The organism is Streptomyces sp. NPDC050619 (assembly GCF_040654815.1).
Taxonomy (GTDB): domain Bacteria; phylum Actinomycetota; class Actinomycetes; order Streptomycetales; family Streptomycetaceae; genus Streptomyces.
Genome location: NZ_JBFAIR010000011.1, coordinates 195,191 through 284,363 on the forward strand (window position 1 = coordinate 195,191; position 89,173 = coordinate 284,363).

84 protein-coding genes and 2 pseudogenes (1 of these 86 only partly in view) are annotated in these 89,173 nt (G+C 71.4%); 62 read left to right on the forward strand and 24 right to left on the reverse strand.

Annotation, left to right across the window (positions count from 1 at the left end; all coding sequences use genetic code 11):
- The 3 genes from AB0I77_RS20285 to AB0I77_RS20295 form a co-directional block, all read left to right on the forward strand.
- Positions 1 to 285: the final stretch of an ABC transporter permease/substrate binding protein gene (locus AB0I77_RS20285; RefSeq protein WP_363283985.1), read on the forward strand. Its footprint begins 2,337 nt before the window's first position; 285 of the gene's 2,622 nt are visible here — the last part of the coding sequence; its start codon lies off the left edge, out of view; the stop codon is at positions 283 to 285.
- A 368-nt stretch (positions 286 to 653) separates the two neighbouring features.
- Positions 654 to 1,223: an XRE family transcriptional regulator gene (locus AB0I77_RS20290; protein WP_363283986.1), complete on the forward strand. Its 570-nt coding sequence runs from the start codon at positions 654 to 656 to the stop codon at positions 1,221 to 1,223.
- Between the two features lie 13 nt (positions 1,224 to 1,236).
- On the forward strand, positions 1,237 to 1,956 hold the full coding sequence (locus tag AB0I77_RS20295; protein WP_363283987.1) for a helical backbone metal receptor: 720 nt from the start codon (positions 1,237 to 1,239) through the stop codon (positions 1,954 to 1,956).
- Here AB0I77_RS20295 and AB0I77_RS20300 read toward each other — a convergent pair.
- Positions 1,868 to 2,992, reverse strand: a complete 1,125-nt coding sequence (locus AB0I77_RS20300; protein ID WP_363283988.1) for a TDT family transporter — start codon at positions 2,990 to 2,992, stop codon at positions 1,868 to 1,870. The genes AB0I77_RS20295 and AB0I77_RS20300 overlap by 89 nt on opposite strands.
- A gap of 70 nt (positions 2,993 to 3,062) precedes the next feature.
- Here AB0I77_RS20300 and AB0I77_RS20305 point away from each other — a divergent pair, with 70 nt between their 5' ends.
- Positions 3,063 to 4,001 carry a LysR family transcriptional regulator gene (locus AB0I77_RS20305; RefSeq protein WP_363283990.1) on the forward strand — a complete coding sequence of 313 codons (939 nt, stop codon included), beginning with the start codon at positions 3,063 to 3,065 and terminating at the stop codon, positions 3,999 to 4,001.
- A 221-nt stretch (positions 4,002 to 4,222) separates the two neighbouring features.
- Complete coding sequence (locus AB0I77_RS20310; protein WP_363283992.1) at positions 4,223 to 5,116, forward strand: aminoglycoside phosphotransferase family protein; 894 nt, start codon at positions 4,223 to 4,225, stop codon at positions 5,114 to 5,116.
- Here AB0I77_RS20310 and AB0I77_RS20315 read toward each other — a convergent pair.
- Together AB0I77_RS20315 and AB0I77_RS20320 are read right to left on the reverse strand one after the other, a co-directional pair.
- Positions 5,103 to 5,792: a gamma-glutamyl-gamma-aminobutyrate hydrolase family protein gene (locus AB0I77_RS20315; protein ID WP_363283993.1), complete on the reverse strand. Its 690-nt coding sequence runs from the start codon at positions 5,790 to 5,792 to the stop codon at positions 5,103 to 5,105. The two genes, AB0I77_RS20310 and AB0I77_RS20315, sit on opposite strands and share 14 nt — an antisense overlap.
- A gap of 85 nt (positions 5,793 to 5,877) precedes the next feature.
- On the reverse strand, positions 5,878 to 6,612 hold the full coding sequence (locus AB0I77_RS20320; RefSeq protein WP_363283994.1) for an FCD domain-containing protein: 735 nt from the start codon (positions 6,610 to 6,612) through the stop codon (positions 5,878 to 5,880).
- A gap of 85 nt (positions 6,613 to 6,697) precedes the next feature.
- Here AB0I77_RS20320 and AB0I77_RS20325 point away from each other — a divergent pair, with 85 nt between their 5' ends.
- The 4 genes from AB0I77_RS20325 to AB0I77_RS20340 are packed head-to-tail and all read left to right on the forward strand — an operon-like array spanning position 6,698 to position 11,192.
- Entirely contained in the window at positions 6,698 to 8,062 is a 1,365-nt protein-coding gene (locus AB0I77_RS20325; RefSeq protein ID WP_363283996.1) for a glutamine synthetase family protein, read from the forward strand.
- An 8-nt stretch (positions 8,063 to 8,070) separates the two neighbouring features.
- Positions 8,071 to 9,450 carry an aldehyde dehydrogenase family protein gene (locus tag AB0I77_RS20330; RefSeq protein WP_363283997.1) on the forward strand — a complete coding sequence of 460 codons (1,380 nt, stop codon included), beginning with the start codon at positions 8,071 to 8,073 and terminating at the stop codon, positions 9,448 to 9,450.
- Positions 9,447 to 10,247: a 3-oxoacyl-ACP reductase gene (locus AB0I77_RS20335; RefSeq protein WP_363283998.1), complete on the forward strand. Its 801-nt coding sequence runs from the start codon at positions 9,447 to 9,449 to the stop codon at positions 10,245 to 10,247. The genes AB0I77_RS20330 and AB0I77_RS20335 overlap by 4 nt, the downstream gene beginning before the upstream one ends.
- A gap of 27 nt (positions 10,248 to 10,274) precedes the next feature.
- Positions 10,275 to 11,192: a DUF2510 domain-containing protein gene (locus tag AB0I77_RS20340; RefSeq protein ID WP_363284074.1), complete on the forward strand. Its 918-nt coding sequence runs from the start codon at positions 10,275 to 10,277 to the stop codon at positions 11,190 to 11,192.
- A gap of 65 nt (positions 11,193 to 11,257) precedes the next feature.
- Here AB0I77_RS20340 and AB0I77_RS20345 read toward each other — a convergent pair whose 3' ends face one another.
- Positions 11,258 to 12,460, reverse strand: coding sequence for an amino acid deaminase/aldolase (locus AB0I77_RS20345; protein ID WP_363283999.1), 1,203 nt, complete (start codon positions 12,458 to 12,460; stop codon positions 11,258 to 11,260).
- 2,287 nt (positions 12,461 to 14,747) lie between these two features.
- Between AB0I77_RS20345 and AB0I77_RS20350 the strand changes: the two genes are divergently transcribed.
- Together AB0I77_RS20350 and mycP are read left to right on the forward strand one after the other, a co-directional pair.
- A complete protein-coding gene (locus tag AB0I77_RS20350) occupies positions 14,748 to 15,635 on the forward strand; it encodes a hypothetical protein (protein WP_363284000.1) in 888 nt (295 codons plus the stop codon).
- Positions 15,632 to 16,849, forward strand: a complete 1,218-nt coding sequence (mycP, locus tag AB0I77_RS20355; RefSeq protein ID WP_363284001.1) for a type VII secretion-associated serine protease mycosin — start codon at positions 15,632 to 15,634, stop codon at positions 16,847 to 16,849. The genes AB0I77_RS20350 and mycP overlap by 4 nt, the downstream gene beginning before the upstream one ends.
- A 23-nt stretch (positions 16,850 to 16,872) precedes the next feature.
- Here mycP and AB0I77_RS20360 read toward each other — a convergent pair whose 3' ends face one another.
- Complete coding sequence (locus AB0I77_RS20360; protein ID WP_363284002.1) at positions 16,873 to 17,967, reverse strand: serine hydrolase; 1,095 nt, start codon at positions 17,965 to 17,967, stop codon at positions 16,873 to 16,875.
- 149 nt (positions 17,968 to 18,116) lie between these two features.
- Here AB0I77_RS20360 and AB0I77_RS20365 point away from each other — a divergent pair, with 149 nt between their 5' ends.
- On the forward strand, positions 18,117 to 18,845 hold the full coding sequence (locus AB0I77_RS20365; RefSeq protein ID WP_363284003.1) for an SseB family protein: 729 nt from the start codon (positions 18,117 to 18,119) through the stop codon (positions 18,843 to 18,845).
- Positions 18,846 to 18,909: 64 nt separating this feature from the next.
- On the opposite strand, the gene AB0I77_RS20370 is transcribed toward AB0I77_RS20365, so the two are convergent.
- Entirely contained in the window at positions 18,910 to 19,284 is a 375-nt protein-coding gene (locus tag AB0I77_RS20370) for a DUF1844 domain-containing protein (RefSeq protein WP_363284004.1), read from the reverse strand.
- A gap of 369 nt (positions 19,285 to 19,653) precedes the next feature.
- Between AB0I77_RS20370 and infC the strand changes: the two genes are divergently transcribed.
- From infC to AB0I77_RS20420, 10 genes are all read left to right on the forward strand, one after another.
- Entirely contained in the window at positions 19,654 to 20,322 is a 669-nt protein-coding gene (gene infC / locus AB0I77_RS20375) for a translation initiation factor IF-3 (protein ID WP_363284075.1), read from the forward strand.
- Positions 20,323 to 20,433: 111 nt separating this feature from the next.
- A complete protein-coding gene (gene rpmI / locus AB0I77_RS20380) occupies positions 20,434 to 20,628 on the forward strand; it encodes a 50S ribosomal protein L35 (RefSeq protein ID WP_019065473.1) in 195 nt (64 codons plus the stop codon).
- Between the two features lie 98 nt (positions 20,629 to 20,726).
- Positions 20,727 to 21,110 carry a 50S ribosomal protein L20 gene (gene rplT / locus AB0I77_RS20385; protein WP_004933571.1) on the forward strand — a complete coding sequence of 128 codons (384 nt, stop codon included), beginning with the start codon at positions 20,727 to 20,729 and terminating at the stop codon, positions 21,108 to 21,110.
- A gap of 156 nt (positions 21,111 to 21,266) precedes the next feature.
- Complete coding sequence (locus AB0I77_RS20390; RefSeq protein ID WP_363284005.1) at positions 21,267 to 22,127, forward strand: RNA methyltransferase; 861 nt, start codon at positions 21,267 to 21,269, stop codon at positions 22,125 to 22,127.
- A gap of 67 nt (positions 22,128 to 22,194) precedes the next feature.
- Entirely contained in the window at positions 22,195 to 23,340 is a 1,146-nt protein-coding gene (locus tag AB0I77_RS20395) for an ATP-binding protein (protein ID WP_363284006.1), read from the forward strand.
- Positions 23,341 to 23,476: 136 nt separating this feature from the next.
- Positions 23,477 to 24,598 (forward strand): phenylalanine--tRNA ligase subunit alpha, encoded by a 1,122-nt coding sequence (pheS, locus tag AB0I77_RS20400; RefSeq protein ID WP_363284007.1) that lies wholly within the window; start codon positions 23,477 to 23,479, stop codon positions 24,596 to 24,598.
- The gene (gene pheT / locus AB0I77_RS20405) at positions 24,598 to 27,165 is read left to right on the forward strand and encodes a phenylalanine--tRNA ligase subunit beta (RefSeq protein ID WP_363284008.1); all 2,568 of its coding nucleotides are present in this window, start codon (positions 24,598 to 24,600) and stop codon (positions 27,163 to 27,165) included. Before pheS ends, pheT begins: the two co-directional genes overlap by 1 nt.
- 249 nt (positions 27,166 to 27,414) lie before the next feature.
- Complete coding sequence (locus AB0I77_RS20410) at positions 27,415 to 28,464, forward strand: PP2C family protein-serine/threonine phosphatase (protein WP_363284010.1); 1,050 nt, start codon at positions 27,415 to 27,417, stop codon at positions 28,462 to 28,464.
- A gap of 232 nt (positions 28,465 to 28,696) precedes the next feature.
- Positions 28,697 to 30,037, forward strand: a complete 1,341-nt coding sequence (locus AB0I77_RS20415) for a transcriptional regulator (RefSeq protein WP_363284011.1) — start codon at positions 28,697 to 28,699, stop codon at positions 30,035 to 30,037.
- A gap of 99 nt (positions 30,038 to 30,136) precedes the next feature.
- Positions 30,137 to 30,682 (forward strand): NUDIX hydrolase, encoded by a 546-nt coding sequence (locus tag AB0I77_RS20420; RefSeq protein ID WP_363284012.1) that lies wholly within the window; start codon positions 30,137 to 30,139, stop codon positions 30,680 to 30,682.
- Positions 30,683 to 30,711: 29 nt separating this feature from the next.
- On the opposite strand, the gene AB0I77_RS20425 is transcribed toward AB0I77_RS20420, so the two are convergent.
- The gene (locus tag AB0I77_RS20425) at positions 30,712 to 30,969 is read right to left on the reverse strand and encodes a hypothetical protein (protein WP_363284076.1); all 258 of its coding nucleotides are present in this window, start codon (positions 30,967 to 30,969) and stop codon (positions 30,712 to 30,714) included.
- Between the two features lie 210 nt (positions 30,970 to 31,179).
- Positions 31,180 to 32,055 (reverse strand): 3-hydroxybutyryl-CoA dehydrogenase, encoded by an 876-nt coding sequence (locus AB0I77_RS20430; RefSeq protein ID WP_363284013.1) that lies wholly within the window; start codon positions 32,053 to 32,055, stop codon positions 31,180 to 31,182.
- Positions 32,056 to 32,235: 180 nt separating this feature from the next.
- On the opposite strand from AB0I77_RS20430, the gene AB0I77_RS20435 reads away from it, so the two are divergent.
- The gene (locus AB0I77_RS20435) at positions 32,236 to 33,471 is read left to right on the forward strand and encodes a family 10 glycosylhydrolase (protein WP_363284014.1); all 1,236 of its coding nucleotides are present in this window, start codon (positions 32,236 to 32,238) and stop codon (positions 33,469 to 33,471) included.
- 46 nt (positions 33,472 to 33,517) lie between these two features.
- Here the strand turns inward: AB0I77_RS20435 and AB0I77_RS20440 are convergent, their stop codons facing one another.
- Positions 33,518 to 33,712 carry a DUF1918 domain-containing protein gene (locus AB0I77_RS20440; protein WP_363284015.1) on the reverse strand — a complete coding sequence of 65 codons (195 nt, stop codon included), beginning with the start codon at positions 33,710 to 33,712 and terminating at the stop codon, positions 33,518 to 33,520.
- 93 nt (positions 33,713 to 33,805) lie between these two features.
- Positions 33,806 to 34,722: pseudogene (locus AB0I77_RS20445) on the reverse strand (DMT family transporter).
- On the opposite strand from AB0I77_RS20445, the gene AB0I77_RS20450 reads away from it, so the two are divergent.
- From AB0I77_RS20450 to AB0I77_RS20460, 3 genes are all read left to right on the forward strand, one after another.
- Positions 34,721 to 36,154, forward strand: a complete 1,434-nt coding sequence (locus AB0I77_RS20450; RefSeq protein ID WP_363284017.1) for a PLP-dependent aminotransferase family protein — start codon at positions 34,721 to 34,723, stop codon at positions 36,152 to 36,154. The pseudogene AB0I77_RS20445 and the gene AB0I77_RS20450 sit on opposite strands and share 2 nt — an antisense overlap.
- A gap of 46 nt (positions 36,155 to 36,200) precedes the next feature.
- Positions 36,201 to 36,635, forward strand: a complete 435-nt coding sequence (locus tag AB0I77_RS20455) for a GNAT family N-acetyltransferase (RefSeq protein ID WP_363284018.1) — start codon at positions 36,201 to 36,203, stop codon at positions 36,633 to 36,635.
- A gap of 94 nt (positions 36,636 to 36,729) precedes the next feature.
- The gene (locus tag AB0I77_RS20460; RefSeq protein WP_363284019.1) at positions 36,730 to 37,308 is read left to right on the forward strand and encodes a histidine phosphatase family protein; all 579 of its coding nucleotides are present in this window, start codon (positions 36,730 to 36,732) and stop codon (positions 37,306 to 37,308) included.
- 118 nt (positions 37,309 to 37,426) lie between these two features.
- Here the strand turns inward: AB0I77_RS20460 and AB0I77_RS20465 are convergent, their stop codons facing one another.
- Positions 37,427 to 38,047 (reverse strand): LysR family substrate-binding domain-containing protein, encoded by a 621-nt coding sequence (locus AB0I77_RS20465; protein ID WP_363284020.1) that lies wholly within the window; start codon positions 38,045 to 38,047, stop codon positions 37,427 to 37,429.
- Positions 38,048 to 38,049: 2 nt separating this feature from the next.
- Here AB0I77_RS20465 and AB0I77_RS20470 point away from each other — a divergent pair.
- A pseudogene (locus tag AB0I77_RS20470) lies at positions 38,050 to 38,427 on the forward strand (DoxX family membrane protein); the annotation flags it as partial.
- A gap of 82 nt (positions 38,428 to 38,509) precedes the next feature.
- On the forward strand, positions 38,510 to 38,725 hold the full coding sequence (locus AB0I77_RS20475) for a dienelactone hydrolase family protein (protein ID WP_363284077.1): 216 nt from the start codon (positions 38,510 to 38,512) through the stop codon (positions 38,723 to 38,725).
- On the opposite strand, the gene AB0I77_RS20480 is transcribed toward AB0I77_RS20475, so the two are convergent.
- The gene (locus AB0I77_RS20480) at positions 38,698 to 39,150 is read right to left on the reverse strand and encodes a DUF6314 family protein (protein WP_363284021.1); all 453 of its coding nucleotides are present in this window, start codon (positions 39,148 to 39,150) and stop codon (positions 38,698 to 38,700) included. The genes AB0I77_RS20475 and AB0I77_RS20480 overlap by 28 nt on opposite strands.
- Before the next feature lie 162 nt (positions 39,151 to 39,312).
- Between AB0I77_RS20480 and AB0I77_RS20485 the strand changes: the two genes are divergently transcribed.
- Positions 39,313 to 41,790, forward strand: coding sequence for an alpha-L-arabinofuranosidase C-terminal domain-containing protein (locus tag AB0I77_RS20485; RefSeq protein WP_363284022.1), 2,478 nt, complete (start codon positions 39,313 to 39,315; stop codon positions 41,788 to 41,790).
- A gap of 60 nt (positions 41,791 to 41,850) precedes the next feature.
- Here the strand turns inward: AB0I77_RS20485 and AB0I77_RS20490 are convergent, their stop codons facing one another.
- A complete protein-coding gene (locus tag AB0I77_RS20490; RefSeq protein ID WP_363284023.1) occupies positions 41,851 to 43,083 on the reverse strand; it encodes a cysteine desulfurase in 1,233 nt (410 codons plus the stop codon).
- Between the two features lie 81 nt (positions 43,084 to 43,164).
- Here AB0I77_RS20490 and AB0I77_RS20495 point away from each other — a divergent pair, with 81 nt between their 5' ends.
- The 6 genes from AB0I77_RS20495 to AB0I77_RS20520 all read left to right on the forward strand — a co-directional run bounded on the left by AB0I77_RS20495 (position 43,165) and on the right by AB0I77_RS20520 (position 48,745).
- Positions 43,165 to 43,770 (forward strand): ABATE domain-containing protein, encoded by a 606-nt coding sequence (locus AB0I77_RS20495; RefSeq protein ID WP_363284024.1) that lies wholly within the window; start codon positions 43,165 to 43,167, stop codon positions 43,768 to 43,770.
- 144 nt (positions 43,771 to 43,914) lie between these two features.
- Positions 43,915 to 44,943 (forward strand): N-acetyl-gamma-glutamyl-phosphate reductase, encoded by a 1,029-nt coding sequence (argC, locus tag AB0I77_RS20500; protein ID WP_363284025.1) that lies wholly within the window; start codon positions 43,915 to 43,917, stop codon positions 44,941 to 44,943.
- Entirely contained in the window at positions 44,940 to 46,091 is a 1,152-nt protein-coding gene (argJ, locus tag AB0I77_RS20505; RefSeq protein ID WP_363284026.1) for a bifunctional glutamate N-acetyltransferase/amino-acid acetyltransferase ArgJ, read from the forward strand. Before argC ends, argJ begins: the two co-directional genes overlap by 4 nt.
- Positions 46,088 to 46,996, forward strand: a complete 909-nt coding sequence (gene argB, locus AB0I77_RS20510; protein ID WP_363284027.1) for an acetylglutamate kinase — start codon at positions 46,088 to 46,090, stop codon at positions 46,994 to 46,996. The genes argJ and argB overlap by 4 nt, the downstream gene beginning before the upstream one ends.
- Positions 46,993 to 48,198, forward strand: coding sequence for an acetylornithine transaminase (locus tag AB0I77_RS20515; RefSeq protein ID WP_363284028.1), 1,206 nt, complete (start codon positions 46,993 to 46,995; stop codon positions 48,196 to 48,198). The genes argB and AB0I77_RS20515 overlap by 4 nt, the downstream gene beginning before the upstream one ends.
- A gap of 7 nt (positions 48,199 to 48,205) precedes the next feature.
- The gene (locus tag AB0I77_RS20520; RefSeq protein WP_363284029.1) at positions 48,206 to 48,745 is read left to right on the forward strand and encodes an arginine repressor; all 540 of its coding nucleotides are present in this window, start codon (positions 48,206 to 48,208) and stop codon (positions 48,743 to 48,745) included.
- An 81-nt stretch (positions 48,746 to 48,826) separates the two neighbouring features.
- On the opposite strand, the gene AB0I77_RS20525 is transcribed toward AB0I77_RS20520, so the two are convergent.
- From AB0I77_RS20525 to AB0I77_RS20555, 7 genes are all read right to left on the reverse strand, one after another.
- On the reverse strand, positions 48,827 to 49,627 hold the full coding sequence (locus AB0I77_RS20525; RefSeq protein WP_363284030.1) for an FAD:protein FMN transferase: 801 nt from the start codon (positions 49,625 to 49,627) through the stop codon (positions 48,827 to 48,829).
- Positions 49,620 to 50,672 carry an FMN-binding protein gene (locus AB0I77_RS20530; RefSeq protein WP_363284031.1) on the reverse strand — a complete coding sequence of 351 codons (1,053 nt, stop codon included), beginning with the start codon at positions 50,670 to 50,672 and terminating at the stop codon, positions 49,620 to 49,622. Before AB0I77_RS20530 ends, AB0I77_RS20525 begins: the two co-directional genes overlap by 8 nt.
- A 28-nt stretch (positions 50,673 to 50,700) precedes the next feature.
- A complete protein-coding gene (locus tag AB0I77_RS20535; RefSeq protein ID WP_363284032.1) occupies positions 50,701 to 52,083 on the reverse strand; it encodes a ferredoxin reductase family protein in 1,383 nt (460 codons plus the stop codon).
- A 97-nt stretch (positions 52,084 to 52,180) separates the two neighbouring features.
- Positions 52,181 to 52,879, reverse strand: coding sequence for a L,D-transpeptidase family protein (locus AB0I77_RS20540; protein ID WP_363284033.1), 699 nt, complete (start codon positions 52,877 to 52,879; stop codon positions 52,181 to 52,183).
- Between the two features lie 3 nt (positions 52,880 to 52,882).
- A complete protein-coding gene (locus AB0I77_RS20545) occupies positions 52,883 to 53,539 on the reverse strand; it encodes a hypothetical protein (protein ID WP_363284034.1) in 657 nt (218 codons plus the stop codon).
- Between the two features lie 58 nt (positions 53,540 to 53,597).
- Positions 53,598 to 54,179, reverse strand: coding sequence for a pyridoxamine 5'-phosphate oxidase family protein (locus AB0I77_RS20550; RefSeq protein WP_363284035.1), 582 nt, complete (start codon positions 54,177 to 54,179; stop codon positions 53,598 to 53,600).
- A 147-nt stretch (positions 54,180 to 54,326) separates the two neighbouring features.
- On the reverse strand, positions 54,327 to 55,217 hold the full coding sequence (locus AB0I77_RS20555; protein WP_363284036.1) for a hypothetical protein: 891 nt from the start codon (positions 55,215 to 55,217) through the stop codon (positions 54,327 to 54,329).
- Positions 55,218 to 55,411: 194 nt separating this feature from the next.
- On the opposite strand from AB0I77_RS20555, the gene AB0I77_RS20560 reads away from it, so the two are divergent.
- From AB0I77_RS20560 to AB0I77_RS20610, 11 genes are all read left to right on the forward strand, one after another.
- Complete coding sequence (locus AB0I77_RS20560; protein WP_363284037.1) at positions 55,412 to 56,605, forward strand: argininosuccinate synthase; 1,194 nt, start codon at positions 55,412 to 55,414, stop codon at positions 56,603 to 56,605.
- Positions 56,606 to 56,727: 122 nt separating this feature from the next.
- A complete protein-coding gene (gene argH / locus AB0I77_RS20565; protein ID WP_363284038.1) occupies positions 56,728 to 58,161 on the forward strand; it encodes an argininosuccinate lyase in 1,434 nt (477 codons plus the stop codon).
- A 183-nt stretch (positions 58,162 to 58,344) separates the two neighbouring features.
- Positions 58,345 to 59,316 carry an aldo/keto reductase gene (locus tag AB0I77_RS20570; RefSeq protein WP_363284039.1) on the forward strand — a complete coding sequence of 324 codons (972 nt, stop codon included), beginning with the start codon at positions 58,345 to 58,347 and terminating at the stop codon, positions 59,314 to 59,316.
- 82 nt (positions 59,317 to 59,398) lie between these two features.
- Positions 59,399 to 59,980, forward strand: coding sequence for a helix-turn-helix domain-containing protein (locus AB0I77_RS20575; protein ID WP_363284040.1), 582 nt, complete (start codon positions 59,399 to 59,401; stop codon positions 59,978 to 59,980).
- Entirely contained in the window at positions 59,977 to 61,500 is a 1,524-nt protein-coding gene (locus AB0I77_RS20580; protein ID WP_363284041.1) for an MFS transporter, read from the forward strand. Before AB0I77_RS20575 ends, AB0I77_RS20580 begins: the two co-directional genes overlap by 4 nt.
- Positions 61,501 to 61,719: 219 nt before the next feature.
- Positions 61,720 to 62,736: an AAA family ATPase gene (locus AB0I77_RS20585; protein ID WP_363284042.1), complete on the forward strand. Its 1,017-nt coding sequence runs from the start codon at positions 61,720 to 61,722 to the stop codon at positions 62,734 to 62,736.
- Entirely contained in the window at positions 62,733 to 63,641 is a 909-nt protein-coding gene (locus AB0I77_RS20590) for a DUF58 domain-containing protein (RefSeq protein WP_363284043.1), read from the forward strand. Before AB0I77_RS20585 ends, AB0I77_RS20590 begins: the two co-directional genes overlap by 4 nt.
- Positions 63,642 to 63,672: 31 nt before the next feature.
- Positions 63,673 to 64,623: a VWA domain-containing protein gene (locus AB0I77_RS20595; RefSeq protein WP_363284044.1), complete on the forward strand. Its 951-nt coding sequence runs from the start codon at positions 63,673 to 63,675 to the stop codon at positions 64,621 to 64,623.
- A gap of 119 nt (positions 64,624 to 64,742) precedes the next feature.
- Positions 64,743 to 66,113, forward strand: a complete 1,371-nt coding sequence (locus AB0I77_RS20600; RefSeq protein ID WP_363284045.1) for a trypsin-like peptidase domain-containing protein — start codon at positions 64,743 to 64,745, stop codon at positions 66,111 to 66,113.
- 12 nt (positions 66,114 to 66,125) lie between these two features.
- The gene (locus AB0I77_RS20605) at positions 66,126 to 66,794 is read left to right on the forward strand and encodes a response regulator transcription factor (RefSeq protein WP_363284047.1); all 669 of its coding nucleotides are present in this window, start codon (positions 66,126 to 66,128) and stop codon (positions 66,792 to 66,794) included.
- Positions 66,791 to 68,065 carry a HAMP domain-containing sensor histidine kinase gene (locus tag AB0I77_RS20610; protein ID WP_363284048.1) on the forward strand — a complete coding sequence of 425 codons (1,275 nt, stop codon included), beginning with the start codon at positions 66,791 to 66,793 and terminating at the stop codon, positions 68,063 to 68,065. The genes AB0I77_RS20605 and AB0I77_RS20610 overlap by 4 nt, the downstream gene beginning before the upstream one ends.
- A gap of 66 nt (positions 68,066 to 68,131) precedes the next feature.
- Here AB0I77_RS20610 and AB0I77_RS20615 read toward each other — a convergent pair whose 3' ends face one another.
- A complete protein-coding gene (locus AB0I77_RS20615; RefSeq protein WP_363284078.1) occupies positions 68,132 to 68,761 on the reverse strand; it encodes a lysophospholipid acyltransferase family protein in 630 nt (209 codons plus the stop codon).
- Between the two features lie 390 nt (positions 68,762 to 69,151).
- Here AB0I77_RS20615 and AB0I77_RS20620 point away from each other — a divergent pair, with 390 nt between their 5' ends.
- From AB0I77_RS20620 to AB0I77_RS20630, 3 genes are all read left to right on the forward strand, one after another.
- Positions 69,152 to 70,324, forward strand: a complete 1,173-nt coding sequence (locus AB0I77_RS20620; RefSeq protein WP_363284049.1) for a glycerophosphodiester phosphodiesterase — start codon at positions 69,152 to 69,154, stop codon at positions 70,322 to 70,324.
- A 74-nt stretch (positions 70,325 to 70,398) separates the two neighbouring features.
- Positions 70,399 to 70,905, forward strand: a complete 507-nt coding sequence (locus tag AB0I77_RS20625; protein WP_363284050.1) for a sigma-70 family RNA polymerase sigma factor — start codon at positions 70,399 to 70,401, stop codon at positions 70,903 to 70,905.
- 45 nt (positions 70,906 to 70,950) lie between these two features.
- Entirely contained in the window at positions 70,951 to 71,448 is a 498-nt protein-coding gene (locus tag AB0I77_RS20630) for a GNAT family N-acetyltransferase (RefSeq protein ID WP_363284051.1), read from the forward strand.
- Positions 71,449 to 71,542: 94 nt separating this feature from the next.
- On the opposite strand, the gene AB0I77_RS20635 is transcribed toward AB0I77_RS20630, so the two are convergent.
- Together AB0I77_RS20635 and AB0I77_RS20640 are read right to left on the reverse strand one after the other, a co-directional pair.
- Positions 71,543 to 71,986 carry a hypothetical protein gene (locus AB0I77_RS20635; protein WP_363284052.1) on the reverse strand — a complete coding sequence of 148 codons (444 nt, stop codon included), beginning with the start codon at positions 71,984 to 71,986 and terminating at the stop codon, positions 71,543 to 71,545.
- The gene (locus AB0I77_RS20640; protein ID WP_363284053.1) at positions 71,967 to 72,326 is read right to left on the reverse strand and encodes a hypothetical protein; all 360 of its coding nucleotides are present in this window, start codon (positions 72,324 to 72,326) and stop codon (positions 71,967 to 71,969) included. Before AB0I77_RS20640 ends, AB0I77_RS20635 begins: the two co-directional genes overlap by 20 nt.
- A gap of 69 nt (positions 72,327 to 72,395) precedes the next feature.
- Between AB0I77_RS20640 and AB0I77_RS20645 the strand changes: the two genes are divergently transcribed.
- The 9 genes from AB0I77_RS20645 to AB0I77_RS20685 all read left to right on the forward strand — a co-directional run bounded on the left by AB0I77_RS20645 (position 72,396) and on the right by AB0I77_RS20685 (position 85,100).
- Entirely contained in the window at positions 72,396 to 73,046 is a 651-nt protein-coding gene (locus AB0I77_RS20645; protein WP_363284054.1) for an HAD family hydrolase, read from the forward strand.
- 372 nt (positions 73,047 to 73,418) lie between these two features.
- The gene (locus tag AB0I77_RS20650; RefSeq protein WP_363284055.1) at positions 73,419 to 74,453 is read left to right on the forward strand and encodes an ATP-binding cassette domain-containing protein; all 1,035 of its coding nucleotides are present in this window, start codon (positions 73,419 to 73,421) and stop codon (positions 74,451 to 74,453) included.
- Entirely contained in the window at positions 74,450 to 75,175 is a 726-nt protein-coding gene (locus AB0I77_RS20655; RefSeq protein WP_363284056.1) for a methionine ABC transporter permease, read from the forward strand. Before AB0I77_RS20650 ends, AB0I77_RS20655 begins: the two co-directional genes overlap by 4 nt.
- A 69-nt stretch (positions 75,176 to 75,244) precedes the next feature.
- A complete protein-coding gene (locus AB0I77_RS20660; RefSeq protein WP_363284057.1) occupies positions 75,245 to 76,081 on the forward strand; it encodes a MetQ/NlpA family ABC transporter substrate-binding protein in 837 nt (278 codons plus the stop codon).
- Between the two features lie 139 nt (positions 76,082 to 76,220).
- A complete protein-coding gene (locus AB0I77_RS20665) occupies positions 76,221 to 76,859 on the forward strand; it encodes a GNAT family N-acetyltransferase (RefSeq protein WP_363284058.1) in 639 nt (212 codons plus the stop codon).
- Positions 76,860 to 76,974: 115 nt separating this feature from the next.
- Positions 76,975 to 78,195, forward strand: a complete 1,221-nt coding sequence (gene cbiE, locus AB0I77_RS20670; protein ID WP_363284059.1) for a precorrin-6y C5,15-methyltransferase (decarboxylating) subunit CbiE — start codon at positions 76,975 to 76,977, stop codon at positions 78,193 to 78,195.
- A 366-nt stretch (positions 78,196 to 78,561) separates the two neighbouring features.
- Positions 78,562 to 82,845: a nicotinate-nucleotide--dimethylbenzimidazole phosphoribosyltransferase gene (cobT, locus tag AB0I77_RS20675; RefSeq protein WP_363284060.1), complete on the forward strand. Its 4,284-nt coding sequence runs from the start codon at positions 78,562 to 78,564 to the stop codon at positions 82,843 to 82,845.
- A 126-nt stretch (positions 82,846 to 82,971) separates the two neighbouring features.
- On the forward strand, positions 82,972 to 84,204 hold the full coding sequence (gene cobA / locus AB0I77_RS20680) for a uroporphyrinogen-III C-methyltransferase (protein WP_363284062.1): 1,233 nt from the start codon (positions 82,972 to 82,974) through the stop codon (positions 84,202 to 84,204).
- Between the two features lie 77 nt (positions 84,205 to 84,281).
- Complete coding sequence (locus AB0I77_RS20685; RefSeq protein WP_363284063.1) at positions 84,282 to 85,100, forward strand: RNA methyltransferase; 819 nt, start codon at positions 84,282 to 84,284, stop codon at positions 85,098 to 85,100.
- On the opposite strand, the gene AB0I77_RS20690 is transcribed toward AB0I77_RS20685, so the two are convergent.
- Positions 85,097 to 86,497: a protein kinase gene (locus AB0I77_RS20690; RefSeq protein WP_363284079.1), complete on the reverse strand. Its 1,401-nt coding sequence runs from the start codon at positions 86,495 to 86,497 to the stop codon at positions 85,097 to 85,099. The two genes, AB0I77_RS20685 and AB0I77_RS20690, sit on opposite strands and share 4 nt — an antisense overlap.
- A 196-nt stretch (positions 86,498 to 86,693) precedes the next feature.
- On the opposite strand from AB0I77_RS20690, the gene AB0I77_RS20695 reads away from it, so the two are divergent.
- From AB0I77_RS20695 to AB0I77_RS20710, 4 genes are all read left to right on the forward strand, one after another.
- Positions 86,694 to 86,969, forward strand: a complete 276-nt coding sequence (locus AB0I77_RS20695; protein WP_363284064.1) for a hypothetical protein — start codon at positions 86,694 to 86,696, stop codon at positions 86,967 to 86,969.
- A gap of 200 nt (positions 86,970 to 87,169) precedes the next feature.
- The gene (locus AB0I77_RS20700; protein ID WP_363284065.1) at positions 87,170 to 87,379 is read left to right on the forward strand and encodes a hypothetical protein; all 210 of its coding nucleotides are present in this window, start codon (positions 87,170 to 87,172) and stop codon (positions 87,377 to 87,379) included.
- Between the two features lie 310 nt (positions 87,380 to 87,689).
- Positions 87,690 to 88,658: an aminoglycoside phosphotransferase family protein gene (locus tag AB0I77_RS20705; RefSeq protein ID WP_363284066.1), complete on the forward strand. Its 969-nt coding sequence runs from the start codon at positions 87,690 to 87,692 to the stop codon at positions 88,656 to 88,658.
- 81 nt (positions 88,659 to 88,739) lie between these two features.
- Entirely contained in the window at positions 88,740 to 89,039 is a 300-nt protein-coding gene (locus AB0I77_RS20710) for a zf-TFIIB domain-containing protein (protein WP_363284067.1), read from the forward strand.
- Positions 89,040 to 89,173 lie beyond the last annotated feature (134 nt).

Sequence of the window (89,173 nt, forward strand, 5' to 3'; positions counted from 1 at the left end):
GTCCTGTGGTCACCGCACTGGGCCTACAGCGAGTACAAGCTCACCAAGCTGGCAGACCAGAAGAAGCTGTTCGGTGAGGGCAACACGATCCGCACCATCTCCAACAAGAGTTTCCCCGGGAAATACCCGCAGCTCACGAAGTGGATCAAGAACTTCAAGATGACCGAGGCCGAACTCGGCAGCTTGGAGAGCGAGATCAGGAAGGCCGGCCAGGGCCACGAACCCGAAGCCGTCGAAACCTGGCTCGAGCAGCACCCGGGATACGCGGAGAAGATGACGCCGTAAGAGCGTTCCGGCTCCCGGGCTCGTAATGTGGCAGGCGGTCCCTCCTGGCGGGGCCGCCTGTTCCGCGTCCACGGTAAGGATCCGGCCAACCACATAGCGCTACGCCACTACCCGGGCTTCGCCGCATCGTGCAAGCTGACAGGCGCGGGACACGGCCGGGAACACCCCGAGCCGCTCGAGCATTGAACTGAACGCCACCCTTTTCGTGCTGATCGAAGCTCGGCGTTGGCGCGAACTGTGAGGTCCGGGGGTACCCAGTGTGTCGCCGATGTGACGGGTGCATGAAACGGTTTGCCGAACGTGCGTAGGGTGCAGACAACTCATCAAAGGGCGGTGCGGACCGACGAGCGAAGGAGGGAGCCGGAGCGATGGGCGACCACAAAGAACAGCCCCTTCGGGTGGGCGCGGCCGTACGGCGCCGGCGCCGATCGCTGGAGCTCACTCTCGCCGTCGTGGCCGAGCGCAGTGGCCTGTCGGTCCCGTTCCTGAGCCAGATCGAGAACGAGCGGGCCCGCCCCAGCAGAAGTTCCCTGGAAAAGGTGGCCGACGCCCTGCGCACCACCGCCGTCGAACTCCTCGCCGCCGCCGACCCGGCGTGCAGCGTCGACGTCGTACGCGCGGACGGCGCCGAGCCGACGCCCGCCCCCCAGGCGCGTTCCCTGGTGCGCGGTCACCATCAGATGCACGCCTCGGAGTTCACCGGCGACCACGACGCGGGCCGTGAATTCCAGTACCGCAACGACCAGTTGATGTACGTGGCCGACGGCGCCGTGGAGATCGAGGCGGAGGGCCGCGCCTACCGTCTTGGCCGCGGCGACACCCTGTACCTGACCGGCGGGGTCCGCCACCGCTGGCGGGCCACGGTGGCGGACACCCGTGTGGTCGTCGTCGCGGTGGCCGAGCACATCGAGGCGGTCCGGGACCGCCCGCGCCGGTGAGAGGAACATGCTGGTGAGGGTCGTCTCGCTCGTCCCGTCCCTCACGGAGGCCGTCGCGGCGACGGTCCCCGCCGCGCTGGCCGGCGTCACCGACTGGTGCACGCATCCGGCGGACCTGGACGTCACGCGTATCGGCGGCACCAAGAACCCGAAGGTCGACCGGATCCTCGCGCTCGCCCCCGACCTGGTGATCGCCAACGAGGAGGAGAACCGCGTCCCCGACCTGGAGGCCCTGCGCGCGGCGGGCGTCGAGGTGCTGGTGACCGAGGTGCGCGACGTACCGCAGGCCTTCCGCGAACTCGCCCGGGTGCTGGAGGCCTGTGGGGCAGGCGCACGCCCGCGCTGGCTGGACGAGGCGGAGCAGGCCTGGTCGGCGCTGCCCCTGCCGGAGCACCGCACGACAGCGGTCGTACCGATCTGGCGCCGCCCGTGGATGGTGCTGGGCCGGGACACGTTCGCGGGCGACGTACTGACCCGCCTGGGCGTCGACCACCTGTACGCGACGCACGCCGAGCGCTATCCCCGCGTCCCCGTCGAGGACCTCCGGGCGGCAGCGCCGGACGTGGTGGTCCTCCCGGACGAGCCCTACCTCTTCACCCCCGACGACGGCCCGGAGGCCTTCCCGGGCCTGCCGTGCGCGCTGGTCAGCGGACGGCTCCTGACGTGGTACGGACCCTCGCTGGCCGAGGCGCCACGGGTGCTGGGCGAGGCGCTGCGAGCAGCTCGCCGCTGACCAGGCCGCGCGCGGTGTGCACGGCGGCGGTCGCCCAGGCGGCGAGCAGGACGAGGCAGAGCGCGACCGCGAGCCCGTCGTAGACGAGCAGTCCGGTGTGCCGGGCCAGCGCCTCGGCCCCCGTGACGCAGGTGCCCACCGGGAAGGTGAACGCCCACCAGGTCATCGCGAACCCCATGCCCTGCCGCCGGGCACGCAGCACGTGGGCGGTGGCGAAGCCGAACCACAGCAGCGCGAAGCCCATGACGGGGACGCCGTAGAGGACGGCGAGGACGTCGAAGCCCTGGCTGTAGGGAGCCGGTACGACACCGGGTGCCACGTCCGCGAAGTTGCCGACGGCGGTGGTGGACTGGCCGAGCGGCCCGAGGACCAGGAACAGGGTCGGGGTGAGGGCGAGCGGCAGGGGCCCGCCGGTGACGAGCCGACCGAAGATCAGCGGAAGCATGAGCAGGGTCGCGAGCAGACTCAGCCCGAACATCGCGACACAGGCGAGCAGCAGCGTCTCGCGCGCCTGACCGGCCGGCAGATACGGCACGAGGAGCGGCCCGAGCGCGGCGGACACCATGGGCGCGACGACGGGCAGCAGCCACACGGGCGTCGCCTCCGCCGGCGCTGTCCGACGGCGTACGGCCATGAGGTACGGCACGGCGACGGCGGCGGCAAGTCCCACGACCGTCCCGGCGCCGAAGAGCACGGCGTCGAGAGCCACCGCCGCCCGTGTCCCGATCCAGTCCTGGCCGACGGTGATCGCACCGCCGCCGACGGCGAGCAGGGCCATGGCGAGACAGCCGTAGAAGGGGGCCACTGCCGGATCGAGGAGATGCGCGCGGGCCCGGTCGCGATGGTGCCTCCAGTGCAGGGCCCGGGCGCACAGCAGGACGAGCAGCAGGACCAGGGAGAAGGCCCAGACGGCGGCGCAGGCGGTGCGCAGGCCGGGGACGCGCACGGGCAGGGCGATACCTGCGGTGGCGACGATGGCGGTGCCCATGACGGAGGCGTACCAGTTCGGTCCGAGGTGTCGGACGGCGAGGACCATGTGTCCACGGTCTCGCCGCCGAAGGGCCGCGACCAGGGAGTCCGTCTCTATGAGGACATAAGCTGTCTTTATGAGCAGTACGGAGAGACAGGGGCAGGGTCAGGAGCAGGGACATTCCCGGCCGGTGGCGCACCGGGTGCCGGATCTCGGGGCGCTGGAGCTGTTGCTGGCGGTGGCGCGGCTGGGGAGTCTGGGCGGGGCGGCGCGCGAGATGGGGATCACGCAGCCGGCGGCCAGCAGCCGGATCCGCTCGATGGAACGGCAGTTGGGTGTGGCGCTGGTGGACCGTTCACCGCGCGGCTCCCGGCTGACGGACGCCGGTGCCCTGGTGACGGACTGGGCGCGGCGGATCGTGGAGGCGGCGGAGGCCTTCGACGCGGGGGCGCAGGCACTGCGGGACCGCCGGGACTCCCGGCTGCGGGTGGCGGCGAGTATGACCATCGCCGAGTACCTGCTGCCGGGCTGGCTGCTCGCGCTGCGCGCCCAGCGGCCGGACACGGCGGTGTCACTGCTCGCGGGGAACTCGGCGGCGGTGGCGGAGCGGCTGCTGGCGGACGAGGCGGACCTCGGGTTCGTGGAGGGGCTCACCGTGCCGACGGGCCTGGACTCCGTGGTCATCGCCCACGACCACCTGATAGTGGTGACGGCACCCAAGCATCCCTGGGCGCGCCGGCGCCGCCCACTGGAGGCGTCGGAGCTGGCGGCGACGCCCTTGATCCTGCGGGAGAAGGGTTCGGGCACGCGGCAGGTGCTGGACACCGCGCTGGGCGGGCTGGCCCGGCCACTGATCGAGCTGTCGTCCACTACGGCGGTGAAGGCGGCGGTGGTGAGCGGGGCGGGGCCGGCGGTACTCAGCGAACTGGCCGTGGGGGAGGAGTTGGCGATGCGCCGCCTGGTGAGTGTGCCGGTAGCGGGGGTTGCGCTGGCCCGGGACCTGCGAGCGGTGTGGCCCACGGGGCACCGGCCGGTGGGGCCGGCGAGGGAGCTGTTGTCGTTGACGCGGGGGTAGGACGCGGGGTAGGTGGGGTGGCGGTACTGGGGGCTCCGCCCCCAGACCCCCGGCCTATGCCCACCCACCACCCGACTCGCAATCCCAGCCCGTCCGGCGTTTGAGGACGAGGCCGTTCAGGCCGATCGGGGTCCAGGGGCGGAGCCCCTGGGGATGGGACGGGTAGGGGCGGCGGGGGCGAAAACCCTTCGCGCGTCGCGACCGCGGCCCCGCACGCCTTCGTGAAGGCCGTCAGCGGGGACACCAACCCGCACAGCCCGGACCTCCATCGCGCCGAGGCCCGCAACGCCGCCGCGCTCCCGCCCAGCGTGCCCGCACCCCGCCTCCTCGGCGCCTACGACGACGGCACCTGGGTCGCCCTCACCTTCGAGGACGTGGCCGGGCGCCAGCCTCATGTCCCCTGGCGGGAGGGCGAGTTGCGGCGCGTCCTGGACGCCGTGGGGGAACTCAGCCGCGCCCTCACACTCTCCCCGCTCGACGCCCCGCCCGCCGCCACGGCCCTCGCGGACACCTTCGACGGCTGGCGGCAACTGCTCGACGGCGACGCGGACACCGGCTTCCCCGGCGGCCTTCCCACCGACCTCCCCGCCCGCCTCGGCCCCTGGACCGCCACCCACCTGCCCCGCCTCGCCGAACTCGCCGCCCCCTGGCCCGAGGCCGTCACCGGCGACACGCTCGCCCACGCCGACCTGCGCGCCGACAACATCCTGCTCACCGGCGACACCGGCGACACCGGCGACACCGGCGACACCGGCGACACCGGCGACACCGGCGACACCGGCGAAAACGGGGACAGCGGCGACCACGACGACCGCGCCGTCTTCGTCGACTGGCCGCACGCCGTACGTGCCGCACCGTGGTTCGACCTGCTGGTCATGCTGCCGTGCGTGCGGGCCCAGGGCGGCCCGGACCCGGAGGAGCTCTTCACCGCGCACCCCCTCGGCCGGGCCGCCGACCCGGACGCCGTCACGGCCGCCCTCGCGGGCCTCGCCGGGTTCTTCCTGCGGCACTCCCTGCTGCCCACGCCCCCGGGCATCCCCACGCTGCGCGCCTTCCAGCGGGCCCAGGGCGACGTGGCCCTGGCCTGGCTCAGGCAGCGGCTCACCTGGTCGTAGCGGCCTCGATCAGCGCCCGCATCACCCGCAGGTCGTCGCCCATCTCCGGATGCCACTGCACACCCACCACCCAGGGCGGACCGGGAAGCTCCACGGCCTCCACCGTCCCGTCGGCCGCGTACGCCGAGGGGATCAGGCCTGCGCCGAGGCGGTCCACGGCCTGGTGGTGGAAGGTCGGCACCGAGGTCTCCTCCGGGACGACATCGCCGTACAGCGTGCCCGGGACGGGCTTCACCGGGTGCCGGCCGAAGACGCCGGGCACCTCCGCGTGCCCGTCGATGTGCTGGACGAGGGTGCCGCCCAGGGCGACGTTCAGCAGCTGCATGCCCCGGCAGATGCCCAGCAGCGGGATCCGCGCGGCCTGAGCCGCCTCGATCAGGGCGAGCTCCCAGGCGTCCCGGGCACGTGCGGGCGGTCCGGTGCGGGGGTGGGCCTGAGCGCCGTAGCGGACCGGTTCGACGTCCGGGCCGCCCGCGATCACCAGGCCGTCGAGGCGGGCGACGGTCGCGGCGGCGTGCTCCGGGTCGTCCGGCGGGAGCAGCGCGGCCAGACCGCCCGCGCGCTGCACGAGACGCGGGTACCCGGCGGGCAGCAGTGCCGCCTCCAGCTCCCACACACCCCAGCGCGCACCGGCCTCCAGGTACGTACTGACACCGATCAACGGCCTGCCCGACATGTACCTCTCCGACCTCTCCGACCTCTCAAAGGACATCTGCCATACCTTTTCATGGTGGACCTTTTCATGGTGGCAGACCGCGTTGTCACGCCAGGAACCCCCGCAACAGCGCCGCCGTCCCCGCGCAGTGCTCCCGCATCATCTCCCGCGCCCCGTCCGCGTCCCCGTCCAGGACCGCCTCGACCAGCGCGGTGTGCTGGCGCTGCGAGTGCTCCAGGTTGCGGACCAGCAGCGGGATGCAGTCGAGGAGGTCGTTCACCGACGCCCGTACCGCCGCGTACCGCGCGGTCAGCGTCGGCGAGCCGCACAGCTCGGCGAGTGTGAGGTGGAGCATCGTGTCCAGACGGCGGTACTCGGACAGCGGCGCGTCCTGCGTGGCGGCCAGAGCCTCCCGCAGCCGGGCCGACTGCTGAGCCGACAGGCCGTGTGTGGCGCACAGACCCGCTGCGCCCACCTCGAGGACCTCCCGGAAGCGAAGGACATCCTCGATGTCGACCTCGGCGATCCGCCGGCGCAGCTCGTCCTCGCCGCCCGCGTCCGTGCGGGGCAGCACGAACGTTCCGCCGTACCGCCCGCGCCGCGATTCGACCAGGCCCTGGTCCTGGAGCACCTTCAGCACCTCGCGCAGCGTCACCCGGCTGATCCCGAGCCGTTCCGCCAGCTCGCGCTCCGCGGGCAGCCGCTCGCCGCCCGGAACCAGGCCGAGCCGGACGACCTGGAGGATCTGCTCCAGTGCCTCCTCGAAGCCGTTGCCCGCCCGCACCGGCCGCAGCACCGGCGTCAGCCGGTCGTCCGGGCCGCCGTCCGCGTCCACCGACATGTGGCCGTGCCCCCTTCCCAAGCAATGGTTCTGAGCAATACCTTATGGCTTCCGGCTGACCGAAGAAGCCGAAGGAGGCTTTCCCGTGGCAGACCGCACACCCCCGCTGGCAATCGAGGAGCTGCACGCCCTCGTCGCGAGCGGTGAGATCGACACTGTTGTCCTGGCCTTCCCCGATATGCAAGGGCGGCTCCAGGGCAAGCGGTTCGCCGCCCGTTTCTTCCTCGACGAGGTCCTCCACCACGGCACCGAGGGCTGCAACTACCTCCTCGCCGTCGACACCGAGATGAACACCGTCGACGGGTACGCCATGTCCTCCTGGGAACGGGGTTACGGCGACTTCGCCATGCACCCCGACCTGTCCACCCTGCGCCGCGTGCCCTGGAACGCCGGTACGGCGATGCTGATCGCCGACCTCGCCTGGGACGACGGCTCGCCCGTCGTCGCCGCCCCCCGCCAGATCCTGCGCCGCCAGCTGGACCGCCTCGCCGAGCACGGCTTCACCGCGAACGTCGGCACGGAGCTGGAGTTCATCGTCTTCAAGGACACCTACGAGCAGGCGTGGGACGCCCAGTACAGAGGGCTGACGCCGGTCAACCAGTACAACATCGACTACTCGGTGCTCGGGACGGGCCGGATCGAGCCGCTGCTGCGCCGCATCCGCAACGAGATGGCCGCCGCAGGCCTCACCGTCGAGTCCGCCAAGGGCGAGTGCAACCCCGGCCAGCACGAGATCGTCTTCCGCTACGACGATGCCCTGGTCACCTGTGACCAGCACGCCGTCTACAAGACCGGCGCCAAGGAGATCGCCGCCCAGGAGGGCGTCTCGCTCACCTTCATGGCCAAGTACAACGAGCGCGAGGGCAACTCCTGCCACATCCACCTCTCGCTCGCGGACGCGGCCGGCAACAACGCCATGGCCGCGGACAGCGACGACGGCATGTCGGAGGTCATGCGCTACTTCCTCGCCGGACAGCTCGCCGCACTCCGCGACTTCTCCCTGCTCTACGCCCCCAACATCAACTCCTACAAGCGGTTCCAGCCGGGCTCCTTCGCCCCGACCGCCGTCGCCTGGGGCCACGACAACCGGACCTGCTCCCTGCGGGTGGTCGGCCACGGCCGCTCCCTGCGCTTCGAGAACCGGCTGCCCGGCGGCGACGTCAACCCGCACCTCGCGGTGGCGGGACTGGTGGCGGCGGGCCTGTACGGCATCGAGCAGAAGCTTGAGCTGCCGGACGCCTGCCCGGGCAACGCGTACACCGCCGACTACGCCCACGTCCCCAGCACGCTCCGCGAGGCCGCCGAGCTCTGGGAGAACAGCCCGATCGCCAAGGCCGCGTTCGGCGACGAGGTCGTCGCGCACTACCGCAACATGGCGCGCGTCGAACTGGACGCCTTCGACGCCGCGATCACCGACTGGGAGCTGCGCCGCTCCTTCGAACGCCTGTGAGGCCCCTGTTGTCTGCCGAGCACACGCTGGACGTACTGAACCCCGCGACCGAGGAGATCGTCGCCACCGTCCCGGCCGCGACCGCCGCCGACGTGGACGCGGCCGTCGTACGCGCCACGAAGGCGCAGACCGCATGGGCCGCCCTCGCGCCCGGCGACCGGGCCCGGCTGCTGCGCCGGTTCGCCGTCGCCGTGGACGAACACCTCGAAGAACTCGCCCAGTTGGAGGTCCGGGAGGCCGGACACACCGTCGGCAACGCCCGCTGGGAGGCGGGCAACGTCCGCGACCTGCTCGACTACGCGGCCGGGGGAGTGGAGCGGCTGACCGGACGCCAGATCCCGGTCGCCGGCGGCCTCGACATCACGATCCTCGAACCGCTGGGCGTCGTCGGCGTCATCGCACCCTGGAACTTCCCCATGCCGATCGCGGCCTGGGGCACCGCCCCGGCCCTCGCGGCCGGCAACGCGGTGATCCTCAAGCCCGCCGAGACGACCCCGCTGACCGCCCTCCGCCTCGCCGAACTCGCCCTGGAGGCCGGTCTGCCCCAGGGGTTGTTCCAGGTGCTGCCCGGACACGGCTCCGTCGCGGGGAACGCGCTCGTCGAGCACCCCGGCGTGGCGAAGATCGTCTTCACCGGGTCGACGGCCGTGGGCAAACAGGTGGCGGCGAAGGGCTCGGCGCTCCTCAAGCCCGTCACCCTCGAACTCGGCGGCAAGAGCCCCAACATCGTCTTCGCCGACGCCGACCTCGAATCCGCCGCGGCCGCCGCCCCCATGGCCTTCCTCGACAACTCCGGCCAGGACTGCTGCGCCCGCACCCGCATCCTCGTCCAGCGCGGCGCCTACGACCGCTTCCTGGACCTCCTCGCACCCGCGATCGAGTCGGTCCGCGTCGGCGACCCCGCCGACGAGCAGATCCAGATGGGCCCGCTGATCTCCAAGGTCCAGCTGGAACGGGTCCGTTCGTACGTGACGGACGATCTGAACGGCATCCGCGGCAAGGCCCCCGAAGGCCCGGGCTTCTGGTTCCCGCCCACCGTCCTGACCGGTGTCGACCCGCACGCGCGCGTGGCCGTCGAGGAGGTCTTCGGCCCGGTCGCCGTGGTCCTCCCCTTCGAGGACGAGGCGGACGCCGTGGCACTGGCCAACGCCACCGACTACGGCCTGGCCGGCTCCATCTGGACCCGGGACGTCGGCCGCGCCCTGCGGGTGTCCAGCGCCGTCCGGGCCGGCAACCTGTCCGTCAACTCGCACTCCAGCGTCCGCTACTGGACCCCCTTCGGCGGCTTCAAGCAGTCCGGCATCGGCCGCGAGCTGGGCCCGGACGCCCTCACCGCCTTCACCGAAACCAAGAACGTCTTCATCAGTACGGAGGGCCCCGCACAGTGACGTCATCCCCTCAGTCCACCGAAGCCATCATCTGCCGCCGCCTCGTGGGCCGCACCGCCGTCATCACCGGAGCCGGCAGCGGCATCGGCCTCGCCACCGCGCGCCGGCTCGCCTCCGAGGGCGCGCACGTCGTCTGCGGCGACGTCGACGAGGCCCGCGGCAAGGCGGCAGCCGACGAGATCGGCGGGACCTTCGTGAAGGTCGACGTCACCGACCCCGAGCAGGTCGAGGCGCTGTTCAAGACGGCGTACGACACGTACGGCAGCGTCGACATCGCCTTCAACAACGCCGGCATCTCCCCGCCCGACGACGACTCCATCCTGGAGACCGGCCTGGAGGCCTGGAAGCGCGTTCAGGAGGTCAACCTCACCTCCGTCTACCTGTGCTGCAAGGCCGCCATCCCCTACATGCGCCGCCAGGGCAAGGGGTCCATCATCAACACGGCGTCCTTCGTGGCCCGGATGGGCGCGGCGACCTCGCAGATCTCGTACACGGCGTCCAAGGGGGGCGTCCTGGCCATGTCCCGTGAACTGGGCGTGCAGTTCGCGCGGGAGGGCATCCGGGTCAACGCCCTGTGCCCCGGGCCGGTCAACACCCCCTTGCTCCAGGAGCTGTTCGCCAAGGATCCGGAGCGGGCCGCCCGCCGCCTCGTCCACATCCCGCTCGGCCGGTTCGCCGAGGCCGAGGAGATCGCCGCCGCCGTCGCCTTCCTGGCCAGCGACGACTCCTCCTTCGTGAACGCCAGCGACTTCCTGGTCGACGGCGGAATCTCGGGGGCATACGTCACGCCCCTGTAGCCCGCGTCCTACAGTTCCCGAATGAGCATGACGCCCCCGCCCGGCTGGTACCCCGACCCCCACGCTCCCCACCTGGAGCGCTGGTGGGACGGGACCGCGTGGACCGATCACCGGCGCGCGCCCGAGGCCCCCGCACCGCCGCAGCCGGCCGGCGGGGGCTCCGGGCGGGCGAAGGTCATCGCCCTCACGACCGCCGCCGTCGTCCTCGTCGCCGCGATCGTCACGGGAGTTGTCGTACTCGGCAAGGGCGACGACGGCGGCGCCCCGGCGACGGAGGCCCTGCCGACGTCGGCGGTGCCCTCGGTCCCCACCGCCACGCCCACGACCGACACCCCGTCCCCCACGGCCACCACGTCCGAGCCGTCCGCCGACGACCCGGCCGTCGTGGTCGACGAACTCAACGGCATCACCCTGCCGTTGCCCGACGGCTGGGTCAGGCCGAGGAACGTCTCCGAGGACGACGTCGTCATGACCACGGACGGCACCTACGACTGCCCCGCGGGCGTCGGCCTGTGCCGGCACGGCATGGTCTTCTCGCGCACGGTGACCGAGAACGACGAGAAGTCCCCCGAGGCCCTCGCCAAGGCGGACATTCCGGAGGCGGCCGACGCCGCCTACGACCGCGACGCCCTGGACCAGCGCCCCTACGGCGGCATCGAGTCCCACCGGACCGTCAGGTCCGGGCCGGTCGCGGTGGCCGGACGCGCGGGGTATCTCGTGCGCTGGCAGGTGACGACGGCCAAGGGCCCCGGCGGCTACGTCCAGTCGCTGGTCTTCCCCTCCAGCGTCGGCAGCGAGTCGCCGGTCCTCGTGCGGTACTTCTTCGACGCGGGAGCGGACGGGCCGCCGCTCGCCGACATGGACCGGATCACCAAGGGGATCCGGGCCGTCGGCGACACGGACCCGGGCGGCGGCGTGGGCAGCAGCATCGGGCCGCAGGGCTGACCCGGCTGTTCCGGCTGTTCCGGCTGTGCCGGCTGTTCCAAAGGAACGGTTTCGGACGAGCTGTTTCAGAGGAAGGTGTGGCCCTCGCCGCGATACGTCGGGACGGTCGCCGTCACCGCGTCCCCCTCGATCAGGTGCAGCGCGTCGAACCGCTCGCACAGCTCACCGGCCTTGGCGTGCCGGAACCACACCTTGTCGCCGAGGAGAAGGTCGTCGGCGGGCGAGCCGAGCAGCGGCGTCTGGACCTCGCCGGGCCCCTCCTGGGGGTCGTACTTCAGCCCTTCCGGCAGATACGGCACCGGCAGCCGGTCGGGCCCGGCCGCACCGGAGGCGGGATAGCCACCGCCGAGCACCGTCACGACCCCCACCCCCGGCCGCCGTACGACGGGCTGGGCGAACAGGGCCGACGGACGGCCGCTGAAGGACGTGTAGTTGTCGAACAGCCGCGGCACGTACAGCCCCGACCCGGCGCCGATCTCGGTCACCGCGTCCTCCACGGCGGTGTGCTGCACACTGCCCGTGCCGCCGCCGTTGACGAACTCCAGGTCCGGCACGACGGCCCGCACCGCGCGCACCACTTCGGCGCGCCGCTCGGCGAGCTCCCGGCGGGCAGTGGCCTGCATGAGCCGGACGGCCCGTGAGCGCACCGGCCGCCCGGCTATGGCGTCCCCGACACCGGCGATGTGCCCCTCGTACGCCATGATCCCGACGACCTTGAATCCCGGCAGCCGGGCCGCGGCGCGGGCCATGTCGGCGATCTGGCCGGGGGAGTGCAGCGGGGAGCGCCGGGCGCCGACGCGCACGCGCCCCCCGAGCAGCTTGAGCGAGGTGTCCAACTCCAGGCAGACGCGGATGACTTCGCGGCCCCCGTCACGTGCGTCGTCGATGAGCTTGAGCTGCGCGGGGTCGTCGATCATGACGGTCACGGCGGCGGCGAGCTTGGGGTCGGCGGCGAGTTCGGCGTATCCGGTGCGGTCGGCGGAGGGATAGGCGAGCAGGATGTCGTCGAATCCGCTGCGGGCCAGCCACAGGGACTCGGCGAGGGTGAAGGACATGATGCCCGCGAAGCCGTCCTTGGCCAGGACGCGTTCGAGCAGGGCACGGCAGCGTACGGACTTGCTGGCGACACGGATCGGTTTGCCGGCGGCCCGGCGGACGAGGTCGTCCGCGTTGGCGTCGAAGGCGTCGAGGTCCACGATCGCGAGAGGGGCGTCGAGATGGGCGGTGGCCCGGTCGTATCGGGCCCGGTCGGCGGCGCGCGCAGTCATGAACGAAGACTGCCAGACAGGATTACCGCGGGGTAGGGGGACGTTCCGGGCAGATGCCCCGGCCTCCCCGGACTGGTTCCCGTTCGCCCAGGAACAAGCCGTAGAGTGACGCGCACGCACGGAGGACGTGCCGCCCCCGGTCGCACGCCCGCGCCGGGATGCCGGTCCATCCATGCGGGTATGCGTGCCCGGACGGACGTCCGCACCGGGCCCGGGCAACGATGTGGGACGGCCCGCGTACGAGGAGACGGCCCGGGCACGAGGAAACGGGGGGTGCATGAGCACCGAAGCACGCCGCGCCTCCATTCCTCCGCGCCCCACCACACCCCCACGGCCCACCGAACCGCCGAAGGCGGGAGACGGGGAGACCGGTGAGACGGGCGCGGAGCGCTCCGACGAGGCAGGACGAGATCGGTCCTCCGGTGCGGCGGGCCACGGGTGGTTCGGAGGGGCGGGGCGGCAGTCGGGTGGGGCTGACAGCGAGGCGGAGCGGAACGGGGAGGACGGCTCCCCTGAGGCCCTTGAATCCCTTGAATCCCTTGAGTCCTTTGAGCCCTTCGGTTCGCGTGGCTCGTCGGGTCCGGCGGAGGGCGGTTCCTCCGGATCGGGCGGTGGGCGTGGTTCGGCAGCTTCGGCGGCGGGCGATTCCCTGGACTCGGGTGGCGTGGACGCTTCGGCTGAGGGCGATTCCCCGGCCTCGCGTGGCCTGGACGCTACGGCCGGTGGTGGTGGCGCCGGTGCCGTGAAGTCGCCCCGGCGCGACAGCGAGACCGACGGGAGCGGGCCCACGCGCGCGTCCCAGGCCATCCGGCCCCACTTCCCGAACCTGCGGCCCCCGTCCACACGGAACCCCGCCCCCACGACCCCACCCCCGCCCCGGGCCTCGACCCGCCTCCCCGACGTCCCCCCGATGGAGGACCGCGAGATGCGCGGGGAAGACACCGGGACGGGAGTACGGGGTACTGGGCCGCCCCGCCCGAACTCCGGATCCGGCTCCGCAGTGCCGGATTCGGGTTCGGGTTCTGTGCTGCCTCGGCCGGGTGCCGGGTCTGGGGTGGCGGGTTCTGTGCCGTCCCGTCCGAGCTCGGGGTCTGGGGCGCCGGCTTCCGTTCCAGCGCGGCCGGGTGCTGCGCTCTCCGGGTCGGGTTCCGTGTCGTCCCGGCCGGGTGCCGGGTCTGGAGTGCCGGATTCGGGTTCGTCTCGGCCGGGCGGTGTGTCCTCCGGGTCGGGTTCTGTGCTGCCTCGGCCGGGTGCCGGGTCTGGGGTGGCGGGTTCTGTGCCGTCCCGTCCGAGCTCGGGGTCTGGGGCGCCGGATTCCGTTCCAGCTCGGCCGGGTGCTGCGCTCTCCGGGTCGGGTTCCGTGTCGTCCCGCCCGAACTCTGGGTCCGGCGTGCCGGATTCCAGGTCGCCTCGGCCGGGCGCTGTGTCCTCCGGGTCAGGTTCCGTGTCGTCCCGGCCGGGCGCCGGGTCCGGGGTTCCGGATTCCAGGTCGCCCCGCCCGAGCCAGGGGTCCGGAGCGCCGGGCTCCGCGCAGCGCTGGTCGAACGCGGCGCCCTCCGCCCCGGGCTCCGTGCCGGCCCGGCCGAGCCACCGGCCCCCGATACCCCCCAGCCGTACTGGCGCACCCGCCGAGACCGCCTCCGAGACGACCTTCCGGATGCGTCCGGTTCCCGCGGACCCCGTGCTGGAGCCGGACAGTCGCGCAGGCGATCCGCCCGCCGAGTCCTACGGACGCAGCGGTTCGACCGGCACGCCGTCCACGGCGCAGGCCGCGACGGGAATCGCCGACGGGCCACAGGGGCCGGACACCCGCGCGGGTTCCGCGACGTCGCCCCGCCCGCCCGGCACTCGCCCGGACGTACCCGCCCGCCCCGACTTCCCACCGTGGCCCCGGCATGACGCTCCGGCCGCGGGTCGCATCGGCGGCCCGCGGACTTCCTCGGTACCGGCGGCGCCCGGAAGCGCCCCAGGCGCCTCCTCCGCGCCCGCCACTCGCCGCGGCGGCCCGGGTACCTCGCCGGCGTCCTCCACTCGCGGAAGTGCCCCGGGTACCTCGTCCGCCGCCGCCACTCGTGGAAGCGCCCCCGGTACCTCCTCAGCGCCCGCCACCCCCGGAAGCGCCCCAAGCCCCTCCTCCGCGCCCACCGCTCCCGAAAGGCTCCCGCGTACCCCTTCCGCACCCCGCATCCCCACGAGTTCCGCACCCCCCATCCCCACAAGCCGCCCCCGCACCCCCTCCGGCACCGACCTCCCGCACAGCTCCACGGCCGCCCTGGACTCCGCTGCCGTGTCTCCGGACCCGGCCCTCTCCTGGAGTGCGCCCATGTCGCCGGGCGGGGTTCCCGGAGCCGGGCGGCCCATTGTGTCGTTCGGGCGGCCCGAGGGGTACGACGAGCGGGTCCGGCCGCGGCCGCTCGGGATGTGGATCCGGCCCCGGGTCGCCGCCGCGGCCGCCTGTGTCGTGCTCGGGCTGGGGCTCATCGGCGGTGCCGTGACCGGGAGTTGGCTCGTCGGAGAGCCGGGGGAGGCCGGGACGGGGGACACCTTCGCCGCGGCCGGCGGCCTGTGGCACAGCGTTCCGGTGGATCAGCTGTTCCCGCCCACCGTGGCGGGGAAGGGCGCCGGACCCGGCGGCGCCGACCGTACCTGGACGCGCATCGCCGTAGCCCCCGACCGCGGCTGCGCGGACGCCTTCGACCCGCTCCTGCGCAAGGCGCTCGCGCCCGTCGGCTGCCAACGCCTCCTGCGCGCCACCTACACCGACGCCACCCAGAGCTACGTCACCACCGTGGGCCTGCTCTTCACCAAGGCCGACGCCGCCGCGATGACCGCCCTGGGCAAACGGTTCACCGACGAGGGACTGGACCGCCGTACGGACCTCATGCCCCGCCCGTACGCAGCCAAGAACACCGTCGCCGCCGGTTTCGGCACCGCTCAGCGCGCCTCGTGGACCGTCTCCGTCCTCACCGACGCCCCCGTCGTCGTCTACGCCGTCTCCGGCTGGGCCGACGGCCGCACGGTGGACGAGCCGCAGCCCGCCGAGGAAGCCATGCAGTCCGGCGCCACCACCGCCCCGGCCCAGGCCGGCCTCGGCAACGAGGCGCAGGGCCTCGCCGACCGCGTCGAACGCGGACTGCGCAAGACCGTCAGCTCGCCCACGGAGAAGCCCTCATGAGCCTCACGAGCCGGCGGGCCGGCCTCCTGAGCGTCCTCCTCGCCGCCTCGATCGCCCTCGTCCCGCCCACCGTCGCGCACGCCGACGGCATTCGCGCCCAGCAGTGGGCCCTCGACGCCATGCACACCCAGGAGGCCTGGCGTACGACCAAGGGTGCGGGCGTCACCGTCGCCGTCCTCGACACCGGCGTCGAGCCCGACCACCCCGACCTCGACGGCAACGTCCTGCCCGGCAAGGACATGATCGGCTTCGGCGCGAAGGACGGCGACCGCGCCTGGGCCCGCCACGGCACCGCGATGGCCGGGATCATCGCCGGCCACGGACATGGCCCCGGCGACGCCGACGGCGTCATGGGCATCGCCCCCGAGGCCAAGATCCTCCCCGTCCGCGTGATCCTCGAAGACGGCGACCCGGCCCGCGCCAAGGCCCGCAGCACCCGCGGCAACGCCCTCGCCGAAGGCATCCGCTGGGCCGCCGACCACGGCGCCGAGGTCATCAACCTCTCCCTCGGCGACGACTCCGCCTCCGCCCACCCCGAACCCACCGAGGACGAGGCCGTCCAGTACGCCCTGAAGAAGGGCTCCGTCGTCGTCGCCTCGGCCGGCAACGGCGGCGAGAAGGGCGACCACATCTCCTACCCGGCCGCCTACCCGGGCGTGATCGCCGCGACCGCCGTCGACAAGTACGGCACCCGCGCCTCCTTCTCCACCCGCCGCTGGTACGCCACGGTCAGCGCCCCCGGCGTCGACGTCGTCATCGCCGACCCCGACCACAAGTACTACGAGGGCTGGGGGACGAGCGCCGCCTCCGCCTTCGTCTCCGGCGCGGTCGCGCTCATCAAGTCCGCCCACCCTGACCTGACTCCCGCGCAGATCAAGAAGCTCCTGGAGGACACGGCCCGCAACGCCCCGGCCGACGGCCGCGACGACTCGCGCGGCTTCGGCTTCGTCGACCCGGCGGCCGCCCTCGCCCGGGCCGACCGCCTCAAGCCGGAGAGCCTTCAGGTGGCCTCGTACGGCGACAAGTACTTCGGTTCAGGACCGGACACCGCCAAGGAGGAGGACGACACCACCGACTGGGCGGCCCCGCTCGCGGGCGGCTTCGGTGGCCTCCTGCTGATCGGAGCGGTGGTCCTGTGGCGCGGTCGCCGTACCCCTGGCTCCTACGAGGGCCACGACGGACATGCGGGTCACGACAGCTACGACGGCTTCTGATCCGACCCCCGAGGACCCCGCTCCTACCGGGACGAAGATGAAGACGAGGACGGGGACGCGGACGAAGACGCGGACGCCTCCGCCGACGCGCCGTCCCCCGCGAACACCGACACCGCCGCCTTCGCCGCCGCCTCGACCAGCGAAATCCCCTTCGCCTTCGTCGAGTTGCCGTTGGACAGCGCGGCCACCAGATAGTCGTGGCCGTCCACCGTCACGCACCCGATGCTGTTGATGTCCCACAGACCGGTGGCACTGCGCGCCAGCCAGCCGTTCTTCAGTGCCCACTCGGAGCCGTCGGCCGCGGCCGACACCCCCCAGTGCTGGTCGACGGCTATCTGCCCCATCAGCCCCTGGAGATACGACTGCGAGGGCCCGCTCAGCTCCGAATCGTCCCCGAACACCTGCTCAAGCAGGGTGAGTTGATCGGCCGCCGTCGTCTGGGTCAGCCCCCACAGCATGTCGTCGCCGCCCTCGGTTTCCGTGAGCCCGAAGCGCTCGTTCGCGGCGCCGAGGCCGTTCGCCTTCCCGATGATCCGCCACAGGGCCGACGCGGAGGCGTTGTCGCTGTTCTCGATCATCGCGGTGGCGTACGACTTCTCGGCCTGCGTCAGGTGCCGCCCCGCATCCTGCGCCCGGAGCAGCAGCGTGGCCAGGATGTCGACCTTGACGATGCTCGCCGTGTCGAAGCTCCCGTCGCCGTACCCGGCGCTCTCGCCGGAGTCCACGTCCAGCACCGCCACCGACACATCCGCACGGTCCCCGGCACTCACGGAACTCGCAGAGCCCACGGACTTCATGGCCTTGGCCAGCAGCGCGCCGTAGTCCACCGTCGGCTCCGCCGCAGATTCCACTGCCTCCTCGCTCACCGAAGCCGAAGCCGAAGCCGATGACGAGGCCGAGGCCGACGGTGACGGTGACGAGGCCGACGGTGACGGTGACGAGGCCGACGGCGTCGCCGCCGACGACACCGCTTGCGCATCGGAGTGCGCCCGCGCCTTCACGTACACGGTCCCCGCGGCCGTACCGCCGACGACGGCGACGGACGCGAGCGCGGTGTACAGCAAGGGCCGGCGGGCGAGGTGAGCGCGGCGGCCCCGGCGAGCTCTGGAAGACTCCATCTCGCGATGCTCGGGGCCGCAACTGTGTGCACCGTTAGACGGAGGTTAGATGTGTGTCAGGGATATCTGAGAAAGCCGTGAAGGTTGTCACGGGCAGGTTTCCGGCCCCGCACAAGCCCAGCAGTAACCCCCCTATAAGGTCGGTGACCGTGACGAACAAGAACATTCCCGACTCCGGCTACTCCGACGACGACGGCTCGGCCGATCTCCGGCTGAGCGCGGCGCTCGCCGCCTGGGCCGAGGACCGCACCGCCGAGGGACCCGTTCTGGAGGCCCTCGAGGGCGCCCGGCTGCTCGTCCCCGTGGTGGCCGTGCTCGGCGAGGTCGAGGAGGACGAGAACGGACTGCGCCGCGAGAAGACCAGTGACATGGCGGTGCCGACGCTGAAGGCGGGCAACCGCACCGCCCTGCCCGCCTTCACCTCCACCGACTCCCTCGCCCGCTGGGACCCGGCGGCCCGCCCCGTCGCCGTACCCCTGCACCAGGCTCTCCAGGCCGCGGCGCACGAGAAGGCGGACACCATCGTGCTGGACCTGGCCGGGCCGGTGCCCTACGAGCTGACCGGGTCCGCGCTGCGCGCGCTCGCCGAGGGACGGACGACGGCCGACCCGCTCGCCGACCCGGCCGTGCGCGAGGCGGTACGGACCGCGGTGGCCGCCGAGCCCGCGGTGCTCCGCGCCCACCTCGGGCCCGGACCGGCCGACGGCACCCTCGCCCTGGTCCTGGACCCGGCCACGGCTCCCGCGCCGGCCGCCCGCGCGGTGGCGGAGCGCCTCGCCGGCGACGAGACACTGAGGGCCCGCCTGGTGCGCGGCCTCGACCTGGCACTGCTGCCGGCCGGGGCGACGCCGCCGGGCGAGCCCTTGTACGTACGCTGACGGACCAGCCGTAGCCGGATCCGCCGCAGTGGGACCTGCCGTAGTAGGACCGGCCGTAGCCGGACTAGCCGTAGATCGGGCCGGTGTACTTCTCGCCCGGGCCCTGGCCCGGGTCGTCCGGGACGAGTGACGCCTCGCGGAAGGCCAGTTGCAGGGACTTCAGACCGTCGCGCAGCGGTGCCGCGTGGAAGGAGCTGATCTCGGTCGCGCTCGCGTCGAGCAGACCGGCCAGGGCGTGCACCAGCTTGCGGGCCTCGTCCAGGTCCTTGTACTTGTCGCCCTCCTCGGTCAGACCGAGCTTCACCGCGGCGGCGCTCATCAGGTTGACGGCGACCGTCACGATCACCTCGACGGCGGGGACCTCGGCGATGTCGCGGGTCATCTCGTCGAAGCCGGGGCTCTCGGGGTGCTCGGCGGACTCAGCGGGGGTGTCACTCATGCCCCCACGATAGGCCCCGGTGCACGACGATTAGCACCACCCCCGGGTAGCTGCTAACCTTGTGTGACGACCGGCCGGACACACATCTGTACGTGTGACTGGCCCGCAAGTGGAGGCTCCGATCTCCCACCTGACCGTCCTCCGGGACGGCGGGTCACCCCGGTCAGGCGGCCACCATCGTTCCGTACGGACGATGGAGTCGCCCGAATGTGCGCCCCGCGATCACTGCGGCGGTGCTCCGGTAGTGCTTGGAGCCCCGCTCGTGATCGTCCGGGGCATTTTTTGTGCTTCGGCGCGGTTAGGTCTGACGAACAATGACATACGCGGCTGTCCGCCAGACCGCCGTGTGGTGCTAACCGAGGAGGATCCATCAGCGCCGAGCCCCGCATCAACGACCGGATTCGCGTTCCAGAGGTGCGACTTGTCGGTCCCAGTGGCGAGCAGGTGGGCATTGTCCCGCTGGCCAAGGCACTGGAGCTTGCGCAGGAGTACGACCTGGACCTGGTCGAGGTGGCGGCGACCGCCCGTCCGCCTGTGTGCAAGCTCATGGACTACGGGAAGTTCAAGTACGAGTCGGCCATGAAGGCCCGTGAGGCGCGCAAGAACCAGGCGCACACGGTCATCAAGGAGATGAAGCTCCGGCCGAAGATCGACCCGCACGACTATGACACCAAGAAGGGTCACGTCGTCCGGTTCCTCAAGCAGGGCGACAAGGTCAAGATCACGATCATGTTCCGTGGTCGCGAGCAGTCCCGGCCCGAACTGGGCTACCGACTGCTTCAGCGGCTCGCGGAGGATGTCGCCGACCTCGGTTTCGTGGAGTCGAACCCGAAGCAGGACGGCCGAAACATGATCATGGTCCTCGGTCCGCACAAGAAGAAGACCGAGGCGATGGCCGAGGCTCGCCAGGCGCAGGAAGCCCGCAAGGCGGAGGCGAAGGCCAACCCCGGCCGCTCGCAGAACGCCGCGGAGCACGACCTGGACGTCGAGCACGACGTGGACGTCGAGGCCCCTGCCGAGGCTTCCGCCGAGGCGTGATCCCGGGGGACGCGAGTCCCCAGGACGTTACCGATACAACAGCGACGCTCCACCGTGCCCGGTTTTCGCGACCGGGCATCGGAGCGCCATCGACGAGGAGACAACGGCGCTATGCCGAAGAACAAGTCGCACAGCGGTGCCAGCAAGCGCTTCAAGATCACCGGCTCCGGCAAGGTGCTCCGTGAGCGTGCCGGCAAGCGCCACCTGCTCGAGCACAAGTCGTCCCGCGTGACGCGTCGCCTCACCGGCAACGCCGAGATGGCCCCGGGCGACGCCAAGAAGATCAAGAAGCTTCTCGGCAAGTGACACGTCGGCGCGTGAGCGCCGTACGTACGTCAGGACCGGGACCCAATCGATATCGGGTCGTGTGAGGACAACCACGGCCCCGCTACAAGGAGTTAAAAGTGGCACGCGTCAAGCGGGCAGTCAACGCCCACAAGAAGCGCCGGGCGATCCTCGAGCAGGCTTCCGGCTACCGCGGTCAGCGTTCGCGTCTGTACCGCAAGGCCAAGGAGCAGGTCACCCACTCGCTGGTCTACAACTACAACGACCGCAAGAAGCGTAAGGGTGACTTCCGCCAGCTGTGGATCCAGCGCATCAACGCCGCTGCCCGCGCCAACGGCATCACGTACAACCGCTTCATCCAGGGTCTGAAGGCCGCGAACGTCGAGGTCGACCGCAAGATCCTGGCCGAGCTGGCCGTCAACGACGCCACCGCCTTCGCCGCGCTCGTCGAGGTCGCCCAGAAGGCGCTGCCGGCGGACGTGAACGCGCCCAAGGCTGCGTGACGCTGCGCTGGCCTTGGCCGGTGAGGTGACTTTATGGACCCGTGGGCTTTCGGCCTGCGGGTCCGTTGCGTTCAGTGGTGCCTGTGGGTTCGGCACCGCCGTAATCCGCCGTCGTGGTCGATTGCCGTTGCGGCGGAAAATAGTTAGGTGAGTTGTATGGCCCCGGTCGCCCCCGAGCTGATCTCCCCCCGTTCCCCCCGGGTCTCCGCCGCGCGGCGGCTCGTCAAGCGGAACTTTCGGGGGAAGGAGCGGCTGTTCCTCGCGGAGGGGCCGCAGGCCGTGCGGGAAGCGGCGGGGCATCGGGTGGACGCGGCCGCCACCCTCGTCGAGCTGTTCGCCACCGTGGAGGCGGCGGAGCGGTACGCCGACATCGTCGGCGAGGCCCGTGACGCCGGCGCCCGGGTGCACCTCGCCGACGAGCAGGTCATCGTCGACATCTCGACCACCGTCACCCCGCAGGGGCTCGTCGGCATCTGCCGGTTTCTCGACACCCCCTTCGAGGAGATCCTCGGGGCGCGGCCCCAGCTCGTCGCCGTCCTCGCGCACGTGCGCGACCCCGGCAACGCCGGCACTGTCCTGCGGTGCGCCGACGCCGCCGGGGCCGAGGCCGTCGTGTTCACCGACGCCTCCGTCGACCTGTACAACCCGAAGGCCGTCCGCGCCTCCGTCGGGTCCCTGTTCCATCTGCCGGTCGCCGTGGGTGTGCCCGTCGAGCGGGCCGTGGCGGGGCTGAAGGACGCCGGGGTCCGCGTCCTCGCCGCCGACGGAGCGGGCGCGCACGACCTCGACGACGAGCTCGACCGGGGCACCATGGGCGGGCCGACGGCCTGGATCTTCGGGAACGAGGCCTGGGGGCTCCCGGAGGAGACCCGCGCGCTCGCGGACGCCGTGGTGCGGGTCCCGATCCACGGGAAGGCCGAGAGCCTGAACCTCGCCACCGCGGCGGCCGTATGTCTCTATGCGTCAGCCCGTGCACAGCGCGCCTCCACAGGGTGCCGCTCCGTCACCGAGAGCTAGTAGGGTGACCAGCTCGGGGGCCCACTGCGCCAGCTGAGAGGCCGTCTGAGAGGGGTGGGGTACGGGGATGAGTGTCGGCACGAGCAGCGCACCGGGGGCACGGGATGTGCGGCAGCCGCCCGCGCCCCGGCCCGGTGATCTCGCCGAGCTCGGCATCGACCCCGACCAACTGCCCGACGGACTGGTCGTCGCCGACGAGCACGGGCACGTGATCTGCTTCAACGCCGCCGCCGAGCGCATCACCGCCGTCCCCGCCGCCGAGGCCCTCGGACAGCGCCTGGAGAAGGCCCTCCCGTTAGAGGACCTGGAGGGCCGGCGCTGGTGGCAGCTGACCGATCCCTACGGCGGACTCGCCATCCGGGTGGGGCAGCCCGAGCGCAATCTGCTGCTGCCGGGCGGCCGGGAGGTGCTCGTCACGGCGCGGTACGTCCGTACGGCACCCACCGGGCCCGTGCGCCGCGTCGTCGTCTCCCTCCGGGACACCGAGGCCCGCCTGCGCACCGAGCGCAGCCACGCCGAGCTGATCGCCACCGTCGCGCACGAGCTGCGCTCGCCGCTCACCTCCGTCAAGGGCTTCACCGCCACCCTGCTCGCCAAGTGGGAACGCTTCACCGACGACCAGAAGCGGCTGATGCTGGAGACCGTCGACGCGGATGCCGACCGGGTCACCCGGCTCATCGCCGAGCTGCTGGACATCTCGCGGATCGACTCCGGGCGGCTGGAAGTGCGTCGCCAGCCCGTCGACATGGGCGCCGCCGTCGGCCGGCACATCCAGTCCTACGTCGCCGCGGGCCTGCCCGCCGACCGGTTCCTGCTGCGCATCGAGCAGCCCCTGCCCGCGCTGTGGGCCGACCCCGACAAGATCGACCAGGTGCTCAGCAACCTGCTGGAAAATGCCGTGCGGCACGGCGAGGGAACCGTCACGATTGACGTCACGCCCACGGCGTCCCCCCGCGAAGGGGAAGGCCATGAAAACGCTGCCACGTCGGTCACGGTGAGCGACGAGGGGTCCGGCATCCCGGAGGAGTCCATGAACCGCGTCTTCACCCGCTTCTGGCGGGGCAGCAAGCGCGGTGGCACCGGCCTCGGCCTCTACATCGTCAAGGGCATCGTCGAGGCCCACGGCGGCACCATCACGGTCGGCCGCGCCCCCGGCGGCGGCGCCGAGTTCCGATTTACGTTGCCCGTGAGCGCTCCCGCCTACCTGGCTTGAGCGCCCGCGGGCGCATTCGTACACCTCCACCCCGTTAGACTCGGCCTTTGGCACCTTTGCGTCCCTCTCTGTGGACGATTCGTCTCCGAGTCGTGGACGGGGACCATCCGCCAGCCAACCGGAAGCACGGGAAGAGATGTCGGCACCGAATAAGTCGTACGACCCTGTAGAGGTCGAGGCGTTGAAACCGGAAGAGATCGAGCGCATGCGGGACGAGGCGCTCGCCGCCTTCGCCGCCGCGGACTCCCTCGACGCGCTCCAGGAGGCCAAGGTCGCCCACACCGGGGGCACCTCCCCGCTGGCCCTCGCCAACCGCGAGATCGGCGCCCTGCCCCCGCACGCCAAGGCAGAGGCCGGCAAGCGCGTGGGCCAGGCCCGGGGCGCCGTGAACAAGGCCCTCGCCGCCCGACAGGTGGAGCTGGAGGCCGAGCGCGACCAGCGGGTGCTGGTCGAGGAGGCGGTGGACGTCACACTGCCGTACGACCGCGTACCGGCCGGCGCCCGCCACCCGCTCACCACCCTCTCGGAGCGCATCGAGGACATCTTCGTGGCCATGGGCTACGAGGTCGCCGAGGGCCCCGAGGTCGAGGCCGAGTGGTTCAACTTCGACGCGCTCAACATCGGCCCGGACCACCCGGCCCGCGGCGAGCACGACACCTTCTTCGTGCAGGGCCCGCAGGGCGGCACCGAGTCCGGTGCCGTACTGCGCACCCACACCTCGCCGGTGCAGGTCCGCTCCCTGCTCGACCGCGAGCTGCCGGTCTACACGATCTGCCCCGGCCGCGTGTACCGCACCGACGAGCTGGACGCCACGCACACCCCGGTCTTCCACCAGGTCGAGCTGATCGCCGTCGACGAGGGCCTGACCATGGCCGACCTCAAGGGCACCCTGGACCACATGGTCCAGTCGCTGTTCGGCGAGGGCATGAAGACCCGCCTGCGGCCGAACTTCTTCCCCTTCACCGAGCCGTCCGCCGAGATGGACATGGTGTGCTACGTCTGCCGCGGCGAGTCCGTCGGCAACCCCGACCGGCCCTGCCGCACCTGCTCCAGCGAGGGCTGGATCGAGCTCGGCGGCTGCGGCATGGTCAACCCCAAGGTGCTGACCGCCTGCGGTGTGGACCCGGAGAAGTACAGCGGCTTCGCCTTCGGGTTCGGCATCGAGCGGATGCTGATGTTCCGCCACAACGTCGAAGACATGCGAGACATGGTCGAGGGTGACGTCCGGTTCACCCGGCCGTTCGGGATGGAGATCTGATGCGGGTCCCGCTTTCCTGGCTGCGGGAGTACGTCGACCTGCCGGCGACCGAAACCGGCCGTGACGTCCAGGCCAAGCTCGTTTCCGCCGGCCTGGAGGTCGAGACCGTCGAGCACCTCGGCGCCGACCTCAAGGGCCCGCTCGTCGTCGGCAAGGTGCTGACCATCGAGGAGCTGACGGAGTTCAAGAAGCCGATCCGCTTCTGCACGGTCGACGTCGGCCAGGCCAACGGCACCGGCGAGCCCCAGGAGATCGTCTGCGGCGCCCGCAACTTCGTCGTCGGCGACAAGGTCGTCGTGGTCCTGCCCGGCGCCACGCTGCCGGGCGGCTTCTCGATCTCCGCACGCAAGACCTACGGCAAGACGTCCCACGGCATGATCTGCTCCAGCGGCGAGCTGGGCATGGGCGACGACGGCACCCACGGCATCATCGTGCTGCCGCCGGAGGCCGAGGTCGGCAAGGACGCCATCGAGCTGCTGGAACTGGTCGACGAGGTCCTCGACATCGCCGTCACCGCCAACCGCGGCGACTGCCTGTCGATCCGCGGCGTCGCCCGCGAGACCGCCATCGCCTACGGCCTGCCGCTGAGCGACCCGGCCCTGCTCGACGTGCCCGGCCCGAACGCCTTCGGTTACCCGGTGCGGATCTCCGACCCGCTGGGCTGCGACCGCTTCACCGCGCGCACCGTCACCGGTCTGAGCCCCGAGGCACGCTCCCCGATCTGGCTCCAGCGCCGCCTTCAGAAGGTCGGCATGCGCCCGATCTCGCTCGCCGTCGACGTCACCAACTACGTGATGATGGAACTCGGCCAGCCGCTGCACGCCTACGACCGCAACCTGGTCCAGGGCACCATCGGCGTGCGCCGCGCCGAGCCGGGCGAGAAGCTCACCACGCTCGACGGCGTCGTACGCACGCTGGACGCCGAGGACCTGGTGATCGTCGACGACCGCGGCCCGATCGGACTCGCGGGCGTGATGGGCGGCGCCAACACGGAGATCGCCGACCACGACGACGTGGAGAACGCCTCCGCGGACATCGTGATCGAGGCCGCGCACTTCAACGCGGTGTCCATCGCCCGTACGGCCCGCCGCCACAAGCTGTCGTCGGAGGCCTCCCGCCGCTTCGAGCGGGGAGTCGACCCGCAGGCCGCGGCCGCCGCCGCCCAGCGCACCGTCGACCTGCTGGTGTTGCTCGCGGGCGGCACCGCCGAGGCCGGCGTCACCGAGATCACCGCGCCGTCCGCGCCGCACACCATCTCGGTCCCGGCCGACCACCCGGACAAGGTCGCGGGCGTCACGTACGGCCGCGAGACCGTTGTACGCCGTCTCCAGGAGATCGGCTGCGACGCCATGGGAAATACTGCCGCGTGGAACGCGTCGTTGAGGGGCGGTGGTCGGGCGACGGGCGGGAAGGACGAGCTGATCGTCACCGTGCCGTCCTGGCGGCCCGACCTCGTCGAGGCCAACGACCTGGCCGAAGAGGTCATCCGCCTGGAGGGCTACGAGAACCTGCCCTCCACGCTGCCCAAGCCGCCGTCGGGCCGCGGCCTCACCCACCGGCAGCGGCTGCACCGCCGCGTCGGCCGGGCGCTGGCCGGGGCGGGATACGTCGAGGCGCCGAACTACCCGTTCATCAGCGAGCAGGTCTTCGACCAGCTCGGCCTCGCCGCCGACGACCCGGCCCGCCGCGTCGTCAAGCTGACCAACCCGCTCAACGACGAGGAGCCCGCGCTCCGTACGTCGCTGCTGCCGGGCCTGCTTGCCGCCCTGCGGCGCAATGACGGCCGGGGCTCGCACGACCTGGCGCTGTTCGAGACCGGCCTGGTGTTCCTCCCGCGCGAGGAGCGGCGCGTCGCCGTCACCCTGCCCGTGGACCGGCGCCCGACCGACGAGGAGATCGCGACGCTGAACGCCGCGCTGCCCGAGCAGCCGCGCCACGCCGCCGTCGTCCTCGCGGGCGCCCGCGAGCAGGCCGGCTGGTGGGGCGGGGGCCGCCCGGGCGACTGGGCCGACGCGGTCCAGGCGGCGCGGGTCGTGGCCCGTGAGACCGGTGCGGAACTGGTGGTCCGCGGTGGGCAGTACGGGCCGTGGCATCCGGGACGGTGCGCCGAGCTGGCGATCGTCGCGGACGGTGCCGAGCGGGTGGTCGGTCACGCCGGTGAGCTGCACCCCCGCGTGCTGAAGTCCCTGGGGCTGCCCGCCCGCACGTGTGCGATGGAGATCGACCTGGACGCGCTGGAGCGGGTGGGCGACGGAACTCCGCAGGCGCCGCGCATCTCCGCGTTCCCGGTCGCCACGCAGGATGTCGCGCTCGTCGTGGACAAGTTCGTACCGCACTCCGACGTGGAGGCCGCGCTGCGTGACGGCGCCGGTGAACTGCTGGAGGCGATCCGGTTGTTCGACGTGTACGAGAACGCGGAGCAGCTCGGTGAGGGGCGGAAGTCGCTGGCCTATGCGTTGAGGTTCCGTGCGAGTGACCGGACTCTGACCGTTGACGAGGCTTCGGCGGCTCGGGATGCGGCGGTCGCGCTTGCGGGGGAGCGGACTGGGGCGGTGCTGAGGGGCTAGGGGCGCCTAATGGGTGGGGGACTGCTGTTCGTCGGCGGCTGCGGGTCGTATGTGGCTGGTCGCGCCCACGCGGCGGAGCCGCATATTGATACAGTCCCGCGCCCCTTAAGGGCGCTTTCAGTCCCCTCACTCAATCGGGTGATGTCTGCTGGTGATGGGCCTTTTTGGCTCGTGCTGTCGGCAGAATCGGACCGGCCTTTCGGGGTCGGTCCGATTGCGCTGTGAGGGCCTAATTGGGGGGCCATCGGCATGATCCGTATCAAGGCTGGGGTTGCGCTGCCCATCGGCTGGGGCGCCGTCGCGATCACCTACAAACTGGCTTGTCCGCTCGCTCAGGAGAGCGGCTTGGGGGCACGCGCCTTCACCAGTGCCGTCTTCTTCGCCGTCGGCACCGGACTGGTACTCCACGTCAGACACACCCTGCTGCGCGAGCTCAGGGAGGCCCGCCAGGTCGCCGGCGTTGCCCAGAGCGCGCTGCTACGGCCGTTGCCTCCGCGCGTCGACGGGCTGGACATCGCCGCCGCCCAGCGCTCCGCCGATCGAGGCGCCGCCATCGGAGGTGATCTGTACGCCGTAGTCGCCACGGAGCACGGCGTACGGGTCGTGATGGGCGACGTGCGCGGACACGGGCTCGCCGCCATCACTACGGCCGCCGCCGTCCTCGGCAGTTTCCGGGAGGCCGTGTACGACGAGGCCGGACTCGACGGTGTGCTGCGGCGGTTGGAGCGCGCGCTGGCCCGGCATCTGCGCGAACGAGCCCGCAGCGAGCATCCCTCGGCCGGTCCGGAGCCCGATCACCCGGTCGCCGAGGAGTTCGTGACCGTACTGCTGCTGGAGATCCACCGGGACGGCGCGGTGCACGCCCTGAACTGCGGGCACCCCTGGCCGTATCTGCTCAGCGGCACGCGGGTCGATCCACTGGCTCGCGCGGACCCCCTCCCACCGCTGGGCCCGTTCCCCCTCCCGCCCGAACTGCCCGCCCTGCCCTGCGGCCGCCTGCTGCCCGGCGAGACCCTGGTCCTGTACACGGACGGCGCCGAGGACGCGAGAGACGCCCGTGGCCGATTCTTCTCCCTGCCCGCAGCACTGTCCCAGGCCGTCTGCACCGACCCCGCCGCCGTACCCCAGGAGGTCCTGGGCTCGGTCTTCACCGCACTACTGCGACACACAGCAGGCGAACCCACGGATGACATCGCCCTACTGGTGCTTAAAAACGACCGCCAACACAGGCAGACCCCAGGGGCGCGGGGAACTGCGCGAGCAACCACATACGACCCGCAGCCGACAACGCACCTGTAGTCGCCCGGTGCTTGGTCGCCCGGCCCAGCCAGCGCAGCGCGCAGCGGCGGGCCGCCGCACTGTACGAGGGGGAGCCGGCGGCCCGGCCGGCCTCTTGCGAGGCATTTCAGTCAACCGGCTGGAAACTCTCCGCGACAGTGCGCACACACTGCGGATTCGAGTACTCCGTTCACACCCCGTGTGAAGACGCACCCACTACTCTGGCGGCACCGAGCCACCCGGGGGGCATCCCATGCAGCCCAACACTCTGCTCGACGCGATTCTGGACGAGGCGGGGATCTCGCACGCGGGACTCGCCGCCCATGTGAACCAGGCGGGCCGGGCCCGCGGCCTCGCGCTCCGGTACGAACACACCGCCGTGGCACGGTGGTTGAAGGGCCAACGGCCGCGGGGCCAAGTGCCCGACCTGATCTGCGAGGTACTCGCCACCCGGCTGCAACGGCCCGTCACCCTCGACGACATCGGCCTCGGCGTGCCCGGCGAGCCGTCCGCCCCGCACGGCACCACCCTGTCCGGCTTCGTCGAGCGGGCCACCGCCCTGTGGCGCTGCGACGAACAGCAGCGCCCGCACATCCTGGGCGCCCCCGCGGTCACGGGCACGCCCGCCGTCATGCCCGTATGGGAGTGGGAGAACCCGCCCGAGGACGTCGACGTCTCGCGCGGCGGCCGGCACCGGGTCACCTCCGCCGACATCGAGATGCTGCGCGCGGCCCGTACCCACTACGAGCAGATGTACCGCAAGGCCGGCGGCATAGCGACCCGCACCCGGATCGTCGGCTTCCTCAACGCCGAGGCCGCCCCGCTGCTGCGCGGCAGTTACACCGACGCCACCGGCCGCCAACTCCACCGGGCCACCGGCGGATTAGTGGCCATCGCGGGCATCTGCGCATACGACTCCGACGCGCACGGCCTCGCCCAGCGCTACTTCCACCAAGCCCTCCGGCTGGCAAAGGCCAGCGGAGACAGGGGACTTGGCGCGTACGTGATTGCCCTCCTGGTCAACCAGTCGCTGTTCATACGGGAGTACCGGCAGGCCGTCGCCTTCGCGGAGGCCGCGCTGCGCGCCGCCGGCAAGCACATCACCCCGGCGCTCGCCTCCGATCTGTACGCGATGCAGGCGAAGGCGTACGCCCACCTCGGCGACGGCACGAGCGCGCTGTCCTGCATCCGGCGGGCCGAGCAGGCCGCCGAACGCATCCGGCGCGGTCACGAGCCCGACGAGACCGGCTATGTCCAGCCGGGGCTGGTCAACGTCCAGGTGGCGGAGGCGCTGCTCAGCCTCGGCGAGCTGGCGGCCGCCGGGCGGCATGCCGCGGCCGCCGTCGACAACCCCGCCCACGACCGGGGCCGGGTGCACCGGCTCGCCATCCTCAGCACGATCGAGCTGCGGCGGGGCAACGCCGACAAGGCGGTGGCCATCGCGGTGCAGATGGCCGAGCAGGCACGGGGGATGGAGTCCCAGCGGCTGCGCGACAGACTCCGCGCGGTACGCGAACACCTGGTGCGCAGCGGCTGTGCCGGGACGGCCGAGGCCGCCGAACTCATCGACGGGGCACTGCGCGTACCGCTGTAGACCGGCACCCGATCACCGGCACCCGATCACCTACACCCATCGTTCACCCGTCGTTCCTGCTGCGATATTGCCACTTACTCGACGGAAGGTGGCAGAACCGTGCAGTGGACGAAACAGAGCGAACAAACTGTGTATGAAAACCGCTGGTTCACCGTCAACCTGGCAGATGTGGAGCTGCCGGACGGCCGGCACCTGGACCACTTCCTCATACGGCTGCGGCCGGTCGCCGTGGCCACGGTGGTGAACGAGGCCAATGAGGTTCTCCTCCTGTGGCGCCACCGCTTCATCACCGACAGCTGGGGGTGGGAGCTGGCGGCGGGCGTCGTCGAGGACGGCGAGGACATCGTCCGCGCGGCCGCCAGGGAGCTCGAGGAAGAGACCGGCTGGCGGCCGGGACCCCTGCGCCACCTGATGAGCGTGGAGCCGTCCAACGGGCTCACCGACGCCCGGCACCACATCTACTGGGCCGACGAGGGCGAGTACGTCGGACACCCCGTGGACGACTTCGAGTCGGACCGTCGGGAATGGGTCCCCCTCAAGCTCGTCCCCGACATGGTCGCCCGCGGCGAGGTCCCGGCCGCGAACATGGCGGCCGCGTTGTTGCTGCTGCATCATCTCCGGCTCGGAGCGGACGCCATGCCCTGAACCCCCCCACCGGCACCCTGGAGTTGTGGTCAGTGCCCCAGGGCCTGCCAGATCGTCACGACGAGCGCGCCCATGGCGGTGAGTACCGCGACCGCGGGCAGCGGCCAGCGGGCGTGCTCCAGTGCGACGATCCGGGCGCTGAGATCGTCGACTTCCTTGTCCGTCTCCTCGGTGCGATGACTGAGCAACGCCAGCCCTCCCTCGACGCGCGCGTAGGCCACGTCGAGGCGGCGGCGTAACTCTGCGAGTTCTCCTTGGACCACGGGATGTTCGGGGTCGGCGGTCACGAGTTCGTCCCTTTCTGTAGTTGTCACACATCCCTTGCGTGCGCATGAGAGTCAACTCGCCTGGTGGGCGCATGGCGAGAGTGTGCGACGGGCATATGCGAGCCCGGCGCGCACACGGTGTGTGAATGCGACGAGCCCGGCACTCCGAAGAGTGCCGGGCCGTTTTCAGCCACAGTCCGTAATCAGCCGTAGGTGTGGAACGTGGCTCGATCAGCCGTAGGTGTAGAAGCCCGAGCCCGACTTCCGGCCCAGTCGGCCGGCGTCGACCATGCGCTGGAGCAGCGGGGGAGCGGCGTACAGGGGTTCTTTGTACTCCTCGTACATCGAGTACGCGACCGAGGCGACCGTGTCCAGGCCGATCAGGTCGGACAGCTTCAGCGGGCCCATCGGGTGGGCGCAGCCCAGCTCCATGCCGTTGTCGATGTCCTCGCGGCTGGCGATGCCCGACTCGAACATCCGGATGGCGGACAGGAGATAGGGGATCAGCAGCGCGTTGACCACGAAGCCGGAGCGGTCCTGGGCACGGATGGCGTGCTTGCCGAGCACCTTCTCGGTGAAGAGCTGGGCGCGGCTGAGCGTGCCCTCGGAGGTGGTGAGCGCGGGGATCAGCTCGACGAGCTTCTGCACCGGGGCCGGATTGAAGAAGTGGATGCCGATGACATGGTCGGGCCGCGCGGTGGCGACCGCGAGCCGCACCAGCGGGATCGAGGAGGTGTTGGAGGCGAGGATCGCGTCCGGCCGGGTCACGACCTGGTCGAGCACCTGGAAGATCTCGGTCTTGACCTGCTCGTTCTCGACGACGGCCTCGATCACCAGGTCGCGGTCGGCGAACTCGCCGAGGTCGGTGGTGAAGCTGAGCCGTGCCTGCGTGGCCGCCAGCTCGTCCTCGGTGATCTTGCCGCGCTCGGCCGCCTTGGCCAGGGAGTTGTACAGCCGGGTCCGGCCGATCTCCAGGGCCTCGCCGGTGGTCTCGGCGACCTTCACGTCGAGACCGGCACGGGCGCACACCTCGGCGATGCCCGCTCCCATCTGGCCGCAGCCCACCACGCCGACCCGCTCGATATCTCCCGCTGGGATGCCCGTCACATCGTCCCCTTCGCTGATCCGGCTGACGCACGGCTGTGGCAGGATCCCGCGTTGTCCGGCGGCCTGCTCCGATCGTGCACGTTACCCCCAAGTAGCGATGATCGATCGTCGGGGTCGGGCATCCTGGGGCGCGGAGACGGTCCGTGACCGCGCGGATCCGCGGTGTATGGGGGTATGCAGATGGGGCGACTGTCACGTCGGGCGTTCGCGCTGGCCGCACTGTCGACGCTGACGACGGCATCGGGTGCGTCGGGTGCGTCGGCCGGACCCGAGCGCCGGGAGCGGGCGACGACTCAGATGCGGGGGGTGTGGCTTGCGACGGTGAACAACCGCGACTGGCCCTCACTGCCGGGGCTGACGGCGGCCCAGCAGCGCACCGAACTGATCGCCCACCTGGACACGGCCGTTCGTCACCGTCTCAACACGGTGATCTTCCAGGTCCGTCCCACGGCTGACGCGCTGTGGCCCTCGCCGTACGAGCCGTGGTCGGAGTACCTCACCGGCACCCAGGGCAAGGCCCCGGGCTGGGATCCGCTGGGCACGGCCGTCGCGGAGGCACACGCGCGGGGTCTGCAACTGCACGCCTGGTTCAACCCGTACCGCGTCTCCAACCAGGCGGATGCCGCGAAGCTCGTCGCCTCGCACCCCGCTCGCAGGCATCCGGACTGGGTGGTGCCGTACGGCGGGAAGCTCTACTACAACCCCGGGCTGCCCGAGGTCCGTGCCTTCGTGCAGGAGGCGATGCTCGACGCGGTGAAGAAGTACCCGCTGGACGCCGTGCACTTCGACGACTACTTCTACCCGTATCCGGCGGCGGGCCAGAGCTTCGACGACGAAGCGGCCTTCGACCGCCACGGCGGCGCCTTCCCGAACCGGGCCGCCTGGCGACGGGACAACATCGACCGGCTGGTGCGGGAGACGGCGGCAGGGATCAAGCGGATCCGGCCGGCCACGCGCTTCGGGATCAGCCCCTTCGGGGTGTGGCGCAACGCGGACACCGACCCGCTCGGCTCGGACACCCGGGCGGGTGTGCAGACGTACGACGATCTGCACGCGGACACCCGCAAGTGGGTGCGGGAGGGCTGGATCGACTACATCGTCCCGCAGCTCTACTGGAACATCGGCCTCGCCGCCGCCGACTACGCCAAGCTGCTGCCCTGGTGGGCCGCGGTGGCGAAGGGCAGCCGGACGAAGCTGTACCTCGGCGAGGCCCTGTACAAGGCCGGTGACCCGGCGCAGCCCGCGGCCTGGCAGGACCCGGCCGAGCTGTCCCGGCACCTCACGCTCGCCCGCGACTGTCCGCAGGTGCGCGGGCATGTCTTCTTCGCCGCGAAGGATGTGGCGGCGGACCCGATCGGTGCGATGGCGCGGGTGGTCGCCGACCACTACCGGCAGCCGGCGAAGCCACCGCGCTGAACCACCGGTTCATGTGCTACCCGGTCATGAATGGCCGGGTCATGTCCTACCGGGTCATGTCCCTGTGACGGATCTCGGTGTCGGGGCCCGGTGAGCAGACGCCCTCGTGCCCGTCCTCGAAGCGGACGCGGTAGGGGGGACTGCCCTCCCGGCCCATGACTTCGACGATCTCGCCGACCTTGTCCTGTTGTCCGACCACCCTGCCGTGCTGGACAAGCTGGTCGCCCACGGTTGCACGCATCTGTCGGGCCTCCTCACGATGTGCGGGAGCAGCGGTCCGTGGCCTTGAGTCTACGGCGCAGGGGCCCGGTGGGGAGCGGCGCGTGCACGCCGTTCAGTCCCGGGCCCGCTGGGTGACGGCGATGCAGACCAGCACCGCCGCGGCCGTCAGCGGGGCGGCCACCGTCAGGTGCTCGCCCAGCAGCAGCACCGACCACACCAGTGTGAGCAGGGGCTGCGCCAACTGCAACTGGCTGGCCTTGGGGATGCCGATGGCGGCCATCCCCCGGTACCAGCCGACCAGCCCGAGGAACTGCGAGCCGGCCGCGACCCACAGCAGTCCGGCCACGCTGTGCGCGGTCAGCCGCACGGGCTCGTACGACAGCGCGAGTGCGGCGGCGGGCACGGTGAGCGGCAGGCACAGCACCAGCGCCCAGCCGATGACCTGCCAGCCCGGCATGACCCCGGCCAGCCTGCCGCCCTCGGTGTAGCCGGCCGCGCACACCAGCAGCGCCGCGAAGAGATACACGTCGGCGGTGGTGAGGGCGCCGCCGCTCTGCTGCACGGTGAAGCCGGCCACCGCCGCCGCGCCCGCGAGCGCCGCGGTCCAGAAGGTGCGGGAGGGGCGGGTGCCGACGCGCAGGGCGGAGCAGAGGGCGGTCGTCAGCGGAGCAGGCCCACCACGACGGCGGCGTGCGCGGTGGTCGACGTGCGCAGGGCGAGCGTGCTCAGGAGCGGGAAGCCGACGACGACCCCGGCGGCCACGACCGCGAGGCCCGGCCAGTGCCGGCGGCCGGGCAGTGGTATTCGTAGCGCCAGCAGACAGCCACCCGCGATCACCGCCGCGAGAACGCAGCGCACGGCGACGAGAGACCAGGGACCGAAGCCTTCCAAGCCCCGGGCGGTGGCGGGGAAGGTCAGGGAGAAGGCGACGACGCCGAGGGCGGCTTGGACGGTGCCCGCGGCGGTGGGCCGGGTCGGGGCGATGACCGCTATCCGGCTCTCTGCGATAGCGCTACTCTGTGCTCTCATGCAAGAGCGTAGCAGTGTGGGCGATTTGGCGGAACGGCTGCGAAGGGAGCTAGACCGCTACTCTCCTGGTGGAAAGCTCCCGTCGAGTCGTGCTCTCGTCGAGCGGTTCCGGGTGAGCCCGGTGACCGTTTCGCGTGCCCTCGCGCAGCTGGCCGCCGAGGGCCTGGTGGTCACCCGACCCGGCGCCGGGGCGTTCCGCGCCGAGCCGCGTGCCGCCGGCGCTCCCGCGGGCGACACCTCCTGGCAGGAGGTCACCCTCAGCGCGGACGGTACCGCCGATCCGGTGCCCCGCACGGTGGACGCCACCGGCGTGACCGTCTCGCTCGCCGCCCCGCCGCCCGGCGTGATCGAGTTCAGCGGCGGGTATCTGCATCCGTCGCTCCAGCCCGAGCGGGCGATGGCCGCGGCGCTGTCCCGCGCGGGGCGCCGTCCGGGCGCCTGGGGGCGCCCGCCCCTGGAGGGGCTGCCGGAGTTGCGTGAGTGGTTCGCGCGGGGCATCGGCGGCGCGTTCACCGCCGCCGACGTGCTCATCACGGCGGGCGGCCAGTCCGCGCTGACGACGGCGCTGCGGGCCCTCGCCCCGCCCGGCGCGCCGGTGCTCGTCGAGTCGCCGACCTATCCCGGCATGCTGGCGATCGCCCGCGCGGCCGGCCTGCGACCCGTTCCCGTGCCCGTCGACCGGGACGGAGTGCGGCCGACGCTGCTCGCGGACGCGTTCCGGGCGACCGGCGCCCGGGTGTTCGTCTGCCAGCCGTTGTTCCAGAACCCGACGGGTGCGGTCCTCGCTCCCGAGCGCCGGGGCGAGGTGCTGCGGATCGCGCGGCAGGCCGGCGCCTTCGTCGTCGAGGACGACTTCGTACGGCGGCTCGTCCACGCGGAGGCGGGGCCGTTGCCGCCTCCGCTGGCCACCGACGATGCCGACGGAGTCGTCGTCCATGTCTGCTCGCTGACCAAGGCCACCGCGCCCAGCTTCCGGGTATGCGCGCTCGCCGCCCGCGGGCCGGTTCTGGAACGGTTGCGCGCCATCCAGGTCGTCGACTCCTTCTTCGTGCCCCGGCCGCTCCAGGAAGCGGCGCTCGAACTCGTCGGCTCGCCCGCCTGGCCCCGCCATCTGCGGACGGTCGCGGTCGAGTTGAAGAACCGCCGCGACGCGATGACGACCGCGCTGCGGCTGGAACTCCCCGGCCTCTGTCTGCCGCACGTCCCCTCCGGCGGCTACCACCTGTGGCTGCGGCTGCCCGCCGGGACGGACGAGTCCGCCCTGGTGGCGGGCGCCCTGCGGGCGGGCGTCGCGATCACGCCCGGCCGCCCCTACTTCAGCGCCGAACCCTCGGCCGCCCACGTCCGGCTGAGCTTCGCGGCCACCGCGGGGACGGCGGAGATCGCGGAAGGGGTACGGCGCCTGCGTGCGGCCTGCCGCGAGGTGCTCTGAGGAAAACCGCTCGACGCCGGGAACCGTGACCTGCGAATCTCCCCGCATGACTGACACCCCGAGCCTCGCCGAGGGCTACGAGATCTCCACCGACCCGGACCGTGTCGACGCCGAACGCGTGCACCACTGGCTGTCCACCGACGCGTACTGGGCGCTCGGGCGTCCGCGCGAGAAGCACGACCGGGCGATCGCCGGGTCGCTGAGCTTCGGTGTGTATGAGGTGGTTTCGGGGGAGCAGGTGGCGTATGCCCGGGTTGTCACCGACCAGGCGACCTTCGCGTGGCTGTGCGACGTGTATGTCGACTCCTCGGTGCGGGGCAAGGGGATCGGTACGGCGTTGGTCGGGGCCGTCCGCGAGCACCTGCGGCCGTACGGGCTGCGGCGGATCCTGCTCGCCACGCACGACGCGCACGGGGTCTACGAGAAGCTCGGCTTCGCGCCGCTGGAGAAGCCGGACCAGTGGATGGCGCTGGTGTTCTAGCGGGGCGTTCCAGCGGCGTGTTCTGGCAGCGGGCCCGGACAACTCTCAGGCAATGCCTCTTGACCTGCGGACTTTCGCGACTCACCATCGCCGCATGCAACTACGGGTCACGTTCGTCGCCGCCGCGCGCAGCGCCCCGCTGCTCGCGGAGCGCTTCGAGGATGACCGTCCGTTGGACCAGGCCGGCTGGGACGAGGTGCAGCGGGTCGCCCAGGATCTGATCCCGCTCGCGGCGGCCGAACTGCGCTACTGCTCGCCCGCCCCACGCAGCCGCGCCACAGGGGATGCCCTCGGATACTCACCGCTGGTGCAACTCGCCCTGCGGGACTGCGACATGGGCCGCTGGCGCGGGCTGACGCTCGGCGAGGCGATGGCCCGGGCGCCGCAGTCCGTGGACGCCTGGCTGGCCGACCCGAGCGCCACACCGCACGGCGGTGAGTCGTTGCTGGCGTTCATCTCCCGCGTCGGGAACTGGCTCGACACCCGGCCCGTCGAGGACGGCGGCCGCATCGTCGCCGTGGCCGAACCCTCGGTCGTCCGCGCCGCCCTGGTGTACGCCCTGAAGGCCCCGCCCTCGACGTACTGGAACATCGACGTCCGCCCCCTGTCGACGACCGCCGTCACGGGCCGGGCGGGGCGCTGGAACCTCCGCTTCGACGGGGTGTCGGCTTAGGCGTGTGCCGAGTGCCCGGCCGTGCGGCCGGACCTTCTCCACCGGCTCATCGGCGATGGGAGCGGGTCATGCCTTCGGTAGAGGGGCCTGTCGGCAGGGTGGGGCTCGGCGACATGCCTCAGAAGTCGTTGAAGCCGCACTCGTCGGGTACCGCCACCACGGCGCCACCGCGTCGAGTGATCACTGCCTCCGGTTGGGGTTCCGGCGGACTGCCGGGCTCCATCGGGTCGTCGGCGCGCAGTCGGCTCACCGCTCTGCGCAGCGCTGCGACGAGCGGTGAGCTGTCGTCGGCGCGCGTGCACAGCGAGATCGGGCACGGCTCGACGCCGGTGACCGGGACGAACGTGACCCCGGGATGGCGGTGGCAGCCGTCCACGAACGCTCCGGTGATCGCGACGGCCTGCCCCGTGGCGACGACTTCCAGCAACTCGTCGATGGTGCGGACCGACGGGCCGTAGCGGACGGGCCTCCCGCTGGGGCGTGGATCGCAGGCCCCCCAGCGCACCCACGCGGGATCGGCCTCGTCATCGGTGACGTGGACCTCGCCGTCGATGTCGGTGAGCGAGACCTCCGCGCGTGCCGCGAGACGGTGCGTAACGGGCAGTGCCACGACTCGGGGTTCGTGGCGTACCACATCCAGGCGCAGGCCGGCCGCTTCGGTGACCGGGGGCCGTACCAGCGCGGCGTCGACGACGCCGTCGCGTACGGCCGAGGCCTGCTGCGGCCAGGGAAGCTCCACGCCAGTTCTTCTCCATGGTCGGCTACCCGCAGGGCAGGACGATGGCCGTCGTGGCCGGGCTCAGCGAGACCCTCGGGGGTCTCGGTCTGGCGCTCGGCCTGCTCACGCCGCTCGCGGGGGCCGCGATCGTCGGCACGATGATCAACGCGGTGGCCGTGAAGGGGAGCGGGGGCTTCTTCGCACCCGAGGGCATCGAGTACGAGCTGCTGCTGGCCGTGGCAGCCGCCTCGCTGGCCCTGACCGGCCCCGGCCGCTACGCCGCCGACCGCTTCCTCCCCTTCGTGCGCCACCACCGCCTCGCCTACGGCGTCGCCGCGGTGCTGTTTGCCACGGTGGTCGCGGGTGTGACGCTGCTGCTCCGCAGCCAAGAGGGCATCTGAGGCGTTCCGCGGTGGGTACGGCCCGAAAAGCCGAGGTGCGCGAACCGCGGGCCATCCGTGGCTGGTCGAACCCACGCGGCGGATCGGCGTGTACGAGGGCGCCGGGCACGCCTTCGCCTGCGACGCCCGCCGGCGACTGTACGCCGAGGAAAGCACGCGTACCGCGTGGCAGCACACCCTCGCATTCCTCGACAAGCACCTGCCGCAGGCCTCATGCCCCCCGCCTCCCGGTCCCTCCCTGCTCGACGCGTGGGCCTACAACCCTGCGGGTCAATACACCTGGCCCTCGCGCGCGTAGCCCGTGGTGAGGAGCAGGTCCTTGGCGGGGCCGCCCACTCGCCACACGGTCCGCCAGCGGTCCTGGTCCTGGACGGTGAACTCGCCCCGGTAGAGGTCGGCCGAGCAGGGGTGGTCGGCGATGTGCCGACCGGAGGTCAGGTCCAGGTCGTGGAAGGGGCGGCCGTCGGCGAACCGCACGTCGGCCCGCCCGGCGCTGTCGCCCGGCAGGAAGCGCAGGGTCCGCTCGGCGGGGCGGGGGACGCCCTGCCAGGTGAAGGTGCCGGACTCGTGGTGCAGCAGCCCGCCGTCGTCCAGCGGGCTGAAAGTGGTCGTACCGGTGAAGTGGCCCTCGTCGCCGCTGGCCAGATCCCGCACCGACCGCTCCACCCGCCAGCGCCCGGCCAGATACGCCAGGACGTCCGGCACTGGCCAGAACTCGCCCATCCCGTCCTGCCCTCTTCTCGTTCTCCGTCGCACCCGTTGTTGCGCGACCCATTGACGCGTCCCTGCCCCCTCCCTATCTTGCCGTTCGAAGTCCTGGTCAATGTCCGGTATTTCGAACAACGTCTTGAGTCGCCCCACCTCCCATCGAGCCGCGGAGTATCCATGTCACGCACCCGCTGGAGACTCGGTCTCACCGCCACCGCCTTTCTGGTGGCGGCCGGCCTCGTCCCCGCCCCGGCCCACGCCGAGGACGTCACCGATTACGCGATCACCGTCGATCCGACCGCCAGGGGCGCGAAGATCGACGACACGATGTACGGCGTCTTCTTCGAGGACATCAACCGGGCCGCGGACGGCGGCCTGTACGCCGAGCTCGTGCAGAACCGGTCCTTCGAGTACTCCACCGCCGACAACACCTCGTACACGCCCCTCACCTCCTGGGCGGTCGACGGCACGGGGCAGGTCGTGGACGACGACGGCCGGCTCAACGACCGCAACCGCAACTACCTTTCGCTGGGCGCGGGTTCGGCCGTCACGAACGCCGGCTACAACACCGGCATCCACGTGGAGGCGGGCAAGAGGTACGACTTCTCGGTGTGGGCCCGCGCCGTGAGCGGCAGCGCCCTCGATGTCTCCCTCCAGGACGCCGACGGCACCCTGGCCGCCGCCCGCAAGGTGGCCGTCAAGAAGGGCGGCTGGGCCAAGTACTCCGCCGCCTTCACCGCGACCCGGACCAGTTCCACCGGCCGGCTCACCGTCGCCTCCTCCGCCGCGGCGGCCCTCGACATGGTGTCCCTCTTCCCGCGCGACACCTACAAGAACGAGCCCAACGGCCTGCGCAAGGACCTCGCCGAGAAGGTCGCCGCCCTGCACCCGGGCTTCGTGCGCTTCCCCGGCGGCTGTCTGGTCAACACCGGCTCCATGGAGGACTACAGCGAGGCCTCCGGCTATCAGCGCAAGCGCTCCTACCAGTGGAAGGACACCATCGGGCCGGTCGAGGAGCGCGCCACCAATTCCAACTTCTGGGGCTACAACCAGTCGTACGGACTCGGCTACTACGAGTACTTCCGTTTCGCGGAGGACATCGGCGCCATGCCGCTGCCCGTCGTCCCGGCCCTGGTGACCGGCTGCGGCCAGAACAAGGCCGTCGACGACGAGGCGCTGCTCAAGCGGCACATCCAGGACACCCTGGACCTCATCGAGTTCGCCAACGGGCCGGTGACCTCGACGTGGGGCAGGAAGCGCGCCCAGATGGGCCACCCCAAGCCCTTCCACCTCACCCACCTCGAGGTCGGCAACGAGGAGAACCTCCCGGTCGAGTTCTTCGCCCGGTTCAAGGAGTTCCGCGCCGCCATCGAGGCGAAGTACCCGGACGTCACCGTCGTCTCCAACTCCGGGCCGGACGACTCCGGTTCGACCTTCGACACGGCCTGGCAGCTCAACCGGGACGCGAACGTCGCCATGGTCGACGAGCATTACTACAACAGCCCGCAGTGGTTCCTCCAGAACAACGACCGCTACGACTCCTACGACAGGAACGGCCCGAAGGTCTTCCTCGGCGAGTACGCCTCCCAGGGCAACGCCTTCAAGAACGGCCTCTCCGAAGCCGCGTTCATGACCGGCCTGGAGCGCAACGCCGACGTGGTGAAACTCGCCTCCTACGCCCCGCTGTTCGCCAACGAGGACTCTGTGCAGTGGCGTCCGGACCTGGTGTGGTTCAACAACCACGCCTCCTGGAACTCCGCCAACTACGAGGTCCAGAAGCTGTTCATGAACAACGTCGGCGACCGGGTGGTGCCGTCGACGGCCACCGGCACTCCGTCGCTGCTGGCCCCCATCACCGGCGCCGTCGGCCTGTCGACCTGGGCGACCACGGCGGCGTACGACGATGTGAAGGTGACGGGAGCGGACGGGGTGACGCTGCTCAGCGACGACTTCAGCGGTGACGCCTCGCGGTGGACCCACACCGGTGGCGGCAGCTGGAGCGTCCAGGACGGGCAGTACGTCCAGACCGACGTGGCCGCCGAGAACACGATGGTCTCGGCCGGCGACCCGTCCTGGCACGACTACGACCTGCACGTGAAGGCCACCAAGAAGTCCGGCAAGGAGGGCTTCCTCGTCGCCTTCGGTGTCAAGGACACCGGCAACTACTACTGGTGGAACCTGGGCGGCTGGAACAACACCCAGTCCGCCGTCGAACAGGCCACGGACGGCGGCAAGTCGACGCTCATGTCCAAGGCCGGGACCATCGAGACGGGCCGCGCCTACGACATCGACGTCAAGGTGCGGGGCCGCCAGGTCACCCTCTACCTCGACGGCCAGGAGTGGGGCAGCTTCACCGACGACAAGCCGGCCGAGCCCTTCCGCCAGGTCGTCACGAAGGACAAGAAGACCGGTGACCTGATCGTCAAGGTCGTCAACGCCCAGTCCTCGGCGGCCCGTACGGCGATCGACCTCGGCGGCGCCAAGGTGGCGTCCAAGGCCCGGGTGACCACGCTGGCCGCCGCGCCGGACGCGGTGAACACGGAGACGTCCACGCCGGTGGCGCCGGTCTCCTCGACCTTCTCCGGGGTCGCCGACGAGTTCACCTACACCTTCCCGGCGAACTCGGTCACCTTCCTGCGGATCAAGCAGAGGTAGCGGGTCCGGGCGTGGGCCGCGGTCCTTCCGGGCGGCGGCCCCCGCCCGGCATCCCGGCCTTCACCTGCCGAAGTACTCCTGAGCCGCACGGACACCCTCGGTAAGGGCATCGACCTCGGCCTCGGTGTTGTAGACGTAGAAGGTCGCCCGGGTCGTCGCCGGGAGGCCGTAGCGGCGCACGATAGGGCGGGCGCAGTGGTGGCCGACCCGGACGGCGACGCCCCGCTCGTCCAGGATCTGGCCGACGTCGTGCGGATGGATGCCGTCGACCGTGAAGGAGACCGCCGAGCCGCGGTCGGTCAGGTCGCGGGGACCGACGACGCGTACGCCCGGGATCTCGCCGAGCAGCCCCAGCGCACGGGCGGTGAGCCGGTCCTCGTGGGCGGCCACCTCCGCCATGCCCAGCGCCTCCAGGTACTCCACGGCCGCCGCCAGACCCACCGCCTGGGACGTCATCGGCACGCCCGCCTCGAAGCGCTGCGGCGGCGGCAGGAAGGTCGTGCGGTCCATCTCGACGATCTCGACCATCGAGCCGCCGGTGAGGAACGGCGGGAGATCCGCGAGGAGTTCGCGCCGCCCCCACAGCACGCCGACGCCGTTCGGGCCGAGCATCTTGTGTCCGGAGAAGGCCAGGAAGTCCGCGCCCAGTTCGCGTACGTCGACCGGCCGGTGGGGCACCGACTGGGCGCCGTCGACCACCACCAGCGTCCCGAACACGTGGGCGCGGTCGGCGAGTTCGCGGACCGGATTCACGGTGCCGAGGACGTTGGACTGGTGCGTGACGGCGAGGACCTTGGTGCGCTCGTCGAGCAGCTCGTCGATCCGGGTGAGGTCGAGTCGGCCCTCGTCGGTGAGTCCGAACCAGTCCAGCGTCGCCCCGGTGCGCTCCGCGAGCTGCTGCCAGGGCACCAGGTTGGCGTGGTGCTCCATCTCCGTGACCACGATCCGGTCGCCCGGACCGATCCGGCGGGCGTTGCCCAGCGCGTAGGCGACGAGGTTGATGCCCTCGGTGGTGTTCTTGACGAAGACGACCTCGTCCTCGGCGGCCCCGACGAAGCGCGCGATCGTCCGCCGCGCCTCCTCGTACGCCTCGGTCGCCTCACCGGCGAGCTGATGCGCGCCACGGTGCACGGCCGCGTTGTGCGTGAGGTAGAAGTCCCGTTCGGCGTCCAGGACCTGGAGGGGTTTCTGGGTGGTGGCGCCGGAGTCCAGGTAGACCAGACGGGCGCCGCTGTCCAGCGTCCGCCCCAGGATCGGGAAGTCCTCGCGCAGCGCGTCCACGTCGAAGCCCACGGAGCCTCACCTCTCACGGTTTCGTTGACTGTTCTCCGTGAGGCACGCTAGGTCTCCTCACGGAGAATCGCAAGCATTAGCATGAGAGCCGTGGATCACGACGCCCCCGTCTACCTGCACCAGCTCCCGGTCCCCGGCGAGGAGCGCTACCTCTCGCTGGCCCTGGTCAACACGCGTTTCACCCTCACTCACGGCGAGGTCGACCTGCTCGACGACATCGAGGCCGCGCACCTGTGGCTCGTACGGCACGAGCTGCTGCCGGACCGGGTGGCGCTGAACGGCAGACAGCTCGGCAGGCTCCTCGGACTCCGGGAGGCGCTGCGCGCGCTGTTCGCGGCATACGGGGACCGTGACCGCCCGGCCGCCGAGGACCTCGCCACCGTCAACGCCGCCCTCGCCGCGGCCCCTTCGACACCTCGCCTCACCTGGACGGCCGAGGGCCCTCGCCGCGCCGACGAACCCGACGCCGGCAACCCGGCCGCCGCCGCGCTCTCCCTCCTCGCCGAGGACGCCACCGACCTGCTCACCGGCCCCGAGGCCGGCCAGCTCACCGAGTGCGCCGCACAGGGCTGCGCCCGCTGGTTCCTGCGCTCGCACGGGGCCAGGCGCTGGTGCACGACGAAGTGCGGGAACCGGGTGCGGGCGGCGCGGGCGTACGCGGCGAAGCGGGGGAGGGGGCGCGAGTGACCCGCTGGGCGCCCGCGGGTCGGTCTCGGCGGCGCGCGGGTGTCGCGGGTGTGCTGTCCGGCCGGGACTGCATAATCAGGCCCCGGGATTGCATAAACGTGCAGCGAAACGTATAGTCATGCCATCAAGAGGAGGATGGATTCCATGGCGGTACGCGCGGCAGTGGCCGGAGCGAGTGGATACGCGGGCGGAGAGCTCCTGCGTCTGCTGCTGGCCCACCCCGAGGTCGAGATCGGTGCCCTGACCGGCAACTCCAACGCCGGCCAGCGGCTCGGTGCGCTGCAACCGCACCTGCTCCCCCTGGCCGACCGCGTGCTCCAGGAGACCACCGCCGACGTCCTCGCCGGGCATGACGTCGTCTTTCTCGCCCTGCCGCACGGTCAGTCCGCCGCCGTCGCCGAGCAGCTCGGCCCGGACGTGGTCGTCGTCGACATGGGGGCCGACTTCCGGCTCAAGGACGCCGGTGACTGGGAGAGGTTCTACGGCTCCCCGCACGCCGGGACCTGGCCCTACGGCCTTCCCGAGCTGCCGGGCGGCCGCGCCGCGCTGGAGGGGTCCAAGCGCATCGCGGTGCCCGGTTGCTATCCGACCGCCGTCTCGCTGGCCCTCTTCCCGGCCTACGCCGCTGGGCTCGCCGAGACCGAGGCCGTGATCGTCGCCGCTTCCGGGACGTCCGGCGCCGGCAAAGCGCCCAAGCCGCACCTGCTGGGCAGCGAGGTCATGGGGTCCATGACGCCGTACGGCGTCGGCGGCGGCCACCGGCACACACCCGAGATGATCCAGAACCTCAGCGCGGCGGCGGGGGAGCGGGTCTCCGTCTCCTTCACCCCGACCCTCGCGCCGATGCCCCGCGGCATCCTCGCCACGTGCACCGCCAAGGCGAAGCCCGGCGTCACCGGCGAGTCCCTCCGCGCCGCCTACGAGAAGGCCCTCGCCGACGAGCCCTTCGTCCACCTCCTGCCCGAGGGCCGGTGGCCCGCCACGGCGTCCGTCTACGGTTCCAACGCCGTTCAGGTGCAGGTCGCGTACGACGAAGCCGCCGGCCGCATCATCGCGATCAGCGCCATCGACAACCTGACCAAGGGCACCGCGGGCGGTGCCGTGCAGAGCATGAACATCGCCCTCGGCCTCCCCGAGGAGCTCGGTCTTTCCACGATCGGAGTCGCACCGTGAGCGTCACGGCAGCAAAGGGATTCTCGGCGGCCGGAATCGCCGCCGGAATCAAGGAGAACGGCAACCCGGACCTCGCCCTCGTGGTCAACAACGGGCCCCGTCTGGCCGCCGCGGGCGTCTTCACCTCCAACCGCGTCAAGGCCGCGCCCGTCCTGTGGTCCGAGCAGGTCCTCAAGGGCGGCCAGGTGTCCGCCGTGATCCTCAACTCCGGTGGCGCCAACGCCTGTACGGGACCCAAGGGCTTCCAGGACACGCACGCCACCGCCGAGAAGGTCGCGGACACGCTGGGCGTGAACGCCGCCGAGGTCGCCGTCGCCTCCACCGGTCTCATCGGTCTCCTCCTCCCGATGGACAAGCTGCTCCCCGGAGTCGAGGCCGCCGCCGGTCAACTGTCCGAGCACGGCGGCGAGAAGGCCGCCATCGCCATCAAGACCACGGACAGTGTCCACAAGACGTCCGTCGTGACCAAGGACGGCTGGAGCGTCGGCGGCATGGCCAAGGGCGCGGGCATGCTCGCCCCCGGCCTCGCCACCATGCTCGTCGTCCTCACCACCGACGCCGACCTCGACAGCGAGGCCCTGGACAAGGCCCTCCGCGCGGCCACGCGCACCACGTTCGACCGCGTCGACTCCGACGGCTGCATGTCCACCAACGACACGGTGCTCCTCCTCGCCTCCGGAGCCTCCGAAGTCACCCCGGAGTACGCGGAGTTCGCCGAGGCCGTACGGGCCGTCTGCGACGACCTCGGGCAGCAGCTGATCCGGGACGCCGAGGGCGCCAGCAAGGACATCAAGGTCGAGGTCATCAACGCCGCGACCGAGGACGACGCCGTCGAGGTGGGCCGCTCCATCGCCCGCAACAACCTCCTCAAGTGCGCGATCCACGGCGAGGACCCCAACTGGGGCCGCGTGCTCTCCGCGATCGGTACGACGAACGCCGCCTTCGAGCCCGACGAGCTCGACGTCGCCATCAACGGCGTCTGGGTGTGCAAGAACGGCGGCGTCGGCGAGGACCGCGAGAAGGTCGACATGCGCTACCGCGAGGTGCACATCGTCGCCGACCTCGCCGCCGGCTCCGAGACGGCCACCATCTGGACCAACGACCTCACGGCCGACTACGTCCACGAGAACAGCGCGTACTCGTCATGAGCACTACTCGTAAACACACCGCCCTGCCCAAGGCGCAGATCCTCATCGAGGCGCTGCCCTGGCTGGTCCGGCACAACGGCAAGACCGTCGTCATCAAGTTCGGCGGCAACGCCATGATCGACGAGGACCTGAAGGCCGCGTTCGCGCAGGACGTCGTGTTCCTGCACCACGCCGGCCTCAAGCCCGTCGTCGTGCACGGCGGCGGACCGCAGATCAGCGCCGCCCTCGACAAGCACGGCATCGTCAGCGAGTTCAAGGCGGGCCTGCGCGTCACCACCGAGGAAGCCATGGACGTCGTCCGGATGGTGCTGGCCGGACAGGTGCAGCGCGAACTGGTCGGGCTGCTCAACCAGCACGGACCGCTCGCCGTCGGCCTCACCGGCGAGGACGCGCACACCATCACCGCCATCAAGCACCAGCCCGAGATCGACGGCGAGTTGGTCGACATCGGGCGGGTGGGCGAGATCACCGCGATCGACACGGGCGCGATCCAGGCACTGCTCGCCGACGGCCGTATCCCGGTCGTCTCGTCGATCGCCCGCTCCGAGGACGACGGACATGTCTACAACGTCAATGCTGATACGGCGGCTGCGGCACTCGCTGCTGCTCTGGACGCCGAAACCCTCATGGTCCTCACGGACGTCGAGGGACTCTACGAGGACTGGCCCCACAGCGACGAGGTGATCAGCCGCCTCACCGCTTCCCAACTGGAGAAGCTGCTGCCGGACCTGTCGTCCGGCATGGTGCCGAAGATGGAGGGCTGCCTGCACGCCGTACGGGGCGGCGTCACGACCGCCCGCGTCATCGACGGCCGGGTCCAGCACTCGATCCTGCTGGAGATCTTCACCGACGAGGGCATCGGCACGATGGTCGTGCCCGATGAGCAAGAGGGGGATGTGGCATGACAGGCACCGCGACGAACGCAGAGCTCACCGAGCGGTGGCAGGGCGCGCTCATGAACAACTACGGCACTCCGCGCCTGCCCCTCGTGCGCGGCGCGGGCGCCAAGCTGTGGGACGCCGACGGCAAGGAGTACGTCGACTTCGTCGGCGGCATCGCGGTCAACGCGCTCGGCCACGCCCACCCGGCGATCGTCGAGGCGGTCAGCAAGCAGATCGCCTCCCTCGGCCACGTCTCCAACCTCTTCATCGCCGAACCGCCCATCGCGCTCGCCGAACGGCTCATCCAGCACTTCGGCCGCGCCGGCAAGGTGTTCTTCTGCAACTCCGGCGCCGAGGCCAACGAGGGCGCCTTCAAGATCGGCCGGCTGACCGGACGGACCCATATGGTCGCCACCGACGGCGGCTTCCACGGCCGCACCATGGGCGCCCTCGCGCTCACCGGCCAGCCCGGCAAGCAGGAGCCGTTCCTGCCGATGCTCGGTGACGTCACGCACGTGCCGTACGGCGACGCGCAGGCACTGGCCGCCGCGGTCACCGAGGAAACGGCCCTCGTCATCATCGAGCCCGTCCAGGGGGAGAACGGGGCTGTGGTGCCCCCGGCCGGCTACCTCAAGGCGGCTCGCGCCATCACCGCCGCCACCGGTTCGCTGCTCGTCCTCGACGAGGTGCAGACCGGGATCGGCCGTACCGGGCACTGGTTCGAGTACCAGGCCCACGAGGGGGTCCTGCCGGACGTCGTCACGCTCGCGAAGGGGCTCGGCGGCGGGCTGCCGCTCGGCGCCACCGTCGCCTTCGGCCGGGCCGCCGACCTGCTCCAGCCCGGCCAGCACGGCACGACCTTCGGCGGCAACCCGATCGCCTGCGCCGCCGGACTCGCCGTCCTCGACACCATCGCCTCCGAGGGCCTGCTGGAGAATGTGAAGCGGCAGAGCGAGAAGCTGCGCGACGGAATCGAGTCGCTGGGGCACCCGTTGATCGATTATGTCCGGGGTGCCGGCCTCCTCCTGGGTATCGTGCTCACCGAGCCGCTCGCGCCGCAGGTGCAGCAGGCGGCTCAGGACGCCGGTTTCCTGGTGAACGCGCCCGCCCCCGATGTCGTACGGCTGATGCCGCCGCTGAACCTCGGCAACGACGAAGTGGACGCGCTGGTCCAGGCCCTCCCCGGCATCCTGGACGTGGCCAACGGGGACGGATCCGGAGAATGAGACGACGATGAGCCAGGCGCAGGATCACGAGCAGACCGCCGGGCCTGCCGTGCCGCAGACCCGCACCGCACGCCACCGCCGGATCGTGGACATCCTCAACCGGCAACCCGTGCGCTCGCAGAGCCAGTTGGCGAAGCTGCTGTCCGACGACGGGCTGAGCGTCACTCAGGCGACGCTCTCCCGGGATCTGGACGAGCTGAACGCGGTGAAGATCCGCAACACCGACGGGGATCTGATCTATGCGGTGCCGAGTGAGGGGGGGTTTCGGACGCCGCGGGTGCCTCTTGGGGGGTCGGCGAAGGAGGAGCGGATGCGGCGGTTGTCGGCGGAGCTGCTGATCTCTGCGGAGGCTTCTGCGAATCTTGTGGTGCTGCGTACCCCGCCGGGGGCCGCGCAGTTTTTGGCCTCGGCGATTGACCAGGCTGAGCTGGATGACATTTTGGGGACTATCGCGGGGGATGACACGTTGCTGTTGATCAGCCGGGATCCTAGTGGGGGGCAGGCGTTGGCGGATCACTTGTTGCGGTTGGCTCAGAACGGGCACTGAGGGGGGTGGTGACTGTGGTGTGCCGGGTTCAGGTTGTTTGTGGCTGGTCGCGCAGTTCCCCGCGCCCCTAGGGAAATCCACTCACCCGAGTCGAGCAGCTAGGCCCCCCGTACACCTCACCTCGTCGCCCGCCGTAATAAGCAGTGCCTCCACGTCCGGCAATGACTCCAGCCAGGCCAGGCCCTGCCTTGAACCCATGGCGAAGGCTGCTGTTGCCCAGCAGTCTGCCCAGGTCAGGTGGGGGGAGATTACCGTGACCGCCACCAGGTCGGTCACCGCCGAGCGGCCCGTGCGGGGGTCCACGATGTGGGTGCCTCGTTCGGCCGTGCCGGAGGTGGCGACGGCCAGTTCGTCGGCGCCGGCCGCGGAGACGACCGCCGCCAGCCCACCGGGGCGCAGGGGGTCCGACACTCCGACGCGCCACGGCCGTTCCGGTCCTGGCACGCCCAGCAGCTGGACGTCGCCGCCGCCGTTGAGACTCACGCCGCTCTCCCCGGCCGCCGCCAGCCGCCGGGCCGCGCGCTCCGCGGCCCAGCCCTTGACGATGCCGGTCGGGTCGAGGCGGCCCTCGTAGCGCATGCTGAACCAGCCGTCGCTCGTCCGCTCCGCCTCGGCGCCCAGTTCGAGTACCTCGGCGACCATCGGATCGCAGTCCTCGACGGCCAGGTCACCCCGGGCCAGCCGGGAGACCTCGCTGTTCTCGCGGTAGGTGCTGAACACCTCGTCGACCCGGTGCAGCCCGGCGACCGCCTCCCGCAGCGCCGTCTGCACCTCACCGGGGTCCCCGCCGCGGACGTCGAAGGAGAAGACCGTCCCCATGACCTCCTCCGTATGACGCACCGCGGCGGGAGCTTGTGCCGATTCGGCCACCGTGTCAGCCACCGGCCTGGTCCAGGGCCGATTGCAGGGACTTCTTGTAGCCGTCGCTGGTGTAGGTCGCGCCGGAGACCGAGTCGATGTCCGCGCTGCCGGCCGCCACGGCCTGCTGGTTGAGCTTGGGCACGGCGAGGGCGGTCTTCTGGTCGCTCTCCCCGCCCTTGGGCGCCTGGACGGCCTCGGCCTTGGTGACCTTGCCGCCGCTCACCGTGACGCGGACCTGGACGGGGCCGTACTGGGTCTGGGACACGGAACCGGTGACCGTACGAGCGGCCTGGGCGTTGCCCGAGCCGGACCCGGCCGACGCGTTGGCCTTGTCGATGGCCGACTGGAGGGACTTCTTGTAGCCGTCGCTGGTGTATGTCGCGCCCGAGACCGAGTCGATCTCGGGGCTCTGCTTGGTGACGACCGCCTGGTTGAGCTTGGGGACGGACAGGGCGGTCTTCTCGTCGCTCTGCCCGCCCTTGGGTGCCTGGACCGCCTCGGCTTTGGTGATCTTGTTGCCTTCGACGGTGATGCGGACCTGGACGGGGCCGTACTGGGTCTGGGACACGGAACCCGTGACCGTACGAGCGGCCTGGGCGTTGCCCGAGCCGGACCCGGCCGACGCGTTGGCCTTGTCGATGGCCGACTGGAGGGACTTCTTGTAGCCGTCGCTGGTGTAGGTCGCTCCGGAGACCGAGTCGATCTGGGCGCTCTGTTTGGTGACGACCGCCTGGTTGAGTTTGGGGACGGACAGGGCGGTTTTCTCGTCGCTCTGCCCGCCCTTGGGTGCCTGGACCGCCTCGGCTTTGGTGATCTTGTTGCCTTCGACGGTGATGCGGACCTGGACGGCGCCGTACTGGGTCTGTGTCGCGTCCCCGGTGACCGTGCGGGTCCCGGCGGCCTGCGCGCCGCCCTGGGCGGAGGCCGCCGGCGGCTGGGCCGCGGCGCCGCCACCCGCCGCTGAGGCGGGGTCGGACGACGGTTTCAGCGACAGCAGCAGCACGACGCCGGACACGGTGGCGGCGCTCGCGAGCATGACACGCCGGATGGGGTGACTCTTCCTCATCGCTTCTAGGCTCCTGAAATCCCGTCGCTCACATCTCGAACGACTCGTGATGGATGCGGCGAGCGGGCACACCCGCACCGCGCAGTGCTTCGTACACGGACTGCGCGAAGCCGGGCGGCCCGCACAGGAACACGTCGTGCTTGTCGATGTCCGGCAGCTTCTGGCGCAGCCGGTCCGCGGAGATGTCCGGGCGTTCGCCGTCCGGGCTGTTGACCGCGTACATCAGCCGGGCCCCGCGCTCGTTCGCGATGGCGGCCAGTTCGTCCCACAGGGCCAGGTCCTGGGTGCTGTTGGCCCGGTAGAGCAGGGTGATGTCGCCGGAGGCGCCGGGGAGTGTCTCGAACAGCGCCCGCATCGGGGTGATCCCGACACCGCCGGCCACCAGCAGTACCTTGCCCCGGCTGCGGCGGGACGCGGTCAGCGCGCCGTACGGGCCCTCGGCCCACACCCGCGTGCCGGGCGTCAGCTCGCGCAGCCGTTCGCTGTGGTCGCCGATCGCCTTGACCGTGATCCGCAGCATGTCCGGGCGGGGCGCCGCCGACAGCGAGTACGGGTGGGAGCTGAACCGCATGCCGGGCGCCAGGAACCGCCAGCGGAAGAACTGGCCCGCCTCCGCGCCCATCCGGTGCAGCTTGCGCCCGCCGATCAGCACCGACACGATGCCCGGCGTCTCCTCGATGACCGCCTCGACATGCAACCGGTGCCGCCAGTTCAGCCGGATCGGCGTGAGGATCCGGTACCAGACGACCAGCGCCGTCACCGTGCCGTACAGGCCGTACCAGACGGTCTTCGCGACGGGCTCGACGGCGAAGTCGTTGCCGGTGGTCAGCTGGTGCCAGAAGGTCAGGAACACCGCCGCGTAGGTCAGCAGGTGCACGTGGTACCAGGTGTCGTACGGCATCCTGCGGCGCACGCCCCCGATCGACATCAGCCCGATGAGGAACAGCAGGCCGGTGCCGATGGCGGCCTTGCCCATGTCCGGCAGCTCGTTGATGGAGGTGATCGTCTGCTGGACGATGTCGCCGAGGCCCAGGCCGGCCTGGAGGGCGTAGCCCCACATGATCAGGAAGACATGGGCGAGGGTCAGGCAGAGCGTGTAGCGGCCGCTCATCGCGTGCCAGCGCGCCACCCGGTCGGAGCCCACCCGGCGTTCCAGCGCGGGCACCCGGGCCATCTGGAGGACCACGAGCGCCATGAGGTAACCGGCGAGCAGGCCGGTGATCCGGCCCGCGTTGAGGATCTTGCCGTTGTTGTCGCTGATGGACGGGGTGTTGGCCCACCACAGCCACAGCACACCGGCCGCGCCGGCCCAGACGGCGACCAGCAGGATGGTCGCCGGGGAGCGGCGCGGTCGGATGCGGCGCATCGTCTGGCGGCGGGCGGCACGGCCGCCTGCGAGCGTGCTGGTCACGGTTCCTCCGGGGCGGGCAAGGGGGGTGGTGTGGTCCCTTGGCCCAGAGATACGTGTGGGGAGGCCCGTGTGTTCAGCCGTACGAACTCGTACGCGCTCAGTACCGGGTGATGGCCGTCGGCCCGCTCGCGGTCCCGATCGCGAGGTGCGGATTCCGGTCCGGATCGGCCCACTTGAGGATCCGCCGCATCGCCTCCGACGGCACCGACACACAACCGGCCGTCGCTCCGCGCCCGTTGACGTGCAGGAAGATGCCGGCGCCCCGACCGCGTACCGGACGCTCGTAGTTGAACCCGATGACGAGGGCGTACGCGTACTGCTGCGCGTACGAGATCAGGTGCTCGGACTCGGCGGCACGGCAGTCGGCGGCGCGGGGCTCACTCCAGCGGTTGTAGAAGCGGGAGTCGTTGTCCTGGCACCACCAGGAGTTCTGCCGCACCGGGCGGTACTCGTACGCCGTCCCGCTCGGCGCCGCCTTGATCCCGAAGGCGTACGGCAGGTCGTACAGCCCCGTCGGTGTCGTGTTCGTGCCCTGTTCGCGCGAGGCGCCCTCGACGAGGCCGTTCGCGCCGAAGCGGGCCGGTGCAGAGCCGGTCTTCAGCCAGCGGCCGTCACGCCGGTCCCACCACGTCACCGTGCCCGACGTGGAGCCGGTCCCGGCCGCCACCGCGGTGATCAGCTGGGTGCCGCCCCCGGTGCCGGCCATCCTCGCGGGCAGCGGCGGGCCGCCGCCGGGTGCGGCACCGAGGGCGAGGAGGGACAGGGACGCGAGGGCGGCGACGACACCAGGGCGCATGGCTCAGACCGTAGACGGCGGGTGCGGCGACGGCAGCCCGGGTGGGCCATCCAGGCTGCTGCCCGGGATGCCTTCTCTTCGAAGGCGTACAGCAGCAGGTCGGTCATCCCGAACTCGTCCCTGGTGTTCCGCTCGGCGACCGTGATGAGGAAGGGACGCCAGAACGGGTCGCGGACGATGGAGTACCGGCTCCCTCCATGGCGCGATGGAACACCTCGGCGACGATGCGCCCGCCGACACCGGGTTGTCGAAGTCGGACGCGAGAAGGGGCTTGACATCGAGACGCCGGGCCATCCGCTGCCCCACACGGAAGTCGAACAGGCGCCGGAAGTCGGCGACCCAGGTGGTGGGAAGCCGCTCGAAGGTGCCCGCCTCGGGGTCGTTCAGGTCGGCCGGAGGCGGCGCGAGGATGCCGCTGGTGCCGGTGAAGCGGAACAGCAGCGGCAGCGTGACCCCGCCGTTGTCGAACTCCCGGTTCCAGTTGTAGGCGCCGCGCACCATGCTGTGGCCCAGCCGGTAGGCGGCCACGGAGAACTCGACCGGCATCGTCGGGTAGTCCTGCTCGTTCGGCGAGGGCTCGAAGAACTTGCGTGCCTTGGTGAAGACCTCCGTGAGGATGCCCTCGTCGACGATCCTGGGCAGGAAGTCGTGGCGCAGCACCCACTGGTAGTGCGGGGCAGCGTTTCGACCGCAGGTTCTACGAGGACGACGGGATCCCCTAAAGGGGGCTTAGCGGCAAGGGCAGGCCGGGCAGTCCGTCCATGCTTGTGGCGATGTGGTCCTTCTTGGCGAAGTACTCGCTGAGCGAGTCGTCGTCCTCGCGCGCGAAACGCTTGGCATGCAGGTCGCGGTCCGAGTCGTACGACATGTAGGGCACCGCGAACCCGCATGAGTCGCGGACGAGTTCGGCCCGCACGACGATGATCGCGCGCAGCCCGTGCGCGGTCGGATCGATGTCCGGGAATTGCGCGAGCAGATCCTTGAAGCGCGGATCGTCGCGGAAGACCGGCTCGCCGCGGCCGTGCACGCGCACGATGTTGGGCGGCCCCTGGAAGGCGCACCACATGAGGGTGATCCGGCCGTTCTCGCGCAGGTGCGCGATCGTCTCGGAGTGCGAACCGGCGAAGTCGAGGTAGGCCACGGTCAGTTCGTCGAGGATCACGAACGAGCCCTTGAGGCCTTTGGGGGAGAGGTTGACCGTGCCGTCACCGGACAGGGGGGCGGTCGCGGTGAAGAAGAGGGGCTGCGCCTCGATGAACGTGCGGAGCCGGCCGTCTATGCGCTCATAGTTCTTTCCCATGTCTAACGATTATGGGTGCAAGTCCTTTGTCTGTCTAAGGATTTGCGGGATGTGAGGGAACTTCGGGACCTCCGGCATCCACTGTGCGAAGACGCCCGTGGCCGCCCCGGCCGGCGCTTACACGGGGCGGCCACAGCGCCTGTCACGTCACTCGGTGACCGTGCAGGCGGCCAGGGAGTCCAGGCCCTGCGGCTTCTCGGCCGTGCGGCCGATCGCGGTGGCGATGCGGTTGACGGTGGCGATCCGCTTGTCCTCCAGCGGGCCGAGGATCGCGTTCTGGACGAAGTTCGGTCCGCCCTGGCCGACCGTGTCGACCAGCCGCTTGTCGGCCTCGGCGATCTGGGTGTCGAGGAGGGCGAGGTTGCGGTCCACCTCGGCCTGGGCGGAGGCGGGGATCGCGGGCAGCTGCGAGGCGACGTCGGGGCAGCTGACGGTGCCCGCCGCGCCGGCCTCACCGGTGTCCTCGCCGGTGTCCCCGCCGGCCTCCGGTGCGGCGGTCTGGCTCGGCGTGGCCTCGGCCTCGCCGCCCGCCTCCTCGCCCGCACCGGCCTCCTCGCCGGCGCCCGCTTCCGCGCCCGTGTCGGCGGCGCCGTCGGCGTTCAGGGTGCACGGCGCGAGCGCGTCGAGGCCCTGCGGCTTGTCCGCCGTACGGCCGATCGCGGTGGCGATGCGGTTGACGGTGGCCGTCCGCTTGTCCTCCAGAGGGCCGAGGATGGCGTTCTGGACGAAGTTGGCCCCGCCCTGGCCCACGGTGTCGACGAGCCGCTTGTTGGCCTCGTCGATCTGCGTCTGGAGCAGGGTCAGATTGCGGTCGACCTCGGCCTGCGCGGAGGCCGGGACGTCCGGCAGCTGCGAAGCGACGTCCGGGCAGGTGATCGTGCCCGGGCCGGCCAGCGTCCGAGCGTCCGTGTTGCCGCTCTTGGACGGCTCCCCGGCGAGGGCGGAGCCGGCGATCACCGCGCCGGTCAGTGCCACCGCGGCGGCGCCGCCGATCAACGCGACGCGACGCTTGTTGTATTTCGGAAGAGCCCTGGACATGCGGATGCCTCACTCGGGTCGGGGGGTCTCGTCGTTTTACAAACGCGGCGCCTGCGTTCGGCGAGAGATACGGGTAAGCGGTTTCCCGCGTTCAAGGGATCTTCAAATTTCCCGCACCCGGGACCCGGATTGACGAATCATGCAGAGTGCTGCATACTCATGCATATCAGCGAATGCACTGTGAGGAGAAACCCGTGACCGAGCGCGTCGTACTCGCCTACTCCGGTGGTCTGGACACCTCCGTCGCCATCGGTTGGATCGCCGAGGAGACGGGTGCCGAGGTCATCGCGGTCGCGGTCGACGTCGGCCAGGGCGGCGAGGACCTGGACGTCATCCGCAAGCGCGCGCTCGCCTGCGGTGCGGTCGAGGCCGAGGTCGCGGACGCCAAGGACGAGTTCGCCGACGAGTACTGCCTCCCGGCGATCAAGGCGAACGCCCTCTACATGGACCGCTACCCGCTGGTCTCCGCGCTCTCCCGGCCGACCATCGTCAAGCACCTCGTCGCCGCCGCCAAGAAGCACGGCGCCACCACGGTCGCCCACGGCTGCACCGGCAAGGGCAACGACCAGGTCCGCTTCGAGGCCGGCATCGTCGCCCTCGCCCCCGACCTCAAGTGCATCGCCCCGGTCCGCGACTACGCGATGACCCGCGACAAGGCCATCGCGTTCTGCGAGGAGAAGCAGCTCCCGATCGCCACCAGCAAGAAGTCCCCGTACTCCATCGACCAGAACGTCTTCGGACGCGCGGTCGAGACGGGCTTCCTGGAGGACATCTGGAACGGCCCGATCGAGGACATCTACGAGTACACCTCGAACCCGGCCGAGCCCCGCGAGGCCGACGAGGTGATCATCACCTTCAAGGAGGGTGTCCCGGTCGCCATCGACGGCAAGCCCGTATCGGTCCTCCAGGCCATCCAGCAGCTCAACGAGCGCGCCGGCGCCCAGGGCATCGGCCGGATCGACATGGTCGAGGACCGCCTGGTCGGCATCAAGTCCCGTGAGGTGTACGAGGCTCCCGGCGCGATCGCCCTGATCACCGCCCACCAGGAGCTGGAGAACGTCACCGTCGAGCGCGAACTGGCCCGCTACAAGCGGCAGGTCGAGCAGCGCTGGGGCGAACTGGTCTACGACGGCCAGTGGTTCTCCCCGCTCAAGCGCGCCCTGGACGGCTTCGTCAACGAGGCCAACCAGCACGTCTCCGGCGACATCCGCATGACCCTGCACGGCGGCCGCGCGATCGTCACCGGCCGGCGCTCCCAGTCGTCGCTGTACGACTTCAACCTCGCCACCTACGACACCGGCGACACCTTCGACCAGGCCGCGGCCAAGGGCTTCATCGACATCTACAGCCTGTCGTCGAAGATCGCCGCGCAGCGGGACCTCGCGTAGGCGATCGCGACCTCGCACAACCGATAGCGTGAATACCGCCTCCCTGACCGCCGGTCGGCAGGGAGGCGGTGGCACATCCACGACCATGCCTTGACCCGACCTGCCTTTGAGGAGCAACGCAAGTGAGCAGCAACAGCGGTGACGTACGGCTCTGGGGCGGCCGTTTCGCCGACGGTCCCTCCGAGGCCCTGGCGAAGCTGTCCGCGTCCGTCCACTTCGACTGGCGGCTCGCGCCCTACGACATCGCCGGTTCGCGTGCCCACGCGCGCGTGCTGCACACGGCGGGGCTGCTCACGCAGGACGAGCTCACCCGGATGCTCGCCGGGCTGGACCAGCTCGAAGCGGACGTGGCATCGGGCGAGCTCGTCGGCACCATCGCCGACGAGGACGTCCACACCGCCCTGGAGCGGGGCCTGCTGGAGCGCCTCGGCCCCGACCTCGGCGGCAAGCTCCGGGCCGGCCGCTCGCGCAACGACCAGGTCGCCACCCTCTTCCGCATGTACCTGCGCGACCACGCCCGCGTCATCGGCGGTCTGATCGCCGAGCTCCAGGACGCGCTGATCGGCCTGGCGGAGGCCCACCCGGACGTGGCGATGCCCGGCCGCACCCACCTCCAGCACGCCCAGCCGGTCCTGTTCGCCCACCACGTCCTCGCCCATGTCCAGCCCCTGTCCCGGGACGCCGAACGCCTGCGTCAGTGGGACGAGCGGACGGCCGTGTCGCCGTACGGATCGGGCGCGCTCGCGGGTTCCTCGCTCGGCCTGGACCCGGAGGCGGTGGCGAAGGACCTCGGCTTCGAGCACGGCAGCGTCGGCAACTCCATCGACGGCACGGCCTCCCGCGACTTCGTCGCCGAGTTCGCCTTCATCACGGCGATGATCGGGGTCAACCTGTCCCGTATCGCGGAGGAGATCATCCTCTGGAACACGAAGGAGTTCTCCTTCGTGACCCTGCACGACGCGTTCTCCACGGGCTCGTCGATCATGCCGCAGAAGAAGAACCCGGACATCGCGGAGCTGGCGCGCGGCAAGTCGGGCCGTCTGATCGGCAACCTGACCGGGCTGATGGCGACCCTCAAGGCGCTCCCGCTGGCGTACAACCGCGACCTCCAGGAGGACAAGGAGCCGGTCTTCGACTCCTGCGACCAGTTGGAGGTCCTGCTCCCCGCCTTCACCGGCATGATCGCCACCCTCACCGTCAACCGCGAGCGCATGGAGGAGCTGGCCCCGGCCGGCTTCTCGCTCGCCACCGACATCGCCGAGTGGCTGGTCAAGCAGGGCGTGCCGTTCCGGGACGCGCACGAGGTGGCCGGCGAGTGCGTGAAGGTCGCCGAGGCCGAGGGCAAGGAACTCGACGGCCTCACCGACGAGCAGTTCGCGAAGATCTCCGCCCACCTGACCCCCGAGGTGCGCTCCGTCCTCAACGTCCCGGGCGCCCTCGCATCCCGCAACGGCCGGGGAGGCACGGCCCCGAGTGCGGTGGCGGTCCAGCTGGCAGAGGTGAAGCAGGACGTGTCGGCCCAGCACGAGTGGGCCACAGCTAAGAAGAAGCGGTAGGGCAACGCCCTTCCAGGGGCGCGGGGCTGTATCGATGTGCGGCTCCGCCGCGTGGGCGCGACAAGCCACACACGACCCGCACTCGCCAAACACTGTACGAACCGAGCTCTGAGGCGGTAGTCGAAGGTCATCGCGGGTTACGTTGGTCATGAGCCACAAGGAGCCGACCCAACGGAGCCCCCGATGCCCTTCGCCCGACTGGCCACAGCGACAACCCCCACCTGCCACATCGGACTCGGCCTCGCCGCAGTCGGCCGCCCCGGCTACATCAACCTCGGCCGAGACCACGACCTCGGCGAGGACCGCGGCGTCGAGACGCTGCGCACCCGCACCCACGAACTCCTCGACGCCGCCTACGCCCAGGGCGTGCGCTACTTCGACGTCGCCCGCTCCTACGGCCGCTCGGAGGAGTTCCTCGCCGACTGGCTGAACTCCCGCCCCGACATCGACGACATCGTCGTCGGCAGCAAATGGGGCTACACCTACACCGCCGACTGGACCACCGACGCCGAACAGCACGAGGTCAAGGACCACAGCGTCGCCACGTACGAACGGCAGCGCGCCGAGACCGACGCGCTCCTCGGTGACCGGCTCGACCTCTACCAGATCCACTCGGTGACCCCGGACAGCCCGGCCCTCACCGACAAGGAACTCCACGCGAAGCTGGCCGAGGCCGCCGCGCAGGGCACCACCATCGGCTTCTCCACCAGCGGGCCCGCCCAGGCCGAGGCGATCCGGTCCGCGCTCGCCGTCACGGTCGACGGCGAGCCCCTCTTCCGTACCGTCCAGTCGACGTACAACGCCCTGGAGACCTCCGCCGCCCCCGCGCTGGCCGAGGCGCACGACGCCGGGCTCACGGTGATCGTCAAGGAGGCCATGGCGAACGGCCGGCTCGCGGAGCCGCACGCGCCGGAAGCGCTGAAGGCCGTGGCGGAAGAGACGTCTCTGGGCTGCGACGCGGTCGCCCTCGCCCTGATCCTGCGCGAGCCCTGGGCCGGCGTCGTCCTCTCCGGCGCCGCCACCCTGCACCACCTCGCCTCTAACCTGCACGCAGCCGTCGTCGACCTCGACGACGACCAGCTGACCCGGCTCGCGACGCTCGTGGAGGAGCCGGACGTCTACTGGGAGCGGCGCAGCCGGCTGCCCTGGCACTGAGAGAACCCCGCTGAGCGCACGGATGTGAGACGCACATGCCCGCGGTGAGACGCCGGTGTCTCATATGGTCTATGGTTGTCTCATGGCTGTCGATCGTGACCATGTGCTGCGCAGTGCCGCGGCCCTGCTGACCCGCAAATCCACCGCGACCATGGACGAGGTCGCCAAGGCGGCCGGGATCAGCCGGGCCACGCTGCACCGCCAGTTCGCCGGGCGCGACGCTCTCGTGCGCGCGCTGGAGGCGCTCGGCATCGCGGAGTGCGAAGCCGCCCTGGACGCGGCCCGCCTGGACGACGGGCCCGCGAGCGACGCCGTACGGCGCCTGGTGCGCGCGGTCGAGCCCGCCGCCCCGCTGCTCGCCTTCCTCTACACCGAGAACCAGCTGTTCGAGGGCGAGGAGCAGAACACGGGCTGGGCCCAGATGGACGACCGGATCTCGGCCCTGTTCCGGCGCGGACAGCTGAACGGCGAGTTCCGCATCGACCTCACGCCCGCCTGGCTGACCGAGGCACTGTACGGCCTGCTGGCCTCCGGCGCCTGGATGGTCCAGAGCGGCAAGGGCGCCCCGAAGGACTTCCACCACATGGTCGTCGAGCTGCTGCTCGGCGGCGCACTCCGGCATGCCGCACCACAGGAGTCCGCGATACAGAGCGAGGAATCATGACCAGCACCCTTCAGCCGGTGAACAGCACCGGGGCGGTGAAGGGCCCCGGCCGCTGGCTCGCGCTCTCCGTCCTGGTGCTCGCCGTGCTGTTGGTGGCCGTCGACGCGACCGTCCTCGGCCTCGCGACCCCCTACATCAGCGAGGACCTGAAGCCCTCCGGCACCCAGCTCCTCTGGATCGGTGACGTCTACTCGTTCGTCATCGCCGGTCTGCTCGTCTCCATGGGCAGCCTCGGCGACCGCATCGGCCGCAAGCGGATCCTGCTCATCGGTGCCACGGCGTTCGGTGCGGTGTCCGTGCTCAACGCCTACGCCACGACACCCGAGTTGATGATCGTCGCCCGGGCGCTGCTCGGCGTCGCCGGCGCGACCCTGATGCCGGCCACGCTCGCCCTGATCCGCAACATCTTCCACGACCCGCGCGAACGCAGCCTCGCCGTGGGTATCTGGGGAGCGACCGCCTCCGCGGGCACGGCGATCGGGCCGATCATGGGCGGCTTCCTTCTCGAACACTTCTGGTGGGGCTCGGTCTTCCTGATCAACCTGCCGGTGATGGCGGTCCTCGTCCTCGTCGGCGTCAAGGTGCTGCCCGAGTCGCGGAATCCACATCCCGGTCCTTGGGACATGCTCAGCGTCGTGCTGTCGCTCGTCGGCATGATCGGCATCGTGTACGCCGTCAAGGAGGCCGCCAGCCACGGCTTCACCTGGGAGCCGCTCGCCGCGGGCCTGCTGGGCGCGGGCGCCCTGTACGGCTTCGTACGCCGCCAGTTCACCCTGCCGACCCCGCTGCTGGACGTGCGGCTGTTCGGCAACCGCGGCTTCAGCGGAGCGGTCCTGTCCGACCTGCTGACCATCCTCGGCCTGTCCGGGCTGGTGTTCTTCCTCTCCCAGTACCTGCAACTCGTCCAGGGCAGGGGCCCGCTCGAGGCGGGCCTCGCCGAGCTGCCCGCCGCCGTGGGTGCGATGGCGGCAGGCCTGATCGCCGGCTCGGTGGCCCGGCGCTTTTCGGTCCGCTCCGTCGTCTCGGTCGGCCTCGCCGCTGTCGGCCTCGCGCTGGCCTCCCTCACCGTGATCGACCAGTCCACCGGCTACCCGCTCCTCGGAACGGCCCTGCTGTTCGTCGGCATCGGTGCGGGCTTCTCCTTCACGGTGACCGCCGACGTGATCCTGGGCTCCGTACCCAAGGAACAGGCGGGCGCCGCTTCGGCGGTGTCCGAGACGGCGTACGAACTGGGCGCGGCTCTCGGTATCGCCCTGCTCGGCTCGATCGTGACGGGCGTGTACAGGGGCTTCACCGGCCCGCCCGGCACTCCGGCCGAAGCCCACGAGTCGCTGGGCGGGGCGGTGGAGGCGTCGACGGGCTTGCCCGCGCACACGGCGGAGGCGGTGTTGGACGCGGCCCGGAGTTCGTTCGTGGACGGACTCGAGCTGGCGGCGGGGGTGGGGGCGGCGGTGCTGCTCACTGCGGCCGTAGCAGCATGGCTCCTGCTCCGAGGCCAACGGCTCGACAGCGCACCTTAAGGGGCGCGGGGAACTGCGCGACCAGCCACACACAACCCGCAGTCGCCAACCAGCCTCAACCACCCCCTACAACCGGCTTTAAGCCCGTTTTCGCCCCAACCTGATGGTCTTGGCTCCGTACCCGACGTCGTCCCCACGGCCGAAGGAGCCACCGACCATGACACGTCGCACACGCAATCTCCTCATCACCGGGGCCACAACCGACCCCACTTCGCAGCTGTGACCCCCGACGACAAGCTCCTCGAAGACGCCCTCTTCGAGGTCAAGCGAGTCATCGTCGGCCAGGACCGCATGGTGGAACGGATGTTCACCGCGGTCCTGGCCCGCGGCCACTGCCTGCTCGAAGGCGTGCCGGGTGTCGCGAAGACGCTCGCCGCGAAGACCCTCGCGCAGGTGGTCGGCGGACACTTCGCCCGCCTCCAGTTCACGCCCGACCTCGTCCCCTCCGACATCACCGGCACCCGGATCTACCGCCCTTCCCAGGAGACGTTCGACATCGAGCCGGGGCCGGTCATCGCCAACGTCGTCCTCGCCGACGAGATCAACCGCGCCCCCGCCAAGGTGCAGTCCGCGCTCCTGGAGGTCATGGGCGAGCACCAGGTCTCCATCGGCGGCACCACCCTCCCCGTCCCCGAACCGTTCCTCGTCCTCGCCACCCAGAACCCCATCGAGTCCGAGGGGGTGTACCGGCTGCCCGAGGCCCAGCGCGACCGCTTCCTGCTCAAGGTGGAGGTCGCCGCGCCCAGCGAGTCCGAGGAGCTCGCCATCCTCTACCGGATGAGCGTCGACCCGCCCCGTCCGCGCCGCGTCCTCACCCCCGATCGGGTTGTCGCCCTCCAGCGCACCGCCGACGAGGTGTTCGTGCATCACGCGGTCGCCGAGTACGCCGTACGACTCGTCTGCGCGACCCGCGAACTCGCCGGGCCCGAGAGCCGGTTGGCGCACGGCGCGGGCCCGCGGGCCACGCTCGGCCTGATCGCCGCCGCCCGCGCGCTCGCCCTGTTGCGCGGCCGGGGCTACGTACTCCCCGACGACGTAAGGGACTTGGCGCACGAGGTGATCGACCACCGGCTGGTCCTCTCCTTCGACGCGCTCGCCGACGGCATCGGCCCGGGCGAGATCCTCGACGACGTCCTGGCGGCGGTGCGGCAGCCGCAGATCAGTCCGCGCCAGGCGGCCGCTCAGGAGGGCGCTCGGGGCGGCTCTCAGGAAGTCTCCCGGGGGGCAGTGGCATGACTCCTACCCTGCGCGAGCTCACCCCCGAACAGGCCCTGAAACACCTGGAGTTGCTCTTCACCCGCCACCCGGACGGACTCCTCCAGGGCGACCACACCAGTCTCCTGCCCGGCCCCGGCAGCGAGGTCGCGGAGACCCGGCCGTACGTCATCGGCGACGACGTACGCCGGATGGACTGGAACGCCACCGCGCGTACCACCGTCCCGCACGTCCGCCTCACCCTCGCCGACCGTGAACTCACCACCTGGATCGTCCTCGACGCCTCCGCGAGCATGGACTTCGGCACGGCCCGGATGGAGAAGCGGGACCTGGCGGTGGGGGCGGCGGCGGCCGTCGCGTTCCTCACCGAGCGGGCGGGCAACCGGCTCGGCGCACAGATCACCGGGCCGAGCGGCATCCGGCGCATCCCGCCCCGCACCGGGCGACGGCACCTCCTCACGATCCTGCGCGCCGCGCTGGACCGACCGCGTGTGGCGCCCGGGACGGCCGACTCCACCCTCTCCGACGCCCTGCGCGAGCTGCGCGTCCTGCCCGGGCGGGGACTGGTCGCCGTAGTCTCCGACTTCCTGGAGAGCGGCTGGGAGCAGCCCCTGCGGACCGTGGCCCACCGTCACCAAGTACTCGCCGTCGAGACCGTCGACCCGCGTGAACTGGAGCTGCCCGCCGTCGGGTTGCTCACCGTCGTCGACCCCGAGACCGGACGCCGACGCGAAATCCCCACGCACGCCCGGCGGTTGCGCGAGCGGTACGCCGAGGCCGCGCTGGAGCAGCGGGCCGTGATCAAGCAGTCCATCCGCCGTGCGGGCGCCGCGCACCTCAGGCTGCGCACGGACGGGGACTGGGTGCGGGAGGTCGTGCGGTACGTCGAGGACCAGCGGCGCCGAGCGGGAGGCGGCGCCGCATGACGCATACGGCCACTCGAGGGAAGGAGGGATCATGGGTCTGCGTGCGCCCGGCTGGCTGCTGCTCCTGGTGCCGCTCGCCGCACTGATCGGCGCCTATCTGCTGGTCCAACGCCGCCGCGGGCGGTACGCCGTCCGCTTCACCAACCTCGACCTGCTCGACAAGGTGGCGCCCAAGCGGCCGGGTTGGCGCCGGCATGTCCCGGCGGGAGCCTTCTGCGCCATGCTCGCCCTGCTGGTGCTGGGCTTCGCCCGGCCGACGGCCGAGGTCCAGGTGCCCCGGGAACGGGCGACCATCGTCGTCGCCTTCGACACCTCCGGGTCCATGGAGGCCACCGACGTCGAACCCACCCGGTTCGAGGCCGCCCAGCGCGCCGCCCTCACCTTCATCGACCGGCTGCCCGAACGCTTCAACACCGGGCTGGTCTCGTTCAGCGGATCCGCCACGGTCGCGGTGCCGCCGACCACCGACCGAGCGGTGCTGCGCTCGGCCGTGGAGCAGCTCACCACAGGCCAGGGCACGGCGATCGGCGAGGCGGTCATCGCCGCGCGGGACGCGATCCGGGCACTCGACCAACAGGCCGAGACCGAGCCGCCGCCCGCGCACATCGTCCTGCTGTCCGACGGCTCCAACACCGTGGGCCGCTCGGTCGAGTCGGCGGCGGCGGAGGCGGCGGCCGACCGGATCCCGGTCTCGACGATCGCCTACGGCACGGCGGACGGCGTCGTCGACCTCGGCGACGGCCGACTCCTCCAGGTCCCCGTGGACGGCCCCGCCCTGGAGAACCTCGCCTCCGGCACGGGCGGCGACTATCACGAGGCCGCGACGGGAGAGGAACTCCAGGCCGTCTACGAGGACATCGGCAGCTCCGTCGGCCACCGCACGGAGGAACGCGAGATCTGGCAGTGGTTCGTGGCAGCGGGCCTCGGCACGGCACTGATCGCGGCCGCGACATCACTGCTGTGGTTCTCCCGCCTGCCGTGAGGGGCACCGAGGGAACTCCCGGACCCGGCTCACCGCACCGGCATCGAGGGCAGCTCCCGGCCCACCGCCCGAACCGACGCCGACGGCAGGTCCCGGCCCACCGACCAAGGAGGCAGACCGTGACAGACCCCGAGTACTCCGGCCCGCCGGGCTCTCCAGATTCCGGCGCCCCCACCCGTCCCCCCGGCCGCACCGACCCGACGGGCCCGAAGCCGCCGGAGGGCCAGGCGGACCCGAACTCCGAGGTCCCGTCGTCGGCCTCACCTGGACCGGGCGAGCCCGCGGAGTCCGTGGCTGCTCCCGGCCCTGTCGGACCCCTCGGTCCCGCGACCACTCCCGGTCCCCTCGATCCCGCGACCGCCCCCGGCCTCGGTATGCCCCCGGTCACACCTCAGCTCGGCGAACCTCCACCACCACCCACACCCGACGCGCCCACCGCTCCTCACCAGAACAACACCTCCGCCGGCACCCCACTCCACCCCGATACTTCAGCGAACGAGAACCCGCACCGGGCCGAAACCGCAGCGGACGGCCACCCGCAGCCGACCGGTGCCACACCAGACAGTGCCGCGCCCCACGTCACCGATGCCCCAGACCAACCCCTCGCCGACCCTCCCCTCGGCCTCGGCCAACCCCGAGGCCCGTCCTTCCTCCCCGCGGAGCGGCCTTCCCTTCCCGCTCGCCCCGCACCGCACACGCCGCTGCCCTCCCCGCCGCCGTCCCCGACCTCGCACGTCCCCGTCCAGCCCTCGGGCACCCGCACCCGCACCTCCCGTCCCGTTACCACCGCGATCCTCGCCGCCGTACTCGCGGGCGGCATCGCCGGACACGCCGCCGGAGCCCTCGGTGACAGCGACCCCGCCGCGCCCGCCGCCGCGCGCCAGGCCGGTGATCTCGAAGCCGTCGCCGCCCGGGTCCTGCCCAGCGTGGTCTCCGTCCGGACGGAGGGCGGGCAGGGCTCCGGGTTCGTCTTCGACGAGCGCGGGCGGATCCTCACCAACGCCCATGTGGTGGCCAGCAGTTCACGGGTCACCGTCGAACTCCAGGACGGGCGCAGGCTCAGCGCCGAGGTCCTCGGCGACGACCCCGAGCACGACGTGGCCGTACTGGAGCCGGAGACGGCCCGCGGGCTCAGCGCCGCCGACCTCGCCACCCGCACCCGCCCCGGCGTCGGCGACACCGTCCTCGCCATCGGCTCCCCGCTCGGTCTGAGCGGCACCGTCACCTCCGGCATCGTCAGCGCCCTGGACCGCTCCGTACGGCTCGGCGAAGGCAGCGGCGGCGGACAGCGGCGCGCCCTCCAGACCGACGCGTCGATCAACCCGGGCAACTCCGGCGGACCGCTGGTCGACGCCGAGGGACAGGTCATCGGCATCAACACGGCCATCGCGACGTTGGACCAGCAACGGGGCGGCTCCATCGGCATCGGCTTCGCCATCCCCGTGGCCGACGCCGCGGCGGCCGCACGGACGATCATCGACGGAGGCTGAGGTGGGGCGGACATGAGACTGCTCGTGGTCGAGGACGAGGAGGACCTGGTCGTCGCGCTCAAGGTCGGGCTGAGCAGGGCCGGTTACGCGGTCGACGTCGCCCCGGACGTCGATACCGCGACCGAGAAGCTCGCCGTCAACGACTACGACCTGGTCCTGCTCGACCTCAACCTGCCCGACGGCGACGGCTTCGCGGTCTGCCGCGTCATCCGCACCACCCCGGGCGGCCCCCGCATCCTCATGCTCACCGCCCGCGACCGCCTCGCCGACCGGGTACGCGGCCTCGACGAGGGCGCCGACGACTACGTCGTCAAACCCTTCGCCCTGCCCGAACTCCTCGCCCGCATCAGGGCGTTGCTGCGCCGCGAGGACGGCGGCACCTCGGTCGTCGAGGTCGGCGAACTCCGCCTGGACACCGCCCGCTTCGAGGCCTACCGCGGCGACCGCCGACTCCCGCTCACCCCCAAGGAGTTCAGCGTCCTGCACTACCTGATGACCCGCCCCGGCCGCGTCGTACCGGCCGAGGAACTGCTCGAACACGTCTGGGACGAGTACGCCGACCCGTTCACCAACACCGTGCGCGTCACGGTCGGTTCCCTGCGCCGCAAGGTCACCGGAGAGGAGGAGCCCCTGATCGAAACGGTGATACGGCAGGGCTACCGACTGAGGGACACCCCATGAAACGGCCCTCGCCGAACTCGCCGAGCTCGTCGCACTCGCCGAAGCGACTCCGCATCCGACTCCGCCTCCCCCTCCGTCTCCCCGCCTTCACCCACACCATCCGCTTCCGCCTCACCGTCCTCTACTCCGGCCTCCTGTTCGTCCTCACCGCCCTCGTCCTCGGCGGGGTGTACGTCGCGGTGGAGCGCAGCGGCGACGCCCACCCGGTCACCAAGGAGTACTCGGCGTCCAAATACGTGGGTGACCGGTACGTCGGTCAGATCCAGGTGGCGCGGGTCGAGGAGGTCGAGGCCGCCGTCAACTACGAGACCCTCGCCAACCTGCGCCGCTTCTCCTATGCCGTCCTCGGCGGAGTCGCCGTCGCCAGCCTCGCCCTCGGCTGGATCCTCTCCGGCCGCGCCCTGCGCCCCGTCCGCGCGATCTCCCGTACGGCCGCCGAGATCCAGGCCACCGACCTCTCCCAGCGCATCCGCCTGACCGGCCCCAAGGACGAGCTGCGCGACCTCGCCGACACCGTCGACTCCATGCTCGACCGGCTCGACGAGGCGTTCCGCGCCCAGCGCCAGCTCATCGACGACGCCTCCCACGAACTGCGCAGCCCGCTCGCCATCATCCGGGCGAACCTGGACGCCGTACTGACCGCCGAGGAGTCGGACGAGGAGGAGCGGCGCACCGCCGCACGCGGCGTGGACCGGGCCACCACCCGGATGACCCGGCTGGTCGAGGACCTGCTCGCCACCTCCCGCCGCAGTGCGCCCGCCCTCGCCGACGCCGACGTGGACCTGGCGGCCGCGGCCGCGGAGGCCTGCGAGGAGTTCGCCCCACTGGCCACCGAACGCGGCCTCGTCCTGCACCGCCGTCTCACCACCGGCCTGACCGCCATCGGCGACCACGACGCGCTGCGCCGCGCCGTCGGCAACCTGCTCTCGAACGCCGTACGACTCGCCCCTCCCGGCACCCGCATCTCGGTCGCGGCGGGCCGCTCCGGAAGCTGGCTGTGGACGGCCGTACGGGACGAGGGGCCCGGCATCCTGGACGACGACCAGGCCCGGGTCTTCGACCGGTTCTGGCGAGCCAGAACCGGCGGCGGCGGACGCGATCGGCACGCCGGGCTGGGCCTCGCCATCGTCCGGCAGATCGTCGAGTCGCACGGCGGTCAGATCCGGCTGTTCTCGCGCGTCGGCGAGGGCTCGACCTTCGTCCTGTGGTTCCCGGCACCCGGCGACAAACACCCGAACGGCGGGCCGCCCGAAGAGCAGCCCGCCGTATAGCCGTACGAGAAAGCAGCACGCGAAAGCCGTACGCGAACAGCCGTATGGGAAAACCGCTTACGCGGCTTACGCGGCCTTCGCCTTGGTGGCGTACATGTCCACGTACTCCTGCCCGGACAGCCGCATGACCTCGGTCATCACCGAGTCGGTCACGGCCCGCAGGACATAGCGGTCGCGGTCCATGCCCTCGTACCGGGAGAACTCCATCGCCTCGCCGAAGCGGACCGTGACCCGGCCGGGGCGCGGGAAGCCGGAGCCGCCGGGCTGGATCTTGTCCGTGCCGATGATGGCGAACGGGACGACGGGCGCGCCGGTCATCATGGCCAGCCGGGCGATGCCCGTACGGCCCCGGTAGAGCCGGCCGTCGGGGGAGCGGGTGCCCTCCGGGTAGATGCTGAAGACCTTGCCCTCCTCCAGCACCCGGCGGCCGGTCATCAGCGCCGCGACCCCGCCGCGCCCGCCGTCGCGGTCGACCGGGATCATGCCGCAGCCCGTGAAGAACCAGGCCATCAGGCGGCCCTTGACGCCCTTGCCGGTGACGTACTCGTCCTTGCCGATGAAGAAGACCTGACGGTCGCAGAACAGCGGCATGATCATCGAGTCGATGAACGTGAGGTGATTGCCGGCCAGAATGACCGGACCCTCGCCCGGGATGTTCTCCGCGCCTTCCACCCGTGGGCGGAACATCAGGCGCATGATCGGTCCGAGCACTGCCTTGATGAGCGCGAAGCGGGACAACGGGCCCTCCGGTGTCAAAGGGGTGCGGGATAAGTCTGTGCAGGTGAGGACATTACTCGCGCCCGCCGGGGTTGCGCACATCGGACGCGGCGGGTTCACCGAGGTCTTACGCACCGTCGACCCGTGTTTACCTGCGGTGGCACGCCGTCGCCCGCCGGTAACCCGGCTGGAACGATGTGACGCAGGTCGCGTACCCCGCGCCGCGGCCACGAACCCGACAGGGCGTCAGGCATCTGTTCCCGTACGACATCACGCGTCACCCGCGTGTTCCGCTGCGGGTCTCCCGCTCGCCATGGACACGCCCCTACGATCGGCGCGCATGGTCGGGCCGATGGCAGGAGGGCGTTCATGGGAACGCAGGGGTCGCAGGAGTCGAACGAGCAGGCGCACGGCACCGGACGACGGGCGCTCCTCGGAGCGGCGGTGCTCGGCGCGGGCGGAGCGGTCCTCGGACTGTCCGGCGCGGCGCGGGCCGCGGACGCCGGGTACGGGGGCGGGGTGGGGAGCCTTCCCGTGCCCACGGTCATCGGCCACCGGGGCGCCAGCGGCTACCGCCCCGAACACACCTTCGGCTCCTACCAACTCGCCCTCGACCTGGGCGCCGACATCGTCGAGGCCGGCGACCTGGTGCCCACCAAGGACGGTCACCTCGTCTGCCGCCACGAGCCGGAGATCGGCGGCACCACGGATGTCGCCGACCACCCCGAGTTCGCCGCCCGCAAGACCACCAAGGTCCTCGACGGCGTCTCCACCACCGGCTGGTTCACCGAGGACTTCACGCTCGCCGAGCTGAAGACGCTGCGCGCGATCGAGCGCATCCCGGCCAACCGCCCGCACAACACCCTCTACAACGGCCGCTGGGAGATCCCCACTTTCGAAGAGGTGCTGAAGTGGCAGGACGAGCAGACCCGTAAGCGCGGCAAGCAGGTCTGGATCTACCCCGAGACCAAGCACCCCACCTACTTCCGCAAGCTGGGCCTCGGCCTGGAGGAGCGGGTCGCCAAGCTGCTGCGCAAGTACGGCAAGGACAAGAAGAACTCCCCGGTCATCCTCCAGTCCTTCGAACCGACCGGCATCCAGCGCTTGAACAAGCTGGTGGACAACCCGCTGGTGGTCCTTCTCTCCAGCGCCGGCAGCCGCCCCGGGGACTTCGTCGAGACGGGCGACCCGCGCACCGTCGCCGACCTCGTCACCCCCAAGGGCCTCAAGGAGATCGCCTCCTACGCCCAGGGCATCGGCCCGACCCTCGACCTGGTCGTCCCGCGCGACTCGGCCGGCAAGCTCACCACGCCGACCACCCTGGTCAAGGACGCCCACGCGGCGGGCCTGATCCTGCACCCGTACACCATGCGCAACGAGAACCCCTTCCTGCCCGCCGACTTCCGCAAGGGCTCGGACGCGGACGCCTACGGCGACGTCTTCGGCGCCTTCAAGGCCTACTTCGCCACGGGCATCGACGGCGTCTTCACCGACAATCCGGACACCGGCCTGCTGGCCCGCGAGGACTTCGTCAACAGCTGAGCGACCGGCCCCGGATGGGGTGACAGTCGGCCACCCGGGCAACCCGCGGCCCGGGCGGCCACGTCCGTCCGCATATGACGCACGACCTGGTCGCCACCCTGCGCCCGCTCCTCACCTCCGAAGCCTCGGCCGAGGCGCATGCCACCGGAATGGAACCGGGCGACCTGGAGCAGGCGGTCTGGCTCCGCCTCCTGGAGCACCTCGACACCCAGGGCCCGCCCCGCGACCCGCAGGACTGGCTGCGCCGGGCCGTCCGCTCCGAGTCCCGCCGCGCCCGCCGTACGACCCGATTCGAGCGGCCGTACGAGAGCGAGCCCGCCGACGACGGCGACCGCACCCCCGAACACCTCGCCCTGGCCGCCGCCCGCCGCCGCGCCCTGCACGACGCCGTGCGCCGCCTGCCGGGCCGCTGCCCCCGTCTGATGGCGGCACTCCTCTCTCCCGAGGACCTGACATACCGGGAAATCGCGGGGGAGTTGGGTATGTCACAGGGCAGTCTTGGCCCGGAACGTTCCCGATGTCTGGGATGTCTGCGTCGATTGCTCACGCCGGAGGTTGCGGCGCGCGAAGCGCGGGGATAGGAGTGAGGGACAACAGGCGATCAGGTGAGCGGGAGGCGTGCGCACATGGGCATGAGCGTGACCATCTCGGCGGCGACCGAGCAGGACGCGGAGCAGATCTTCAGGTTGCAGTACCTGTGCTTCCAGAGCGAGGCGGCGCTGTACGGTAACTACCGCATCGACCCGCTCGTCCAGACCATGGACTCCGTCCGCACGGAGGTCGCCTCCGACTGCGTCTTCGTGGCCCGGCTGGGTGACGAAGTGGTCGGCTCGGTGCGCGGCTCCGTGACCGAGGACGGCGCCGCGGCCATCGGCAAACTCTGCGTCCACCCCCGCCTCCAGGGCCACGGCATCGGAGCCCGTCTCCTCCGGGCAGCCGAGTCGGCCCTCGCGGAGGAACGTGGCGCCAGGAAGTTCCGCCTCCACACCGGCCACCGCAGCGAGGGCAACCTGCGCCTGTACCGCCGAGTGGGCTACGAGACGGTGGGCACGTCCAGGGGCGCGGACGGCGTAGAGATGATCGTCCTGGAGAAGCTGGCGGGAACTTACGCAGCTACGGCGTGAGGAGAGGCCCCTTAGGGGGGCGGGGCTGTATCGATATGCGGCTCCGCCGCGTGGGCGCGACAAGCCACAACGGGCCCGCACCCGCCTGACAACCTCAGGTGGCATCCCCTTGTCGCGCACCCTTCCGCAACCAGTACATGGCAGACACCGGCAAGATCACCGGGATGAAGAGGTACCCGATCCCGAAGTCCGACCACACAGTCGCATCAGGAAACGCGGACGGCTCGACCAACGTCCACGTACCGACGGTCAGCACCCCCGCCAACTCGAACCCGCAGCACACCAGCGCCGCCCTGCGCGCAGCCTCCCCACCCCGCACCAGCGAGTACGTGATGAACCCGTAGACCACCCCCGCCACCGCGGACAGTGAGTACGCGAGCGGGGCGTGGTCGAACTCGGTCGAGATCTGCACCGCCGAGCGCGACACCGCCCCGACGACCATCACGCCGTACAGCCAGACCAGCAGCATCCCCGGCCCGCTGATCAGCCGCGTCCGCTTCTCTTCCGCCACGGCCGCCTCAACTTCCCCAGATGTCATAGAGCCGCACCTCCAGCACGGCCAGCACCACCCCGCCGGCGGCCACCGTCACCGACCCCCACCGCGTCCGCTCGGCCAGCGACATGAACCCCACCGCCGGGACACACGCGAACGCGCCCAGCAGATACGCCACGAAGATCGTCGTGCCCTGCTCCGGCTTCTCGCCCCGCGCCAGCTGCACGATCCCGATCACCAGCTGGACCAGGGCCAGCACCGACACCACGGCCATCCCGATGAAGTGCCAGTCCTTCGTGGGCTGATCACGGTACGCGGCCCAGCCGCACCACGCGGCGAGCAGCAGTGCGGCGACGCCGGTCGCGAGCGTCAGGGCATCAAGCATGCCGCGACCCTATTACGGGCCAAAAGGCCAGATGCGGCCGACCCCGGCGTGCACCGTAGGGTCGAGGGCATGAAGATCCACGCACAAGCCCTCCTGTTCGACAACGACGGAACCCTCGTCTCCTCCCTCGCCTCGGTGGACCGCTGCTGGACGCAGTGGGCGGTGGAGTACGGGATCACCGTCGAGGAGTTCGCGCGGGTCGAACTGCACGGCCGGCCGGCCGCCGAGATAGCCGCCGACCTGCTGCCCGCCGGCATCGTCCCGGAGGCCGTCGCGCGGATCGAGCAGCTGGAGGTGGACGACGTACCCAACGACGGCGTTCACTTGCTGCCCGGCACCCGGGCCTTCCTCGACGCGCTGCCTGCCGACCGCTGGGCCGTGGTCACCTCCGCCACCCGGCGCCTGGCCGAGGCCCGGCTCGACGCCGTCGGCATCCTGCCCAAGACGCTGATCGCCGCCGACGACATCACGCGCGGCAAGCCCGACCCCGAGCCCTACCTGCTCGCCGCCCGCCGGCTGGGTGTCGACCCGGCCCGCTGCGTCGTCTTCGAGGACGCCCCGGCAGGTCTCCAGGCCGGCCGCGCCGCCGGGATGACCACCGTGGCATTGACCACAACTCACCAGGCCCACGAGCTCTCCGCCGACCTCGTGGTCAAGGACCTGTCGGCCCTGTCCGCCCTGGTCACCGACGCGGGAGTGGAGATCTCCGGCCGCGGCTGACGGCTGTCCGCCGCTGTCCGGCATGCGGACGGCGGCGCTTTGCCTGGACCGTACATCTGCTTTACTGATCACATGACCACGACGAGCCACCGCAGCCCTGCGACCGAGGCGACCATGCCGCCCGGTGCTCGTTGTCTGTGTCGAATGTGCGCCTTCTAGAGGGCCCTCGCACCACCATCCGCTCGAGCCTCGCGCCCCGAAGCGAGCCGCCGTGGCATGTCCGTACGCCCTGAGCCGTACGTGACGTAAAGCCCCCGCGCACGTGTTCTCCCCGGTTCCAACGCCTCCGCGAGAACCGTGTCGCGTCCCTGAACGAATGCACCCCTGCCAGGGCACACCCACGCCCTGCGCACGACAGTGACGGAAACCCACGTGATCACCACCTCGGGCCTCACCAAGGTCTACCGCTCCCGCGGTCGCGAGGTCACCGCCCTCGACGGCGTCGATCTCCACGTCCGCGAAGGCGAGGTGTACGGCGTCATCGGCCAGTCCGGCGCCGGCAAGTCCTCGCTCATCCGCTGCGTCAATCTGCTGGAACGGCCCACCGCCGGGACGGTGACCGTCGCCGGGCAGGACCTCACCGCCCTCGCGGGCCGTGGATCCCGCGCGAGCAAGGAACTCCGCCTGGCGCGCAGCCGTATCGGCATGGTCTTCCAGCACTTCAACCTGCTGTCCTCGCGGACCGTGCGGGACAACGTCGAGCTGCCGCTGGAAATCCTCGGCCAGTCGGGCAAGGAACGTTCCCGCAGGGCCCTGGAGCTGCTCGACCTCGTCGGCCTCGCCGACCAGGCGGGGGCCTTCCCCGCCCAGCTCTCCGGCGGCCAGAAGCAGCGCGTCGGCATCGCCCGCGCCCTCGCCGGCGACCCCAAGGTGCTGCTGTCCGACGAGGCGACCAGCGCCCTCGACCCGGAGACCACCCGCTCGATCCTCCAGCTGCTGCGCGACCTGAACCGGCAGTTGGGCCTGACCGTCCTGCTCATCACCCACGAGATGGACGTCGTGAAGTCGATCTGCGACTCGGCCGCGCTCATGGAGAACGGCCGCATCGTCGAGTCCGGCACCGTCAGCGAACTGCTCGCGACCCCGGGCTCCGAGCTGGCCTCCGCGCTGTTCCCGGTGGGCGGCGAGGCATCCGGCGACGACCGCACCGTCGTCGACGTCACCTTCCAGGGCGAGGCCGCCACCCAGCCGGTCATCTCCCAGCTCTCGCGCACCTACCACATCGACATATCGATCCTCGGCGCCGCCATCGACACCGTCGGCGGCCTCCAGGTCGGCCGGATGCGCATCGAACTGCCCGGCCGCTACGAGGACAACGTCGTACCGATCGGCTTCCTGCGCGAACAGGGCCTGCACATAGAGGTACTGGGCCAGGAGGCCCTGCTGGTGAAGGACGGTGCCAAGTGACCTGGGCCCAGATGCAACCCCTTCTCCAGCAGGCGTGTTGGGACACGCTCTACATGGTCGGCTGGTCCACGCTCATCGCCGTCGTCGGCGGCCTCCCGCTCGGGGTTCTCCTCGTCCTCACCGATCGCGGCGGGATCCTCCAGAACGTCGTCGTGAACAAGGTCATCGGGCAGGTCGTGAACATCGCCCGCTCGATGCCGTTCATCATCCTGATGGTCGCGCTGATGAACTTCACCCGCTCCATCACCGGGACGACCATCGGCCGCGAGGCCGCCATCGTGCCGCTCGCCATCGGGGCGATCCCCTTCTTCGCACGCCTCGTCGAGACGGCTGTCCGCGAAGTGGACGGCGGGCTCGTCGAGGCCGTGCAGGCGATGGGCGGCAACACCTGGACGGTCGTCCGCAAGGTCCTCGTACCCGAGTCCCTGCCGTCGCTGATCTCCAGCACCACCACGACGATCGTCGCGCTCATCGGCTACTCGGCGATGGCCGGCACGGTCGGCGCCGGCGGCCTCGGCGACATCGCCATCCGCTACGGCTACCAGCGCTTCGAGGTCGAGCTGATGTGGATCACGGTCGCGATCCTCGCCGTCGTCATCTCGCTGATCCAGTTCGCCGGCGACTACGCGGCGCGCTTCCTGCACCGGCGCGGCGGCCGATCGGGCCCCGCGCCGAGGCTGCGGCTGCTGAAGGCGTCCACGGCGCCGGGCAAGACCGTCTGAGCCACCCCTCCCAGATCCCCCCGTCCACCCATCACGGGGTCGCACCTCCCAGAAGGAAAGGCACTTCTCGTGCGTAACACCGCCAAGATCACCACCGCCGTCCTCGCCGCCGGAACCCTCACCCTCGGGCTCACCGCATGCGGCTCGGACCAGGGCTCCGCCTCCGCCTCCGCCGACACCAGCGGCCCGCTGGTCGTCGCCGCGAGCCCCACCCCGCACGCGGAGATCCTCACCTACGTCAAGGACCACCTGGCGCGGAAGGCGGGCCTGGACCTGGAGGTCAAGGAGTTCACCGACTACGTCCTGCCGAACACGGCGACCGTAGACGGTTCGGTGGACGCCAACTACTTCCAGAACCAGCCGTACCTCGACGACTTCAACCAGAAGAACGGCACCCACATCGTGCCGGTCGTCACGGTCCACCTGGAGCCGCTCGGCCTGTACTCGCACAAGTTCAAGAGCGCCGAGGACATCAAGAGCGGCGCGACCGTCGCCGTCCCGAACGACACCGTGAACGAGGCGCGCGCCCTGAAGCTGCTCGCCGCGAACGGGCTCATCACCCTCAAGGACGGCGTGGGCAACGAGGCGACCCCCGCCGACATCACCAAGAACCCCAAGAACCTCGAGTTCAAGGAGCTGGAGGCGGCCCAGACCCCGCGCTCCCTTCAGGACGTGGACGCCGCGGTCATCAACGGCAACTACGCCATCGAGGCCGACCTGTCGCCGGCCAAGAACGCCCTCGTCCTGGAGTCCGCGAAGAACAACCCGTACGGCAACTTCCTCGCCGTCAAGGACGGCGGCCAGGACGACCCGCGCGTCAAGAAGCTTGCCAAGCTCCTCACCTCCGCCGAGGTCAAGAAGTTCATCGAGGACAAGTACAACGGCGCCGTCCTCCCGTCCTTCTGAATCCTCCTGGCGCGCCCCGCCACGCACGGGGTCCGCTCCCTCACTTGGGGTGGACCCCGTCGTGCGGTTCGGTGTTCACATGCTGCATGCTGGGCAGTTCAGCAGGCCCTCAAGGTTTCCTCACGGTTACGGAGCGCGCATGACGAGCACCTTCCCCAACATCTCCATCAGCACGGAGCGGTTGGTGCTGCGTCCCTTCGATGAGGACGACGTGCCCGCACTGGTCGAGATGATGAACGACGAGCAAGTCACCGCGTGGACCTCCGTGCCGCAGCCCTACACCGAGGACGATGCCCGAAGCTGGATCACCCGGATCGCCCCGGCCGAACGCGCCGAGGGCCGCGGCATCGTCTTCGCCGTCACCGAGTTCCTCACCCAGCGTCTGGTCGGAATCGTGCATCTGCAGAACACGAACTGGCGCGTCCGCTCCAGTGAGATCGCCTACGTCGTCGCCCCCTGGGCCCGTGGCGAGGGGTACGCCTCCGAGGCCACCCTCGCCACCGCCCAGTGGCTCTTCGGCGACCAGAAGTTCGAGCGGCTGGAGCTGCGCACCGCGGCCGACAACACCGCCTCCCAGCAGGTGGCCCAGAAGATCGGCGGCATCAGCGAGGGCGTGCTGCGCAACTCCTGGATAGCGCGGACCAGGACCGAGAGCGGGGAGTGGGCCGACGTACGCACCGACGTCATCGTCTGGAGCCTGCTGCCGGAGGACCTCGCCGGTGTCGGAGACCAACTGGCCGACACCGGCGGTTTCACGTCGTACTCGGACTGGAATTGACTGATTCGGGGCGAGGGTGGGGAAACCGCTTCCCGGCGCCACCAGGTACCCTCACGGAACCCGCTCGCGGGTTGCCCCGCGACGACCTGCGAAAACCCCTGGAGACTGAGAGACGATGGCCGACCGGGTCACGGTGATCGGCTGGGACGGCTCGCCGCTGACTGCCGCGGCCCGCTCCGCTCTGGGTGCCGCCACGCTGGTGGCCGGCGCCGCCCACCACCTGGCGCTCCCCGAGGTGCCACCCGCCGCCGAACGCATCCGCCTCGGCAGTGTCGCCCTCGCCGCCCGCCGCATCGCCGGCCACCGCGGCACGGCGGTCGTGCTCGCCGACGGCGATCCGGGCTTCTTCGGCGTCGTACGGACCCTGCGCGCACCCGAGTTCGGCCTCGAGGTGGAGGTCGTCCCCGCCGTCTCCTCCGTGGCCACCGCCTTCGCCCGCGCGGGTATGCCCTGGGACGACGCGGAGGTGGTCGTCGCACACCGACGCACCCTGCGCCGCGCGGTGAATGTGTGCCGGGCCCACACCAAGGTCGCCGTCCTCACCTCACCGGGCGCCGGCCCCGCCGAACTCGGCCTGCTCATGGAAGGCGTCCACCGCACGTTCGTCATCTGCGAGGAACTCGGCACCGACCGCGAACAGGTCACCGTCGTCACCTCCGACAAGGCCGCCGACCACACCTGGCGCGACCCGAACGTCGTCATCGTCATCGGCGGCCCGGCCGGCCCGGCCGTCGCGGGCGGGGGCGGCGGCTGGATCGCCGGTCGCGAACCGGGTACCGGACCACGCGGCTGGACGCTGCCCGCCGAGACGTACGGCGGCCATCTCGGCGAGGGCGAGGCCGGACTGCTCCGCGCGGCCCAACTCGCCCGGCTCGGACCGCGCGTCGGCGACCTCGTCTGGGACATCGGCTGCGGCAGCGGCGCCTTCGCCACCGAAGCCGCGCGCGCCGGCGCGGCCGTCATCGCCGTCGACCAGGACCCGGACGCCTGCGCTCGCACCGAGTCCGCCGCGCGCGGCTTCGGCGTCCAGATGCAGATCGTGCGCGGCACCGCCCCGCACATCCTGGAGAACCTGCCCGAACCGGATGTCGTCCGGGTCGGCGGCGGGGGAGCGGCGGTGGTCCTGGCGGTCGCCGACCGCCGCCCGCAGCGCATCGTCACGCACGCGGTGACCCGTGACGCGGCCGAACTCGTGGGCCGCCATCTGACCGAGCACGGCTACCAGGTCGAGTGCGCTTTCGTGCAGTCCGTCGAACTCGACACGCGGGCCTGGACGGAGACGGAACGAAGCGTCGCGTTCCTGCTCAGCGGCCTGCTGCCGGACCGCACGCAGTGACTCCCGTGCCGTCCCCGTGATCCTGTTGTCGTACTGCGCGCGGTAGGCTGGCCGATCGTTGCACCGCACTCGGACGACCGGCGCTTCGTAGGCCAATGTCCGGAAAGCACACCCGTTTTGGGGTGAGTGTGGTACGGCAGAACCTGAGGACGCGCAACGTGGCGCAGTCCACAGCGGGCCGTCGCGGATCAAGCTGTCGCGACGGAGCAACGACCGCGACAATGCCAGTTAATGGCTTTGTCGTCTTTTGGCGACGGGTCGTTCGTGCCGCTGGGCACGCACGCTCGTTCTTCACTGCGGGGCGGTCGGTGCGCCGCTCCGGGTGAGCAGGTCGTAGAAGCACTAACCGATGGGCGAGGGGTACGCATGACCGACACCGGCCAGGTCCCGGGCGAGGGACTGCCGGAGAGCGCAGGCATGGTGGAGCAGCCGGGCGCCCCCGCGCACGGTGCGTACACCTACCTCTCCGAGACCACCGCCGAGGACGAAGACCTGTTGCTGCTGCCGGGCGCCCAGGGCGCGTGGGGGAACGAGATCCCACCGCCCGCGCCGGAGCCGGTGGTCGAGACGGTGCACGAGCCGGGCCCGCACGAGATGTCCGGCCGCGACAGCGGCTCGGTCGACCTCAGCGGCGTCCGCCTCCCCAACCCGACGCCGCCGTCGACGGCTCCTCCGCCCCGCCGCCCCCTGCACCTCGGCCCGCCCATCCCCGACGCCTCCGCGAGCCCGGTCCGCTCCCTCGCCGACCGTGGCGCCGTCGGCACACCCGTACGGCAGTCCGGTCCCGAGTACCTCGACGCCCCCCCGCAGGGTGGGACACCCTGGGGTGCGGCGCGGGCACAGCTGAGCCCCGAGGCACCGGCTGCGGAAACGGTTGTCCCGGCCGCTGTGGGCCAGTCGGCGCACACGGCAGTACAGGAAGCGGAACCGGCGGACGCGGCGGCGACGGTCCCCGAGACGGGCCTTTACGCCGAAGAGCCTGGCGCGGAGGCCCAGTTCGCGGGGGCGGGTCTCGCGCCGCAGGGCCACGATGGGGGACCTGGCGCGCAGGTTTCGCAGGGTGGGGAGGCCGCGTTCGGTGGTGAGGCCGCGTTCGGTGGTGCGGCTCCGTCCGGTGGTGAGGCCGCGCAGGTTCCCGGAGAGGCGCACGTTCCGGATGCCGGGCAGCTGCCGCAAGGCGGCGAGGCTCCGGACACCGGTCAGTTGCCGGAAGCCGCTCCCGCTGCGAACGCCGCTCAGGTTCCGGCGTCCGAGCAGGGTACGGCTGTCGACCAGGCCCAGGGCGCTGCCCCGACATCGTCCACCGAACAGACGGCGGCTGCCGCCGAGGACGGGCAGGTGCCGGGAACCACGTCCGGCGCGGCTGCCGGGGAGATGCCGGTAGCGGCCCCCACCTCGGACGTCGATCAGCTCGCCGGGGGCGCTCCGGTCCCGGACGCTGGTCAAGCTCAGGCCGTCGGCCAACTGCCGGAAGGTGCGCAGGGTTTGGACGCTGCGGACCTGCCTGAAGTGGCTCAAGCTGCGGGTGCTGGGCAGTTGTCGGGAGGTGCGCAGGGTTTGGATGCTGCGGACTTGCCTGAAGCCGCCCAAGTTTCGGGTGCCGGGCAGCTGTCGGGAGGCGCGCAAGGCTCTGACGGGCAGTTGCCGGGGGACGGCCAAGCTGCGGACGCTGGGCAGTTGTCGGGAGGCGCGCAAGGCCCGGACACGGGCCAACTGCCGGAAGCCGCCCACGTTCCGGACGCCGGCCAGGGCCCTCAGACCGCGCACGCCCCCGAGGCTGCTCCTCTGTTTGAGGCCGCCCCGGGTTCCGAGGTTGCGGCTTCCGGAGCCGCCCCAGTTTCCGAGGCTGCGGCTTCCGGAGCTGCCCCGGTTTCCGAGGCCCCTGCTTCGGGAGCCGCCCCCGTTCCCGAGGCCCCCGTCGCCGAGGCCGGCGATCCCGGCGCCGTCGCCGCCATGGACGCCGCCCAGGTTCCGGCTGCCGCCGCGCCCCCGGACTCTGGTCAGACAGCAGCCCCCGCCCCGGCCCCCGGTCAGTCAGCCGCCCCCACCCCGGACGCCGGCCAGATCTCCGAGGCCCCCGGGGCCCCCGAGGCCGCAGTTGCCGATCACATGCCGGAGGGCCCCGAGACAACCCCCCTCCCCGACGCACCCGCCCCGCAGCCCTCATACAGCCCCGGCCCCGGCCCCACCCCACTCGTCGCCGACGCCGGAGCGACCCCCGCGGCCGTATCCCCTGAGCCGTCCCCGCAGCCAGCGGACGCCGGGCACGCCGTACCGGACCAGCCCCAGGCGCCCGCCGCGGACCCCCAGCCCGCCCAGGGCCCGCAGTCGGCACAGGCGGCCCCCCACCCGGCTCCCCACCCCATCCCGGACCTGTCCCTCCCACAGGCCGCACAGCCGGAGCACACCGCGGAAGGCCACCCGGAGCCGACCCGCGCCACCGCCCCGACAGCCCCCGCCCCTCACTCGGCCCCCGCCCCGGACGGATCGCACTTCCCGGACGCCCCCGCCGACTTCACCACCGCGGACTCCCCGGCACAGCCCCCCCAACCAACGCCCACCCCCGCCGCCCTCGCGCAGCCCCCGCACGACCAGTCGGCGCCAGCCCCGGAGACGGAGGCCCACGCAATGGCAAACGGGGAGACTCACGCGCCCCAACCCTCCACCGGGGAACTCCCCGCGGCACAGCCGGAGTTCGCAGGCCCCGACACTGCCGGCGCCCCTACCGAGCCCCACCCCGACCAGCCCGTGGGCGAGTTCGTCCCGGTCGAGGGATCGGTGCCGACCACCCCCCTGGCGCCGACACCCCGTGAGGGCGACCCCGAACTCGTCCAGGACGCGGAGGACCTGAACACCCGGGCCGCAGACCAGGAAGAAGAGAGCACGGCCGCAGTGGAAGACGTACGACAGTCCACCGGCCCGGCCGCACCCGCCTACGGCGACGCAGAGCGCGAGGCCGTCCTCAAGGTCATGCGCGAACGCCGCGACATCCGCAACGGCTTCCGCAGCGACCCCATCCCGCACGAGGTACTGCTCCGCGTCCTGGAGGCCGCGCACACCGCGCCGTCCGTGGGCCACTCGCAGCCCTGGGACTTCGTCGTCATCCGGTCCGCCGAGACCCGGCACACGATGCACGAACTGGCCATGCGCCAGCGCGACGCGTACGCCAAGTCCCTCCCCAAGGGCCGGGCCAAGCAGTTCAAGGAACTGAAGATCGAGGCCATCCTCGACACCCCGGTGAACATCGTCGTCACCGCGGACCCCACCCGCGGCGGCCGCCACACCCTCGGCCGTCACACCCAGCCGCAGATGGCGCCGTACTCCTCCGCGCTCGCGGTCGAGAACCTCTGGCTCGCCGCCCGCGCCGAGGGCCTCGGCGTCGGCTGGGTCAGCTTCTTCGACGAGCGCGAGATGGTCCGCACCCTGGGCCTGCCCGAGCACCTGGAGGTCGTCGCCTACCTCTGTGTCGGGTACGTCGACGAGTTCCCGGACGAGCCCGAGCTGATGCAGGCGGGCTGGTCCAAACGCCGTCCGCTGTCCTGGGTCGTCCACGAGGAGACGTACGGCCGTCGCGCCCTGCCCGGCGAGGACCCGCACGACCTGCTGGGCGAGACCGTCGCGCAGATCCGCCCGCTGGACGCCAAGGCGCTCGGCGAGGCATGGGAGCGGCAGAAGCGCATGACGAAGCCGCCCGGCGCACTCGGCATGCTGGAGATCATCTCCGCACAGTTGTCCGGCCTGTCCCGCCAGTGCCCGCCGCCGATCCCGGAGCCCGCGGCCGTCGCGATCTTCGCGGGCGACCACGGTGTGCACGCGCAAGGGGTCACCCCCTGGCCGCAGGAGGTCACGGCCCAGATGGTGGCCAACTTCCTCGGCGGGGGAGCGGTGTGCAACGCCTTCGCGACCCAGGTGGGCGCCGAGGTCTGCGTCGTCGACGTGGGCGTCGCCACCGAACTGCCCGCCACCCCCGGCCTCCTGCCCCGCAAGGTCCGCGCGGGTACCTCCGACATGACCACCGGCCCCGCGATGACCCGGGAGGAGGCCAGGCAGGCCATCGAGGTGGGCATCGAGACCGCCCGCGACCTGGTCTCGGCCGGCAACAAGGCTCTGCTCACCGGCGAGATGGGCATCGCGAACACCACCGCGTCCGCCGCCCTGATCTCCGTCTTCACGGACACCGACCCCGCCGAGGTCACCGGCCGCGGCACCGGCATCAACGACGAGACCCTGGCCCGCAAGACCGAGGTCGTCCGCCGCGCCATCGAACTCCACCAGCCGGACCCGGCCGACCCGATCGGCGTCCTCGCGGCGATCGGCGGCTTCGAGCACGCGGCGATGGTCGGCCTGCTCCTCGGCGGCGCCTCCCTGCGTACGCCGGTGATCCTGGACGGCGTCAGCGCCGGCGCCGCCGCACTGGTCGCCCGCGCGATCGCCCCCGAGGTCCTCGCCGCGTGCATCGCCGGCCACCGCAGCGCCGAGCCGGGCCACGTGGCCGCCCTGAACAAGCTGGGCCTGCGACCCTTGGTCGACCTCGATCTCCGTCTGGGCGAGGGCACGGGCGCCCTCCTGGCCCTCCCGCTGGTGCAGAGCACGGCGAGGGCCATGCACGAGGTGGCGACGTTCGATTCCGCAGGGGTGACCGAGAAGTAGGCGGATCACACCCGGCACCGACCACGGTGCGCAGCCAACCCGCCGTAGGGTGAAACCACCCCGAACCAGCACATGACAGGCCGCTCCAGCCCAGCGCGGCGGCCCCGTACGAGGAGCCGCACCTCCATGGCCGAACACCCCGCCTACCCCGTAGGCCTCCGCCTCACCGGCCGCCGAGTGGTCGTCCTCGGCGGCGGCCAGGTCGCCCAGCGCCGCCTCCCGGCCCTGATCGCGGCGGGCGCGGACGTCCTCCTCGTCTCCCCGGGGGCGACCCCCTCGGTCGAGGCCATGGCGGACGCGGGCGAGATCACCTGGGAGAAGCGCCCGTACGCCGACGGCGACCTCGCCGACGCCTGGTACGCCCTCATCGCCACCAGCGACCCCGAAGCGAACACGCGAGCCTCCGCGGAGGCGGAGGCGCACCGCGTCTGGTGCGTCCGCTCCGACGACGCCGACGCGGCGACGGCCTGGACCCCGGCCACCGGAACCAGCGCCGGAGTGACGGTGGCCGTCCTCACCACGAACGCGCGCGGCCGCGACCCGCGCCACACCGCCGCCATCCGCGACGCCGTCGTCGAGGGCCTGCGCGACGGCACCCTGGTCGCCCCGCACCACCGCACCCGCACCACCGGCGTCGCCCTGGTCGGCGGCGGCCCCGGCGACCCGGACCTGATCACGGTTCGCGGCCGCCGCCTGCTCGCCGAGGCCGACGTCGTCATCGCCGACCGCCTCGGCCCGCGCGACCTCCTCGCCGAACTCCCGCCGCATGTCGAGGTGATCGACGCGGCGAAGATCCCGTACGGCCGTTTCATGGCCCAGGAGGCCATCAACAACGCGCTGATCGAACACGCCAAGCAGGGCAAGTCGGTCGTCCGCCTCAAGGGCGGCGACCCGTACGTCTTCGGCCGCGGCATGGAGGAGCTCCAGGCGCTCGCCGAGGCCGGCATCCCGTGCACCGTCGTCCCCGGCATCTCCAGCTCGATCTCGGTCCCGGGCGCGGCCGGCATCCCCGTCACCCACCGCGGCATCGCCCACGAGTTCACCGTCGTCAGCGGCCATGTCGCCCCCGACGACGAACGCTCCCTGGTCGACTGGCCGTCCCTCGCGAAGCTGACCGGCACCCTCGTGATCCTCATGGGCGTCGACAAGATCGGCCGGATCGCCGAGACGCTGGTGGCCCACGGCAAGTCCCCGGAGACCCCGGTCGCCCTCGTCCAGGAGGGCACGACGGCCGCCCAGCGCCGGGTCGACGCGACCCTCGCGACGGTCGCCGAGACCGTACGCACCGAGGACGTGAAGCCCCCGGCGGTCATCGTCATCGGCGAGGTCGTGAGCGTAGGACCGCGGAGGGACGGGTAAACCCGAGGCGTAACCCCGGGTAACCCAACCCGTCCCAAGCCGTTGGCACCGCACCCAGGACAAGGCAGTATCATCCTGTGGCCGATCTCATCACCGTCGAGGACCCCGACGACCCGCGCCTGCACGACTACACGGGCCTGACCGACGTCGAACTGCGCCGCAAGCGCGAGCCCGCCGAGGGCCTGTTCATCGCCGAGGGCGAGAAGGTCATCAGACGGGCCAAGGACACCGGCTACGAGATGCGTTCGATGCTGCTGTCCGCGAAGTGGGTCGACGTCATGCGCGACGTCATCGACGAACTCCCGGCCCCCGTCTACGCGGTCAGCCCGGAGCTCGCCGAGCAGGTCACCGGCTACCACGTGCACCGCGGCGCGCTCGCCTCCATGCAGCGCAAGCAGCTGCCCACGGCGGCCGACCTCCTCCAGACCGCACGCCGCATCGTGATCATGGAGTCCGTCAACGACCACACCAACATAGGCGCGATCTTCCGCTCGGCCGCCGCCCTCGGCATGGACGCGGTCCTGCTCTCCCCGGACTGCGCCGACCCCCTCTACCGCCGCAGCGTGAAGGTCTCCATGGGCGCGGTGTTCTCCGTCCCGTACGCCCGTCTCGACACCTGGCCCAAGAGCCTGGAGTCGGTCCGCGAGGCGGGCTTCACCCTCCTCGCCCTCACCCCGGACGCCAAGGCGAGAACCCTCGACGAAGCCGCCCCGCACAAGATGAACCGGGTGGCCCTGATGCTCGGCGCCGAGGGCGACGGCCTGTCCACCCAGGCCCTGGTGGCCGCCGACGAATGGGTCCGTATCCCGATGGCCCACGGCGTCGACTCCCTCAACGTGGGCGCGGCGGCCGCGGTCGCCTTCTACGCGGTGGCCACGGGCCGCCCCGAACTCTAGGCCGTCCCTACCTGCTGGTGTACCTGCTCATGCTGCTTCCGTACGACGTCACCCTCGCCGCCGAGTCCTTGTGACGGCCCCTGGCAGCCCTGCGCCGCCGCGATGCCGAGCGCCACGAGCAGCGTCACCACGACGAACACGAACAGCCGCTGCCGCAGCAGTCGCGGATTCGCGGGCCGTCGGCCCGTCCCCGTGCTCCGGGACGCCGGACGCCCCGTGCCACCGCGCGACGCGGGACGGCTCCCGGTGCCGCCGGAGCGTGTCGTGTTCCGCGCGGCCGACGTGGGCCGCCCCCCGGACCGGGACGACGGGGCGCTGCCGCGCGCGGCACCGCCGGCCCGCGAAGGTGCCCCGCCACGCGACGCGGTTCCACCTCGCACCGGACCGGAACCGCGCGACGGAGTGCCGCCCCGCGGTGCGGGATTCCCCTGCGTGCCTTCCCCGCCCTGCGCACCCTGCTGTCCCTGCGGGCGCCGCTGAGGCCGCTCCGGATAGGTGTCGGCGAGCCGCCCGGTGGGCCGGTCATCCGCCCCGCCGCGCGGCGCGGGCGGACGCATGTCCGCGAGCCCCTGAGCCTCCCGGGCCGCGATCTCCTTGAGCCGCAGCGACAGCTGGAGCGTGCTGGGCCGCTCCCCGGGATCCTTCGCCAGGCACGCCCGGACCAACGGAGCCAGCGCGTCCGGCACGCCGTGCAACTGCGCCTCCTCATGCACCACCCGGTACAGCATCACCTCGGAACTGCCGTGCCCGAAGGGCGAGTCACCCATGGACGCGTATGCCAGGGTCGCGCCCAGGGAGAACACATCCGTAGCGGGCGTCACCGCCGCCCCGCGCACCTGCTCGGGCGCGAGGAAACCGGGGGAGCCGACCGCCGTGCCGACATGGGTGAGCGTCGAGGCCCCCGTCGCCCAGGCGATACCGAAATCGATGATCCGCGGCCCCTTGGGGGAGAGCAGGATGTTGGACGGCTTCAGGTCCCGGTGTACGACCCCGGCCTCGTGCACGGCCACCAGCCCCTCCGACAGGGCGGCCCCGACGGCGGCTACGTCGGCCGCGCCCAGCGGCCCCCCGTCGGCGACCTTGTCGTGCAGCGAGGGACCGGGTACGTACTGGGTGGCGAACCACGGCCGATCCGCGTCGAGATCGGCGGCGACGAGCCGTGCCGTGCACCCGCCACGGATCCGCCGCGCCGCCGAGACCTCACGCGCGAACCGCGAGCGGAACTCCTGATCCTCCGCCAGATCCGGCCGGATCACCTTCAGCGCGACCCGCTGGCCCTTCCGGTCAGAACCGAGGTAGACGACGCCCATCCCGCCAGCGCCGAGCCGTCTGTGAAGCCTGAACGAGCCGACGACGCGCGGGTCCTCGCGCCTCAGGCGCATCATCGCCATGTTCATCCCCGCTGCCCGGTCCGTGTGACGTGCCACAGCTTACGTTTCCACGGCCCGCCGCGCGCAGAGGCCGCGCCCTCTCGGCCCGATCGATTGTCAGTGCCCGGTGGGAGACTTGAAGAGTGGTCAGGGACCTCGCGAGCAGAACGACTTGGGCCGGCCCGCGATCCCAACCACCCACCGAAGAAGGGGGATTGATCCCGTGAAGGGTGATCGCGTGGAAATAGTCGTGGACGCCGGGGACACGACACGTACATACGAGGTGGTGGCGAGCAGAGCGGGCCGCCGAGTGGAGACGGCGGTACGCCGAGGCGTCGTGGAAGTGAGCGAAGTCACCCGCAACGGCTCCGTCATCCGCACGGCCCGCTTCATGGCGACCAGGGTCCTGGCACTGGTCGAACAGCCGGTCCCGCGCGAGGACAGTTCAGAGAAAACGGGGCACACCGGACGCCCCCTCGGGGAAGACCCCGAGACCTAGGACTCCGTCTCCACCCAGGGGAGTACTCCGCAGGTCATCGCTCATCCTCCGGGAGGCCCGGCAATGGGTACGAGGGCATGACGTCCAATCAGCGCCGGACGCCTAGATTTGAGGTCAAGCGGCGGGTGCAGCACTCGTCCCCCGAGGTCAGACACCCGCCGCTGCCAGCACAACCGAGATCGGTCAGGAGAGGAGGGACCATGGCCCACACGGCACCGCGGACACTGATCCGCACACAGGAGCGCAAGGCATACGCCACCGCGCTCCGGCCCCGCCGACAGGGCCGCCGCCACCCCTTGGTGGCGACGCTCATGGCCCTCCCCCTGGCGGCCCTGCTCCTCCTGGTCTTCGACGGCTGGGAAACAGTGGCCACACAAGCGTCGTCCGTGGGAGTGATGCTGGGGCGCTGAGCGGCGACCCCAGGCCCGGAAGAGCGGTCCGGGCGGGGACATCCACCCATGAAACCCCGTGGGGACGGGGGTGCGGCGGACGGCAAAAATGCCGGCGCAGCTGGGGAGCTGCGCCGGCATTGTTTTGCCCGAAACCAATGCGAGGGCCACCTCTCGGCGGGCCGAGTCGGGTGGTGGGGTGGGCATAGGCCCGGGGTCCGGGGGCGAAGCCCCCAGCGAGGCCCGCACCAACGCCGGCTCCCTGAACCGCACCAAACCACAAACCCTGCGTACTCTCGCGAGCGAACCCCCGCCCCGCTCCAGGAGCCCCGTGACCACCAACCCCCTCCTCGCCGAGCTCACCGCCCGAGCCAAAGCCAGGGCCCACTCGGCAGCATCACCCTGCCCCTGCGGGGCAACCAGCACCCTCACCGACGGCCGCGACGCCACCGTCGTCCGCCACGCCCACACCGTCGCCAAGGCACACGCCCCCGACACCCCCCGCGCCGAGCTGACCCCCCGCCTCACCACCGCCACCCGCCTCCCCGGCATCCTCCTCCCCCCGCTCAGCCCGACCCCCATCGACCTGCACGGCCGACTCGTGACGTTCTGGCCGTACGGCACACCCGTGGACCCGGAGAACCCGGAAGCGGCCCCCTGGGAGGACGCCGCCACCCTCCTGGCCCGCCTGCACCGAACACCCACCTCGGCGATATCCGCACATCCCTCCCCGCCCCTCACCGTCCTGCCCGCCATGCGCGGCCCCGCCAAAGCCGCCCAAGCGGTCGCCCGACTCCGCGCGGCCGGTTCCCACCCCGCCGCCACCCCCGTCCTGCGCGCCTGGTCCACCCTCCCCTCCTGGGCCCGAGCCGAGAGCCCCATGCCGGACAGCAGCACTCTCTGCCACGGCGACCTCCACCTCGGCCAGCTCGTGCGCCACCCGGCCCCCGACGGCCCCTGGCTGCTCATCGACGTAGACGACCTGGGTGTCGGGATCCCGGGCTGGGACCTCGCCCGCCCGGCGGCCTGGTACGCCTGCGGACTGCTCCCGCCCGAGGCGTGGACCCGCTTCCTGACCGCCTACCGCGCGGCGGGCGGCCCGGCCGTCCCCGCGGACGGCGACCCCTGGCCCGCGCTGGACGTCCCGGCCCGCGCGCTCACCGTGCAGACCGCCGCCCGGTCGATCGCCAAGGCCGTAACGGCGGACCGCCCCCTGGACGAGGTGGAGCAGGCACTCGTCGACGCCTGCGACCGCATGGGTTTCGCCCCGCCGCAGTTGGCGCGAGGTTCGGCGAAGTAGGGTGCAACCGAACCGCAGCCGGACAGAGTCTGTCCTGGCGAAACACTAAGCAGGACCAACCGGCGAGGAGTTGAGCCGACCATGCAGTGTCCGAAATGCCATGCGCCGATGCACACGTACAACCGGAACGGCGTCCAGATCGAGCAGTGCAGCGGGTGCCGCGGCATATTCCTCGACTACGGCGAGCTGGAGTCGCTGACTCGCCTGGAGTCCCAGTGGTCCCAGCCGGCCGTTCCGCCGCCCCCGGCCGCCCCGCAGTACCCGGCCGCGCCCGGCGCGCCCGCCTGGGGCGCCCCGCAGGGCGGCCACTACGGCGGCCACCAGGGTCACCACGGTCGTCATGGCAACAAGGGCTTCGGTCGCATGCTTTTCTCCAGCTGACAGCTGACAGTCGGCACACGAAGAAGCCCCCGGCCGCAGCGCGGGTTCTACTGATCCCCGCAACACCCTGGAGTTCAGGGAGTTGCGGGGATCGTGGATTTTGAGGTGCTGAAGGCGAGGTTCTTCGAGGCACT

Coding starts and splice junctions, on each gene's coding strand:
- AB0I77_RS20710 (WP_363284067.1), top strand. CDS start 88,740: ATGCAGTGTCCGAAATGCCATGCGCCGATGCACACGTACAACCGGAAC.
- AB0I77_RS20450 (WP_363284017.1), top strand. CDS start 34,721: ATGCAAGAGCGTAGCAGTGTGGGCGATTTGGCGGAACGGCTGCGAAGG.
- AB0I77_RS20580 (WP_363284041.1), top strand. CDS start 59,977: ATGACCAGCACCCTTCAGCCGGTGAACAGCACCGGGGCGGTGAAGGGC.
- AB0I77_RS20435 (WP_363284014.1), top strand. CDS start 32,236: ATGGGGCGACTGTCACGTCGGGCGTTCGCGCTGGCCGCACTGTCGACG.
- pheT (WP_363284008.1), top strand. CDS start 24,598: ATGCGGGTCCCGCTTTCCTGGCTGCGGGAGTACGTCGACCTGCCGGCG.
- AB0I77_RS20665 (WP_363284058.1), top strand. CDS start 76,221: ATGACGAGCACCTTCCCCAACATCTCCATCAGCACGGAGCGGTTGGTG.
- AB0I77_RS20645 (WP_363284054.1), top strand. CDS start 72,396: ATGAAGATCCACGCACAAGCCCTCCTGTTCGACAACGACGGAACCCTC.
- AB0I77_RS20300 (WP_363283988.1), bottom strand. CDS start 2,992: ATGGTCCTCGCCGTCCGACACCTCGGACCGAACTGGTACGCCTCCGTC.
- AB0I77_RS20590 (WP_363284043.1), top strand. CDS start 62,733: ATGACTCCTACCCTGCGCGAGCTCACCCCCGAACAGGCCCTGAAACAC.
- rpmI (WP_019065473.1), top strand. CDS start 20,434: ATGCCGAAGAACAAGTCGCACAGCGGTGCCAGCAAGCGCTTCAAGATC.
- AB0I77_RS20440 (WP_363284015.1), bottom strand. CDS start 33,712: ATGCGTGCAACCGTGGGCGACCAGCTTGTCCAGCACGGCAGGGTGGTC.
- AB0I77_RS20320 (WP_363283994.1), bottom strand. CDS start 6,612: ATGTCGGTGGACGCGGACGGCGGCCCGGACGACCGGCTGACGCCGGTG.
- AB0I77_RS20550 (WP_363284035.1), bottom strand. CDS start 54,179: ATGGGAAAGAACTATGAGCGCATAGACGGCCGGCTCCGCACGTTCATC.
- AB0I77_RS20370 (WP_363284004.1), bottom strand. CDS start 19,284: ATGAGTGACACCCCCGCTGAGTCCGCCGAGCACCCCGAGAGCCCCGGC.
- AB0I77_RS20390 (WP_363284005.1), top strand. CDS start 21,267: ATGGCCCCGGTCGCCCCCGAGCTGATCTCCCCCCGTTCCCCCCGGGTC.
- AB0I77_RS20455 (WP_363284018.1), top strand. CDS start 36,201: ATGACTGACACCCCGAGCCTCGCCGAGGGCTACGAGATCTCCACCGAC.
- AB0I77_RS20315 (WP_363283993.1), bottom strand. CDS start 5,792: ATGTCGGGCAGGCCGTTGATCGGTGTCAGTACGTACCTGGAGGCCGGT.
- AB0I77_RS20480 (WP_363284021.1), bottom strand. CDS start 39,150: ATGGGCGAGTTCTGGCCAGTGCCGGACGTCCTGGCGTATCTGGCCGGG.
- AB0I77_RS20515 (WP_363284028.1), top strand. CDS start 46,993: ATGACAGGCACCGCGACGAACGCAGAGCTCACCGAGCGGTGGCAGGGC.
- AB0I77_RS20520 (WP_363284029.1), top strand. CDS start 48,206: ATGAGCCAGGCGCAGGATCACGAGCAGACCGCCGGGCCTGCCGTGCCG.
- AB0I77_RS20485 (WP_363284022.1), top strand. CDS start 39,313: ATGTCACGCACCCGCTGGAGACTCGGTCTCACCGCCACCGCCTTTCTG.
- AB0I77_RS20340 (WP_363284074.1), top strand. CDS start 10,275: ATGACGCCCCCGCCCGGCTGGTACCCCGACCCCCACGCTCCCCACCTG.
- AB0I77_RS20610 (WP_363284048.1), top strand. CDS start 66,791: ATGAAACGGCCCTCGCCGAACTCGCCGAGCTCGTCGCACTCGCCGAAG.
- argB (WP_363284027.1), top strand. CDS start 46,088: ATGAGCACTACTCGTAAACACACCGCCCTGCCCAAGGCGCAGATCCTC.
- AB0I77_RS20570 (WP_363284039.1), top strand. CDS start 58,345: ATGCCCTTCGCCCGACTGGCCACAGCGACAACCCCCACCTGCCACATC.
- AB0I77_RS20290 (WP_363283986.1), top strand. CDS start 654: ATGGGCGACCACAAAGAACAGCCCCTTCGGGTGGGCGCGGCCGTACGG.
- AB0I77_RS20630 (WP_363284051.1), top strand. CDS start 70,951: ATGGGCATGAGCGTGACCATCTCGGCGGCGACCGAGCAGGACGCGGAG.
- AB0I77_RS20605 (WP_363284047.1), top strand. CDS start 66,126: ATGAGACTGCTCGTGGTCGAGGACGAGGAGGACCTGGTCGTCGCGCTC.
- AB0I77_RS20460 (WP_363284019.1), top strand. CDS start 36,730: ATGCAACTACGGGTCACGTTCGTCGCCGCCGCGCGCAGCGCCCCGCTG.
- AB0I77_RS20345 (WP_363283999.1), bottom strand. CDS start 12,460: ATGACTGCGCGCGCCGCCGACCGGGCCCGATACGACCGGGCCACCGCC.
- AB0I77_RS20395 (WP_363284006.1), top strand. CDS start 22,195: ATGAGTGTCGGCACGAGCAGCGCACCGGGGGCACGGGATGTGCGGCAG.
- cobT (WP_363284060.1), top strand. CDS start 78,562: ATGACCGACACCGGCCAGGTCCCGGGCGAGGGACTGCCGGAGAGCGCA.
- mycP (WP_363284001.1), top strand. CDS start 15,632: ATGAGCCTCACGAGCCGGCGGGCCGGCCTCCTGAGCGTCCTCCTCGCC.
- AB0I77_RS20700 (WP_363284065.1), top strand. CDS start 87,170: ATGGCCCACACGGCACCGCGGACACTGATCCGCACACAGGAGCGCAAG.
- AB0I77_RS20575 (WP_363284040.1), top strand. CDS start 59,399: ATGGCTGTCGATCGTGACCATGTGCTGCGCAGTGCCGCGGCCCTGCTG.
- AB0I77_RS20625 (WP_363284050.1), top strand. CDS start 70,399: ATGACGCACGACCTGGTCGCCACCCTGCGCCCGCTCCTCACCTCCGAA.
- AB0I77_RS20540 (WP_363284033.1), bottom strand. CDS start 52,879: ATGCGCCCTGGTGTCGTCGCCGCCCTCGCGTCCCTGTCCCTCCTCGCC.
- AB0I77_RS20495 (WP_363284024.1), top strand. CDS start 43,165: ATGAGAGCCGTGGATCACGACGCCCCCGTCTACCTGCACCAGCTCCCG.
- AB0I77_RS20635 (WP_363284052.1), bottom strand. CDS start 71,986: ATGACATCTGGGGAAGTTGAGGCGGCCGTGGCGGAAGAGAAGCGGACG.
- AB0I77_RS20530 (WP_363284031.1), bottom strand. CDS start 50,672: ATGAGGAAGAGTCACCCCATCCGGCGTGTCATGCTCGCGAGCGCCGCC.
- cobA (WP_363284062.1), top strand. CDS start 82,972: ATGGCCGAACACCCCGCCTACCCCGTAGGCCTCCGCCTCACCGGCCGC.
- AB0I77_RS20360 (WP_363284002.1), bottom strand. CDS start 17,967: ATGGAGTCTTCCAGAGCTCGCCGGGGCCGCCGCGCTCACCTCGCCCGC.
- AB0I77_RS20415 (WP_363284011.1), top strand. CDS start 28,697: ATGCAGCCCAACACTCTGCTCGACGCGATTCTGGACGAGGCGGGGATC.
- pheS (WP_363284007.1), top strand. CDS start 23,477: ATGTCGGCACCGAATAAGTCGTACGACCCTGTAGAGGTCGAGGCGTTG.
- AB0I77_RS20615 (WP_363284078.1), bottom strand. CDS start 68,761: ATGCGCCTGATGTTCCGCCCACGGGTGGAAGGCGCGGAGAACATCCCG.
- AB0I77_RS20555 (WP_363284036.1), bottom strand. CDS start 55,217: ATGTCCAGGGCTCTTCCGAAATACAACAAGCGTCGCGTCGCGTTGATC.
- cbiE (WP_363284059.1), top strand. CDS start 76,975: ATGGCCGACCGGGTCACGGTGATCGGCTGGGACGGCTCGCCGCTGACT.
- argC (WP_363284025.1), top strand. CDS start 43,915: ATGGCGGTACGCGCGGCAGTGGCCGGAGCGAGTGGATACGCGGGCGGA.
- AB0I77_RS20305 (WP_363283990.1), top strand. CDS start 3,063: ATGAGCAGTACGGAGAGACAGGGGCAGGGTCAGGAGCAGGGACATTCC.
- AB0I77_RS20410 (WP_363284010.1), top strand. CDS start 27,415: ATGATCCGTATCAAGGCTGGGGTTGCGCTGCCCATCGGCTGGGGCGCC.
- AB0I77_RS20640 (WP_363284053.1), bottom strand. CDS start 72,326: ATGCTTGATGCCCTGACGCTCGCGACCGGCGTCGCCGCACTGCTGCTC.
- AB0I77_RS20620 (WP_363284049.1), top strand. CDS start 69,152: ATGGGAACGCAGGGGTCGCAGGAGTCGAACGAGCAGGCGCACGGCACC.
- AB0I77_RS20690 (WP_363284079.1), bottom strand. CDS start 86,497: ATGAACATGGCGATGATGCGCCTGAGGCGCGAGGACCCGCGCGTCGTC.
- AB0I77_RS20595 (WP_363284044.1), top strand. CDS start 63,673: ATGGGTCTGCGTGCGCCCGGCTGGCTGCTGCTCCTGGTGCCGCTCGCC.